The organism is Bradyrhizobium sp. F1.4.3, assembly GCF_040548375.1.
Taxonomy (GTDB): domain Bacteria; phylum Pseudomonadota; class Alphaproteobacteria; order Rhizobiales; family Xanthobacteraceae; genus Bradyrhizobium.
In genome coordinates this window covers 1-110,351 of sequence record NZ_JBEPRN010000015.1, presented here as the reverse complement: position 1 = coordinate 110,351, position 110,351 = coordinate 1, and the positions used below count along the sequence as shown (strand labels likewise).

Genomic DNA, 110,351 nt, shown 5'->3' with positions numbered 1-110,351 from the left:
AGATCGGCTGGGCGAGATCGTCGGATAAAAGCGCGCGGATATCCTGGAACATCTTGAACTGCCGCTCGTCGTTCGGCCGCAGGGTCCAGCGCGCAGGCACGACGTTGGCGAACGCTGCATCGACCGCAACGAAAAGCGACTCCTTCATCGCCGCCGCCTTCAGCGGCACCTCGGCGGGATCGATGGGCTCGGACGCGGCAGCCACCACCTCCCTGACAACCTTCCGCAACCAATGCAGCGCCAACAGACTGGTCTCGAATATCTTGAAGCTGGATCTCGTCTCGGGCCAGCCGCGATCCTTCACCTCCGGCCGGAACACGACTGAGGCGATATGCCGCTGCACCTCTTCGATGGTGTTGTACGCAGCCCCGCTGTTGCCGATGACAATGACAGCGCGGTCGCGTTGCGCGCCATTGAAGCGAATGGGAACTTCAAGGTCGTCCATCACGAAACCGACGGCCGTGCAATCCGCAACCAGCTGCGCATCCACCACGCGCGGAAACGCCCGCGTCACGTTCACGTCGCAACCGGGCAATTGCAGAATGATCTGCTCGGACGCAATCCTTCGCACAAGCGGCGTGAATTCGAAGTTCAGGCCGCGTATCGCGTTGCGAAACTCATCGACGTCTGCAAACCGAAATATCTTTGGCGCCAAACCGGGCGCATCATCAATGTTGGTCATGACAAATGAAAAGCAACGTCGTGAAACGACGCGCGTCCGGCGACAGTACCGGTCTGATTTCCCCCCTTTCGGTTGCCCCGTTAGACCGAAAGACTCATCCTAAGCGGTTCCGAGCATTTGGCGAGCCCTCAACCCGAAGGACAAGGTCGCCGGTCCCGTCCTGCCAAATTTCGATAGCGTTTCAACTCAGACGGACGGTGCACTGATACCCGACCGATCACAGTCTAAAATCCAAATTAACAACTCTGAGGCGAAATAGAGCCCGTTCATTTCGCCGAAGTTTTTTACATTCAGGCCCTGCCATGATGGCAAATTCGCCTGCTGATATTTTGATTGAGTTGGAAGAAGCGGTCGCGGCGTGCCCGCCGGAGCGCTGCGCCCGTATCCTTTCAGGCATCGTCCATCTGCTCGCGGGCGGCAGCGCCCGACCTCAGGAATTGCTCGTCAACGTGGTCGATGGCGTATTGCTGCGCCTGCTGGGGCGGGTCGCTCCGAGCGCTCTGGTGCAGCTCAGCCAGGCGCTTGCCGAGCTGAATGTTGCGCCGCAAGACACATTGCGCCAGCTGGCTTCGCACGAACATCAGGACGTCGCGTGTCCGCTCTTGCTCAAATCGCAGGCACTATCTGCGGCCGACCTCGCGGCAATCGCAGCGTCCTGCGGCGAACACCATCAAATCGCAATCGCTGCCCGAGACCGGATCGAACCGGCTGTGGTCGAGGCGCTGGTCAAACGCGGCGGGCACGCGGTCTGCCTTGCGCTGATTGAGAACCCCGGTGCGCAATTCTCCGATGCCGCCTATGCCGGGCTCGTTGAAAAAAGCGCAGCGGATGACGCAATCACGAAGGCGCTGGCGCTCCGGCCTGGCACGCCCGACATGGTCGTGCGCAAGCTGCTCTCCGCTCCACCAGGGCAGAAGGCAGCGGCCAAGCCCAACGGCTCCGCCGTACCATCGGCACAAGGCGCGGCCGCGAGCCCAGCGCCGGCTCCCGTTGCACCAAAGCGGCCTTGCTCGGCTGACTATGCGAGCGCAAGGCCGGAGATCGTTGCGCTCAGCCGCGTCGGCAAGCTCAACGACTCCACGGTGAACCGTTTCGTGATCCGCGGCGAGACCGCCAACCTGTTCACGGCGCTCTCGGTGCTTTCGGGAGCCCCGATCGAGATCGTCGAGCACGTCATGACCGACGACGACTGCGAGGGCCTGGTGATGGCCTGCCGGGCTTCGCGCCTGAACTGGGCGACCACGCTCGCAATCCTGAGCAACCGCAGCGGCGCACGTCTTTCCTTCGCGGAGCGCGAACGCGCACAACACATTTTCGAAACGCTTCTTTTGTCGACCAGCCAATGGACCGTGCGCTGGGGGGAAATCGCAGCAAACGCCAACACAAGCGACGCGGGAAATCGCGGCGTAAAAATGGGGGTTAACCGATGAAGTTCGACGGTCGCAAGGCGCTTCGCGTACGGATGGATCACAAGCAGGCTGTCAATCTGATGGGCTCGGACGGCACCTGGCGACGCAGTTGCGTCCTGCTCGACGTATCGCAGAGTGGCGCCAAGATCGAGGTCGAGGGCACCCTCGACGTGCTGCAAGCCAAGGAATTTTTCATGCTGCTGTCGTCGACCGGCCTCGCCTACCGGCGCTGCGAACTGGTCTGGATCGACGGCACCATGGCCGGCGTGCACTTCATCAACGGAGACACCAAGAAGAAGCCGGCGAGCGGACGGGCCGCCGCGCAGAATGCCACCCAGAGCAAGTAAGTACAGTCCAGGTCAACCGTGGAGAACGCGCGAACCATAACCAACCCCGTCAAAGGCGACGGCGGCAGCGGAGCGAGGGACGCGGCACGCCCATTCGTGCATGTGCTGGCCGATTCCTCCGACAAATTGGCGGGCATCTGCTCGATCCTCGAACAGCAGTTTGCCATCGCGGGCGAACGGCTCGACGCGGAAGCCAAGCTGTCGCAAGTGCCGTTTGCCATCGTGATCCGTGCGGAGCTGCGCGACGTCGACAACATCGCGGCCATCAAGAAGCGGGCCGCCAAGCTGGCAAAGGCCACCAAGCGCATCTTCCTCGTCGATCACCCCTCTCACGCAGGCGTCTCGCAGGCCTATGCGCTCGGGGCGACGCTCGTCCTTCCCGGCCCGATCAACAAGATCAAGCTGCTGGCGGCGCTGGCTGACCCGGCCGAGCCGGCATCGGCTTCGTCAAGTGCGGCGCCGCAGCCGGACAATGCCGTCGAAACCGCGGCGACCGCCATCGCGTCGATGTTCACGGCCGTCACGCTGGGCGAACCGCTCGACGTCGACGGCACCAAGGAAGCCGGTCGCAAGATCGCCGATCGCATCACCGAGCACGGCCTGTCCGAATGGCTTACCACGGTGCGGCGTCACCACGAGGGAACCTACCAGCATTGCCTGCTCGTGACCGGCATCGCGATCGATTTCGGTCTGAGCCTCGGCGTCGGCAGGACCGATCTTGAGCGCCTCTACTCGGCCGCCATGTTCCACGACATCGGCAAGGCGCAGATCCCGCTTGCGATCCTCGACAAGCCCGGCCGCCTCGATGCCGAGGAACGCGCCATGATCGAGACGCATCCGGCGGCGGGTTACGAGTTTCTCAAGGATCACGAGAATATCTCGCCCGAAATTCTCGATGCCGTCCGGCATCACCACGAATATCTCGACGGCAGCGGGTATCCGGATGCGCTGTGCGGCGAGAGCATCAACGACGTCGTGCGAATTCTCACGATCTCGGACATCTTCGCCGCGCTGATCGAGCACCGGCACTACAAGCCGACGATGCCGCGCACGGAGGCCTACAACATTCTCTGCGGGATACCCGGAAAGCTGGAGAAGGCGCTCGTGACCTCGTTCAAGCAGGTCGCGCTCACACGGTGAATGCGCGCGGCAAATCCGCGGACGAAAACGACGTCACCAACCCCGCCTAGTGGGTGGCGCGGTATTTGACGCGGTGCGGAATAGACCTGCAGGCCAACCCTTCGGCGAGCAACTTCATGTCCTCGCGTTTGCCGCTGCGGACCAGCCTGCTGAACTCTTCGGGAGTGAAGGGAAGACTTGGATCATCATCAATCGGGCGCCGCACTCGCGGACCGAAGAACCGTCGAACCAGGCTAGCCAGCCGCCGCATGTCAATTCCCTCGCGCCAGCAACAAACCTTTCAATCCGCATATTGTTCCTCCCGCGCCTTCGATATTGCAAGAGCCGGCGAGGAGTCCGCACCAAAAATTTCGTGAGGGAATAATCTCCTCCCGGTCGCGTCAGTCGGCGAAACCGACGAACCGCACGAATTCCTCAATGTGCTCGCGATCAGAGCGAACGGCATTCGCGGCAAACGTCTCGTCGGGATAGCCCATCGCGACGCAGGTCATGATGACCTCGTCGTCCGGGATTCGGGCAACCTCGCGCACGATGTCGGAACGCATGATGCCCTGCCCGTTGACCACGGACCCAAGACCGCGGTCCCAGGCCGCGAGGACGACGCCGTAGCAGAGCGCACCGAGGTCGAAATGACAGACCGCGCCGGGATCAAGCACCCGATCATAGGTCAATACCAGCGAGACCGGCGCGTCGAACTGGCGGAAGCCGCGCAACACCCAGTCCTGCCGCATCGGCTTGTCGTCGCGCGCGATCCCCATCGCGCCGAACAGTTTCTTGGCGATATCGACCTGCCGGTTGCGGTGAATGCCCTGGTATTCGCCGTGACTAACGATGTCGCGCTTGACCTTGGCGCCGCCAACCATCTCCTCCATGTTGCGGCGGCGCACCTGTTCCAGCGGTTCGCCGGTGAGCACATGGACGTGCCAGGGCTGCGTGTTCATCGAGGACGGCGCACGCTTGGCACTCTCGATGATCGCCTCGATCACCGCGCGCGGCACCGGCTCGTTCTTGAACCCGCGCACACTGCGGCGCGACTGGACCAGCGTCTCGAATTCCACCTCGTTACCTCCCTGGCGCATACCGGTCCGGCGGTTGCCGATGCGGCGCGCGAAATCTATGCTAACCCGCAAGCAAGACCAAGAACCCCGTGTGGACCCGCCACACCCTGTGAGGACCCTCCAATGGCAGCGCCGCTCGATCCCGTCATCGCACAGATCATTCCGCTGCTGCCACTTCGCGATCCCGCGACGATGACGCCACAGAGCGCCCGCGATTCCTTGCGCGCACTGGCTGCGGCGCGCGCTGCCGTGCCTCCGCCGCCCGTCGATACCGTGCAGGACATCAAGGTCAAAGGCGGCGCCGGCCCGCTCGCTGCGCGGGTCTACCGGATCGGCACGACGCCCGCGCCGACCGTCGTATTCTTCCACGGCGGCGGCTGGGTCGCCGGCGATCTCGAAACCCATGATCGGCAGGCACGCTGGCTCGCGATCGAGACCGGCGCCGTCGTCGTCTCCGTCGACTATCGGCGTCCGCCGGAAACGCGCTTTCCCGGCGCGTTCGAGGACGCCTTCGCTGCTGCCAGCGATGTGTTCAACCGCGTCGCGGAATTTGGCGGCGACGCCAAACGCCTTGGCGTTGCCGGCGATAGCGCCGGCGGCAATCTCGCCGCAGCGACCGCAATCGCCTGCCGCGATGCCGCCATCAAGCTCGCCGCACAATTGCTGGTCTATCCCGTGACCGACGTCGTCGGCCGCTACGCGGATGCCGCGGCGAACGCGCACTATCCGTCACGCGCAGAGAATGCAGAGGGTTACTTCCTGTCGCGCGCGGTGATGGTGTGGTTTGCCGACCATTATCTCGCCGATCCCCGCCACGCCGCGGATTGGCGGGTCTCGCCGCTGCGCGCGGCTTCGCTCTCCAGCCTAGCACCCGCGATCGTGACAACCGCCTGGTTCGATCCGCTGCGCGACGAGGGTGCCGCCTATGCGCGGGCGCTGGAGGCCGCCGGCGTGCAGGTGAAGCACCATGAGGGCGCCGGCCTGATCCACGGCTATTTCGGCCTCGGCGAAGCCTCCGAGGTTGCGCGAACCGAGGCGCAGCGTGCCCGGGCCGACTTCAAGGCGCTGCTGGCGCGCGGGGTCTGACGTAGATCGTCCGAGCGCAGCGGTCGGCTCGATCCTGCGCTGCTCCCAGATGAAGGCGAGCGATCAGGGCTCTCCAGGCGGGACCTCAAAGAATCCGGTCGCCTGAATCAAGCGGCCATCTTCGCCAAAGCGACCAAAGCTCTCGCCTTTCACGAACACCTGGCCGAGACCGTCGTACATCGTCCAGCGAAAGAGGCCCTGCTCATGGTGCACGACGAAGCTGTCATTCCTGAAATGCGCCCCGGGAAACTTGAGCTGGGTTTGGCTGATACGGACCATCAGCGCGTCTCGCCCATGAATCTGTGACGCGGGATCGGTGTACACGCAATCCATGGCCACGCTTTGCTCAAGCAGGCGACGGCGTTCGGCATCTTCAACAGGACCCCACGCGGCCTGATAAGTGTTCCAGGTATTCAGGCGGGCTTCGTCAGTCATCTTGTAAATTTCCAACTGAGCGGCATGTTATGACATATTGACACTCCTTGATCTTTTGTCAAGATTTGCCTCCGTGCCGCCATGCGACCTGGAGCATCATGTCCCATCCGAAGGTTTCGAAAGAGCAGCTGGCGCTTGAAGCCGCGACGGACGTCTTTTTACGCTACGGCTATGCCCGCACGACGATGGGTGACATCGCCGCGCAGGTGGGGATGTCGAGGCCGGCGTTGTATGTGTTGTTTCCCGACAAGGATGCCGTCTTCGCGGCGGTGATCCGGAGAATGGACGAGCAGAAGCGCCGCGAGATACAGGCCAAAATCGCGCGGCTCGATGGACTTCACGCGAAACTCCTGCACGCCTGCATATCCTGGGGAACCCACGGGTTCGACCTCGCCGAGGCGCATCCTGACGCAGCGGATCTGTTCGATCTGCGCTTTGCCGCCGTCCGGAAGGTCTACGAAGAATTTCAGTCGCTGGTGGCCGATCTGATCCGCGATCAAGTACGATCCGCGGGCATTGCCGACGAGCCGGAAGCGCTGGCGCGATGCCTGGTCTTTGGCATGCGCGGACTGCGCGAGACTGCCCGAAACGGCAAGGACATGCGACGCCTGATCGCAGTCCATGTTGCCACACTGGTCAGAAGCATCGGCGGCGAGAGCTGAGATCGCTCACCAGCTAATGCCGCTCGGCGCCCGCTCGTCCCAATCCTGGACGGAGGCGTCAACCGCGCGGCGGTCGGCCTCGAAGAACTTGTTGGGGACTTGGAACGTCGCGAGGATCAGCGCGCCGTCCGGACCGCATGCGGTGTGGCGGCTGCCCGCCTCGCGCCAGATGAACTCGCCGGCCTTGCAGGCAATGCTTTGGACCGGGCCCTCCTTGTCGAGCAGCGTGCCCTCCAGCACATAGCTCTGCTCGATGTTGACATGCTCATGATCGGGAGGCACCGCGCCGGGCGCGAACGGGAGAACAGCGTCCATCACGATGCTCCGTTTCCTGCAGGACTGGGACCCACGCTAGCAGGATCGCGAAGCCGGGTCAGCGCGCGGTGCAGCAAGCGGAGCGACTTTTGTCGACCGGGCAATCAAAAATCTGCAGCGGACCCGACGGCCGGCATTCATCCTGCTTGATTGCGCCATGATTCCGGGCTCCAATTCGTCCGCCATCTTTTTGGTTTAGGGAGACACCCATGATGAAGCGGATTTTCCTCGCGGCAATCGTTGCCACCTTCGCGGCGGGCTCGGCCCTCGCGGACGACACCTGCGAGAGCAAGGCGGTCGGCAAGGACGGCAAGGCCCTGGCGGGCGCCGCCAAGACCTCGTTCATGAAGAAGTGCAAGGAAGACGCCTGCATGCCCAAGGCCGTCGGCTCCGACGGCAAGGCGCTCGCCGGTGCCGCCAAGAACAGCTTCCTGAAGAAGTGCGAGATGGGCGCGTAAGGCGGGCACGATTCCGAGAATTCTAGTGCCCCGGACGCAGCGCAGCGCTCTTCAGCGGTGCGCTGCAGAGCCGGGGCCCATGCGACCGCACACAGTCCGAGAGATGGGTCCCGGCTCAGCGGCGCGTCACTTTGTGCCGCACCGCGTCCGGGACACGAGACCCGATGCTCAGCTCCACGCTAATCCATCCCCCTTTCAATCTCGCTTGAAGCGGTAATCGAACGCGCCGCCCAGCGGCTTGATCCATCCTGCCGTCGGCGCCGGGAAATGGATCGGCAGGATCAGCGTGTCGGTCTCGGCAACGGCGGCGAAAAACTTTCGCCGCGAGACCGCTGATTGTTTTGGGTCCCAATCCGGCTTCGCCGACCAGTCCGGCTCGCGGCACTGGATCTGGTGATGCATGAGGTCACCGGCGACCACGGCGCGCTGGCCTTTCGAGAAGATGTTCACGCAGCAATGGCAGGGCGAATGCCCCGGCGTCGGCGTCAGCGTGACCGTGTCATCGAGCGCGTAATCGTCGTCGACGAGCAGCGCCTGGCCAGCCTCGACGATCGGCAGGCAGTTGTCGCGGAAGACAGTACCGGGCGGGTTGTTACCCCTGGCGTTCTCAGCCTCCCAGGCCGCGTACTCGCCCTTGTGGAAGACGTATTTCGCATTCGGAAACGTCGGCACCCAGCGGCCGTCGCGCAGCGTCGTGTTCCAGCCGGTGTGATCGATGTGCAGATGCGTGCAGAAGACATAGTCGATCTGCTCGAAACTGACGCCGAGCGCGAACAGCTCGTTGCGCCAGCGCTCCTTGCCGGGAAAGTCGAACGGCGGCGGATGGCCCTTGTCCTCGCCGGTGCAGGTATCGACCAGGATGGTGTGGCGCGGCGTGCGCACCACAAATGTCTGGTAGGTGATCACCATCATGCCGCGCGCGGCATCGAACACTTCCGGCTCCATCGTCGGCAGATGGCGCGCGAACACGCCCTCGTCATAGGCCGGGAAAAAGTCCTGCGGCCGCCGCCACGGCCCTTCCCGCTCGATCACCGCATCGATGGTGATGTCGCCGATCCTGAGCTGCTTCATCGTCGTTTCGCTCCCATTTTGGAGGGAGCGTAGCGAGAGGCATCAACGCGTCAAGGCGTGGAACGGAATGCTAGCTCCGCAACCCCGGCGCTTCCTGACCCGTACGCGCGACATATTCGGTGTAGCCGCCACCAAACTGGTGGATGCCATCGGGCGTCAGTTCCAGCACGCGGTTCGACAGGACGCTGAGAAAATGCCGGTCATGCGAGACGAACAGCATGGTGCCCTCGAAATCCGACAGCGCCGTGATCAGCATCTCCTTGGTGGCGAGGTCGAGATGGTTGGTCGGCTCGTCCAGCACCAGGAAGTTCGGCGGATCGAACAGCATCTTGGCCATCACGAGCCGCGCCTTCTCGCCACCCGACAACACGCGGCAGCGTTTCTCGACGTCGTCGCCGGAGAAGCCGAAGCAGCCGGCGAGCGCGCGCAACGAGCCCTGCCCTGCGGTCGGAAACGCGTATTCGAGTGATTCAAACACCGTCTGCTCGCCGTCGAGCAAATCCATCGCATGCTGGGCGAAATAGCCCATCTTGACGCTGCCGCCGAGCGCCACGGTGCCTTCGTCCGGCTCGCTCGCGCCCGCGACGAGCTTGAGCAGCGTCGACTTGCCGGCGCCGTTGACGCCCATCACGCACCAGCGCTCGCGGCGGCGGATCATGAAATCCAGCCCGTCATAGATCCGCTTAGCTCCATAGCCCTTGAACACCTTCTTCAGGGCGACGACGTCCTCGCCCGAGCGCGGCGCCGGCGGAAAGTCGAACGCTACTGTCTGGCGGCGGCGCGGCGGCTCGACCCGCTCGATCTTGTCGAGCTTCTTGACCCGGCTCTGCACCTGCGCGGCATGAGAAGCGCGTGCCTTGAAGCGCTCGATGAACTTGATCTCCTTGGCGAGCATCGCCTGCTGGCGCTCGAACTGCGCCTGCTGCTGCTTCTCATTCAGCGCACGCTGCTGCTCGTAGAATTCGTAATTGCCGGTGTAGGTGGTGAGCGAGCCGGAGTCGATTTCGACCACCTTGGAGATCACGCGGTTGATGAACTCGCGGTCATGCGAGGTCATCAACAGCGTGCCTTCGTAGTCATGCAGGAATTTTTCCAGCCAGATCAGGCTTTCCAGATCAAGATGGTTGCTCGGCTCGTCGAGCAGCATGACGTCGGGGCGCATCAAGAGGATGCGCGCCAGCGCCACGCGCATCTTCCAGCCGCCGGAGAGCGCGCCGACATCGCCGTCCATCATCTCCTGGCTGAAGCCAAGGCCTGAAAGCGCCTCGCGGGCCCGGCCGTCCAGCGCATAGCCGTCGAGCTCCTCGAAAGCGTGCTGCACCTCGCCATAGCGCGCGATGATCTCGTCCATCTCGTCGGCACGATCGGGAGCGGCCATCGCGGTCTCGAGCTCGCGCAGTTCGGCTGCCACCGCGCTCACCGGTCCTGCCCCGTCCATGACCTCGGCCACGGCGCTGCGGCCGGCCATCTCGCCGACGTCCTGGTTGAAATAGCCGATGGTGATGCCGCGATCGGTCGAGACCTGCCCTTCGTCGGGCAGCTCCTCGCCGGCGATCATCCGGAACAGTGTGGTTTTGCCGGCGCCGTTCGGGCCAACGAGCCCGATCTTCTCGCCCTTGTTGAGGGCGGCTGAAGCTTCGATGAACAGGATCTGGTGGCCGGCTTGCTTGCTGACGTTGTCGAGGCGGATCATGAGGTCTTTTTTGGGGGAATTTTTGCGTTGCGGCGTAATAGTCCATGCGGGCCGCCAGGGGAAGCCCGGCCGCGCCCGGGTTCGCGCCTCCCTGACAAATCCTTAGCAATTTTGCGCCAAAACCGCGCTTGCGCCCTCCGGAGATTTAACGGGCGCGTGCTGACCTAACGCCTTCTGGAAATCCCCCGGGGAACGCCGATGAAATCTTCCTTTCGACTAGCCATGTCCTTTCGACTTACCATGGCTGCCACGCTGATACTTGGCGGCGGCGCCGCAGCCGCCCAAACCCTGCCCGACTACATGGCGCCGATCTCCGGCACGAGCACGGCCGCGCCCGCCGACGTCGCGACCAAGGACGTGCTCGCGCTCAACACCGGCATGTTCGAGCTCTATGGCGACGCCGCCAAGGTGTTCCAGAAGAACATCCTCGACAAGCACCCGGTGATCCTCGGCCTGTTTTCCGGCGCCGGCGGACGCCTGATCCTCTACCGGCCGGACCAGCCGCCGCTCGATGCGCCGCAGGTCCCGATCGTCTATCAGCTGCTGAAGTCGGTCGGCCACAGCACCATGGCGCTGGCCGAGGTCGTAGGCCCCTATGTCGACAATCCCGACAACAGATCGTGGCGGGGCTCGATGATGGCCTACCGCAGCCGGATGCAATCGGCGCTCGACGCGCTCGATACGGCGCCGATGCAGGCCGACTGGCGCGACAACAACCGCACCATCCTGAAAAACAACCTGGCCTTCATGGACGAGTGCATCGCGAGTGGCGTCATTCCCTTCGCCAGGCTCGAAGCGTTCGGGAAGACGCAGGCGCCGTTCCTCGCCAAGAACGTCGCCTGGGCCGCCCAGACCCAGGTCGCCCACTGGATGGGCGTGCTCGCGGACTGGAAGACGCAGCTCGGCCCGGACTGGGACAAGACCTATGCCGCCAGCAACACCATCTACGTGGCACGGCAGAACAACGTCATTTTCAGCGTGCTCGCACAATTCTTCGGCCCCGACGCCATCAACTCGCGCCTGATGTTGATCGAAACGGTGTCGTTCACCACGACGCCGGCGGACATGCTGGAATCGCTGACGCGGATCATCGCCGATCGCTCGGTCGGCTCGCTGTTCTTCGGCAATTATCACCTGATGGACTACGAGCTCATGGGAGGCGACGCGCGCGCGGCGATCATCGCGGAGACGGCAAAGCGCGGCATGACGCCGTTCCTTCCGCCGCTGGTTCCGTTCGGTTCCAAGCAGTGGCCGGCCCTGATCACGCCGGGTCCGGGCCCAGCCACCATCGCCGACCTCAAATAGCCCGACGAAGACCGCGGCGGCATCACCGCGGCCGTCTTCATGGGTTGGTAACGGCCCGCGCTGTTCTATCGTCGCATGACGAATCATGACAGCTTCAGGCTAGCGTTGGCGCGTAGTCTTCCAGGCATCGGTGCCGTCAGCACGGCGATGCCTTCAAAGCCTTGATGAAGGATCAGACCATGCGGCCTTCGCGACGTGAGTTCGTGAAGTGGTTGTCGGCAGGAGGCATTTCGGTCAGCCTGTCCCACCTCGCTTCGGCGGCAAACGCGCCCTTTGCGGCCCACGAGACGCTTCCCGGACGAAGCAATTTCAATCCCGCAACAAAGGGCGCCGGCCGTGTCGACGGCGTCGCCAAGGTCACCGGCGCAAAGCTCTACGCCTCCGACTTCCGCGCCAATGATCTTCCCGGCTGGCCGCAGACCACCTCGCACGCGATGCTGGTGCGCGCCAATGACGCCACGCATGTCTACACCGGCATGGATCTCGCCCGCCTCGAGGGCGCGCTGAAACCGTCCGTCATCGTCACCGCTGCGGACCTCGATCGCATCGGCACCCAGGTGCCGGATTTTTATGCCGGCGACCTGTTCTGCCCGCTCGGCAAGACGCCGCTCTATCTGGGGCAACCGGTCGCGCTGCTGATCTTCGAAAAGTTCGATGCCTTCGATCAGGCCCGCCTCGTCTTGCGCGACGGCACCTTCGTCCAATTCGGCGAGGAAACCGGACCGGTGATTGCGCCTGATTACGGCGCCTTTCGCTTCACGCGTGTCGCAGGTCCCTCGCCCGAGAAGCCGGACATCTATTCGCCGATCCAGGCCGGCTGGGTCTCGCCCAGGAAGGTGCAGAACGCAGCACTTCCGGTGTGGTCGCCGCTCGCCAAGGAGATGCCGGCCGATTACGCCAAGGCCGCCGGGTATGGCGAGCGGATCCGCGCCGAGCTTGCCGCGGAGGACGCTTCGCTTCTGGTGCTCGATCGCGAGTTCGAGACGCAATCGGTCGACCCGATGTTCCTGGAGCCCGAATGCGGGCTCGGCTGGTACGCCGGCAAGGGCGGCAATCTCGAGCTGGTGCTCGGCGTGCAGTCACCCTACGAGACGGTGGAGTCAATCGCACATCTGCTCGCCAAGGCCCGCTCGCCCTACAAGCCCGCGCATATCAATGCGCAATTCGCCCATGTCGGCGGCGGTTTCGGCGGCCGCGACCACACCCCGTTCATTCTCTATGTCACGCTGGCCGCGATCTGCTTTCCCGGCAAGCCGGTGCGGCTGGCGCACGACCGCTACCAGCAGTTCCAAGCCGGCATCAAGCGCCACCCGATCAAGATGCGCTCGCGCATCGGCATCGACCGCACGACAGGCCTGATCAAGGCTTTCGCCGCCGATCATGTGCTCGACGGCGGTGGGCTCGCCAACTTCTCCGTCAACGTCGCGGTGGTCGCCGCCACCGGCGCAATCGGCATCTACGACATCCCCAAGGTCGACGTCACCACCATCGTGCTGCATTCACGCGGCGTGACCGCGGGCTCGATGCGCGGCTACGGCACGCTGCAAACCATGACCGCGCTCGAAGCACTGATCGACGAGGCGGCGGGCGAGCTCAAGCTCGATCCGATCGAATTCCGTCGCCGCAATGCGCTCAAGCAGAACGGCCGGACCATGACCGGCAATCCCTACATCGTCTCGGTCCGCACGCCGGAAATTCTGGACAAGCTGGAAAAGCACCCGATCTGGCAGCAGCGCGCGCAATTCAAGCAGGCATCAACGGATCGGCTGGTCGGCACCGGCGTTGCCTGCGTGACCAAGGACTACGGCTCCGGCGCGGACTGTTCGCTCGGCCGCGTCGAGCTCGGCCCGGACGGCAAGATCGCGATCTTCTGCGACCATGTCGAGATGGGCAACGGCATCGGCACCGCGCTGGCCAACCGCGTCGCCGGCCATCTCGGCGCCATCGCCGACGAAGTCTCGGTCGCCCGGGTCGACAGCTACGACGTGCTCGGCCTCGTCAGCTCGGGCGATCCCTACACGATGGACCAGAAGACCCAGGACGCCGCGGAGAAAAATCCGCGCTGGGTACCCTCGATCAGCTCGGCGACCTCAGCCTCGATCGGCGCTCACGTCGGCACGCATTCCTCCTCCGAGGCCGGCCGCGTCATCTTCCGTTTCGGCCTGTGGCCCGCCGCTCTGGAGCTGTGGCGCATCCCGAAGACTGACGCGCGCGCGCGGCAATGGGCGGACGCGAGCTGGCAGAACGGCCAGCTCACGATGCCCGGCCTCGAACCGCTGGCTCTCCCCGCTCTCGCGGCGACCGCCCATGCGCGCGGCTTCGTCACCGGCGCGGTCGCGCACAGCTTTTCGCGCTGGGCGTGGTCGCGCGCGCGGTTTCCCCTGTTCGGCGAGCAGTACCGCGCCGACATCGACGCGCTGGCGATCCGCCGCGGCAACGGCAAGTTCGAGCGGATCAACCGCGTCAGCGTCAAGTTTCCGCCGACCGACAACAACCGCATCGGCACCGCCTACACCTCGATGTGCGGCACGGTCGTCCGCGTCGAGATCGAGCGCGCGACCGGAAACCTGCGCATCGCCAAGGCCTACAGCGTGTTCGAATGCGGCACGGCGCTGGTGCCGGAGGTCGTGATGGGCCAATCCCAGGGCGGTTTTGCCATGGGCGTCGGCTACGCGCTGCTGGAGACGCTGCCGCCGTTCGAGGGCGGCCCCGGCAACGGCGAGTGGAATCTCGGCCGCTATCTGGTCGCGCGCGGCTCCGACCTGCCCTTGCGCGATCTCGATATCGAGATGCTGAAGCCGCAGACCGCGGACGAAGCCCCGAAGGGCATGGCGGAGGTCGTGATGATCCCGATCGTGCCGGCGCTCATCAACGGCATCCACGACGCCACCGGCCATCGCTTCCGCGCCCTGCCGGTCACCGCAAGCCTGTTGAAGGGAGTGCTCGCGTGACGACCCTCAGCCTCACCATCAACGGCCAGAAGCACGGCCCGATGGAGGTCCGCGACGATCTCTCGATGAACGATCTCCTGCGCGAAATGCTCGGCATGACCGGGACCAAGTTCGGCTGCGGCGCCGCGCAATGCCTGAGCTGCGCCATCATCGTCGACGCGCCCGATGGCACGAGCTACACCAGCCCGACCTGCATCGCGCCCGCCGTGAACTTTGACGGCAAGTCGATCCGCACCGTCGAGGGCCACGCCAGGGACGGCCAGCTCTCGGCCCTGCAAAAAGCCTTCATCGATCACTTCGCTTTTCAGTGCGGCTATTGCACCGCCGGCTTTCTCAACGAGGGCCAGGTGCTGCTCGAACGACTCGCGCACACGCCGGTCCCGCGCGAGGCGCTGGAGCAGACGATCGCGGACGCCCTCGACGGCCATCTCTGCCGCTGCACCGGCTACATCAAATATCACGAGGCGGTGCGCGACGTGATCTTGGCCGATGCGCACCGTTATCTCGTCGCCACGAAGTGAGCGCGCAGGCCATGATCTCCGACGCGCGCTTCAAGATCATTGCCGTGATTGCGGCGCTGACGAGCAGCCTTTGCGCGGGCTACGCGGCGTCGGACACGAAGAGCCATGGGTTGGCCTCGCCCGAGAGTTTTGCCAGCATCACTGACACCGAGAAGCGCTCGGCGGCGATCTTCACCGAGCTCGGAAGGGTTTTGACGCATCCACGCTGCACCAATTGCCATCCGGCCGGCGACAGTCCGCGCCAGGGTGACAATCCCCACCTCCATCAGCCGCCGGTCGCCCGCGGCGCCGATGGCCACGGCTTGGCGGCGATGCGCTGCAACACCTGCCACCAGAAGGCCAATTTCGAGCCCGGCCGCGTGCCCGGCCATCCCGAATGGCATCTCGCCCCGCGCGAGATGGCCTGGGAGGGCAAGACCGTCGGCGAGATCTGCGAACAGATCAGGGACCCCGCGCGCAATGGCGGGCGCACGGTGGAAGAGCTGATCGACCACATCGGCAAGGACACCCTGGTCGGCTGGGCCTGGCATCCCGGCTTCGGCCGCTTGCCCGCGCCGGGCACGCAAGCGCAGGCCGGCGCGCTGGTCGAGGCCTGGGTGAAGACGGGGGCGGCGTGCCCTGCACCGTGATGAGGCGCCAGGGGGAGTACTCATAACCTTCGGCTTCCAGGCGAAAAACGAAAGTCACCCCGCTTGGTCGTCATCGACGACTTATGACCCATCAGCAGAAGTGGGACTTGTCGCGCATTCGACTAGCTTGCCGGTCGCGGCTCCGGGAATTTCCATTTTCCGCTTAGGATTTCGGCGCGAGGGCGATAGAGCCTTACCGTATAGTTCCATCCCTTAGTGATTGGCAGGCAGTTAGACACTTTGCCGTCGCATCCACCGAACTGGATCGCAATGGAGCCATCACTACCCTTTTGGGCCGTGAGGTTATTGAGCGCGTACGCATTGTACGTGTTTTTCTCGAAGTAGCCGTCCGCGTTGTAGACGCTGACAGACCAAAAGGCATCGACAGGTACGTCCTTTACCCGGAGCGTGTAAACTGTGGTCCCGTCGTTCTTGGTGGGCGTGATGTTGAGATACGTCGCGTCCTTGTCCGGATTGCCACCCCATGCCGCAGCCGTCGCAACCAGGTGTCGTACCGGATCAACCTGCTCCTTCGTTCCGAAAGCCCTCTTGAAGTCAGGTATCGTCGAACTGAGCACCAGAAGCGCGTCGCGAACTTTCTTCTGGTTTGCGGCATCCCACTTCGGGGTCTCGAACCTGCCGATACTCTTCTGGTTTACCTGGATCGCGTCCTGCAGCGCGTGAACCTGTTCAACATCCTTCGGATCAGCGGGGTTTACCAAGGTGCGAATGGCGAACACGACATAGCGTGTGCCAATTTTTTCCTTGGTGAGAATATGAGAGCCTCCTCCGTAGAACACGGACGGCGCATAATGATCTTCATTGATGACCAGCAAGGACATGAAGCGCTTGCCCGCATCGGGAAGCGTAATGCTCACGGGACCGGCGTCGAGATCAAAAACCCCTGACGAATACAAGGTATCGCGATTGAGGCGAATGACAGTTTGGTTGTCTATCGAGGCGGGTTCGCGGCGGTGAATGAGCTTCCCGAAGCCACCATCCTTGACGATATTGCCCATGTATAGGTCAGTTTCAGCGCGGATGAAGTTATCGACGGTGACCGGCATCTCGCCCACGGGCGACTGCTCGACAGATTGTGCACGACCCACACCGACGGCTAACGACAAGACCACAGCGGAGAAAACGGATTTGACTTTCATTTCGCATCGTACCTTTTATTCTTCTCAAGGTGGCAGCATCACAACTATACTCGATAATGGTAACCTAGCTATCCGAACTTTATCAACCATGAGGATGCGACATGCGTAAGTTACTGATGGGTGCCCTTACGCTGCTAACTGCCGCGACCCAGATGCCGGCTTACGCACAAAGCCAGTCAGCTCCGAAGTATTCTGCCAAAGTCCCAAACTACATTCAGACGCCCGATAAGGTTGAGACCCGGATGGGAACGCTGAAATTCTTTGACGGACTCCCCGATCAGGAAACGGTACAGAAGGTTTACGACAACATCGACTTCGCCCGTGGCACCGAAGCATTCATGGCCGGAATGCCAGCCGCCTCGGTCTACGCGATGTGCGAGGGGGTCGACCAAGTTGGCGCGAAGCGAAATCAGGGAATGGCCATCACCCAAGAGTTGATGGATGCTCGCTCACTGTTTCTTACGGCCAACTCCACAACGATCTATGTGTTCTTCTGCATCGATCTGACAGACGGGCCAGTGATCGCAGAAGTCCCGCCGGGCGTGCTGGGGCCGGTCGACGACGCTTACTTTCGCTATGTGACAGACGTTGGACTGATAGGTCCCGACAAAGGCAAAGGTGGCAAATATCTTTTCGTGCCGCCTGGATATTCCGGCAGCCTTCCAACGGACGGCTACTTTGTCACCAAAACTCCGACCTACAGCAACCTCATTCTTTATCGCGCTTTCGTTAAAGACGGCGACATCGCGGCTGCGGTGAACAATGTGAGGAGCAACGCGCGTGTTTATCCTCTCTCGGCGGCGGAAAGTCCTCCCACAACCACGTTTGTTGACTCCTCCGGAAAGCAGTTCAATACAATCCACGCGAACGACTTTCATTTCTACGAGGAACTGAATGAAGTGATCCAATCCGAACCCGCCGACGCATTTGATCCTGAAACGGTCGGATTGTTCGCTTCGATTGGTATCAAGAAGGGCAAGCCGTTCGCGCCGAACGCACGGATGAAGGCGATCCTTACTGAAGCAGTCGCAGTCGGGAACGCGACGGCGCGAGCTATGGTGTTCGCTCCAAGGGATGAGCGAGCGAAGTTCTATCCTGATCGCCAGTGGAACAACGGCTTCATCGGCAACAGCTATCAGTTCCTGAACAACGGCGAGCGAATGCTCGATGCGCGTACGATGTTTCATTACGCTGCAACAGGCATAACGCCCGCGATGGCCGACGCGAAACCCGGCACCGGGTCGGCCTATGCTTTCGCCGTGCGCGATGCGACAGGGACCTATCTCGACGGCAGCAAGACATACAAGATTACACTTCCGGCCCCGATCCCGGCTGGTCAGTTCTGGTCGTTCACGGTCTATGACAACCAGACGCGCTCGATGCTGGAAACGGATCAGAAGTTGGCGGGCCTTGACAGCAACCAGTCCGGTATCGAGAAAAATGCCGACGGGTCTGTGACAGTATGGTTCGCACCCAAGGCACCTGCCGGACACGAAGCCAATTGGGTCCAGACCACGCCGGGGAAGGGTTGGAACTCGCTGCTACGTCTCTACGCGCCACTCCAGCCTTGGTTCGACAAAACTTGGAAACCAGGTGATTTCGAACTCCAATGAAGCCATCAGCGTGTACCGCCGGTCCAGTGTGCCAAGACACCTGCGTAGGTCATGACTCCTGTTGAGCTGTTGACTGAACGCACACAGTCGTGGGTATCGTGCTGCCGAAGACAATTTCGCTTTCGGCCCCAAACCGGACAAGGCGGTCCCTTGGCGTGGTCTATCCGCGAACGGGATTGCCCCTCGCGCGATGGTCACGCCTGTTGATCTTTGGTTTCCCACTGACGGTTCGGTAGAGTGTGCCCATTGCAGCCGCATTCGTTTCACTGAACGGCCACATGAAAATCAGACGCTAACCAAATTTGGCGCATAGGAGTTTTGGTAGTTTGTCCAAGCTGGAAAGGCTGGAAAGGAACGACCATGCGCATTTTTACGGCATCCATCATTATTGCAGCACTCTCCCTTGGGACGCCGGCTTTCGTGCAGGCACAAGGGACATCCCCGCGGCCCAACGCAGAGGAACCGCCTGCTCAGTCCAGCGCGGTCATAAAGAGCATACAGGTCGTCGACATTAAGCAGTTGCAACCGGCGGTGCGCGCTAAGGTCGATGAAATCGTCGCGCAGACAAGCGAGGATGATATACAGTCACTTCGGAAGTCCATTGACGCGACACCGGCGGCGGCATCCGCGCTTAAGGCCAAGGGCCTGAGTTCGGCACAAGTCGTTGCTATCAACATTGCCGACGGTGTCCTGACGTTGTTCACCAAGACAGCTTAAACTAGCTTGGAGAACCGCATGCACTTTCGAAGGTTGGCCGTAATCGCTGTAGTCATGCTGGCGGTTGCTATCCTCACATGGGGACCGCGGAGCACTGAGCATGTTGCGCCTAATCCCGGACCGAGCGGAACACCGGGATCGACGGAATTAAACCGGACCCCACCGCCAGCCGCCGGTCCGTCGGACGAAACCACGGGAGCGGCGCGCTGAACGCCCCTGAATGCGCACGCTCAAGACAGCTGATATGTGCCTTGTCCGGGTCGCCCTCCACCGGCACCTTCTTTGCGCCAAGGCATTCAGCCGCCTGAACAGAATCTTCAGAGTGCGGGCCTTCAGGTGGTTGCGGGTTGGCCCGCATAAGTCCGAACGCGACCCTGCGTGGTCATTCGCAGCCTCCCGATAGGTGGACCACGTGGCCCAGTGCGATCAACCGGTCGCTGTGTGCGGTGGGGATAAGGGGCGCTGGGCCATTCACGGGCACGTTGCTGACCAAAAGCAGCGATGCGAACTCTTCAGGGGTTAGTAGTTCTGTTTCTGATGCCATAACCCAAGAATGGATCGCTTCGGCAATCCTGAATGTTCAATTTTTCTCAGACCTGGAAACAATGGCCGCCCTCAGTTGGAGGCCTCTCCATTCGCTGATGTTGGCCCCAAGGCCGACATGCAGACGTATTGGCTTCAACGTCGCCTCGTAACAGCCAAGCCTGCGCGACGAATCTACGAGTAGACGCCCTAAGCCCTTCGCATCAGCTTGAGCGAGGCTGCAAGCCGCAAGCTGCGCTGGCCGGCGAGCGCGATGCCTTCGAGCTCGCCGCTGTCTTCCGTGCAACTCCCGGAAAAGCCGATCCCGACCTCATAGCCGCCGAAGACGGGATTTTCACCTTTCGCCGGCGTGTGCTCCTGGTTGAGCATCTCGCCCTTCCAGCGGCCGTCCGCCAACGAATATGAGCCGAGATAGTAGAAAAACGCATCGCCGCCGAGGATGCGGCCGTCGATCAGCAGCATCACGCCGGAGAGCCCGGCATCGACTCCATCGAGCGCGCGCAGATGGATCGCATAGAGCCCGTTGGCGATTCTACCCGGCCCGATCGTGCCACGCGGCGCGAGCGCCTCGTCGTCGAGCGGCGCGAGGTTTGCCCGGAACACGCCGTCGGGCATCGCGTCCGCCTTACCTTCGAGCAGGATCGTCGATCCCTCCATCCTGCCGCGCACCTTGATCGCCGCGACGTCAGCACCTTCAACGATACTTATTCGGTCTAAAAACCTTCCGATCAAATCATCTGCCGGCGGTGTGGCGTCTATGTTGCGATGACTTTAAGCGACGGAGGCCCGGTGTGGAGCGTCGTCAACATCGATACGCCTGATGACCGCGCACTTATTCACCCGCCCGCCGGAGGCGCGCGACTACACATGCGATGATGCGAACTTCTGTTTCAGATCACTGGCGCGGGACATCACAGGGTGCTCGGTCAAAGCGGACGCGCGCGGCATGGATATCGGAATAACGACGGTCGGCCCAATCGATGAGGCTCGCCATCGGGTCCAGCAAGGATTGGCCTAGCGGGGAAAGGCAATATTCAACGCTCGGCGGCTTGGTCGGAAAGACATGGCGGGTGATCAGTCCGTCGCGCTCCAAGTCGCGCAGCGTCTGGGTGAGCATGCGCTTCGAGATGTCGCGGATGGCTCGGTGAAGCTCGCTGAAGCGCCGCGGTCGCGTCGCGAGGGTCATGATCATGAGTATGCTCCATTTGTCGCCGATGCAGTCGAGCACGTCGCGGACCGGGCAATGTACGGGTTCTACTGACTGGGCGTCGTCCGATTGATATCGGCTGAATCGCTCGATCGCGCTCGATGCGTCGCTCATACGGGCTCCCTTTTGCTCTCCTGGTTACAAAAAACTGCCTCCTTACGGTGCAGCTCTAAAGTCTCTATGTGAGACCTACCCTAAAACATAGACCATCCAGCACCGGGAGAATATGCATGTTTCTAGTCATGGGAATTACGGGAAAAGTCGGCGGCGCAACGGCCAGGCATCTGTTGGCGCAAGGTCAGAAAGTACGCGCGCTGGTTCGCGACCGAGCGAAGGCGGCAAGCTGGACGGACCAGGGCGTCGAACTGGTCGACGGCGACTGGAACAATGCGGCCGGCATCGAGCGGGCGCTCAAGGGCGTCGACGGCGCGTTTGTCATGTTGCCGGCCGTCTGGGCCCCCTCGCCGGACTTCAAGGAAGCCAAGGGCATCATCGCGAACTATGTCGAGGCGCTGACCAAGGCCGCGCCGCCGCGAGTCGTCGGGCTCTCGTCGATGGGGGCGAACAGAACCAGCGGGCTGGGGATGATCACGGCCCTGTCGTTGCTGGAGCAAGGCTTTCGCAAACTGACATCGCCGACTGCCTTCGTGCGCGCCGGCGGGTTCTTCGAAAATTTCCTTTACGGCCTGCACGTCGGCCAGGGCGGCATGCTCCCCGTCTACTACAACCCGACCAACCGGAAATCGACGATGGTCGCGACGAACGACATCGGTGCCGAGGTGGCGACGCTGCTGACCGGGCCGGCGTGGTCGGGGCATCGCGTCATCGAACTTGGTTCGATGGTCAGCGCGGATGAAGTCGCAGCGCAACTGGGCGATGCCATGCAGCGCGACGTCAAGGCTTTCGCTGTCCCGCGGGCCGAGTGGCCGGCAGCGTTCGAGCAGTTCGGCATCCCGAAGGGCCAGACCGGACCGGCTGAAGCGATGTTCGAGGCCGTCAACGCGGGCTGGATGGACCTCGGCGTAGCGGGCACGGAGCACGTCGCAGGCACAACGCTTCCCCGCGATGTCTTCGCGGCGGCCCGGAACGCCGCCACGGCGTAGGTCCGCGGATCAGCGATGAGATGCGACTTTCGGACTGCTCCGGAAATCCGCATCTCCTTCGGAATGAATGCGTCGCGGCGGACACCCGTCATCCCATGGTGAAGGGTGATCTCGTAGATCACCTTTTCGAGCCGCAGCAATCGCGGACATCGGCCGGCTCGTCGACCAGGCGGCCACAGGTTTCTCGGCGGAGCCCCCATCAGAAGTCACACAGGTTCGCCGCGGCGCCCTCATCAGAAAAGGATGGACAAATGTCAAAGATTTCCTGGCACCAGGTCTCGGCCCTGGCGCTTGCAGCTTTCTTCATCGTGGGATCGCTCAGCAACATCTTCGCCCCTGGGTCGATCTACGAGGAGTATCTGCGGTGGGGATACCCGCACTGGTTCCATTTCGTGACCGGATCGCTGGAACTCACGACCGCCGTTCTGCTGGCGCGGGCACGGACGCGGCTGTGGGGCTCGGCGCTCGGCTGCGCTGTGATGTTGGCGGCGCTCGCAACCGTCACACTCCACGGCGAATACGGACACGGGGTGGCGCCGCTTGTCGCGGCGACACTATCGATAATCGTCGGCTGGTTCGCCTGGCGGAAGCGGCTCCCCAGCCCGGCATGACTGACGCCACTGGAGGGCCGACGGAATGTCCGCGTGCGAGTGTTCACGGGTGAAACTGGATGTCCACCTACCGCCAATTTTGGTCTCGCTGATGCCGCCTTTGATCAGCTGCCGATACACGCCCTAGGCCCGCCGCATCAGCTTGAGCGAGGCCGCAAGACGCAAGCTGCGTTTGCCCGCAAGCGCGATGCCTTCCAACTCGCCACTATCCGCCGTGCAGGTCCCGGAGAAGCCGATGCCGACCTCGTAACCGCCGAACATGGGATTCTCGCCTTTCGCCGGCGTGTGCTCCTGGTTGAGCATCTCACCCTTCCAGCGGCCATCCGCCGACGAATAGGAGCCGAGATAGTAGAAAAACGCATCGCCGCCGAGGATGCGGCCGTCCATCAGCAGCATCACGCCGGAGAGCCCGGCATCGACCCCATCAAGCGCGCTCAGACTCATCCCATAGAGCCCGTTGGCGATGCCGCCCTCCCCGATCGTGCCGCGTGGTGGCAGCGCCCCACCATCGAGTCGCGAGAGGCTGGCCCAGAAGTTGCCGCCCGGCATTGTGTCCGCGCTGCCCTCGAGACGGATCTGGTTGCCGTTCAGCCGGCCGCGTGCATTGATCGAGGCGACATCAGCGCCCATCAGCGGTTTGTAGTGAGGATCTTCATTATGCCGTTCGGTGATCACCTCGGCGATGATCTCGCCGTCGCGCTCCTGATAAGTTCCAAGATGCGCGAAGGCCGAGTTGCCGCCGAGCATCTTGCCGTCATGCAGGCACATGATGCTGCGGCCGAACGCATTGTTGATGCCGTATTCAACTTTGTAGAGCCCGTCCAGCAATGCAATTGACCCGCAAAATCGGAAAAGAATTGCGGACTACCTAGCACCGCTGCCGCACTGACGCCATCCGGCTTTTCCGCGCAGGAGCCACTCGCCGAGCTATCGCTGCATGATGCCATCATGCCCCTGTTTTGCCTGACGGGTCAATCCATATTTCGTAAAATACGAAACAAGTAATTTCAACGACTTGGCTACTGTGCATGGGGTTGTTTTTGACTTTTTTGGTTTGTGCGGTCCCGGACGGCCCTCGTCATGCGTCAATGACGCTTGAAATACTGCACCTCGCGCTCGTGCTTCTCGGCCGCCGCGCGGCTCTTGAAAGTGCCGAGGTTACGGCGCTTGCCGGTCTTGGGATTCACCTTGCGCGAATAGAGCCGGTATTCGCCGGATGCGAGTTTGCGGATCATGATTGCGCCTCCTGCTTGTTGTGATCTCAACGGCCTGTGCCGGGGCCGGTTCCTTCCCGAGGAAGGCTCCTTCGAACCCGGATGGACACGATCGAGCGGCGTTCGAGCACCGAAGAGGTCCGCGTCTATCGCACCCTGACGCCGGAGCAGATCAGCGCGAAATACCGCAGCGATCGCGACCACGCCTCTGAAGGACCGATGTTCGGATATCTCAAGCGCGCGCATCCGCACGCCGATGATGAGGCGATCAGACAGGCGGTTATCGTCGCCGTCAAATTCGAGGACGCCACCTTCACGCACTTCAACTGGAATGGCGATTTCCGGGACTGCGTCGTGCGCGCGGTGGCGCAGGCGGCGAGGCAATATCCGGACTTTCTCGACACGACCTATCGCGACGCCCGCAACAACCTCGCCTACTACATGAAGTGAACTAGAAGCATAGCGTGGTGACGAGCTTGCCCTGCTTGTCCTTGATTGCGTAGGGGCAGCGTATCCGCTCCAGTGCCTTCTTGGCATCCTCGTCGCCGAGCGCGGCAGCGCGCTCGTAATAGGCCTTGGCGGCGTCCTTGTCCTTCGGCCCGCCACGGCCGTCCTGCGCGAAGGATCCCATGCGTTCCAGCGCGCCGGGATGGTTTTGCGCCGCCGCCTTCTCGAACAGCGTGCGTGCGGCAACATCGTCCTTCTCGCCGCCGTTGCCGTTGGAGAGCATCAGGCCGAGCTGGTACTGCGCCTCCGCGTTGGTTTCGGCGGCCCTGCCCAGCAGCGCCCGCGCCTGCGCAGGGTCCGCGGGCGCGGCACCGCCTGCGCTGCCGAGGGCTGCAAGGTTGGAGACGCCGCGGGGATTGCCGGCCTGCGCCGCCTTCTCGAATAGTTTTCGCGCCTGCGCCTCGTCTTTGGCAACGCCGGAGCCGGTGCCATAGAGCACGCCGAGCTCGACCATGGCCGCGCTCGAACCCTTGTCGGCCGCCTTGCGCCAGGCGGCGATCGCGTCCGCCGTCTGCCGGTTGGCCGCGTAGGCACGTCCAAGCGCGAACATCGCGCGCCGCGATGACGGTGCGGCCTGCTTGCAGAACTTGATGGCAGTCGCAACATCGGAGGCTGCAACTTCCGGCACGCCCTTCACATCGGCCGGCTTGTCGGGATCGCTGGGATCGGCCGCCACGCGGTCGCACAGGACGAGGTCGGCCGATTGCGCGTGCGCCGCCAAGGGCGCGGCAAGCATGAAGAGGATGGCACAGAGGTAGGTCCGCATGGGCGTCACGTTGCGTCCGCGTCCCGGCGAATTCAAGGCTCGAGTCCGGACTTGCGCAGGACCGGCGCGATCTCGGGCGACGCCAGGTAGCGCAGCAGTCCGTCGGCGGCGGCCGCATGTTTCGCGCTCGCCATGCGGCCGGCGGAGAACACGGCCGGCGTCTGCAGATCGAGCGGGATCGGGCCGACCACTTCGATGCCGTCGACCTGCTTCAGCTCGCTGATCTGCTGCACGGCGAGGTCGGCCTCGCCGCTGACGAGCCGCTCCGCGGTAAATCCCTGCTGCACGATGGTGGCCCTGGCGTTGATCTCGGCCGCGATGCCCATCCGCGCGATCAGCTGCGCAAAGTAGATCCCGCTTGCACCCAGCCGTGAATAGGCCACGGACCGCGCCGCCAGCACCGTGTTGCGCAGCGCGGCTTCGCTTGCGATGTCGGGATGCGCGTGGCCTGCCTTGACCGCTATGCCGACATAGGAGCGCGCCAGATCGGCCGCGCTCTCTGCGAGCACGCGCCCCTCGCCGATCACCTCGTCGAGCCCCTCGCGCGTGAGGATCACGAGATCGGCGGCCTCGCCGTCGCGCAGCCGCTTGAGCAGCGCCTGGGTCGGCGCAAAATCAGCGTCGATATGGACGCCGCTAGCGGCCTCGTAAGCCGAGGACAGGCTGCGCATCGCGCCCATCAAGCCGAGCGTCGAGAGCATGCGAACGACGTTTTCCATGTGCAATTCCTGTAACGGTCAGGCGCGGTGCATCAGCTTGAGCGCGGCGGTCAGGCGCAGGCTGCGTTTGCCGGCCAGCGCCGTTGCCTCCAGCACCGCCCGCTCTGCGTCATAGCTGCCGGAGAAGCCAATGCCGACCTCGTGGCCGCCGAAGATCGGGTCGTCCTTGGCGGGCGTGTGCTCCTGGTTGAGGATCTGGCCCTTCCAGCGGCCGTTCGCGGCGGTGTAGCTGCCGAGGTAATAGAACGAGGCATCGCCGCCGAGGATGCGGCCCTGGTTCAGCAGCATCACGCCGGTGAGGCCGCCGTCAATGCCGTCCAGCATCCGCAGGTGAACCGAATAGAGGCCATCGGCGATGCCGGCCTCGCCGACGCCACCGGCGATCGGCACCTCGCCCTCCGTGATCGGCGTCATCACCGACTGGAAGGGCACGCCGGGCAGCTCTTTCAGTTCACCTTTGAATCGATAGAGGTCACCGTCCGCCCGGCCCTTGGCGATCAGCGTCGCGTCATCGGTGCCGGCCATGGCGCGATAGCTCGGATCGGGATTGTGGCGGACGGTCTTGATGACGATGTCGATACCGTCAGCGGTCTTCTCGTAGGTGCCGATATGGGCGAAGGCGGAATTGCCGCCAAGCATCTTGCCGTTGCCGGCATGCATCACGCTCCGGCCAACACCGTCGCCGAGCTGAAATCGTACCTTGTAAAAGCCCTCAAACACCAGCCGTCCCGGGCCCTGCGCGCATTCACGGACACTCTACTCCGCTTTCGGCAGCGATGGACAGACTTCAAGCCGGCATGGCCGGCAGACCCACAACAACGGCTGTCATCAAAATGAAAAATCCGCCGGAGCCTTCAGCTCCGGCGGATTGAAAGCCAACCCGGGCCAGCCCCCAGCCCGGGCCGGGAGGATCTTAGGCGGCCGCCTTCTTGTCGGCCGGCACGGACGCGATCGTCTTCAGGATCTGCGAAGCGATCTGGTATGGGTCGCCCTGCGAGTTCGGACGGCGGTCTTCCAGATAGCCCTTGTAGCCGTTATTGGCGAAGGAGTGCGGAACGCGGATCGAAGCGCCACGGTCGGCAATGCCGTAGCTGAACTTGTTCCATGGCGCGGTCTCGTGCTTGCCGGTCAGACGCTTGTCGTTGTCCGGGCCGTAGACGGCAATGTGGTCCATCAGGTTCTTGTCGAAGGCCGCCATCAGCGCCTCGAAATACTCCTTGCCGCCGACCGTGCGCATGTACTCGGTCGAGAAGTTGGCGTGCATGCCGGAGCCGTTCCAGTCGGTGTCGCCAAGCGGCTTGCAGTGGAACTCGATGTCGACGCCGTACTTCTCGGTCAGGCGCAGCATCAGGTAGCGGGCCATCCACATTTCGTCAGCGGCCTTCTTGGAGCCCTTGCCGAAGATCTGGAATTCCCACTGGCCCTTCGCGACTTCCGCGTTGATGCCTTCGTGATTGATGCCGGCTGCGAGGCAGAGGTCGAGATGCTCTTCGACCATCTTGCGGGCGATGTCGCCCACGTTCGAGTAGCCGACGCCGGTGTAGTACGGGCCCTGCGGCGCCGGATAGCCGGAGGCCGGGAAGCCGAGCGGACGGCCGTCCTTGTAGAAGAAGTACTCCTGCTCGAAGCCGAACCACGCGCCCTCGTCGTCGAGGATGGTGGCGCGCTTGTTGGTCGAGTGCGGCGTCTTGCCGTCGGGCATCATGACTTCGCACATCACGAGCACGCCGTTGGTGCGAGCGCCGTCCGGGAACACCGCGACCGGCTTCAGCACGCAATCGGAGCTGTGGCCTTCGGCCTGCTGGGTGGAGGAGCCATCGAAGCCCCAGAGCGGGAGCTGCTCGAGCGTCGGGAACGACGCGAATTCCTTGATCTGAGTTTTGCCGCGCAAGTTCGGAGTCGGCGTATATCCGTCGAGCCAGATGTACTCGAGCTTGTACTTGGTCATTGAGCCTCTCTGTAGATGATGCGAAAGGTGGGGACGGCTAGTCCCCGCACGTTTGTACCCGGCCACCATCGGCCGACCGCTTACAAGCATTTAACGTGCCAAAAAGCCGCAGCGCGGGAGGTCTTCCACCGCCGCCGGCGGGTCCGGGACCGCACCGGCTATTCACAGCCACGTGCGTCATAGCAGCGCACCTTTTCGTGACGCCGCATCGCAAAAATCCCGCGGAAAACGCCCGATTCTGGTGCACCCAAGGTGGTAACCGGCGCTGCCGTCTAAACGCGCATCACTGTCCAGCAATATTCGCGAAGTCTCTGGTCGCCGCTCGCAACCTTCGCAATGGCCCAAGCGTTAGTCACCCAACCGCTGCCTTGGAGAAGGCAAACGAGCGATTGCTCACAAAATAGGCCAATACTGATTTTCTTTTCAGCACTTTGCATTTCGGAATGCACGGCCGATATGGGGAGTCCAGTAACCACAAGCCAACGAGTCGGGCGCACCATGGAGGCCAAGCGCTGCGATCTCAGGAGATACCGCAATGATGGATAATGGTTTGAGTCATGGATCGGCAACGATCTACCAATTCCCCGTCGGGGGCCGTTCGGCTCTCGGGGGGCGCCGTTATGGTGAGGCCCGTCTGCCGGCCGATCACGTTTCGCTCCCAGTGAACGAGACGATTTGCAGCGGCAGCTGGTACCACCAGGAGGCGATCGAGGAAGCAAAGCCGAAATGGGACCGCTGATGTCTGCGTTTGGTTCGATACCGCCGCGCTCTCACAAGCGCCCGGCGGCAGTTTGAAAAAGGGTCGAAACAACGAAGTTTCGGCCCTTTTTGATTCCGAACCTGATTGCAGGATCAGATCACCGCGCAGGCGGTGACCGACCGCCTCAAATGCCTGACCGTGGTGGTTCCGGTCTTGCCAATCGTCAGCGTGATCCCCGCCCCTGAATAGCGTGCGCCCGAGACCGTCAGCCGCTTGGCGAGCGTGACAGATTCGCCGTCGATCTGGAGGAAGGCGCGCTTGTCCTCGTCATAAAATCCAACGATGAACTGGGTACTATCGGCGCAGCGATAGGTCTGAAAAGTCTGCGCATCGGCCCGCCGCGCGCCGAAAATTCCGCCCGCCAGCATGGCGATGGCCAAAACAATGGCCTTGTGCCGGTCCATAATCGCCCCCTGCAATAGCCCGCCGGCAACATAACAAAAGCTGATCCGATGCAAGACTCCTCCGTGCAAGACTCCCCCGCCCGCCACCTCAGCCTCCAAGGCGCCAGCAATTTTCGTGATCTCGGCGGCTATCCAACCGCCGACGGCCGCACCACGCGCTGGCGACACATCTTCCGCTCCAACCATCTCGGCCAGCTTACAGCCGCCGACATCGAGATCGTCCGTGCGCTCGGGGTGCGAAGCGCGTTCGATTTCCGCGGCGTCGAGGAGCGCGCGGCCGGCGTCTGCGTGGTCAACGAGATCACCGTGCATTCGCTGCCGATCGAGCCGACGGTGGTGGCGTCACTGCGCGCCGAACTCGCCAGTGGCACGCTGACCGCGCCGGTTGCGCTGGAGATCATGCGCGAATCCTATCGCAATTATGTCCGCCACAACACGCACAGCTTTCGCATGCTGTTCAGCCACCTCCTCGAAGACCGCGCGCCACTCGTCATCCACTGCACTGCCGGCAAGGACCGCACCGGCTTCGCCAGCGCGCTGATCCTGCATGCGCTCGGGGTCGCCGACGACGTCATTGCGGAGGACTATCTCCTGACCAACCAGTTCTACCGGCGCGACGTATCGACCGTCTCGGATCTTCCTGCCGATGTTCTCGACGCGATCGGCTCGGTCGAGGCCTCCTATCTCGCTGCGGCTTTCGAAGCCGTGGGCGGCGAATATGGCGATCTCGAAACCTATCTGCGCGACGGGCTCAAGCTTGGCCCAGCAGAGCGGACCGCACTGAAGGCGCGCTACCTGCAATCGTGATCCGCTACGGTCGCTGTTGGCGCGGCAGCCTTGATGATTGAATTCGTCAGGGCGAGCGATACCTCCATGGTGCTCCAGTCGCTCTGATGCAGCTGGTCCGGATCGCTCGTATCCAGCAATTGCGCGAACGACACGTTGTTCTGGATGTGCCAATGCCGCATCAGCGCCCAGCGCTGGAACAGATTGACCTCGGCATCCCCGGCGGCATCGCGGATCAGCCGGACCATCTTGTCCGAGAGTTCGGCGCGGTCATCCCACAGCATCTTCGTCACATATTGCGGATCGATCAGCAGAACCTCGAAGCCGCGGGCGCGCAATTGGGCGAGCCCCTTCCTGATATTCTCGGCAACCACATCGACGTCGTATCGGTCGTTGTGAAAGACCGCGTTGGTCCCGACCTGCCAGATGACCAGCGCGGGATCATCCTGAAAGATATCCGTCTCGAAGCGCTTGAGCTCGTCGTCGGCTTCCTCGTTGCCCTTGCCCCGGTTGAGGACGTCAATCCGGATGTTCGGGCGAGGATCCTCATCCCTGTAGTGCTGCCGCAGATACATCTCGAGCCTGTAAGGATAGGGAACGACGTCGGCTCGCCCGGCCGTCGAGGACGACCCCATCGCGACGATACGCACCGGGCCCTTTCCGTCCAGCGCTTGCCGGAGACGCATCAGCGGGAATTTCAGGTCGACGATCGCAGCGGGAACTTCGATAGTCGGCAAATTATCGGACATGAAACAACCTTCTCCACGATCTAAAGTTGCATCTATAACCCAGCCTTGAAGCCGCCGCCATTGCAAGTCCAATTCGCTCCGCGCAATAGTCGACGCGAATTGATACGACGGAGAGTTTCATGCAGGGAAAAGTCATTGTCGTGACCGGCGCGCTCGGCGCGCTCGGCAAGGTAGTCGCGGAGGTCGCGCAGTCACGCGGCGCGCGGGTCGCCGGCATCGATCACGCGCCCTCTCAAATGCCCGCGACGGCCGAGCGCATCGAGATCGGTGGCATCGACCTGTCCGACGCAACGCAGGCGAAGACGGCCGTCGAGGCTGCGGAAAGACATTTCGGCAGGCTGGACACATTGGTCAACATCGCCGGCGGGTTTGCCTTCGAGACCGTTGGCGACGGCGACATCAAGACGTGGCAGCGCATGTATGCGCTCAACGTGCTGACCGCACTCAACGCCTCGCGCGCGGCGCTGCCGCATCTCGCCGCCTCCAAGGCCGGCCGCATCGTCAATGTCGGCGCAATGGGCGCGCTCCAGGCAGGCTCCGGCCTGGGTCCCTACGCGGCATCGAAAGCAGGCGTACACCGGCTCACCGAAGCGTTGGCCAGTGAATGGAAGGGCAAGGTCACCGTGAACGCGGTGCTACCCTCGACCATCGACACCAAGGCCAATCGCGCCGACATGCCGAAAGCGGACTTCTCCAAATGGGTCACGCCGCAGGAGCTCGCCGAGGTGATCCTGTTCCTCACGAGCGATGCCGCGAGCGGCGTCACCGGTGCGCTGATTCCGGTGAGCGGACGAGTTTGACCAATCCGGCACCAACAGCCGCAGATTGCCCCTGAAACCGCACCATCCGTTCCCGATCAAATGCCGCGGAGCCATAGTGCGATCCGGGCTAAACTGGCCGCAACTGATTCTCCGATCGGAACGCCTGTGGAAACCGCGCTCTATCTCCCCGTCAAACGCTTTCTCGAACAGCTCGGCTTCACCGTGAAGGGCGAGATCGGCGGCTGCGATCTCGTCGGCCTCAGCGCCGGCGATCCGCCAGTCGTGGTGATTGGCGAACTCAAGCTTACCTTCAATCTCGAACTGATCTTGCAGGCGGTCGACCGCGCGCCGGCGGGCGACGAGGTCTGGATCGCGGCAAAGATGTCGGTGCGCGGCAAGGGACGCGAGAGCGATGCGCGCTATCGCAATCTCTGCCGTCGCCTCGGCTTCGGCATGCTTGGAGTCACCGACCGCGGCCAGGTCGAGGTGCTGGTGAAACCGCCCACGGCGGCGCCGCGCCGTGAACCCAAGACGCGCTCGCGGCTCGTTGCGGAACATCAGCGCCGCCAGGGCGATCCCGTGCTGGGCGGCAGCACGCGCGCGCCGATCATGACGGCCTATCGGCAGCAGGCGCTGGCCTGCGCCTCGGCGCTCGCCCAGGGTCCGCAGCGTGTCAGCAAGCTGCGCGAACGCTGTCCTGATGCCGGCAAGATTCTGCTGCACAATGTCTATGGCTGGTTCGAACGCGCCGAGCGGGGAATCTACGGGCTCACAGCGGCCGGCCATGCGGCACTGAAACGCTGGCCGCAACAACGGGTTGAGGTCGATGCCGGTGCCGCGTCACCTCCCTGACACCCAACCGGTGCATAGCTGAGATGCCACACCAATTTCATATTGCAATGCAGCATAACCGGCACTAGGTATCCCGGATCGAAACGAGGCCATTATGAGCGCAGATTGGAATACCAAGTACGGCACGCGGCGCGTGCGCCACGATCCGCCCACCCTGGACGAGGCGATCTTCGCGGCCGTCGGTATCACTGACGATCAGGAGCAGCAGGCCGAGATCGCCGCCTCGCTGATGGGGATGCCGCTTGATGTCGTTCAGGCCGAGGTCAAGAAGCAGGCGCGCACCAACAGCCGTATCACCGCCACCCGCGTGATCGCCGGCGAGCAGGGCGCGCAGCGCTCAATCGTGGTCGAACGCCGTGTCGTCCGGCGCTTCGGCAACGACAAGCGCACCGGCACCTGAGCGCTCTATTTAACGCTGATATCAAAGCGGACCGGCTTCGCCTGTCCGCTTTTTGATTCCAGTCAGGCGGCGCGGTTGCCGTACATGCTTGAGATCAGCTTCCAACAGGTCGAGTTGAAGCTGAGCAAGGCGCGGCCCGCCGTGAATGGCGCCGCCGCCAGATCGGCAAGCTCGGCTTCGGGCGTCTTGCCGAGGTCGATCGTGCCGGTCGATTCGCCGTGACGGAATTGCAGATTCGCGCCGAACTTCTTGGCGAGCGCACGCATCGCGTAATTCTCAGCGCCTGTGGTGATGCGCAGGCGCTTGAAGCCCTTCCAACGCGCCTCCGCGATCAGACGGCTAAACAGCACGGTACCGACGTTCTGGCGGCGCGCTGAGGCCTCCACACTGAAGGCCACCTCAGGCAGCGAATCGTCTTCCGGCGGATGCAGCTCGGCCGCACCGCGGACCACGCCATCGACGATATAGGCGACGATCACGGTGCCGTCCTCGGCACAGCGGGCGGCGTAACGCTCGATAAAACTGTCGTCGAGAAAACCGTTAAAGCGGTCATGCCGGCTTTCGGCATCGAGCCTGAGCAGGTGATCGCGCAGAAGCGGCAATTCTTCCTGCTGGCTCAAGGTCCGCACATAGCCTGGAACGGACCTCGTGCGGGTGGTGTCTGCAAGTGCCAAGTCTACTTCGCGTGACAAGTCAAAACTCCTCTTGGTCTCCCTCGAGGAGGCGTTCGAATCCCTAGGCCTCCTATATTGTGCATCGCACCATACTTTTCAAGACGGGAACCTGCCCAAGTTTCGGGCACCGGAGGCGACTAATTCGTTAACAAAATCAAAGCACCGTAGTCATACGAGGACGAGCTGGGTCTGGGTTACCACGGCGACCAGCTTGCCATCCTCGGTTTCCAGCCGGGTGGTCCAGACCTGGGTCCGGCGGCCCCGATGGACCGGGGTGGCGGTGGCGACGACCGTTGTTCCCTCCTTGGCCCCACCGATGAAATTGGTCTTGCTCTCCAGTGTGGTCGTGCCCTTGGCGTCCTCGGGCAGGTTGATCACGGTCGCCGCTGCGCCAACGGAATCAGCCAATGCCATCAGCGCACCGCCATGGATGGTGTGATGAAGCGTGCAGAGATCGGGCCTGACCGTCATCCGCGCCACCACGCGATCCTTCTCGGCTTCGACGAACTCGACGCCCTTGAGCTCGGCGAACGGCATCTTCATCGCTTTAAGTTTCTCAAGCGGCGTCATCGGATTTCCTCCCAATTAGTTCTGTTCTCAAGGTGAATTGCCCCGTGCGGCAAAGCAATGACGTCCAAGGTCATGGCGCTGCTGACATTCGCGCCGATATTTGCGCATATGCTCGTGTCATGCGCCACTTCCCGCCCCGCCGTATCGTCTGCCTGACCGAGGAGACGGTCGAGACGCTCTATCTGCTCGGCGAGCAGGACCGCGTCGTCGGCGTCTCCGGTTATGCGGTGCGCCCACCTCAGGTCCGCCGCGAGAAGCCGCGGGTGTCAGCCTTCGTTTCGGCAGACATCCCAAAGATCCTGGCGCTGGAACCGGACCTGGTGCTGGCCTTCTCCGATCTCCAGGCCGGGATTGTTGCCGACCTCGTCCGCGCAGGCATCGATGTCCACGTCTTCAACCAGCGCGACGTCGCCGGGATTTTGGCGATGATCCGCACACTCGGCGCACTGGTCGGCGCGGCTGAGCGTTCGGAGGAACTCGCGCATGGTTTCGAGCAGCGGCTCGCGGCGATTGCGGCAACACCCCGTCCCTCGCTGCGGCCAAAAGTCTATTTCGAGGAATGGGACGATCCGCTCATCTCGGGCATCGGCTGGGTGTCCGAGCTCATCGAGATTGCCGGCGGCGAGGACGTGTTTCCGGAGCTGCGACACCGGCAGGCGGCAAAGGATCGCATCGTGTCGGCGGACGCGGTGCGCAAGGCAGCACCGGACGTGATCCTCGCGTCATGGTGCGGCAAGAAGGTTGTGTCCGCCCGCATCAGGGAGCGTGACGGCTGGAGCGAGATTCCCGCCGTGCGCGACAACCGCATCGTCGAGATCAAGTCACCGATCATCCTGCAGCCTGGACCTGCGGCGCTGACGGATGGGCTGGATGCGATCGTGACGGCATTGTGGGGCGAGCACGCTTGAACTTGCAGCAGACATCGTCTTCCTAGCCCCGTCATCCTGAGGTGCGAGCTGCGTGGTGCAAAGCACCGTGCAGGGAGCCTCGAAGGATGAACGGCCCCGATGCAGCCGGGCCGTCGCCCTTCGAGGCTCACCCACTGGCGCGATTGCACCGCTGAGCTCGCACCTCAGGGTGACGGTGACAGCTTCTCACGTCACCGCATTGACGACCTGATATTCCGGTCGCCGCCACACTTCTCCTGCGATCACGTCTTCGATGATCTCGGCCGCTCGCACGATCTCGCCTTCGCCGATATACAGCGGCGTGATGCCGAACCGCATGATGTCGGGTGCGCGGAAATCGCCGATGACGCCGCGGGCGATCAGCGCCTGCATGGCGGCGTAACCGCCGTCGAAGGCAAAGGAAACTTGCGAGCCGCGGCGTTGGTGCGCGCGTGGTGTCACCAGCTTCAGGGATGAGCAGCGGCGCTCGACCTCTGCAATTAGGAGATCCCCGAGCGCCAGCGAGCGTACGCGGACTTCGGTCATATCGACGCGGTCCCAGATGTCGAGCGAGGCTTCCAGTGCGGCCATCGCCAACACAGGGGGCGTGCCGACGCGCATGCGTTCGATACCGCCGGCCGGCTGATAGCCGAGATCGAACGTGAACGGCTTTGCGTGACCCATCCATCCCGACAATGCGGCGCGCGCACTGTCAGCGTGGCGCGGTGCGACGTAGAGAAACGCCGGCGCGCCGGGGCCGGCATTGAGATATTTGTAGGTGCAGCCGGCGGCGAAATCGACGCCGCAGCCTGCGAGATCGACCGGCAGCGCGCCGGCGGAATGGGCGAGATCCCAGACGGCGACGATGCCGAGCGCATGCGCTTTCGCCGTCAGCTTCGCCATGTCATGGCGGCGGCCGGTGCGGTAATCGACCTCGGTGATGTAGAGGACGGCAACCTCCTCCGACAATGCGGTCTCGATCTCCTCCGGCGCCACCAGACGCAATTGATGGCCGCGCCCGAGCGTCGCGATCAGGCCCTCGGCCATGTAGAGGTCGGTCGGGAAATTGCCGGTGTCCGACAGGATGACCTTACGCGTCCCGTTCATGTCGAGCGCAGCCGCAAGCGCCTGATAGACCTTTAGCGACAGCGTATCGCCTATCATCACCGAGCCGGCTTCCGCGCCGATCAGCCGCGCGATGCGGTCGCCGACGTGACGGGGTTGCACGTACCATCCCGCGGTGTTCCAGGCGCGTATCAGCTCATTGCCCCATTCGGTCTCGATGACGCCGTTGACGCGCTCGGCAACACCAAACGGCAGTGCACCGAGCGAATTGCCGTCGAGATAGATCACGCCCTCAGGCAGATGAAACAAGGCCTTGGTGTCGTCATAGACGCGAAGCTTGGTCATGACCATCTCTATAGAATCGTGCGCACGCGCCAGAGCTCGGGGAACAGCTCGACCTCGAGCATCCGCTTGAGATAGCTGACGCCGCCGGTGCCGCCGGTGCCGCGCTTGAAGCCGATGACGCGCTCGACCGTCGTGACATGGTTGAAGCGCCAGCGGCGGAAATAATCCTCGAAGTCGACCAGTTTCTCGGCGAGTTCGTAGAGCATCCAATGCGTCTCCGGCGCCTCGTATACTTCGCGCCAGGCCTGCAACACGCCCTCGTTGAAACTGTGCGTCTCACGGACGTCGCGCGCCAGTACCGCGGCCGGCATCTTGAGCCCGTTGCGATCGGCGAGCCGCAACACTTCGTCATAGAGGCTGGGCGTCGCAAGCTCGGCCTCCAACAGCTTCGTCACCTCGGAATCGTGCGCATGCGGCTTCAGCATGGTGTGATTGCGGTTGCCGAGCAGATATTCGATCAACCGGTACTGGCGCGACTGGAAGCCGGAGGACTGGCCGAGCTTTGAGCGGAAGCGCGTATATTCGCTCGGGGTCATGGTGCGCAGCACGTCCCAGGCACTGTTGAGCTGCTCGAAGATGCGCGACATCCGCGCCAGCATCTTCATGGCCGGGGCCACCTCGTCCTTGGCGATCGCGCGGCGCGCCGCGCTGAGCTCGTGGATGGCAAGCCGCATCCACAGTTCGGTGGTCTGATGCTGGATGATAAACAGCATCTCGTCATGCGCTTCGGACAGCGGATGCTGCGCGCCGAGGATCGCGTCCAGCGCCAGATAGTCGCCGTAGGACATCTGCCGGGCGAAATCGGTCTCGGCGCCTTCTTTGGTGGGATCGTAATCGCTGGACGTCATGGCAGGCCCTTTCGATCGATCATCCCTGGCTTCGTTCAGTCGAGGCCGATCAGTCGCGCGGTGATCTGCGACGACGGATCCTTCAGCGCGTCGATGACCGTAAAGTGGTTGAGCCCGGGATCGACGACGAGGCGCGTCGGCACATCAAAACCGGTCCAGACATTGGCCATCAGGTCGGATTGTCGGATGAACTCGGGCCGCTCGCTGCCGCCGACCCAGGCCGTGACCGGCGAATGGCCGCGCGGCAGATGCAACGCCGCGCTCTCGAGCGTCGCCTCCTCCATTGTCATCCGCAGCGTCTCGTTCATCTTGGTCTTCAGCAGCGGACGCAGATCGTGCAGGCCGCTGATCGAGAGGGTGCCGGCGATACGGTTGAAGACGGCGGGCTCGAGCCGGCTGTCGTCGCACAGCATGCGCGTGACGAGATGGCCGCCGGCGGAGTGGCCGGCAAGCCGGATCGGCCCTGCGACGAGCGAGGCCGCCTTGGCGGTCGCGGCCGTGATCTCAGTGGTGATGTCGGAGATGCGCGCGGCCGGCGTCAGCGTGTAGCTCGGCAGCGCCACCGTCCAGCCGTGCTGCCGCGCGCCTTCGGCAAGATCGGTCCAGGTCGACCTGTCGAAGCGCATCCAGTAGCCGCCATGGACGAACACGACGAGGCCCTTGCTGTCGCCGTCGGGCAGGATCAGGTCGAGGCGCTGACGCTCGCTGGAGCCATAGGCGATGTCGGGACGAAAATCCTTCAGCGCGGCGCGGTACGCCGCCGCCCGCTCCGCCCACAGCGCCGGCATCTTGTCCGAGCCCGGGATATGGGCCGAATTGGCGTAAGCGTCATCCCAATCGCGCATCGTTCCTCCCTGACGGACTCGCCCCGCGATCCGCCTTCGCCCTTCGAGCTACGGCGGACAGGTCGGGCGCTAGTCTGCCACCGGCGCGGCCGGCATCCTAGTCTTTATTTTAAGCTTAAAGTATCTGGGAGAGCCGGTGGATTGGGCAACGGGACGATCCATGTTGCGTTCCCCGGGCGCAGCGCAGCGTGCAACGATGCGCTGCTGAACCGGGGTCCAGCAAATGCGGCGACATGGGTCCCGGCTCTGCGGTGCACCGCTTCGCGCTGCGCCGCGTCCGGGACGCAAGCAACCTACACCCTCTCCACTCCGCACCACTCCGCGATGAACAGCGCCATCGCCTTCGTCGTCTTCTTCAGCGACTCCAGTTCGACGAATTCGTTGAAGCCGTGCATCTCGCCGCCACTTGCGCCGAAGCAGAGGCTGGGGATGCCGTAGTTGAGGCCGTAGAAGCGGGTGTCCGTGAGCGCGGTGAATACGAGGTCTTCGACCGCGCCGCCATAGACGTTGGTGAAGGCCTTGCCGAACGCGGCTTCTGGCGCGGCGGAGTCGGTCAGCTCGTAGCCTTCCGACAAGAAGCCCGACCATTCGATCTCCGGCGGATTGTTGGCGAGGAAGCGGTGGTTGCGTGAGGCGGCCGCGACGCAGGCCAGAATTTCCTTCTGGTGATCAGCCACCGACCAGCCCGGCAGGACCGCGATGCGGCAATCGACGTCGCACCACGCCGGAACGCTTGAGGCCCAGTCGCCGCCCTTGATGATGCCGGGATTGAAGTTGATGGGATGGTTGAGTGTCTTGAAATGACGATCGGCTTTCGCGCGCTCGTTCCACTCGATCTCGAGTTTTTGCAGGGCATGGACGAGATGATAGGCCGCCATGATCGCATTGGAGCCTGAGCCGGCGAAGGCGACGTGGGTCGGGTGTCCCTTCACGCGCAGGCGAAACCAGATCACGCCGACCTGCGAGCGCACCATTTTGCCGGCGGTCGGCTCGGGAATGAAACAGGCGTCGGCGCGATAGCCGCGCTGCAACGTCGAGAGCGCACCGACGCCGGTGCTCTCCTCCTCGATGACGGACTGGAAGTGGATTCGCGCCGTCGGCTTGAGGCCGGCGGCCTTGATCGCATCCAGCGCCGAGAGCGCGCCGATGGTACCGGACTTCATGTCGCAGGCGCCGCGGCCGAACATCTTGCCCCCCTTGATGACAGGCGAGAACGGCGGCGTGTCCCACAATTCCAGCGGTCCCGCCGGCACGACGTCGCAGTGACCCTGAAGGATCAGCGATTTGCCGGCATTGGTCTGCGGACGATAGGTCCCCACCACCGAGCGCGCCCTGGAGAAATCGTGCTCGATCGGGCCGAAGCCACGCAGATCCTTGAGATCTTCGACATTGATGTGCCAGTCGTCGACCTCGTAGCCGCGTTCGCGCAGGAGGTCGCCGATCATGTCCTGGCACGGCCCCTCCGCCCCGCGGGTCGAGGGGATCGCGACGAAATCAATTGTGGTCGCCAGCTGGGCTTCGAAGCCGGCATCGACGGCGTCAAGAATCCTCTGCTGCGTGTCGGCATTCATCAGGCTACTCCAATCGGGACGTTCAGATCATCGATGGAGCGCAAGCTAGCCGATTTCAGCCATTCGGGTACTCCACAAAATAAGCTTCCCGCAATGCATCTTCGAGCAGTCGGCCTTCCGAATAGCCATCCAATGTCGCAGGCCGCGTCACGCCATCGAGCAGGCGCGGGCACGGCTCGGGCGCGCCGAGCACGGTGCGCACGGGGATGCGCTCGGCATAAATCGGCAACTCATAGTCTTCGTCATCATCGGCAACACCCTTGGCGCGGACTTTTGCCGACGCTTGCTCGATCTCCATCGCAATGAAGGAGGTCGCCTTGATCTCCTGCGTGTTCCTCTGGCGCAGGCCTGCGGTACGATCCGGGAAGAAGCGGTCGACCATCGCGATCACCGCGCGCTCCTTCTCCTCGGAATCGGTGACGAGATAGGCGGTGCCGAACGCCATCACTGCGCGGTAGTCGGCGGAGTGATTGAAGCCGCAGCGCGCCAGCACGAGGCTATCGAGATGGGCGACCGTCAGGCACACCCGCTCGCCCTTGGTCTGGCTGCGCAGCATGCGGCTGGCGCTCGAACCATGCCAGTAGAGTTTCGTCCCCTCGCGCCAGAAGAAGGTCGGCGTGCAATAGGGCTGGCCGTCGATCACATAGGAGACGTGGCAGAGCATCGAGGAATCCAGGATGCGATGAACGGTGTCGTGGTCATAGAAGCCGCGATCGTGGCGGCGCTTCACCTGGTTGCGCGCCGTCGTCGGATAGGAATTTGAAGTCTCAGCTTGGCTCACGGCCGCTCCTGTCGGGATTGGAAGAATTCCAAGACCAGTTGTAGCGGCGGATTTGGTCTGCGATAGTGCCAATTCCATGCAAAAAATTCCGACCAATTCTGTCCCCTCGCCAGCCAAGGCCGAGCTGCCGCTCGACCTGACCGGCCCGCACGTCACAGCCGGGGCGTCGGCGGCGCACCGGCTTTACCAGGCGCTGTGCGAGATGATCGTCGGCGGTCTGGTGAAGCCGGGCGAGCCGCTGCCGCCGTCGCGCATCATGGCGAAGCAAACCGGCTTTCGACGCAATGCCGTCGTCACCGCCTATGAACGCCTGATCGCCGACGGGTTTGCGCAAGCCACCGTGGGCTCCGGCACCTTCGTCGCCGCACGCATCCCGGCGCGCGCCACCGCGTCCAAAAAGCCGAAGGCCGTGATCGAGGCGCCGCGACAGGGCGCGCTCTCGCTCGGCTGCACCCATATCGACGAGCGCGCGGTGCAGCGTTTTCGCGCCTTCGTCGGCCGGCGCCTGCGTGCCTTCGGCGCCGAGCATCTCCACTACGGCGATCCCCGCGGCAGCCGCGAGCTGCGCGTCGCGATCGCCGATCACCTGTTGTCGGCGCGGGGGCTACGCTGCGACCCCGACCAGATCATGCTCACCTCCGGCACGCTGCACACGCTCCGCATCGTGCTCGGCTCGATCCTGAAGCCGAACGATCAGGTCTGGTGCGAGGATCCCGGCTATCCGATCGCGCGCAGGACCATTGCGCAATGCGGCTATCGCACCGTGCCCGTCCCCGTCGACGCAAATGGCCTGCACGTCGCCAAGGGCCGCGCCGCTGCGCCGTCCGCGCGCGCGGCTTACGTGACGCCGTCGCATCAGTTTCCGCTGGGCGTGCAGATGTCGATGCCGCGGCGGCTCGAGCTGCTGGACTGGGCCAAGCGGGCCGGCGCCTTCGTGTTCGAGGACGATTACGACAGCGAGTTCCGCTATGACGGCGCACCGCTGATGTCGCTCGCCGGCATCGATCACCTCCAGCGCGTGATCTACATGGGTACCTTCGCCAAGACGCTGTTTCCGGGCCTGCGTATCGGTTATTGCGCCCTGCCCGAGCGGTTGATCGCCGACGTGACCGCCGCCCGCGCCGCGCTCGACCGCTTTCCCGGAACGCTGATGGAAGGTGCTGTGGCCGACATGCTCAATTCCGGTGCCTTCGCCGCCAACCTGAAGCGGGTGCGAAAGCTCTACCGTGAAGCGCGCGATGCGCTGGCCGAGACGCTGGAAGCGGCTTCAGATGGCGCGCTGTCGGTGCCGGTGCCGTCGCAGGGCCTGCACCTGGTCGCGCAGTTCGATCCGTCGGTTGCCCCTGCGGTCGCGGCCGAGGCGAAACAGGCGGCCGGCGCGGAAGGCTGGCTGTTGGCCGATACCTATGCGCGAACACGTCCCCTGCCGGGCTTCGTGCTGGGATTTTCCGGGCACGCGGTTCCGCAGCTCGTCACATCTGCCGAAAGGCTCGCACGCGAAGCGCACGCTGCCTTGCGCGCAAAAGGCAAGTCGATGCGACGCGCGTGACGAAGGTTCACTATCAGAATCGCCCGCCGCTCCCTACATTGCGGCATCGATGCCGGGATCTCACATCATGCTGCTGCGCCGCGCGACTTGCTTTTCGCTCCTGATCGCCATCGCGCTCGCCACGACGGCGCGCGCAGGCACAGTCGGGCGCGAGCAGGACATCGTCGATCTCAAGCTCGGCCAGCGTGTGCAGGTGGATGATGGAACTTGCCCGGCCGGACAGGTCAAGGAAGTCCGCGGCGCGAAGATGACCGACAAAGGTATCTTGCGGACGAGCACCTGCGTGCAGCGGTTCGGTCCGAAATCGAAATGAGCTGAGCTAATAGCCCTGCTTCGCCGGGTCGAACATGCACTGCAAGGTCGGCTTGGCGATCTTGGTGAAGGTCGGGCCGATCTCGTTCTGTTTTGCGGCCGGCACCCATTCGGTCTCGATCGTTGGCACACCGGTCTCGCTGATGCCACGCAACAGCGCCTCGCGCAGATCACGATCTTCGACCACCGCTGCGGCATGATCATGCAGGCAGCCACACACCTCTTCCGGATGTTCCCAGCGGCCAAGCATGCGCGGCGCACATTGGCGCACGAACTCGGTCCGGGGATCCGGCAGCCTGGGCGGAGAGCGCACCTGTGCCTGGGCGGAGCTGATCGTCAGAAGGGAAATGAACGCTGCGGCGCAGAGACGAACTATCATGATGGCCCTTGCCGGCTGATTTTCTTGTTGGCGATCAGAAGCGCGCGGCGACGACGATCGGCTGCGGCGCCGCGATGGTCACCGGCGAGCCGCTGTACTGGAAGGTGCCGACACCCGGCAGATTGCCGTCGGGCGCCCCTGCAAGCGAGAAGCCAGCCAGCACGAACCCGAAAGCAAGGATGAAGCTGAGCGAGCGCATGGACTTGTCTCCGGTTTCCGTGGCAGGCGGTGCGCCGTCGTCGTTGTGACGCTGATAACCATGCGCGGTTTCTTCCGTGATGCGCCAAAAGCCGAAAATGGTTTCATCTTTGCGAGAATTGTTTCGTCGCGCCCGTGCTGACGAAACATTCGGCGGAAAACGCCAATCATTTCAGGTTGGTCGCACCACGGCTCAAAGTAGCCTGGCAAGCTCCGTTCGCGCTCAAAAGCGTGCCGCGTGCAGGGCACTGTCATGCGCGCGCCTCATCCGCTTCACATGCATTTTACGTTTTCCTGCTGAAGAGAAGCCCAAGCGAAGGCTGGGCCCTGTCGAACCGGGGGCGCGTCGGCTGCGACCCAAGCCATCGAAACCGAGAAGCCCGGATCACCACCGGGCGCTTTCACGTGAGGGATGGCCATCATGATGGCGCAAGATCGCGCAACGGCGCGCGACGCGGCCCAATCGACCGACCGCGCCGATCAACAATCCATGCGCCGCCGCGCCGATTCGTCTGGTGCGATGGCGCTGCAATCGAGCCGCGGCTACGAGGCCGCACCGCAGGCGTTCGTGCGGCTGACCGGCTCACATCTTGCAAAACCGCGCATCAGCCGCGAACGCGTCACTGAGTGAACGCAAGCGCGTCACTGAGTGAAGAAGTCGCCGCACTTCTGGATATTATCCGTCGCACCCCACGGCATGATCGGTACGGTCGAGGTCGAGTTCTTCGGCGATCCCTCGATCAGCTTGTCCGAATAGACCATGTAGACCAGCACGTTGCGCTTGGCGTCGCAGCCACGCACGATCTGCATCTTCTTGAAGAACAGCGAGCGGCGCTTGCGGAACATGTCGTCGCCCTGCTCCATCTTGTCCTTGAACTTGATCGGCCCGACCTGGCGGCAGGCCAGCGAGACGTCCGAGACCTCCTCGGCAAGACCCAGCCAGCCTTTGAAACCGCCCTTCTCCGGCACGGTGAAATGACAGGCCACACCCTCGACCTCGGGATCGTCGAGGCCGTAGGTCGCGAGCTTGTCGTTCGGGCTGACCCATTTGAACACGGTGGAGCGGCGGAAGATCAGATCCGGCTCGTCGGCAGCTGAGGCGGACGCCGCCGGAACCACCAGTAACACGAGGAATAAAGCGAAGTCTTTCAAGCGGATGCCGGAAAAACCGGCGAAACGAGATGACATGAAGTTCTCCGGTAGCAAGTCCCGCAATGTAAGTATGCGAACGCCGCTCAGGAAGGCGACGAACAGCCAACCGCGACCGCCGTTTACCGCTCCGTGAGGCTTTTTTGCTACGGATTGGACAAATGTAGCTGATGGCAGAACTGCCGTGCTGGTGAACGCGTATCCCCTCTGCGAGACTAACGTCTGATTTGGATTGTGGATTCGAGGAATGAATAGCGTGAACGAGTCCCGTTTTTCTGCCACGCCGGCACGCCTGTGGCAGGTCGCCATTTTGACGGCGGCAGGTGCGATCGGCGCGACCAGTCAGGCGGAAGCAGCGTTTTATTATTGGTCGGATTATTCCGACGGGTCCTACGGCCGGCAAGAGCGACGTCCCGAGGAGCCGCGACAGAAGCCGCAGAAGCACGGCGCGGCCGGCAAGAAAGACGTCGTTGTCGAAAAGGAAACCGGCGCGAAGCCTCGAGGCCCTCTCATCATCGTCGTCTCGATCGACCGGCAGAAGGTAACGATCTTCGACTCCAACGGCGTATTCGCCGAGGCTCCGGTCTCGACCGGCATGAAGGGCCATTCGACGCCGATGGGCGTGTTCAGCGTCATTCAGAAGCACAAATTCCACCACTCCAACATCTATAGCGGCGCGCCGATGCCGTACATGCAGCGGATCACCTGGTCCGGCATCGCCATGCATGCCGGCGTGCTGCCGGGCTATCCGGCCTCGCATGGCTGCATCCGCATGCCGATGGCGTTCGCGGTGAAGATGTGGAACTGGACCAAGATGGGCGCACGCGTGATCGTCACGCCCGGCCAGATGACGCCGCAAAGCTTCTCCCACCCGATGCTCGCCTCGCTGCGCGTGCCACCGCAGCCGGCGGCCAGCCTCGAACCGGCGACGACAGTTGGCGACAAGGCTGACAAGGCCGCGCCCGAAACCAAGGTCACTGAAGCAAAGCCGGTCGAAACCAAGTCTTTTGAAACAAAGACCGCCAGCGCGGAAGGCGTGTTCAAGTTGCGCTCGACGGTCGGCCATACCATGATGTCCGACGTGACGACGGGCAATGCGACGGTCCGCGACGAAGCCGCTGCACCGGCGCCCGCAAAGACCGCGGAGGCCTCCGAGCCGGCGAAGCAGCCCGACGCGACGGCGAAGACGGATGAGGGCGCCAAGCCCGCCGACGCCGCGAACACCGAAGCGAAACCCTTCGAAGCCGCGGAAGCTCCCAAGGCGACCACGGACGAGAAGCCCGCCGAGAAGGTCGAGGCTGCCAAATCGGAGCCGGCCGATACTCCGAAGACGGAAGCGGCAAAGTCCGAACCGGCGAAATCCGAACCCGCCAAGGCCGAGGCGGCAGAAACCGAGAAAAAACCCGACGCGGCGGCAACGGCACCCGCGCAAACCACTTCGCCGGACGCGAAGAAGGACCAGACCCACGTCGCTGATCCCGCGCCGGCCGCCAAGCCGGACCTGCCGAAACGCGCCGGCCAGATCGCGGTGTTCATCAGCCGCAAGGATTCCAAGCTCTACGTGCGGCAGAACTTTGCGCCGCTGTTCGAGGTGTCCGTGACGATCGCCGCAAGCGAACGGCCGCTCGGCACCCACGTCTTCACCGCCGAGGTCGACAAGACCGACTCCAACGTGCTGCATTGGTCGGTGCTGTCGCTGCCTGTCGCGGTCCGCTCCGCCGCACGTGAGGACGGCGGCCGCATGACGCGCCGTCAGCGCGGCGCCGCCGTGATCCCGGTCGCCGCAAGGCCTGTCATCACGCCGGACAGCCCGGCCGAGGCGCTGGACCGCATCTCGATCCCCGCCGACACCATGGCGAAGATCAACGAGATGCTGACCACCGGCGGCTCGGTCATCGTTTCCGACCAGGGCATCAACCAGGGCGAGACCGGCGAAGGCACCGATTTCATCGTCCGCCTGTACTGAATTACGCCGCGTCAGATAACGCGGTGTTGAGCAGGCCTATCGCATTGGCGGAGTAGAGTGCGTCCCGGATCGTGTCGGGGGACGTCGCCATGCTGAACCGCAGAACCATGCTCGCGACCGCGCTTGCTGCGACGGCGACAATGGTGACGCGCGCGCTGGCCGACGGCGGCATGAGCCGCATCCCAGCCTATGCCTTCTCATTTCCAGCTCTGTCCGGCGATGACATTCGGCTTGCCGCCTTCACCGGCAAACCACTGCTGATCGTGAACACCGCTTCGCTCTGCGGCTACACTCCGCAATATGCAGGCCTGCAAGAGCTCTGGGGCGAGTTTCGCCAGCGCGGGCTCACTGTCATCGGCGTGCCTTCCAACGATTTCGGCGGCCAGGAGCCCGGCGGCGCCAGCGAGATTTCGGAGACCGCGCAGCACCAATACGGCGTTACCTTCCCGATCGCCGCCAAGGCCGTCGTGGTCGGGGCGAAGGCACACCCGTTCTACAAATGGGCCGCCGAAGCGCGGCCGAAGGAGGTTCCGAAGTGGAACTTCCACAAATACCTGATCGGCCGCGACGGCTATATCGCCGAGGTTTTTCCGTCCGCCGTCGAACCTTCCGACACCCGGATCAAGACTGCGATTGCGAGGTCTCTCGCCGACAGTTGACGCTTCGCGCCCCAACAGGCTTGGGCACAATTGTGGCGAAGCGCCAAACAGCCGTTGCAATGGCGATGGGGCACCATCTAGGCTAGGATGATCAGGGGCAGGATGGTTTTGCCGGAGGCGAAAAGCCACGGCAGAACAACGGGATCAATCTCGAGGACAACACCATGCGTGTGGCGACAGGACTGATTTTGGCAAGCGCGATGTCTCTGGCCATGGCAGGCGCAGCATGGTCGCAGACGCCGGCCGCGAAACCCGCAGCTGCCACGCAGGCCGCACCGGCTGCAACGCCAGCCGCCGCTCCGGCACCGGCGCCGCGGGCTGCGGTCGCCAATCCGCCTCCGCCGCAACAAGCGCCGCAGCCAGCACGCGCCGCCTGCAACAATCCGAACGCACTTGGCGTAGCCCGCACCGTCGAGATCGACACCACAGGCGGTCCGGGCTTCGGCTTCGAGCATTTCAAGGAGCTCGACTTCCTGCGCGACCACGAGGTGGTCCTGACCTTCGACGACGGCCCGTGGCCGCGCAATACGCCTGCCGTGCTCAAGGCGCTGGCCGATCAGTGCACCACCGGCATCTTCTTCCCGATCGGCCTGCATTCGACCTACGAGCCGGAAATCCTGAAGCAGGTCTACGCGGCCGGCCACACCATCGGCGCGCACACCTGGTCGCACGCCAATCTCAACAACAAGAAGCTCACCGAGCAGCAGAGGAAGGACGAGATCGAGAAGGGCTTTTCCGCGGTGAAATGGGCGCTCGGCGGCATCTCGCCCTCGCCGTTCTTCCGCTTCCCGGCGCTCCAGCATCCGCCCGAGATGGTCACCTATCTCGGCAACCGCAACATCGCGATCTTCTCCTGCGACCTCGACTCCTTCGACTTCAAGGCCTCCAAGCCGGAGAAGGTCATCGACACCGTGATGAAGAAGCTCGACAAGCTCGGCAAGGGCATCATCCTGATGCACGACTTCCAGAAGCACACCGCCGAAGCCCTGCCCGAGCTGTTGAACCGCCTCAAGGCCGGCGGCTTCAAGGTGGTGGCGATGCGCGCCAAGGCTCCGGTCTCGACGCTGCCCGAATACGACCAGGAGCTGCTCAAGGACGTCAAGCTGCCGACGGTGAGCACGCGGCCGGTCAATTCGGTTGTGACGACGGTTTCCGAATAGCCGCGCCATTGCCGTTCCGCATCGAAGGCTACGTCATCGTCTCCGCGGACGGCATGCTCGCCGACGCGGGTCATGTCATGCCCGACAGCCTGAAATTCGAGGGCGACAAGCGCTTCTTCGAGCAGGCGCTCGATCGCGCTGCGCTGATCGTGCACGGCCGTCACTCGCACGAGCAGCAGCCGAATTCGCCGAAGCGCAGGCGGTTGATCATGACGCGCAAGATCAAGGCCCTCACCGTCGATCCGGAGATGCCGAACGCGACACTGTGGAATCCGGATCATGCGAGCTTCGAGGAGGCCTGCGCCTTCGCAGACGTCGCCTCTGGCACGGTCGCGATCATTGGCGGCCCCGTCGTGTTCGACATGTTCATGGACCGCTACGACACGTTCTGGCTGTCGGAAGCCCCGCATCTGCGCCTGCCCGGCGGCGAAGGCTGTTTTGTCGGCGTACCGGAACGGACACCGCACGAGGTGCTGGCTTCACACGGGATGAAGCCGGGTGCGCCGTATGTGCTCGATGCCGCACATGCCGTCACCGTCACGCCGTGGCGTAGGATGGATTGGCTAACCCACCCAACAAGAACCTACACGTCCCCGTAGGCCGCCTCGACCGGGCGCGTGGCGCGGCCGTAGCCGATGATCATGAACAGCGCGCCGATGATCGAGAGATTCTTCAGTGCGTCCACCAGCATCGTGCCGTTATCGGGCGGCACCTGGTTCCAGAAATCGTAGAACAGGACGGTCGAGACCGCGACGTAGATGATCAGCAGCGTCGCGAAGAAGCGCGCGCCGAAATTCAGCGCGATCATCACCCCCGCGATGATCTCGAGCACGCCGACCGCGATCGCCAGCAGTTGCGGCGTGGTCATGGCGGTCGCCGTCTCGACCTGCTTGGCGTAGGGCGCGATCATGTCGGGCACCACGACCTTGGTGGCGATGAAATCGGCCGTCGCCTGGATGGCGAACAGCTTTGTCGCGCCCGTGTAGATGAACAACACGGCGAACAGGATTCGCCCAAAAGTCACGAACGCTGGCATGATCGGCCTCTTGGCTCAGGCTTTTTGAGATCGGAATTTTGACGAGAGCACCGAGCGATTATGAAGAGTCATTCGCCGGTTTACAAACGGGGAAATGGCGAAAACTGTTTTGAAAAGGTTGAAGTGCCGACGCGCCGAAGGTGCGCTCCCTCTCCCCGCAAGCGGCCGCAACCGGGGAGAGGCGAAGGAACTCGTCCCTTACGTAAACAACGTCGGCTGTTGCCGCGCCGCACGCTCCTGCGCTTCCACCACCGCGACCGCGGTCATATTGAGGATGCCGCGCGCGGTCACCGAGGGGGTCAAGATGTGCGCCGGGTGCGCCGGCCCGATCAGGATCGGGCCAACGGGAAGCGCGTCCGCCAGCGACTTGATCATCTGATAGGCGACGTTGGCGGTGTCCAGCGTCGGCATGATCATGATGTTGGCCTCGCCCTCGAGCTTGGAGTGCGGCAACACCATTTTACGCGCCGCAGCCGAGAGCGCGGTATCGCCCTGCATCTCGCCGTCGGCCTCGATCTCTGGATGCTTCTCCTTCAGAAGCTGGGTCGCCCGCCGCATCTTGCGCGAGGAATCGGTGTCGTAGCTGCCGAAATCCGAATGCGAGACGAAGGCGATCCTGGGCTTGAGCGCGAAGCGCTGGACATGGACCGCGGCGAGCGAGGCGATCTCGGCGAGCTCTTCCGCGGTCGGATTGGGCCGCACCTGGGTGTCGGCGATGAAAAAGGCACCCTTGCTGGTGATCAGCAGCGCCAGCGCCGCATAGTCGCTGATCCCGGGCGAAAAACCGATGATCTCGCGGACATGACGCAGATGATGCATGTAGCGGCCCTCGACGCCGCAGAGCATGGCATCCGCCTCCCCGCGCGTCACCGCGAGCGCCGCAATCACCGTGTTGTTGGTGCGCACCACCGTGCGTGCCGCATCGGGTGTGACACCGCGGCGGCCGGCGACCTCGACGTAAGACTGCACGTAGGAGCGGTAGCGCGGATCGTCCTCGGGATTGATGAGATCAAAATCCTTGCCGGGCTGGATCAAGAGGCCGAAGCGCTCGATGCGCGCCTCCACCACCGAAGGACGGCCGACCAGGATCGGCCGCGCCAGCTTCTCCTCCAGCACCACCTGGGTGGCGCGCAGCACACGCTCGTCCTCGCCTTCGGCGTAGATCACGCGCACCGGCTGGGTCTTGGCCTTCGCGAACATCGGCTTCATGACGAGGCCGGAGCGGAAAGCGAAGCGCTCGAGCAGCGCAGTGTATTCGTCGAAATTGGTGATGGGGCGCGTCGCGACGCCCGATTCCATCGCGGCCTTGGCGACGGCCGGCGCGATGCGCAGGATCAGCCGCGGATCGAACGGGCTAGGGATCAGCGAGCCCGGGCCAAAACCCTGCGTCTCGCCGGTGTCAAAGCCCTGCGCCACCGCATCCGACGGCGCCTCCCGCGCGAGCTGTGCGATGGCCTCGACCGCGGCGTGCTTCATCTCCTCGTTGATCGCGGTGGCGCCGACGTCGAGCGCGCCGCGGAAGATGAAGGGAAAACAGAGGACGTTGTTGACCTGGTTCGGATAGTCGGAGCGCCCCGTGCAGATCATCGCGTCCGGGCGGGCTTTGCGCGCCTCCTCCGGCATGATTTCCGGCGTGGGATTGGCAAGCGCCATGATCAGCGGCTTGTCACCCATTGCCTTGGCCATCTCGGGCTTGAGCACGCCGGGTGCCGAGAGCCCGATGAAGATGTCGGCGCCGCCGATCACGTCGGCAAGTGTGCGCTTGTCGGTCTTCTGCGCATAGACCGCCTTCCAGCGGTCCATCGAAGTGTTGCGCCCCTCATGCACGAGACCGTCGATGTCGCAAACCCAGATGTTCTTGCGCTGAGCGCCCATTGACACCAGCAGGTTCAACGTCGCGATCGCGGCAGCCCCTGCCCCCGACGCCACGATCTTGACGTCCGACAGCTTCTTGCCGTTCAGCTTAAGGCCATTGGTGATGGCGGCGGCGACGATGATCGCGGTGCCGTGCTGGTCGTCATGGAAGACCGGGATCTTCATGCGCTCCTTCAGCTGCGCCTCGATCTCGAAGCATTCCGGTCCACGGATGTCCTCGAGATTGATGCCGCCGAAGGTCGGCTCGAGCGCGGCCACAGTCTCGACCACGCGGCTGATGGTGTCGGCGGCGATCTCGATGTCGAACACGTCGATGCCTGCGAACTTCTTGAACAGGACCGCCTTGCCCTCCATCACCGGCTTGGAGGCCAGCGGGCCGATATTGCCGAGGCCGAGCACGGCGGTGCCGTTCGAGACCACTGCGACCAGATTGGCGCGGGTCGTCAGGGTCGCGGCTTCCGCCGGGTTCTTGGCAATCTCGGTGCAGGCGGCGGCAACGCCTGGAGAATAGGCAAGCGCGAGGTCGCGCTGGTTGGCAAGCGGCTTGCTCGCCTGGATCTCAAGCTTTCCGGGGCGCGGCAGACGATGATAGGCCAGCGCCGCCTGGTGGAGATCATCAGAATAGGACGACATGCGGTCTCTTGCCTCGCGCGTTACCGGCCTCACAATACGATGTCCTGACCGGCCTGCCGCAAGTCGCGCGGTATTCCGGGTCGTGGAAACGGGATGAAGCACGGCCGGCGCCCCGGTGGCAACATCCGATTGCGATCCCATCAACAGGGCGGGTAGTCAAATATTTGAAAACCATAGCCTTCCCTGGACCGTACACGGCTTTGCGAATATGGCAGCTTGCGCGGCGCACAACGAGCAACTGGAGCCAAAGGAATGAAGCGAATCCTGATCGGCCTGATCGCGGTGGCCGCACTGGCCGCGGGCGGACGGTTCGGCTTCAATCTCTACGTCCAGCATCGCGCCACTGCCGAGGTGGAGGCCGCCTTCGACCGGCTCCGCGCCGGCGGCGGCAAGGCTAGTCACGGCAAGGTGGCGTTCGACCTGACGAGCCGTACGCTGACGATCGAGGACATCGCGATCGCTCCTGGCGATCAGCCGCAGGCGCAGATCAAGATTGCCGGCATCAAGGGCTCGGGCGTGCGCCTGGTCAATGAGAAGCGCTTTTCCGCGGACAGCATCGACATCACAGGTTTCGAAGTGGCGCTGGACGAGGTCGGTCCGGCGAAGCTGAAAGCCTCCTACAAGGTGCCGCAGATCACCATGCGGGACTGCACCGGTCCCGTTCACGCCGAGAACGCGCCGGCGGGCGGCTCCCTGGTCGACATGTACCGCTATGTGCTCGATCAGTACGCAAGCGTCACAGCATCGTCGCTCACGGCCCCGACGCTGATGATGACCTTTGATGCGGGCGGCGGCGCCGCCGGTAGCGGCGAGATTTCCTACTCCGGGCTCGCGATCCAGAATCTGAAACATGGCAAGGTCGATGCAATGAAGGCGGACCGCGCCGTCTTCACGATCGACGTGCCGCAGCCGGGCAGGCCCGACAAGCTGACAGGCGAACTTTCCAACCTCATCGTCAATGATTTCGATGCGACCGCGATCGCCGCCGCGCTCGACCCGCAGAAGACCAACGACGACAGCTACCACCGCGTCTACCGGCAAATCTCGGTCGGCCCCTATGTGCTCAAGTCGGCCCAGGGCATGCGGATGGATATCGATGGGATCACCTTCGAGGACATCGCGGTCCAGCCGTCAAAATTCCGGCCGGCCGGGATTCTGGCGCTCATGCCGGCGGATCGATCGGCTCTTCCGACACCGGCGCAATCGCGTGAGATGATAGAGGAGCTCGCCGGATTCTATGAAGGCGTCCGCGTCGGCAGGATCGAGGTCGGCAAGACGTCGATAGGTACGCCGCAAGGGACAGCCAAGGTCAATGCGATCAGGTATCAGCTGGGCGAATTCGCAATCGAAGGTGTCGATACGCCGTCCCCGCAGGGACAATTCAAGATGGAGCGCTTCGCCCTCAAGTCCTTCAGTGTCGCAAACCTGATGCACTGGGCGGCGAGCCTTACCAATCCCGGACAGCCCCCCTCGCCGGATCAGATGCTGGGCCTGTTCCGGGTGCTCGAAGGCGCCGAGATCAAGGGCGTGGTCTCACCCTTCAAGAACACGCGCCAGCTCGTCACCATCGATACGATCAGCCTGAACTGGGGTCAGCTGGTCAGATCGATTCCGAGCAAGGCCAATCTGGTCGTGAAGATGGTCACCCCCACCGACCCGACCAATCCGGCGCAACGGGCGCTGACGATGGCCGGCGTCGACAAGCTCGCGATCGACCTCGATCTCGGCGCCGCCTGGACGGAGGCGTCGGGCACGTTTGCGCTTGCGCCGGCCACGATCGATCTCGGCAACCTCGCCAAGGCGCAGGCCCGCTTCGCGCTCGCCAACGTGCCTCGCGGCCTGTTCACGACCGATCCGGCGCAGGCCATGGGTCAGGCGGCGCAGGTCGAGACTGGCGCGATCGAACTCTCCCTGCGCGACAGCGGCGTGGTCGATCTCGTCGTGGCGCAGTTCTCGCGCATGCAGAATGTCGGCCGCGACGCCGCCCGCACCGCCATCGTCGAGATGATCCGCGCGCAGGGCGAGAAGGTCGCAGCCGCCAATCTCGATGCCAAGGAGGCGGTGGATGCGATCGCCAGCTTCGTCGCGACCTCGGGCCAGACGCTGACGATCAAGCTGACACCGCTCGGCAAGGTGCCGGTGCTTCAGCTGATGAAGGTCCTGAACAGCGAACCGATCGTCGCGCTCGCGCAATTCCGGATCGAGACGTCGACGGGGCTGTAGGGCCGGAACGGCGCTGAGCTCCCTTCTGGCGTCATGGCCGGGCTAAACACTTGTCCCGGCCATCCACGTTCTTCTACGCAGCACCCCAAAAACGTGGATGCCCGGGACAAGCCCGGGGCATGACGAATTTGTAAAGCGATTTCTCCCGCTTACGAAGAGAGGCGAAGAGATCAGCTCACTTCTGCGGCAGGTTCACCCGGACGTGCAGCTCACGAAGCTGCTTGGTTGTGGCGTCCGAGGGCGCGCCCATCAGAAGGTCCATGGCCTGCTGGTTCATCGGGAACAGCGAGATCTCGCGCAGATTGTTGGTCCCGCACAAAAGCATCACAATGCGGTCGACGCCCGCGGCCATGCCGCCATGCGGCGGGGCGCCGTACTGGAAGGCGCGGTACATGCCGCCAAAACGCTCGACCACTTCCTGCTCACCGTAACCGGCAATCTCGAACGCCTTGACCATTGCCTCCGGCACGTGGTTGCGGATGCCGCCCGAGGCGATCTCGTAGCCGTTGCAAGTGATGTCGTACTGGAACGCCTTGATGGTCAGCGGATCCTGGCCCTTCAACGCGTCCAGGCCGCCCTGCGGCATCGAGAACGGGTTGTGCGAGAAGTCGACCTTCTTGTCGTCCTCGTTGTACTCGTACATCGGGAAGTCGACGATCCAGGCGAGCTCGAACCGCTCCTTGTCGGTGAGGTTCAACTCCTCGCCGACCTTGTTGCGGGCCAAACCTGAAAACTTCCAGAACTTGTCGGGATCGCCGGCGACGAAGAAGGCGGCATCGCCTTCCTTGACGCCGATCTGCGCGCGGATCGCAGCGGTGCGCTCCGGCCCGATGTTGTTCGCAAGCGGACCTGCACCCTCGCCTCCCTCGCGCCACATGATGTAGCCGAGGCCGGGCTGGCCTTCGCCTTGCGCCCAGGAGTTCATGCGGTCGCAGAAGGCGCGGCTGCCGCCGCCCGGGGCCGGAATTGCCCAGACCTGGTTCTTGGGGTCTTCGAGCATGCGCGCGAACACCTTGAAGCCGGAGCCGCGGAAGTGCTCGGAGACATCCTGCATCTCGATAGGGTTGCGCAGGTCCGGCTTGTCGCTGCCGTACTTTCGCAGCGCCTCGGCGAACGGAATCCGACGCCAGTTCTTGCTCACCGGCTTGCCCTTGGCAAACTCCTCGAACACGCCTGTGATGACAGGCTCCATCGCCGCGAAAACGTCTTCCTGCGTGACAAAGCTCATCTCGACATCGAGCTGATAGAACTCGCCCGGCAGACGATCGGCGCGCGGGTCCTCGTCGCGGAAACAGGGCGCGATCTGGAAGTAGCGGTCGAAGCCCGACATCATCAAGAGCTGCTTGTACTGCTGCGGGGCCTGCGGCAGCGCGTAGAATTTTCCCGGATGAATGCGCGACGGCACCAGGAAGTCGCGCGCGCCTTCCGGCGATGACGCGGTCAGGATCGGGGTGTTGAACTCGAAGAAGCCCTGCCCCTCCATGCGCCGGCGCATCGACTTGATAATTTCGACGCGCGTCATGATGTTCTGGTGCAGCTTTTCGCGACGCAGATCGAGAAAGCGGTACTTCAGGCGGATGTCTTCAGGATATTCCTGGTCGCCGAACACGGGCAGCGGCAGGTCACCGGCCGGTCCGAGCACCTCGATCTCGCTGACGTAAACTTCGACCTTGCCGGTCGGCAAATCGTCATTGTCGGTGCCTTCGGGGCGGCGGCGGGCCTTGCCGTCCATCCGCACCACGAATTCCGAGCGCAGCTTTTCGGCCTGGGAGAACGCCGGCGAGTCCGGGTCGACCACGCACTGGGTCAGGCCGTAATGGTCGCGCAGGTCAATGAACAGCACGCCGCCGTGGTCGCGAACGCGATGGACCCAGCCCGAGAGGCGAACTGTCTCGCCGATGTTGCTCTCGCGGAGATCGCCGCATTTATGTGACCGGTAGCGATGCATGGTCGTCCCAAATTCAATGTCGGAGGGGTCGAATCGAACCGCCGAAACGACCGGTCCGAAGTTGCGGCAGGGTTTACCCGACGAGGCCGGGTGCGGCAACCAAGGGAACGGCTTGTTTTGGGCGCGAACGGCCCATTTTTGGCCCGTTGGGGCCCAAGCCTTTGCCATCAGGCGTTCTACGCCTATCTTTAGGCCATGACGGTCCATTTCCCCTTCCAGAACTCCTATTCGGCGCTGCCGGACAGCTTCTTTGCCCGCGTCGCGCCGACCCCGGTCGCAGCCCCCCGGCTGATCAAGCTGAACCGGCCGCTGGCGGTCCAGCTTGGGCTCGATCCCGACCTGCTGGACACGCCCGAAGGCGCCGAAATTCTGGCCGGCAAGACGGTTCCACCCGGCGCCGATCCCATCGCGATGGCCTATGCCGGCCACCAGTTCGGACAGTTCGTGCCCCAGCTCGGCGACGGCCGAGCGATCCTGCTCGGCGAGGTCATCGATACAAGTGGCGTCCGCCGCGACATCCAGTTGAAGGGAAGCGGCCCCACCCCGTTCTCCCGCCGCGGCGACGGCCGTGCCGCGCTCGGGCCGGTGCTGCGCGAATACATCGTCAGCGAAGCGATGTTCGCGCTCGGCATTCCGACCACGCGCTCCCTTGCCGCCGTCGTCACCGGCGAGCCCGTCATCCGTGAGACCGTGCTGCCCGGCGCGGTGCTGACGCGCGTCGCCTCGAGCCACATCCGCGTCGGCACCTTCCAGTTTTTTGCCGTCCGCCGTGACACCGACGCCATCCGCCAGCTCGCCGACCATGTGATCGCCCGCCACTACCCGGAACTGCTTGGCACCGAGCGCCCCTATCATGCGCTGCTCGCCGGCGTCGTCGCGCGCCAGGCCGATCTCGTCGCGCGCTGGCTGCTGGTCGGCTTCATCCACGGCGTGATGAACACCGACAACAGCTCGATATCCGGCGAGACCATCGATTACGGCCCCTGCGCCTTCATGGATGCCTACAATCCCGCGCAGGTGTTCTCCTCGATCGACGAGATGGGCCGCTATGCCTATGCCAACCAGCCGCGCATCGCGCTGTGGAATCTGACACGGCTCGCCGAATGCCTGCTGCCGCTGTTCGGAGAAGAGCAGGAGAAGGCGGTCGAACAGGCACAGGAGATTCTGGGCGCATTCCCCGAGACGTTCAGCACGGCCTATCAGGCCGGCCTGCGCAAAAAGGTCGGGCTGTTCACCGAGCGCGACGGCGACGAGGCGCTGATCCAGGACCTGCTCGACGCCATGGCGAAGAACCAGGCCGACTTCACCCTCACCTTCCGCGGGCTGGGCGATGCCGCAGGCGATCCGGCTGCTGACGACGCGCGCGCAGAGTTCATGGACCCTGCAGCCTTCGATGAGTGGGCCAAGCGCTGGCGCGAGCGTATCGCTTTGGAGCCGCAGACCGCAGCCGAGCGGCAGGCCGCCATGCGCGTCGTCAATCCGATGTTCATCGCGCGCAACCACCGCGTCGAAGCCGTGATCCAGGCGGCGGTCAACAACGACGACTACGCGCCGTTCGAGGAATTGGTGAAGGTGCTGGCCAAGCCGTACGAAGATCAGCAGGACTATGCGGCCTACCAGGATCCGCCGTTGCCGGATCAGCGGGTGCTTCAGACATTCTGCGGGACGTGAGGCAGGAGCTCGGTACCCACTTGCTTGGTTGACGGGCTCGATACCGCACCGCGAGACGACCCGGTTGACCGCATCTGCCGTTCTGTCCAACAATTTGCCGCATCGGCAACCACTGTCATCAAACTGAAACACTCGCACTCTAACCGGCTGGCGGGCCGTCTTGCCGGAGGCGACCGTCCTCCAACGACAAGCGCGCCATGCCCTTCAAATTCATCCACCTCACCGACACGCATCTTGCGGGTCCGGGACAAAAGCTCTACGGCCTCGATCCGCGTGCCCGCCTCGATGCCGCCATCGCCGATATCAACATCCACCAGCTTGATGCCGCCTTCGCGGTCGTGACCGGCGACCTCACCCATTGGGGCGAGCCTGAATCCTACGCCAATTTCGCCGACGCGATGGCCGCGCTGAAAATGCCCTATATCGCCATGGTCGGCAATCACGACCGCCGCGTTGCCTGCCTCGACGGCCTGAAGGCGGCGCCGCGCGATCCCAATGGCTTCGTGCAGGGCACGCGGACCACCGAGCATGGCCTGTTCGTGTTCCTCGACACGTTGGACGAGACCAGCCACGCCGGCGAGATGTGCGCCAAGCGCCTTGGCTGGCTCGCGAGCACGCTGGCTGCTGCACCGGCCGACACGCCACTCGTCGTGTTCATGCACCATCCGCCTTTCCTGGTCGGCGTGCACGCGATGGACGAGATCGCGCTGGCGCAAAGCGCGGAATTCGCCGAGGTGATCGCACCCTATCGGTCGCGCATCCGTCACATCTTCTTCGGCCACGTGCACCGGCCGATCTTCGGCAGCTACGGCAAGATCCCGTTCTCAACCCTGCGTGGGACCAACCACCAGGTCTGGTTCGAGCTCGATGCGAACGCTCCGCATCTGGCGAGCCATGAGCCGCCGGCCTACGGCGTGGTGCTGATCGACCAGGAGAACCTGATCGTGCACAGCCACGACTTCCTCGACACCAGTCTGCGCTTCCCCTTCGCCACACCGGCGGGAATGGACGACCGCGACTATGCGCTCAACTTCCCGGCGCGGTGAGATGAGCCTCGCTGAACCCGCGGCTCTCCCGGTCGCGACATCAGCGCCGCCGCGCCTGCATATCCTGAAGCGGTTCTCCGTCGGCTTCAAAGCGTCGCTGCCGGCCTACCTGCTGCTGCTGCCCTCGATCGTCTTCCTCGCGTTGTTCACCTATGGCGCGATGGGGCGCGTGTTGATCGACGCGCTCTACCAGCGTGCCACGCCGAAGGCGCCGCTACGCTTTGTCGGGCTCGACAACATCAGCGCGGTGTTGGCCGATCCTGCCTTTACCGGCGCGGTCGTCAACAATCTCATCTACGCCCTCGGCACCGCAATCCCGAGCATCGCCCTTGCGCTGCTGTTCGCGTTGGCGCTGGCGCGCACCAATGCCGTGACCAGCGCGCTGCGCGCCGCGCTGTTCCTGCCGGTGCTGATCCCGATGGTCGCGGCCTCCGCGCTGTTCCTGTTCATCTTCCTGCCCAATGTCGGGTTGCTCGACTATTACATCGGCCGCCTGCTTCCAGTGGTGCCGAACTGGCTCGGCGATTCCGACATCGCTCTCTACGCGATCATGGTCATCACCATCTGGAAGAACGCCGGCTACTACATGCTGTTCTTCCTCGCAGGCCTCCAGTCCGTGCCCGAGGACGTCATGGAGGCCGCCCATCTCGACGGCGCCGGACCGTTCCAGCGCCTGCGCTACATCATCCTGCCGGAGCTTAAGCCCACCTTCCTGTTCGTCACCGTGATTGCCACACTCAATGCGGTGACGCAGGTCGACCACGTCTTCGTCATGACCAAGGGCGGGCCGTCGAACTCGACCAGTCTCGTGCTGTTCTACATCTACGAGCAGGCGGTGGAGCACTACGACATCGGCAAGGCCTCGGCGGCCACGGTGCTGACGCTCGCCGCGCTGATGGGCCTCACCGCGCTCTCGTTCCGGACGATGGCAAACCGGGAGGGCGGGCCATGACGCTGATCGACCGCCTGTTCAAGGACGCGCCACTCGCCACCCGCGGCGAGATCACGCCAAAGCTCGGCTTCGTGCTGACGGTGCTGCTCGCGATCGTCTGGCTGATCCCGTTCCTGTGGATGGGGGTGGCGACGCTGCGTCCCGCCTCCGACGGCATCAACCTGATGGCCGAGCTGATGCCGAGCCTGAAGCCGACACTCGACAACATCAGGGATGCCTGGGAGATCGGCGACTTCCCGCGCTACTTCCTCAACACCACCATCATCTGCACCGGCATCCTGCTGGTGCAGTTCGTCACGATCACGCTGGCGGGTTTTGCGTTTGCGCGGCTGGCGTTCGCCGGCAAGACACTGATCTTCTATCTGTTCCTGATGCAGCTCATGCTGGTGCCGGTGCTGCTGATCGTGCCGAACCTCCGCCTCGTCGCGCAGCTTGGCCTCTACGACACGCTCGCCGGCGTCATGATGCCGTTCTTCGCCTCGGCCTTCGGCACCTTCCTGATGCGGCAGGCTTTTGAAGCCATTCCGACCGAGCTGGAAGACGCCGCCCTGATCGACGGCGCCAGCCTGTTCCAGCGCATCCGCCACATCTACGTGCCGCTGTCGCTGCCAAGCTTCTCCGCCTTTGCCATCATCTCCGTCACCAGCCACTGGAACGACTTCCTCTGGCCGCTGATGGTGATCAATTCGCCGGACAAGCGGCCGCTCACGGTCGGGCTGTCCGTCTTCACCGCGACCGCCGAAGGCACGCAAGCCTGGGGCACGATTGCGGCCGGCACGCTGATGGTGATCGCACCGCTGCTCGTCACCTTCCTGATCTTCCAGAAGCGTTTCATCAGTTCTTTCGTCACCTCAGGCATCAAATAGGAGATTTTTCGATGCTGTTTTCCCGCAGGCTCATGCTCGGCCTCGCCATCGCAGGCACCATGGCAGGCGCCCTCGCCTTCCCGGCGCTGGCGGAAGGTCCGACCGAGATCGATCTGTTCTTCCCCGTTCCCGTCGACGGCAAGCTCGCCCGCGACATGGGCACCTTGATCAAGGAGTTCAACGAGACCCATCCCGCGATCAAGGCGACCGCGGTCTACACCGGCTCCTATGACGACACGCTGATCAAGACCCGCGCCTCGATCAAGGCTGGCAAGCCGCCGGCCGCTGTGATCATGTCGGCGAACTTCCTGCTCGACATGCAGATCGAGAACGAGCTCACCAATCTCGATCCCCTGATCGCCGCCGACGGCACCACCAAGGACCAGTTCCTTGGCCAGTTCTTCCCGGCGCTCCAGGGCAACGCGGTGATCAACCGCTCCGTCTACGGCGTGCCCTTCCACAACTCGACGCCGCTGCTCTACATCAATGCCGACCAGGCCAAGGAAGCCGGCCTCGATCCGAACAAGCCGCCGCAGACCTGGGCCGAGCTCACCGACTGGGCCAAGAAGCTGACCAAGCGCGAGGGCGACAAGGTCACCCGCTGGGGCATCGCGATCCCCTGCGCCTACGACTATTGCGGCTGGATGATGGAAACGCTCACCATGACCAATGGCGGGCGCTACTACAACGAGGAGTTCGGCGGCGAGGTCTATTACGACACGCCCTCGATGCAGGGCGCGCTGACCTGGTGGAACGACCTCGTCACCAAGCATAAGGTCCACCCGCCCGGCGCTACCCCCGGCCCGGCCGTCAGCACCTCCTTCATCTCCGGCAACGCCGCGATGATGATGCTGTCGACGGGCTCGCTGACCTATGTGCGCGAGAACGCAAAGTTTGCTTACAAGGTCGCCTTCATCCCGCGCAACGTCCGCAATGCCGTGCCGATCGGCGGCGCTTCGCTGATCATTCCGGCGGGGCTCGAGGCCGACAAGCAGAAAGCCGCCTGGACGCTGATCAAGTGGATGACCTCGCCCGAGAAGAGCGCCTGGTGGAGCCGCGCCACCGGCTATTTCGCGCCCAACATGGCCGCCTACAAGACGCCCGACATGGTCGACTTCCTCAACAAGAACCCGGACGCCAAGACCGCCGTCGAACAGCTCGACGTCGCCAAGCCCTGGTTCGCGACCTACAAGACCGTGCCGGTCCGCAAGACCCTTGAAGACGAGGTGATGCTGGTCCTGAACGGCAAGAAGCAGCCGAAGGAGGCCCTCGCCGCCGCGCAAAAGGCTGCCGACGAGCTGCTCAAGCCGTACAATGCGGAGACCTCGCTGAAGCTGCCCTGAGATAGGCCAACACGGCGAACAAGCTTCGGCGCTCCGCCATGCGGGGCGCCGAATGCGTTTTGGGCGGATGCTGCCCATTAACCCCCCGTCCACCATCCGGCCCGTCCGGCCGCCGGTAACCACGAGAATTAACAGACCCTCAACGCGACCCCGACAAGTCTAGCGGTCTTTCGGGGGAATTTGCCGTGGATCTGTTGGTTTTCGAGTTCCTGGGACTGGCGTTGGTCGCCATGTGCGTGGTCGTGGTGGCGCTGCCTTGCGCGCGGAAACCCTCCCAGCGCATCCGCTACGAATAGGATTTCCGTCGGAAAAGTGCGCTTCCAGCTCAAATGCAAGGCTTGAATTCGCTTAGAGCCCCTTGACATCACAGCGCTTTCGGCAGAACGGCTGATATCAAGTGTCATGGGCCGTTCATGGATTTGATTACCACCACCGCTGACCTTGCGGCTGCCTGCAGCCGGCTGGCCAAGCACCCCGTCATTACCGTCGATACCGAGTTTCTGCGCGAAACCACCTACTACCCGCTGCTGTGCGTGGTGCAGATGGCAAGCGCCGAGGAAGCGATCGTCATCGACACGCTGGCCGAGGGCATCGACCTCAAGCCGTTCTTCGAGCTGATGGCAAACGAGAGCGTGCTGAAGGTGTTCCATGCCGCCCGCCAGGACATCGAGATCATCTGGCATCAGGCCACCATCATCCCGCATCCGGTGTTCGACACCCAGGTCGCGGCCATGGTGCTCGGCTATGGCGACAGCATCGCCTACGACCAGCTGGTCGAGAAGGTCACCGGCCACCGGCCGGACAAGACCCATCGCTTTACCGACTGGTCGCGCCGGCCGTTGACGAAAGAACAGATGCACTATGCGGTCTCCGACGTCACGCACCTGCGCGACGTGTTCGCCGCGCTCGACGCCGATCTGAAGAAGCGCCGCCGCAGCGAATGGGTCTCCATCGAGATGGAGATTTTGACCTCGCCCAAGACCTACGATTTCCACCCCGAGCGCGCCTGGGAGCGCCTGAAGACGCGGGTGCGCAAGCCGAAGGACCTTGCGGTGCTGATGGAGGTCGCGGCCTGGCGCGAGCAGGAAGCACAGAGCCGCGACGTGCCGCGCGGCCGCGTGCTGCGCGACGAGGCCATCAGCGACATCGCGACCCACGCGCCGAACACGCTGGAAAAGCTCGCCCACCTGCGCTCGGTGCCGAAGGGTTTTGAGAAATCCAAATGGGGTACTGACATCGTCGCTGCGGTCGAACGCGGGCTGGCGCGGGATCCTTCCACGCTGCCGAAGCTGGAAAAGCCGCGCAACAACTCCAACGGTGCCGCAACGGTCGAGCTGTTGAAGGTGCTGCTGCGGATGACGGCGGAGCGCCATGCGGTCGCAAGCAAGGTGATCGCGACCGTCGACGATCTCGAAGAGATCGCAGCCGACGACGAGGCCGACGTGCCGGCGCTACGCGGCTGGCGCCGCGAGCTGTTCGGCGACGCCGCGCTGAAGCTCAAGCACGGCGAGCTGGCGCTGGCGATCGAGAAGGGCCGCGTGATCGGCGTCCAGCGGGCGCAATAGGCGCTGCTAACGATCAACGCGGAACCACTGCGGCACCGTCATCCTGAGGTGCGAGCCGTGCGGTGCGAAGCATCGCGCGGGGAGCCTCGAAGGATGAGCGGCCCCCGCTGCCGCAGCCGGGCCGTCGCCCTTCGAAGGCCGCTGAAGAAGCGGCCACCTCAGGGGTGACGGTCTTAGATTTGGACCCACCCTACGCCGGCGTCAGCTTCGCCACTTCGCCCTTCATATCATCCAGCACGCCTTTGATCGCGGCGACCAGCTCGTCGATCTGGCCCTTGGTGACGATCATCGGCGGACAGATGGCAATGGCGTCGAGCATGTTGCGCGAGATCACGCCGCGCTCCTGGAGCATGCGGCTCGCCATGCCGCCGACGGCGCCGGGCGTGCTAGCTGCAGTCTTGCGCTGCTTGTCGAGCACAAGCTCGAGGGCTGCGATCATGCCGACGCCGCGGACCTCGCCGACCAGCGGGTGGCTGGCGAGCTCGCGCAGCTTGCCTTGCATGTAGCCGCCGAGCTCGGCGGCATGCGCGACCAGGCCGCGCTCCTCGATGATCTTGAGATTCTCCAGCGCCACCGCCGAGCCGACCGGATGGCCACCCGCGGTAAAGCCGTGGCCGAGCACGCCGATCTTGTTGCTCTCGTCCGCGATCGGCTCGAACATGCGGTCGTTCAGGATGATCGCCGACAGCGGGAAATAGCTCGAGGTAATCTGCTTGGAGACCACGATCGCATCGGGCTTGATGCCGTAGGTCTCGCAGCCGAACATCTTGCCGGTGCGCCCGAAGCCGCAGATCACCTCATCGGCAACCAGCAGGATGTCGTACTTCTTCAGGACCGCCTGGATCTTGTCCCAATAGGTTGCCGGCGGCACGATGACGCCGCCCGCCCCCATCACCGGCTCGCCGAAGAAGGCCGCGATCGTATCCGGCCCCTCCTTCTGGATCAGCGCGTCAAGCTCCTCGGCGCGCCGCGTCGCGAACGCTTCCTCGCTCTCGCCGGGCGCACCGTCCTTGTAGTAATGCGGCGAGCCCGTGTGCAGGATGTTCGGCAGCGGCAGGTCGAATGAGCGATGGTTGTTGGGCAGGCCGGTGAGGCTTGCCGACGCAATGGTGACGCCGTGATAGGCGCGCATGCGGCTGATCACCTTCTTGCGCTGCGGCTGACCTAGCGCGTTGGAGCGATAGGCGATCAGCTTCAGGACGGTGTCGTTGGCCTCCGAGCCGGAATTGGTGAAGAATACCTTGCTCATCGGCACCGGCGCGAGCGCCACCAGCTTCTCGGCGAGATCGATCGAGGGTCCGTGCGATTTGGCGGAGAAGGTGTGATAGAATGGCAGCACCTGCATCTGCCGGTAGGCGGCCTCGACCAGCCGCTTCTCGTTGAAGCCGAGCCCGACGCTCCACAAGCCCGCCATCGCCTCGAAATAGCGCTTGCCCGACGCGTCGAAGACGTAAGGCCCCTCGCCGCGCTCAATCACCAGGGGACCGGCCTGCTGATGGGTACGTGCGTTGGTGTAGGGATGGAGCTGGTAGGCCACATCCCGGGCCTCTTGCGAATTGGGCAGCATGGACATTGCGGGGATCCTCAAATCTTCATGTCGCCAGCGCAGCCGGCTTCATCCCTTGGCTATTGCGACAGGGTAGAACTTGCAACGCCAATTCGTCGGCAACAAACGCCCAGCAGCGTTGCACAAAGCGGCACCGGGCCCGGCTCAGGCGGCGCCGTCGTCATCCTCTCCACCGGCAGCTTCAGCGGCCTCCCTCACCTCGACGAGTGCCATCGCCAGCAGATACACGGTCGTGGGCAGACCGACCCGGCGCGCCCGCTCGACGGCGCGCGACAGGTCGACCGCCAGCTCCTTCAGCTGTTCTCCCCGTGACAATGTCTTATCCCATCCACCCGCCGATCGCGTCGGCCTAGACCGCGACGGAGCCGCTGGTTCTGATCAGTTCGGCGCTGGACTGGATTGTAGCAAAATTGCCGATGACATTCACCACCGACTGCCTGTAGGCGGCCGCCTCGCCCAGGCCCGGCTGCCGGCAGGCCACGGCATCGCCGACCAATTGGTAGCGGTGGCTGCGGTGAAACCCATCGACGACGGTGGCCAGGATGGTCTCGTCGAGCGAAAAGCCCGTCAGCACGCAGCGCACATTGCGAATGTTGGACATGTAGTCCACGAACCGCGACGAGCTGTAGGCCGAGGGTAGCGGGTGCTCGAACGTCATCTCCCCCGGCCGTGGTTTCGCCTCAGCAATCCAATCGGTCAGCCTGGATGCCGGATTGAACCACGCCGCCCGCGCGATGCGCTTCAGATGCATCACCGGCCAGAGATTGTTGCGCCACAGCGTCAGCAGTTCCAGGCAGCGCGAGGTGGCAGCCTCGCCATCGAGGATGACGTGGCGACGCCCCTGGGTGAGATATTCGACCTGGAGATCCGCACAAACCAGGATCGGCGGATCGTCGTGGATGGTGACCGGCATTGTCTTGCGCGTAGCTGCACCAGTTTCAGCGATCGGTGAGCGCGAGGTCCCGCAGCGGCGAGGTCACCGCCCGCCCCGCCGAGGCATCGAGCACGCCCGGCCGGTCCCAGTCGCCCTCGGGGCGAATGATCACGTAGGGATCGCTGTCCAGCGTGATGGCGTCCGGCCCCGGCTCGATCTCCAGCAGCATTTCCGTGTAAGAGAAATCGGAGAAGGTGATCTTGCGATTGTGGCCGAGGGGCTTGGCGCCGAAATGAGCCCAGAAATCGACCAGCCGGTCCTGGGCCTGACCGTAGATCTTTCGGAACCCCTTGCGCTTCACATAGTCGACGCTCGCCTGCACCAGCTTGAACGAGACGCGCGAGCGCCGGTATTGGTGACGCACTGCGAGCCGCTCGACCTTGGCGAAGTCACCAAAAAAGCGCACCCGCAGGCAGCCCGCGGGCTCGTTGCCGACGAAGCCGATGAAATGCGCGGCCACCATGTCGTTACCGTCGAACTCCTCCTCGAACGGACAATCCTGTTCGGCGAGATAGACCGCGGAGCGAATGGCGGTGACCAGCGTGAGATCGCCGAGATCGCGCGCGAGCTTGATGGTGATGGCGCGGGAGTCGGGCTTGGCGAGAGCAATCCTAGTGCCGTGCATCTGCAAAACTCCTTGCTTGGATGATCGCGCCCGGCATGCGCATCGGCTGCCGCTTCCAGGGGCGCTCGTAACACCAGAGGTCGGACTGGAAACTTGGAACGGGCTCGAAGCCGGTCGCCTTCATGATGTCGCGTCCGGCCACGGTTGACGGCTGCGCATAGCAATCCGCGTTGCGAAATCTTATCTGACGAAGATGAGCCGCGGCCTTGCCGAGACCGGCGATGCCGCGGCCCGTCGTCGCGATCGCCCAGATATAGATGGCAGCAACGTCTTCCTTCGCGGAAGCGAGATAGTGCCTCTCGGGCGCGGTGAGGCAGATCTCGTCGAGCAGCAGCCCATCGTGCCCGCGATCGTTGAGAAACAGGAAAGCCATGCCGCCGAGCAGATCGCCCTTGCGGCTGAAAGTCAGGATGCTCTGAGGATCGAAAGTGAAGTATCTCGCGAGCTCCGCCGTCCTGATCTGCACGCCCGGCACCAGCCGGCGCGCCATGTCGGAAAGCGCCGCAATTTCGGAAAATTGCGCACAACGGACATCGACGTCCGGACTGAGCGGCAGGGCATCGAAATCATGCCTTGCGGCAAACGTGCCCCTTTCCATACCCATGTCGCCCCTCTATCGTTTGGGGCTTTCGTGCCCCGCTACGACGAGAAGCTTAGCGGTTGGGGATATGGCGTATGCAGCAAGTATTGCACCGGGGTGCTGCGATGATGCAGCACCGTGAAGAAGCCCTGGATGCGTCCTGGGATGATTTGAAGCTATTTTTAGCGTGTGCAAAATATAAAAGTTTTCGCAACGCTGCCGAAGAACTCGGACTCACCTCCACGACGTTGATGCGCAGGATCGACCGGCTCGAAGAGAGCATCGGCTGCAAGCTGTTCCTGCGCGACCAGAGCGGACTCACGCTCAGCGACGAAGGCACCGCGATGATTGCCGACGTCGCGCATATGGAACGTCACGCCTTCAACGTTTTCCGGCGCGCCTCGCGCTCGTCCAACGATACATCAGGCACCGTGCGCGTCGCGGTGACGGAAGGCCCCGGCAATTTCTGGATCCTGCCGCGGCTGATCGATTTCCAGAAGACCTATCGCAAGATCACCGTCGATCTGCGTTGCGCAATGGAGCAGGCCGATGTCGCGCGGCTGGAATCCGACATCGCGATCCAGCTCGAGCCGCCGACCAATCCCGATCTGATCGTCGCCAAGCTCGGCCGGCTGCACATCTATCCCTTCGTCTCGAAGGAGTACGAGATTCTCTACGGCGTGCCGCAAACGCTCGCCGAATTGCAGAACCATCGCATCGTCAAGCAGACCGCTCCGCAAGTCGACGACACCGCCTATGCCCGCATCCTCGGACTAACGTCGCTCGAAGGCATCGTCGGGATCAAGACCAACTCCTCGGTCGGCGCGCTCTATGCGGTGGAGCGCGGAGCCGGCATCGGCTTCCTGCCGACGGTGTCGATCGCGCTCGGCGCGCCGCTCATCGCCGTCGATCTCGGTGTCAGCCATCACGCCGATCTGTGGCTTACCTATCACAAGGAGTTCCGCGCCTCCGAGCGGCACAAGATCGTGGTCGACTGGCTGAAGAAGATCTTCGATCCCAAGACCTATCCGTGCTTCCGCGACGAGTTCATCCATCCGAACGCGCTGGTTCCGATGATGACGGTCGCGCGCGAGGGCTTTGGGTTGACAGGATATGTCGCGGCGACGCCGACGTAAGTGGATGGGCTCGGCCTCACCACCTGTATTCGAAACCGACCGTGCCCTGGTGCGACGTGAGCTCGTTGCGGAACTTGCCGTCGTAATTGATGTAGAGCCGCGCGGCGCTGGTCAGGCTGAGCGAGGCCGAGGCGCCGGCATCCATGCCGTAACGGCTCTCGCCGATGCCGGGGACGACGATGCTCTCGGTCCCCAGGCTGACCTGGACCGATCCGAGGTTCTGATAGAAATTGTCGACGAACTTGCTGTAGGCGGAAAGATCCAGGATCTTCTGGTCGAATATGAAGTAGCGCCCGATCTCGGCCCCGATCATGACGCGCGCGCGCGAAATCGCGGTCGAACCGACGTTCAAGGGATCAAGTCCGCCCGCCTCCTGGAACGCCGCACCGGTGGCCCGCACATATTCGAGCGCGCCCTTGGGCACGACGCGCATCTGATCCTTGGTCCAGTAATAGCTGATCTCAGTCAGCGCGCCGTCAACTGCGGCGCGATAGCCCGCGATCGCCAGGCCAAAGCCGGTGTCGCGGCTGGAATGGACCCTGCCGAAGCCGTGCACCACTGCGAAGGCCCAGGTCCACGGGCCCTTGTCGACGGAGCCGTTGAAGCCAAGCTGGGTCAGGTCGAGCGTTGCCGACTGGAGCGCGAGCGGCACGTCGATGTCGGTATGGCTCTGATCGACGGAGAAGCCGAGATTGACGCCCGGAGCAATCCGCGCGCCAAAGCCGGCGACGCCGCCAAATGTCTTGCGCTTGTCGCCGGCGAAATCGCCCTGCGCATCGGTCCGGACCGAAATGCCGTAGCCTTCGAACCAGGTCCGGTAACGCGGATCCTCCACGCTCTCGGACGCACCGCCGCCGCCAGGATTGGTGCGGAACGCCCGGTTGAAGCCGCCCGACGCCTGGTTGCCGAGCCGCTCCAGAAATCCGGAGCCGAGATCGAGCGCGCTGTTGCCGGCAGACTGGTCGTAATTGGTCGAGGTCGGTGACGGCGTGGGCGGCGGCACCGGCGGGCGGGCCTGTGCAAAGCCGGGCGTAGCTGCCACCGCCACGACCAATGCCAAGGCCATCGCAATCGCGGCCGCGATCCGGCGGACGCGGTCCGGCCCGAACGTCTGTCGTGTTCCGGAGGGCCGCGAGGGGCAGCTCATGACGACTAATCCCGAAAGCAAGATAGCGGTCCGCAAAAATGCAACACGAGCAGCGGCGCGTGCGGCGATTTGTGCTGAACTGCCACGGAGGGTCAACCGGTTGGCACGCTACAGCCGAGGCGATTACCCTCGATTGTGGTTCCGCGGCCACAGGTCGCAAATTGCAGAAGCACAGGCCCGGTCCGGTCTTGAAATTTGCACACGGCTTGCTAACGCGCGATTTTCGTGTTGCAATATCAGACACAATCGGAATTGGCGCTCGGCTGTGCGTTTCGCGACATTGAGACTCAAGACTCGAACAGACTTACGGAAGCCCGTTTGTGGCGTGGTACGCGAAAAGCGGCCGCGTCTTTTTTGTATCTAGCGGAGGAGACGAACGATGCCACAAAAAGGCACCGTCAAATGGTTCAACCCGACCAAGGGCTATGGGTTCATCAAGCCGAACGGCAGCGATAAGGACGTGTTCGTCCACATCTCCGCCGTCGAGCGTGCCGGACTCTCGACCCTCAATGAAAATCAGGTGGTTGAATACGACCTCGTGGAGAACCGCGGCAAAGCATCCGCGGAAAACCTCAAGGTCTCCTGATTTCTCTCACGCCACGCGCGAGAGATCATGACGTTGCCCCCGGCGTTGCCGGGGGATTTTGTTTATGGCGGTAGAGAAAAGTGGCGCTTCAGCTCGCCACCGGCGAAACAAGAAAATTCTCCGACGGACCGCTTCCCGCCGTCTTGCAGACGTCGCCCACGATGCTGACCTTGCCGGTTGCAACCAGCCGCAGCGCCTCGGGATAAATGCGGTGCTCGACTTCGAGGATGCGCTCCGACAGCGTGTCCCCCGTATCGTTGTCGCTGACCGGCACCGCGCCCTGCATCACGATCGGACCGGCGTCGGTCTCCGGAATGACGAAGTGCACCGTCGCGCCAGACAGTTTGACGCCGGCGCGCAAGGCTTGGCCATGCGGGTCGAGGCCGGGGAACGAAGGCAGAAGCGACGGATGGATGTTGAGCATCCGCCCGTACCAGGCCTTGGTGAATTCGGCCGTGAACAGCCGCATGAAGCCGCCGAGACAAATCAGCTCGATGCCGTGCTGATCGAGCGCTGCTTGCAGCACCGCCTCGAAGGCCGCGCGATCCTTGCCGAACGGCTTGCTTTCGATCACCTGCGTCTTGACGCCGCTCGCCTTGGCTCTTTCGAGCCCCAGCGCATCGGCCTTGTTCGAGATCACGAGCGAAATCTCCGCCGGAAAATCCGGCGCGGCCGCGGCCTTGATCAGGGCGGCCATGTTGGAGCCCCGCCCCGATATCAGGATGGCGACGCGGCGCTTCATCACAACGCCAGGTCGAGGTGGCCGTTATAGACGACGCGATGCTCGCCCTCGGCCGGGATCACCGTGCCGAGCTGCGCCGCGGTCTCGCCGGCGTCGGTGAGGACCTCGATCACCTCGTCGACCTTGTCCGGCTCGACGATCGCGATCATGCCGATGCCGCAATTGAAGGTGCGCAGCATTTCGAGCTCGGCGATGCCGGCCTGCGCGGCCAGCCATTTGAACACCGGCAGCACCGGCAGGCGCGCCAGATCGATGCCGACGCCGAGGTTCTTCGGCAGCACGCGCGGAATGTTGTCGGTGAAACCGCCGCCCGTGATGTGGGCGAGGCCCTTCACCGCCCCGGTCTCGCGGATCGCGCGCAGGCAGGATTTGACGTAGAGCCGGGTCGGCGTCAGCAGCACGCCGCCGAGCGTCATGACCGGCGAAAACGGCGCCTGCGCCTCGAAGCCGAGGCCGGACTGCTCGACAATCTTGCGCACCAGCGAGAAGCCGTTGGAGTGCACGCCTGACGAAGCAAGCCCGATCACGGCGTCGCCCGCGGCGATGTCCTTGCGCGGCAGCAGCGTGCCCCGCTCGGCCGCGCCGACGGCAAAGCCGCCGAGATCATAGTCGCCGTCCTTGTAGAGGCCGGGCATTTCGGCGGTCTCGCCGCCGATCAGGGCGCAACCTGACTCGCGGCAGCCTTCGGCGACGCCGGCGACGATCGCCGCGGTCGCCTCCGGATCGAGCTTGCCGCAGGCAAAATAGTCGAGGAAAAACAGCGGCTCGGCGCCCTGGACCACGAGGTCGTTGACGCTCATGGCGACGAGGTCGATGCCGATCCCACCATGCAGGCCGGTCTCGATTGCGATCTTGACCTTGGTGCCGACGCCGTCGGTGGCGGCGACCAGCACGGGATCCTTGAAGCCGGCCGCCTTGAGGTCAAACAGGCCGCCGAAGCCGCCGATCTCGGCATCGGCGCCGGGCCGTGCGGTGGCGCGCACCATCGGCTTGATCAGGTCGACCAAGCGGTTGCCCGCGTCGATATCGACGCCTGAATCGGCGTAAGTGAGGCCGTTTTTGCGGTCGGTCATGCCCGATTTCCAGTGGGTTTGCGGCTGGTTACGTCGAATTCCGGGGACGCGCAATGGCTCGCATGGCGCCCCGTCCTATACTATGTAGATATCAACCGGTTCAGCCTTCAAACGGGCCGGATTTGAGGTCAGGCCGGGTGCCGGGAAGCGCCGCGTGAGTATTCCGAATATCATTACCCTGGGCCGCATCATGCTGGTCCCGATCATCGTCTGGGCCATCGTGTCGAGCCAAATGGAGGTGGCGTTTGCCGTGTTCCTGATCGCCGGCATCAGCGACGCTGTCGACGGCTTCCTGGCCAAGCGTTTCAACATGACGAGCGAGCTCGGCGCGCTGCTCGACCCGCTCGCCGACAAGGCGCTCTTGGTCTCGATCTACCTAGCGCTCGGCATCTGGGGTGACATCCCGCGCTGGATCGTGATCCTGGTCGTCTCCCGCGACATCATGATCGTTGCCGCCGTGATCGTGTCCTGGCTGTTCGACAAGCCGGTCGAGATGAAGCCGTCGAAGGTATCCAAGCTCAACACAGCGGCCCAGGTCGCCTACGCGGCCTTGGTGCTGGCCGCGCTTGCCTTCGGCTTCAAGGCGGCGCCCTATGATATAATCCTGATGGGCTTCGTCACGATCTTCACGCTCTCCTCCGTATCGCTCTATCTCGTCGAGTGGCTGAGGCACATGAGCACGATCGACGCCAAATGAGCTCGGAAACGGCCCCGCAAAAGGCCAACTCCGGCTCGATTAAGTTGAATCTCTTCAAGCGAAGCCGGCGCGCCGGCATGGAGCAAAGCAAGCGTGGCAGGCCGCGTTCATCCCCGACAATTGGCGTTTTCGCTTCCGCATGCGGAAAGCCTGAGCCGGGACAATTTCCTTGAAGGCCCCGCCAACGCCGCCGGCCTCGCCCTGATCAACGGCTGGCCGGAATGGCCGAACCGGATCATGTGGCTCGCTGGCCCCGAAGGAAGCGGCAAGAGCCACCTTGCCGCGATCTGGGCCGAGGACGCCGGCGCCCGCTCCACCACCGCCAATGCCCTGACCGCCACCGCCGTCCCCGGCGCGCTCGCCACCGGCGCGCTGGTGGTCGAGGATCTCAAGGCGAAGGATTTCGACGAGCGCGCGCTCTTCCATCTGATGAACCTTGCGCGTGAGGACGACGCCTACATCCTGTTCACCGGACGCGAGGTGCCGGCGGCGCTGGACGTCGAGCTCCGCGACCTCCGCTCCCGGCTTCGGACGATCCCCGTGATCTCGCTACTGCCGCCGGACGACCTGCTCTTCCGTGGCCTGATCGTCAAATTCTGCGCCGACCGCCAGCTCAGCGTGGACGAGAGCGTGGTGAGCTACCTCGCCATCCGCCTGGAGCGCTCCTCGGCCGCCGCCCGGCAGGCCGTGGAACTGCTCGACAGCGAGGCCCTGCGGCTCGGGCGCCCGGTCACCCGGGCCCTGGCGGCCGAGCTGCTGCGGGACACCTGATCCAGATGACTGCGCTCACGCCGCTTGACGCCGTGGGGCGGCGGAACATCAATGTCATCGAAACGTCATCGCGCTCACACATGCTCCCGCCGGTTTTGCGCATAGGCCGCAAAGTATGGCGAGACAGGATGGACCGACTTCTAATGGACTCTGCGCAAGCCGTTGAAATCAAAGATAAAGCCCCGGAACCCGAGGGCCTGCCGGCAATCGCATCCAGCCCCGAGCGATTCATCAATCGCGAGCTCTCCTGGCTGCATTTCAACCGTCGCGTCCTGGAGGAATCGGTCAATCCCAGCCACCCGGTGCTGGAGCGGGTGCGATTCCTGTCGATTTCAGCGAATAACCTCGACGAGTTCTTCATGGTCCGCGTCGCCGGCATCAAGGCCCAAGTGCGCGAGGGCATCGCCGAGCGCAGCCCGGACGGCCTGACGCCGTCCGAGCAACTCACGCTGATCAACCACACCGTCTCCCAGCTGGCGTCCGACCAACAGGCGATCTGGGCCGACCTGCGCGGCACGCTCGCAGGCGTCGGCATCGTGCTGGTCGACGGCAAGGAGGTCACCAAGGCGGAGCGGACCTGGCTCGAGGACTATTTCCTCAACAACGTGTTCCCCTTGCTGACGCCGCTCGCGATCGATCCGGCCCACCCCTTCCCGTTCATCCCGAGCCTCGGCTTCACCATCGCGCTCCAGCTCACGCGCGCCGTCGACGGCAAGCAGATGAACGCGCTGATCCGCATGCCCGGCAAGATCGACCGCTTCATCCGCCTGCCGGCCGACGGCAAGGTGGTGCGCCTGATCTCGCTGGAGCAGGTCACCGGTCTTTTCATCAACCGCCTGTTCCCGGGCTACAATCTCCACGGCCAGGGCGCCTTCCGCATCATCCGCGACTCCGAGCTCGAAATCGAGGAAGAGGCCGAGGACCTCGTCCGCCTGTTCGAGACCGCGCTGAAGCGGCGCCGCCGCGGCTCGGTGATCCGGCTCGAGATCGACGCCAAGATGCCGGAGCAGCTGCGCAGCTTCGTGCAGCACGCGCTGTCGGCCGCCGACGACGAGGTGTTTCTGGTCGACGGCGTGCTCGCCATGAACGAACTCTCGCAGCTCACCCGGCTCGACCGGCCCGACCTCGAATTCACCCCTTACGTGCCGCGCCATCCCGAGCGCGTCCGCGAGCATGGCGGCGACATTTTTGCCGCGATCCGGCAGAAAGACCTCGTCGTCCACCATCCTTATGAATCCTTCGACGTGGTGGTGCAGTTTCTCCAGCAAGCCGCGCGCGATCCCGACGTCGTCGCTATCAAGCAGACGCTCTACCGTACCTCCAACAACTCGCCGATCGTGCGCGCACTTGCGGAAGCCGCCGAAGCCGGCAAATCCGTCACCGCGCTGATCGAGCTAAAGGCGCGCTTCGACGAAGAGGCCAACATCCGCTGGGCGCGCGACCTCGAACGCGCCGGCGTGCAAGTCGTCTACGGCTTCCTCGAACTGAAGACGCACGCAAAACTCTCGATGGTGGTGCGCCGCGAGGGCGGCAGCCTCACAACTTACGTCCACACCGGCACCGGCAATTATCATCCGGTCACCGCGCGCATCTACACTGACCTGTCCTATTTCACCTCGGAACCGACCATCGGCCGCGATGCCGCACGCGTGTTCAACTTCATCACCGGTTATGCGGCGCCGAGCGACCTGGAAAAGATGGCGGTGTCGCCGCTGACGCTGCGCAAGCGCATCATCCAGCACATCCAGGGCGAGACCGAGCACGCCCGGCACGGCAAGCCCGGCGCGGTCTGGATGAAGATGAATGCGCTGGTCGACCCCGACATCATCGATGCGCTCTACGAGGCATCACAGGCGGGCGTGCAGGTCGAACTCGTGGTGCGCGGCATCTGCTGCCTGCGGCCCGGCATCCCCGGCCTGTCGGAGAACATCCGCGTCAAATCGATCATTGGACGCTTTCTGGAACACGGCCGAATCTACTGCTTCGGCATGGGCCAGGGCCTGCCGAGCGCGAAAGCGGCTGTGTATATCTCGTCGGCCGACATGATGCCGCGCAACCTCGACCGCCGCGTCGAGGTGCTGTGTCCGCTGCAGAATCCCACGGTGCATCAGCAGGTCCTCGAACAGATCATGGTCGCGAACCTGAAGGACAATGAGCAGAGCTGGCAATTGTTGCCGGACGGGTCCTCAACGCGTATGAAGACCGCGAAGGGCGAGGAGCCTTTCAACGTCCACAACTACTTCATGACAAATCCGAGTCTGTCTGGCCGTGGAAAGTCGCTCAAGGAATCCTCGCCGCGTCGTCTCACGCGCCGGAACGAACGCAATCAGTCCTGACCGGAGATTGCCGTGAAACGGCCGCGCAAGCGTGGCGCTAGCGTCGCGGTCATCGACATCGGCTCCAATTCGGTTCGTCTCGTCGTCTACGAGGCGCTGGCGCGGAGCCTGATTCCGATCTTCAACGAGAAGACTCTGTGTGGCCTCGGACGCGAGGTGCAGAGCACGGGTCTGCTCGCCCCTGATGCCGTCGACAAGGCGCTGACCTCGCTGAAGCGGTTCCGCGCGCTGTGCCGCGTGATGCAGGTCGGCCGTGTGTTCGCGATCGCCACCGCCGCGTGCCGCGACGCCTCCAACGGTCCCGACTTCATCGCAAAGGCCGAGCGCATATGCGCGGTGAAAATCGAGATCCTGTCCGGACCGCGCGAGGCGCGGCTGTCGGCGCTCGGCGTGATCTCGGGAATTCATCATCCCGACGGCATCGTCGGCGATCTCGGCGGCGGCTCGCTCGAACTGATCGACGTGCGCAGGAACAGCGTGCGTAGCGGCGTGACGCTGCCGCTCGGCGGCCTCGCGCTCCAGGACCTCGCCCACAAATCGCTCAAGCGCGCCGACCGCATCGTGCGCGAGGCGCTCGACGAGGTGCCGCAGCTCAAGGCGGGCAGCGGCCGCAGCTTTTATGCGGTCGGCGGCACCTGGCGCGCGCTCGCGCGCATCCACATCATCCAGAGCGGCTATCCGCTCCAAGTGATGCACGGCTATTCGATTTCGGCCGCCGAGGCGCTCGACTTTTCGCGGCGTCTCCGTCGCCTTGCAGCCGCCAACATGCTCGCCGACATCGAGGTCGTCGCGGATGCGCGGCGCCCGCTCCTTACCTATGCCGCGCTGGTGCTCGAGCACGTCATCCGCGTGGCGAGGCCGAAGACCATCGTGTTTTCGACCTTCGGCGTGCGCGAAGGCCTGCTGCACGAGAAGCTCTCGGAGACCGAGCGCAACAAGGACGGGCTGATCTGCGCGGCGGAAGAGCTGAACCAGCTCCTGTCGCGCTCGGCCCGCCATGCCCGCGAGCTGATCGCCTGGACCGACCGCCTCGCGCGCGTGGTCAAGCTGCGCGAGACCGAGGAGGACCGCCGGTTGCGCCACGCCGCCTGCCTGCTCTCCGACATTGGCTGGCGCGTGCATCCCGACCATCGCGGCGAACAAACGCTGAGCCTCGTCGTCAACGGCAATTTCGGTGCAATCACGCACACCGAGCGCGCCTTTGTCGGCCTGTCGGTGTTCTATCGCTATGCTGGCCTGAGCGAGGAAAACCAGCCGCCGCTCACCATGCAGGAACTGCTGACCCCGGCGCAACTCGAACGCGCCCGTCTGCTGGGCGCGGCGTTCCGCGTCGCGCATCTGATCTCGGCGGCGCGTCCGGGCGTGCTGCCCGCCACGCATTTCCGCAGCGAGGGCCGCAAGCTGATGCTGGTGTTCGAGCACAGGCTCGGCGATCTCGTCGCCGACCGGGTCGGCAGCCGCTTCAAGCAGCTCGCCCGCCTGATCGGCCGCTCCGGCTCGATCATCCGGCGCTAGAGCATGATCCGGACCCGAAGGGCCGCGCTAGCGCAAAGTGCGGGGCGGTTTTCCCTCGCGACAAACGCGGAACGCGTTTGCGCGGAGATCATGCTCCTGAAATAGAGCCCTCAGGTCGCCAGTACCGTCTCGGTGTGCTCGACCTCTGGCGGGGCGGCAAAATACTGGCCGACGAGGCCGCGCCATTCGGTGAAATTCTCCGAGCCGCGGAAATCGACGGTGTGGTTTTCCAGGGTCGTCCACTTCACCATCAGCCGGTAACGCTGCGGCTTCTCGATCGATTTGTGCAGTTCGAAGCCGTGAAAGCCCTTGGCGCGGCCGAAGGCGGCCTTGGCCTTGGCGACCGCTGCCTCAAAGTCCTTCTCGCTGCCCGGCTTGACGTCGATTTGCGCGATCTCGGTGATCATTGGTTTCCACCCTTCTTGTTTAACAGGTGTATCTACCGCAGCCGGAGGCAAACAAAAAGGGCGCCGGAATGGCACCCTGATCGGCCCAAAACGCGGCGCTCTCAGGCGAACAGCAGAGCTGCGCCTGCCACGACGAGCGCGCAACCGACGAACAGCGCGAGCGGCCAGTAGCTGCGGCGGCTCTGCGTGTAGCGGCCCAGGGCGCGGCGCTCGGTGATCACCGCGGTCTCGTATTCGTCTGCAGTCGAGAACAGACAGGCGAAGCCGCCGCGTGCCGAGGCCGCAGCGGCTTCGAGCGACATCAGAGTGGCCTGCGGGTTCTGTCGACGGATCGATTCCATAACCACAATCGTAGGAACCGAATGGTAAACAGAGGATTACCGCGAGGCCTCCCGCGCCTCAGGCTGTCGCCGGCTGTGTCTTGGACTGTGCCTTGGGCACACCGATCCGCGCGGCGCTCTGGCGGCGCCAGTTCTCCAGCGACAACGGCAGCTCCTCCGCCGCCTCGACGCGGTTACGGCCGCCGCGCTTGGCCTGGTAGAGCGCGGTGTCAGCCGAAGCCAGCAGCACCTCGAGCTCGGTGCCGGCCGGCCCGCCGGACACACCGATGCTAACGGTGGTATCGACCGGGCCTTCATCGACCACGACGCCGGAGGTCTCGAACGCCTCGCGCACGCGCTCGGCGACCAGTACCCCCTCTTCCAGCGAACACGGCAGTAGCGCCGCGAACTCCTCGCCGCCGATGCGGCCTGAGAGGTCCGAGATGCGCAAATTGCTGACAACGACGGTCGAGAACAGCTTCAGCATCTCGTCGCCGGCGGGATGACCGAAGCGATCGTTGATCGACTTGAAGTGATCGATGTCGAAGATCATCACGGTGACCGGGCGACCGCCCTTGGCTTCGCGCTCGATCATCCGCGCGCAGGCCTCGGAGAAGCCGCGGCGGTTCAACATGCCGGTCAGGGGATCGGTGGATGCAGCGGTCCGGTGCGCCGTGACCGTGCGCTCCGACACCAGCATGAAAATCACGAACACGGTGCCGACGGCGTAGAGCACAAGCTCCACCGCGAACACGGTGACCCAGACGCTGGCGGAAAAGCCGGCATCGTTCGGCCGCAGGAAGCTGCCGAGCAGGATCGGCAGCATCAGCACGCAGCCGTGCATCACCGGCACCACGAAGGCCGGCCAGCGCCGTTGCAGGCTCTTGCGCCGTTCGACCCAGAGCTCGCTCGCGGTCAGCGCCGCATAGACCGAGACGATGCCGGCGCCGATGATCATACGCAGCATCGAAGCGGCAGGATCGAGCAGGGTCACCGTCGCGACCCAGGCGAGCGCGCCGAGCACGAGACCAGGCCAGTTCGGCTTGCGCCCGTGGAAGACGCGCGCCGCATTCCACACCATGCCGCAGGCGACGAAGCCCACCGCATTCAGCGCGAGATAGAGATGCGGGCCGAGCTTGTCGCCGGTCGCAGTCCATAGCGCGACGGAAGCCGCGCCGAGGAGATATGCGGTGCCCCACCATTTCAGCGCGGGGCTGTTCTCCTGTCTGCCGAAAAACACCATCATGGCGCCGAGCAATGCGGCAACCATCGTGGCGACCAAATAGAGCGTGATGCTATCGAGCGACATCATGTCGGCCCCCTCTTGAACATAGCAGTTACGCGATCGGCTCAGCCGACTTGCGCGCCCTTCCAGATGCGACGCTATGTCCTGCGAGTTCCATTCAGGTTTTCACGCGAGGCCAAGTTTTCGCGAAACACGTCATCAATTTGCGTACAAACGAGCAACAAAAAGGGCGCTGAAATCAGCGCCCTTTTGCATTTCATTGAAGCCGCTTTCGCGGCGAATGTGATCGAAGCGATTAACGCTTCGAGAACTGGAACGACCGGCGGGCCTTGGCCTTGCCGTACTTCTTGCGCTCGACCACGCGGGAGTCGCGGGTGAGGAAGCCGCCCTTCTTGAGCACGGTGCGCAGCTCCGGCTCGAAATAAGTGAGCGCCTTGGAGATGCCGTGACGGACCGCGCCGGCCTGGCCGGACAGACCGCCGCCGGCGACGGTGCAGATCACGTCGTACTGGCCGGCACGCGCCGCCACGACGAACGGCTGCTCGATCATCATGCGCAGCACGGGACGGGCGAAATAGACCTCGACCTCGCGCGCGTTGACCGTGACCTTGCCTGCGCCCGGCTTGATCCAGACGCGGGCGACCGCGTCCTTGCGCTTGCCGGTGGCGTAGGCGCGGTTGAACTTGTCGACCTTCTTCTCGTGCTTGGGCGCATCGGGCGCCGCCGTCTTGAGCTGCGAGAGCTGGTCGAGCGACTGAATGGATTCGGCCATGATTATGCGGCCCTCGTGTTCTTGCGGTTCAACTTGGCGATGTCGATCTTCTCGGGCGTCTGGGCCTCGTGCGGATGATCGGCGCCGCCATAGACGCGGAGATTGCCCATCTGGACGCGACCGAGCGGACCACGCGGGATCATTCGCTCGACGGCCTTCTCGAGCACACGCTCGGGATGCTTGCCCTCGAGGATCTGGCGCGCGGTGCGCTCCTTGACGTGGCCGACAAAGCCGGTGTGCTTGTAGTAGGTCTTCTGCTCGCGCTTGCGGCCGGTGAGGACCGCATGCTGCGCGTTGATGATGATGACGTTGTCGCCGCAATCAACGTGCGGTGTGTAGGTCGGGAGGTGCTTGCCGCGCAGGCGCATGGCGACGATGGTGGCGAGGCGGCCGACGACCAGACCCTTGGCGTCGATCAGCACCCACTTCTTCGTCACCTCAGCCGGCTTTGCCGAAAAGGTTTTCATATCGGAGTTTCCGTGGACGGGAGACATCGGCGCGAACACCGCACCGGACTGCGCGGTTTTCTAGAGAAGAGCTGCGCAACGGTCAATGCCTGAAGACGGAAATTAAATAAGCAAAATCAGTATGTTAAAAATATGGTGCTATATTACCTGCGAAAAGCTCAAACATTTGGAATGGAATAGGTCGATGTGACATGGGCGATCGGATCGGGTGACGTCCCGGACAACAGGTTCACTTCGCCAACCGCCAGCCGCTTGCCAAGCTTGAGCAGCCGCGCCTCCGCCAGCACGTCCTGTCCGGGCTGGCCCTTGCGCAGGAAGTTGATGTTGAGATTGGTCGTGACGGCAAGCCCGATCGGACCGATCGCAGACAAGAGGACCACGTACATCGCGAAATCCGCCAGCGCCATCAGCGTCGGGCCGGACACGGTTCCGCCGGGCCGCAGCATCTTTTCGCCGTAGCGCTGGCGCAGCAGGCAGGTCTGGCCGTCGGCGCTCTCGATCGTGATGTCGTCGCCGCTGAAGGCCTGGGGAAACTCGTCGCGGAGAAACTGTTCGAGCTCCGCCACGCTCATTTTCGCTAATGCCATGCTAAGCCTTACCCTCGCTTCACGTCCCCTGTTACATTAGGTTATCTGCATCATCCAATTGCAATAATCCAACTGGAAACGCTTCAATGTCCGTCCAGCCCGCCCGCCCCCCCTCCGCGGAACCGCCGATCCTGCTGCGGGAGATCGTGGGCAGTGTTGCCGTGCTGACGCTGAACCGCCCCGCCGCGCGCAACAGCCTGTCGGAGGCGATGATCGGACAGCTGCATGCGAGCTTCAACGCGATTGCCGAAGACAAGCGCATCCGCGCCGCCGTCATCGCCGCCAACGGCCCGGCGTTCTCCGCCGGCCACGATATGAAGGAATTGACCGCGCGCCGCAGCGACCCCGACCGCGGCCGCGCCTATTTCGCAGAGATCATGAATGCCTGTAGCGCGATGATGCAGGCGATCGTGCGTCTCCCCAAGCCCGTGGTCGCTGCCGTCCAGGGAATTGCGACGGCGGCCGGCTGCCAGCTCGTCGCAAGCTGTGATCTTGCGATCGCTTCGGAGGCCGCAAGCTTCGCCACGCCCGGCGTCGACATCGGCCTGTTCTGCTCGACGCCGATGGTGGCGCTGTCGCGCAACGTGCCGCGCAAGCAGACCATGGAGATGCTGCTGACGGGCGAGCCTATCCTGGCCCCGCGCGCCCGCGAGATCGGCCTCGTCAATCGCGTCGTCGCCGCCGGCACCGAGCGTGATGCCGCGATTGCACTTGCGGAACAGGTCGCGCTGAAATCCGCTTACACGGTGAAGCTCGGCAAGGAGGCATTCTACCGGCAGGCCGAAATGAGCCTTGCCGACGCCTACCGCTATGCAGCAGAGGTGATGACCGAGAACATGATGGCGCGCGACGCCGAGGAAGGCATCAAGGCCTTCATCGAGAAGCGCACGCCGACATGGCGAGATGAGTGACAACAAGAAAAGACGACACATGAACCACGACGCCTATCCCGACAATTACATCCGCGGCATCCTCAACAGCGTGAAGTCGATCGCGATGGTCGGCGCCTCGCCGGTCAACGTGCGGCCGAGCTATTTTGCGTTCAAATATCTGGCGCAGCGCGGCTATGACATGATCCCGGTCAATCCCGGCCAAGTCGGCAAGGACCTGTTCGGAAAACCCTTCGTCGCCTCGCTCTCCGACATCGGCCGTCCCGTCGACATGATCGACATCTTCCGCAACTCCAGCCACATCATGCCCGTGGTCGAGGAGGCGCTGACCCTCGATCCGTTGCCGAAGGTGATCTGGATGCAGCTTGGTGCGCGCGACGATGTTGCCGCGGCAAAGGCGGAGTCGGTTGGCATCAAGGTCGTGATGAACCGCTGCCCCAAGATCGAATATGGCCGCTTGTCGTCCGAAATCTCCTGGATGGGCGTCAATTCGCGCACGCTCAGTTCCAAGCGGCCGCCGGCACCGACGCAAGGCATGCGGCTATCCCTCAATCGGATGAGTGTCGGCGGTGGCGACACCGCGGCATCGGATCGCGCCGCCAAAAACAAGAGCGAACAAAGCTGACGCAATTGCGAAGCATTCGTTTCGCGAACGCGACAATGCGTAGCACGATTGCTCTGATGTGAGCCGGCGCCTTGACGGCAGCCGCGGCGCCGATCAGCATGCCGCGCGATTTCAGACCACAAGAACAGGACGCCCTCAATGAGCGATCGCCTTCCGGGATTTGCAACCCTCGCCGTGCATGCCGGTGCACAGCCCGATCCCACCACCGGTGCGCGCGCGACCCCGATTTATCAAACCACGTCTTTCGTGTTCAACGACGCCGACCACGCAGCCTCGCTGTTCGGATTGCAGGCGTTCGGCAACATCTATACCCGCATCGGCAATCCCACCAATGCGGTGCTGGAAGAGCGCGTCGCCGCGCTTGAAGGCGGTACCGCCGCGCTTGCGGTCGCCTCGGGCCATGCCGCGCAGGTCGTAGTGCTGCAGCAACTGCTCCAGCCCGGCGACGAGTTCATCGCCGCGCGAAAGCTCTATGGCGGCTCGATCAACCAGTTCGCGCACGCGTTCAAGAGCTTCGGCTGGAACGTGGTGTGGGCCGATTCCGATGACGTCGCAAGCTTCGAGCGCGCGGTAACGCCGCGCACCAGGGCGATCTTCATCGAGTCCATCGCCAATCCCGCCGGCAGCATCACCGACATCGAGGCGATCTCGACGGTGGCGCGCAAGGCGGGCGTGCCGCTGATCGTCGACAACACGCTGGCTTCGCCCTATCTGATCCGCCCGATCGACCACGGCGCCGACATCGTGGTGCATTCGCTGACGAAATTCCTGGGCGGCCACGGCAATTCGCTCGGCGGCATCATCGTCGATGCCGGCACCTTCGACTGGTCGACTGGCGGCAAATATCCGATGCTGTCAGAGCCGCGGCCGGAATATCACGGCATTCGCCTCCAGGAGACCTTTGGCAATTTCGCCTTCGCGATCGCCTGCCGCGTGCTGGGCCTACGCGACCTCGGCCCTGCGCTGTCGCCGTTCAACGCCTTCATGATCCTCACCGGCATCGAGACACTGCCGTTGCGCATGCAGAAGCACTGCGACAACGCCAAGGCGGTCGCCGAATTCCTCGGCGACCACTCGGCGGTGGCCTCGGTGAACTATGCAGGTCTTGCGAGCGACAAGTACAACCAGCTCGCCCGCAAATACGCGCCGAAGGGCGCGGGCGCCGTGTTCACCTTCAGCCTCAAGGGCGGCTATGACGCCGGCGTCAGTCTGGTGTCGAAGTTGCAGCTGTTCTCGCACCTTGCGAACGTCGGCGACACCCGCTCGCTCGTCATCCATCCGGCCTCGACCACGCATAGCCAGCTCGACGACGCCGCCAAGGTCAAGTCCGGCGCCGGCCCCGACGTGGTGCGGCTCTCGATCGGCATCGAGGACAAGGAAGACCTGATTGCCGACCTGGAGCAGGCGCTGGGCGCGTAGTCGCCGTCACCACCGTCTTCCGGGGCGTGCGAAAGCGGGCCCCGGAATGACGGGCTGCAGTTAACAGTCATTAACCATATCTGCCGCATACATCGTCACTGGATCGCCCCTTTGATTCGGAGCCGACGATGCTGCGCTGGATAGTGCCCGCCCTAGCGGCGATACTGACGGTCTCAGGTGCGCTGGCCGCCGACCTCCCGGCCACGCCGAAGCGACGCGCCGCCGCTCCGCAGCAGGAGCCGCCCAAGGTCTATGTCGAGACCGATCCGGATGCGCTGATCTCGCCGGCCTATGGCGTCGGCAGCTACATCCGCAACCTGCCTGGCACTCCGCTTCTGCCGGGCTCTTACACGCTGCCGGGTTATTACGGCCGTCCGTGGGACTACGACTATCAGGGACCGTATTACGGCGGACCTCAGGTCGGGTATTTTTGGCGGCTGCCCTACGCCTGCGGCATCTACGGCTATTGCTGACCGGCCAGGATCAGCCGACCTGACCGACGGGAACCGCACGCGGCTGCGCATCCGCAGCTTGCCGTGACGCGAGCCGCTCCGTCTGCATCACCGCAAGCGTGAGCACCACGATCGCGACCGCCTGGTGTGCGAGCGCAAGCCCAATCGGCACCTGGTTGAGCAGCGTGAGAATGCCGAGCACCGCTTGCAGGCTCACGGCCGCCAACAGCCACAACGCACCGCTCGCCGCAGCCCCTGCGCGCGACCGCACGGCATCGAACGCGTGCAACGCTGCGAGCGCGAACAGCGCATAGGCTGTCATGCGGTGCTCGAACTGCACAGTGAGCACATTGTCGAACAGGTTGCGCCACCACGGGGTCTCGAACAACAGCCGCTCCACCGACGGAATGAACGCGCCGTCGATCTGCGGCCAGGTGTTGTAGGCACGCCCGGCGCGCAGGCCCGCAACCAGCGCACCGAAATAGATCTGCACGAAGGTCACGGCCACAAGCAGCGCGCTCATGAATCGCAACCGCGCCGGCGCTGCGATCTGCAGCCGCTCGGCGAGCCGCCGCACCGTCCAGACGATGCCGGCGAAGATCAACAGCGCGAGCACCAGATGCGTCGCCAGCCGATATTGCGATACCTCGACGCGCTCGGAGAGGCCCGAGGCCACCATCCACCAGCCGACGGCGCCCTGGAGCCCCCCGAGTGCAAACAGGAACCATAGCCGCCGCTTCAATTCACCGGACAGGCCGCCGCGCCACAGGAAAAACAGGAACGGCAGCAGGTAGGCGACGCCAATGAAACGGCCGAGCAGCCGGTGGCTCCATTCCCACCAGAAGATCTCCTTGAACTCGGACAGGCTCATGCCGGCATTGAGCTCGCGATATTGCGGGATCTTCTTGTAGGCCTCGAAGGCGTCGGTCCATTGCGCTTCCGAGAGCGGCGGCGCGCTGCCGGTGACCGGCTTCCATTCCACGATCGAGAGTCCGGATTCTGTCAGCCGCGTTGCGCCGCCGACCAGCACCATCAGCGCGATCAGCGCGGCCACGGAGATCAACCACCAGCGCACGGCGCGATGCGGCTCGGACGGGGCGGAAATGATCGTCATTTCGGGCTCGAAACCAGGACTTGTACCTAAGAGACTTGAACCAATGAGGCTTGAACCGGACTGCGTGCCCCTTATAGTCCCCCGCTCCCACAGCGCAAGTTACGCAAAAGACCGCGACATCCCGTCATGACGATCCGCACCCGCAAGTTCCTCGGCGCCATCCTGCTCCTGGTGCTGGCCACCGTCTGGGCCCTCCTCGGCATGGTGCTGGCGCAGATGCCGTGGATCGCCGAGTCCGGCTGGCGGCAGGCGATCTACTATGTGGTTGTGGGCATGGGCTGGGTGCTGCCGGCGATGCCGATCGTGAGCTGGATGCAGCGGCCCGACCGCGCCAGATCTAGGTCGTAGCATCTAGTTTGTAGCACTGCCCGTCGGTCTCACCGGCGCAAAGGCAATTCCGGACACCATCACGCGCATCATGCGTAGCGAACGCACCCGGCCATTCCAGGAAATCCGCGGCAATGCGCGCAGATTGGTACGTCCTTCCGCATCAACGATGCCTGGTATCGTCGATACCGCGCTGGCAAAGCCCGCCTCCTCTGCCATCACGACATGGCTGCGCCGGAACGAGGCGCGATCGCCGAACGGAAACGCCACGTGCCGGATCTCGCGGCGGAAGGCCGCTTCCGCCACCGCCTTGCCCATCGTCATCTCGCGCAGCGCAGCCGCGTCCTTGATGTTGGCGAGAACCGGATAGTTCACCGTCGCGCTGCCGATCGTGACCAGAGGATCCGCCGCGAGCTTCGCCAGATCTTCCCAATCCATCGACGCGTCGCGCGAGAGCGCGGCGAGATCGATCCGGTAGCGTGTGCAGAGATCGGCGATCGCAGCCGACAGATCCGCCGGCGGCAGCGAACGCAGCCAGCTCTCGACGAACGAAAACAGCGCCCGCTTCTCGGCATTGCCTGTGACGGTGAAGCGCTGCTCCCTCTCGCCCATCATCAGGCTGATGCGACTCGCGCGCGCGATCACCTGCTCGAGCCCGAGCCACCACGCTTCACCAACGCCATCGGGAAAGGCGGTGGGAACGTAGACGGTGAAGGGCACGGCGTGGCGCGCCAGCACCGGATAGGCAAAACCGATCAAATCCCTGCTGGCGCCATCGAAGGTGAGAGCCACGAAGCGCCGCCTCTCCGGCAGCGTCACCGCGCGCCGGCAGACCTCGTCCATACCGAGAAAGTCATACTTCCAGCGTTTCAGCGCGCGGATGGCTCGATCGAGAAATTGCGGCGTGATCTCGTTTTCGCGTAATGGCTGGAACGCGCCGCTCCGTCGCGGCCGCACGCGCTCGAAGCGCAGGATGGCGCCGGCGCCACGGCTGCGCCACAAGGCCTGGCCGGAGAACCAGGCCAGTTCAAGCCGCAGCCGCTCCAGCCATCTGTCGTCGGATGCCAATATCCCACCTTCGCGTTCGCCGGCGGCCTGTTCCCTCGCCTATTGTCATTACCCTTTGTTGACATTTCTTTGCAAAGGTCGGCCACAGGCCGAAATACGCATTTTTTCGTTTTCTCGACAGGTTTCGCGAATGACCATGGCTGCGGCGATGCAAAGCCGGACGGCAGAAGCGCCACCACGGTCGAAAGCAAGCCGTATCGCGCATGTCGATTTCGTCGCCGATATCGGCCTGGCCGAGCCGATCTGGCGCGCCTTCGAAGAGCCCGGCCATCTTTCCACGCCCTATCAGCGGTTCGATATGCTGAGTCCCTGGCAGCGGCTGGTTGGCGAGATCGAAGGCGCCCGGCCCTTCATCGTGATTGCCCGGGACGCCGAGCACAAGCCGCTCGCACTCCTGCCGCTCTCGCTTCGCCAAAACCATAGCGTGCGCACCGCCTGCTTCATGGGCGGCAAGCATACGACCTTCAACATGGGGCTGTGGAACGCCGAGTTCGCAGCACAAGCCGCCGCAGCCGATCTCGATGCGCTGTTTGAGCCAATGCGCGAGCATGTCGACGTGCTCTCGCTGACGCAGCAGCCCAGGCGCTGGCACGACCAGCAGAATCCGTTTGCGGCTCTCCCGCGGCAGAGCTCGATCAACGGCTGCCCTCTGCTGGTGATGGAGCCCGGCGGCCCGCCCGCATCGCGGATCAGCAACTCGTTCCGGCGCCGGCTGAAGAGCAAGGAGAAGAAGCTCCAGGCACTCGCCGGCTATCGCTATCACTTCGCCACCACCGATGCGGACGTCACCCGCCTGCTCGACTGGTTCTTCCGCATCAAGCCGGCGCGGATGGCTGAACAGAAGCTGCCGAATGTGTTCGCCGAGCCGGGCGTCGAGCAATTCATCCGCGACGCATGCCTGTCGCCCTGCGGCGAGGGCTGCGTCATCGACATCCACGCGCTCGAATGCGACGACGAGGTGATCGCGATCTTTGCCGGCGTCGCCGACGGCCAGCGCTTCTCAGCGATGTTCAACACCTACACGCTGTCGGAGCAAGCCCGCTACAGCCCCGGCCTGATCCTGATGCGCAACATCATCGACCGCTACGCCGAGCGCGGCTACCACTCGCTCGACCTCGGCATCGGCACGGACGACTACAAGCGGATGTTCTGCAAGGACGACGAAGACATCTTTGACAGCTTCGTCCCGCTGACCTCGCGCGGAAAACTCGCGGCCATGGCGATGTCCTCGCTCAACCACGGCAAGCGACTGGTGAAGCAGAACCAGATGCTGTTCGACCTGGCGCGAAAGCTGCGCCAGGCGTTCGGGTAAGCGTTACAAGCTCTCGCCGAAAATCTAACGGCTGGCGAACTGCGCCACCCTCTCTTACAAGGTGGGAGGGTGAGAGACCTACGCAGCCACGACACGCGGTGCGGGCTCGCCGGCATCCGACGGCTGCACCGGCCTGCTCAGCATCGTCACCTCGCTGAAGTCGACCGCCTTGAGCTGCTCGCACATCAGCGCGCGGGCATCGGGCTCCATCGACGCATCGGGCACCACGACGGCGCGGGCATTCGCCGTCAGCAGCTCAGCCGGAAGATCGGAGGCGCTGCCGGCGTCGATCAGCACGTGGTCATAGGCGCGAAGCAGAGCGTCGATTGCGAGGGCCACCCGCGGCGACTGAAGCAGGCTGCGGTCGAAGCCCGGACGGCCGGCCATCACCAGATGCAGCCGGGAGAGCTTGTCGCGGGTGATGACCTGCGCAAACGACGCCTCGCCCTGCATCAGCTCGGCAAGACCCGGCGCCGAGGCATCGACGGAGATGGCTGCAATCGTCGACGAGGAGACAGCAAGATTGACCACGACGACGCGCGCGTCGCGCGCCAGGTGCCTGGCGAGCGTCAGCGTCGACAGCGTGATGGCATCGCCCGACGCGGTGCCGAGCACCGTGACTTTCTTCGCGGCCGTGCCGGCGGCGCGCAGGCTCTCGGCCAGCCGGTCGATCTCGGCGAATTCGGTGACATCGGCATCGGCCGTCATCTCCGGCTGAAGCGGCGCGGGATCAGCCACCACGGGATCGACAACCGGCTCCTGGCGAATAGGCGCCAGCGCCGGGATGATTGCAGCCACCGCGCGGGGGGCGGTCTGGCGCAACAGCTCGCCGGTGACAACGAGACCGGACGAGAGCAGCAGCGTCGCCAGCGTCGCGATCAGCACGATCGGCAGCTTCTTCGGATAAGCCGGCGTGTTGGACACGATCGCGCGCGAGATGATGCGGCCTTCCGCCGGTGCGGTGTCGATGGTCTCGCGGGTGCTGGCCTCCCGGTACTTCCCAAGATACGTCTCGAGTAGGTCGCGCTGCGCCTTGGCCTCGCGCTCGAGCGCGCGGAGCTGGACGTCCTGGCCGTTGGTCGATGTCGCCTGCTTCTTGAGCTGATCGAGGCTCGTGGTCAGGCCGTCGACCCGGCCGGCGGCGATCCGCGCATCGCTTTCGAGTGAGCGCGAAATCTTGGCCGCTTCATCGCGAATTTGATTGTCGAGATCGCCGAGCTGTGCCTTCAGCTCCTTGATACGCGGATGATTGCCGAGCAGCGTGGATGACTGTTCGGCAAGCTGCGCCCGCAGCGTCACCCGTTGCTCCGACAGTCGCCGCATCAGTTCGGAATTCACCACCTCGGATGCCTCGATCGGCTTGCCGCTCTGGAGCATCTCGCGGATCAGCCGCGCCCTGGATTCCGCGTCCGCCTTCATCGAGCGTGCGTTGTTGAGCTGGGTATTGACCTCGCCCATCTGCTGGTTCGACAACGTCGTGTTGTTGGTGCCGATGAATAGGCTCGACTTGGAGCGGAAATCCTCGACCTTCGCCTCGGCGTCGGAGACCTTCTTGCGCAGATTCTCGATCTCGCCCGAAAGCCACTGGCTGGCGCTGCGCGCCTGGTCCTGGCGCGCATTCTGCTGGAGCACGAGATAGCCGTCGGCGATCGAATTGGCGACGCGCACGGCGAGATCGGGATCGGCCGACTGGAATTCGACCACGACCACGCGGGACTTGTCGACGGCATAAGCCTGGAGGCGATCGTAATAGGCGTCGAGCACGCGCTCTTCAGGCGTCATCGAGAACGGATCGCGGCCGATGCCGACCAGCGCCGCAAGCGACTTCAGCGGCGAAATGCCTTGCAGCACCGGATCGAATTCCGGCCGTTCCGCAAGCTTGTTCTTCTTGATGATCTCGCGCGCGAGATCGCGCGACAGCACGAGCTGGACCTGGCTGGTGACGGCCTCGGGATCGAGCGCCTGCCGCTCCTCGGTGCTGCGGTCGCTGCTCGGACGCAGAAACACGTTCTCACGGCCGTCGATCAGGATACGCGACTCGGATTTGTAGCGCGGCGTGACGAGATTGACGACGGCGACGGAAGCGACGAGGGCCAGCACCGTCGGCACGATGACCCAGCCGCGCTTGCGCGCCAGCGCGCCTCCGAGCGCGTGCAGATCGATATCGCCGGATTCGGCTGGCGCCTGGTTCACGACAACGGGTGCGGGCTTTGCTTCGATCTTCGGCTTGGCTTTAGGCTTCGACACAGCCCGTTCGATCACGGCCTTGTCCTTGCCGGCACGCCAGAACGCTAAACGCATCGAACACTCCCGCAGGGCAACGCCACCAATCTACCTCAACCGGGGCGATTACACTCCATTAGGGTTGCTGCCGGGTTAATCGCGATATCTTGCGACCGGTGCACGCGCGCTCGTCACCGTTTGTTAACCACGAGGGCTCTTAATCCCTCTCGATATTTCGAGAACTTTGTTCGGCATTCGCCGTCGAGCGCTGGTTTTGATCATGCCCCCCTCTCCCGACCAGCCGCTCCGCATCCTGCACGCCGTGCGCGCCCCTGTCGGCGGCATTTTCCGTCACATTCTCGACCTCGCCAACGGCCAGGTCGAGCGCGGCCATCATGTCGGGATTCTTGCCGACAGCCTCACCGGCGGCGAGCGCGCCGAGACAGCGCTGGCCGAGCTCGCGCCGCGGCTGACGCTCGGCGTGCACCGGCTCGCGATCCGCCGCGAACCGTCGCCGGACGATTTTCTGGTGTGGCTTCGGATGCGGCGCCTGGTCGGCAAGCTCAAGCCCGACGTCACGCACGGCCATGGCGCCAAGGCCGGCGCCTTCGTCCGCATGCGGCGCCGCTCGGATGACACCATCCGCATCTACACCCCGCATGGCGGCTCGCTGCACTATCCCCTGAACACCCTGAAGGGCGAGTTCTACGCGCGGCTCGAGCGGACGCTGATCGACGCGACAGACCTGTTCCTGTTCGAGAGCGCCTTTGCGCGCGACACCTATCAGCGCATTGTCGGCACGCCGAAGGGCGTGGTCCACTGCGTCTTCAACGGCGTGACCCCGGAGGAGTTCGAGCCGGTCGTCATCGCCGACGATGCCACCGACCTCACCTATGTCGGCGAGTTCAGGCACATCAAGGGCGCCGACCTCCTGGTCGAAGCGGTAGCGCGGCTGCATGCGGGCGGCAACAAGGTCACCCTGACGCTCGGCGGCGATGGCGAAGAGACGGCCACGCTGAAAGCACAGGTCGAGAAGCTCGGCCTGACAGGTGCGATCCGCTTCGTCGGCCACGTCAAGGCGCGCTACGGCTTTTCCAGGGGCCGGCTCCTGGTCGTACCCTCGCGCGGAGATTCCATGCCTTACGTCGTGATCGAGGCGGGAGCGGCCGGCATTCCCATGATCGCAGCGCGCGTCGGCGGCATCCCCGAGATTTTTGGCAACGACAGCCCAGCCCTGTTCGCAGCGAGCAACGCCGAGGCCATGGCCGAGGCCATCGCGGCCGCGCTCGAAAACCCGCAGCTGACCGCGCAGCGTGCGGCGTCGCTCCGCGAGCGCATATCGGCGCATTTCTCCCAGCAGGCGATGGTCGACGGCGTGCTCGCGGGTTATCGCGACGCATTTGCGAACCATTAACCATCCTTAAGGCGGCTTTAGAGAATCTTCCGATTTGTCCGTTATCCGATGAGCTTGGGGGATGCTCGCCCGGGACGCAAAGCCGTGGCCCTCGGGTTTTGGAATGGACGTGGACGCCCGTGGAACCGCTCAACGCACGCTCGATGCTCGATGCCGCGACCAGCGCCGCGGCCAAGCCGGCTGAAACAGCTTTCGTCGAACGCCGTCGCCGGCTCACGCCGGCTGCGCTCGACGTCGTCAACCAGAAGGTTGCCCGCGCCTATTCGCCGATCGTGATCGCCGGCATCGTGCGCGCCACCGATTTCCTGCTGCTGAGCTTCATCGGAATCGCGATTGACGTCGGCTATGTCATGCCGCTCACCGGCCTCCGCTGGGATTATCTCGCCGCAATCTTCGCCGTCGCGACCGCCGCAGTGGTCTGCTTCCAGGCTGCCGACATCTACCAGGTCCAGCTGTTTCGCGGACAGCTTCGGCAGATGACGCGGATGATCTCGTCCTGGTCGTTCGTCTTCCTGCTGTTCATCGGCGCCTCCTTCTTCGCCAAGCTTGGCGGTGAGGTGTCGCGGCTGTGGCTCGCAGCCTTCTTCTTCCTCGGTCTCGCCGCGCTCGTCGCCGAGCGCCTCGTGCTGCGCTCGCTGGTGCGCAACTGGGCGCGCCAGGGCCGGCTCGACCGCCGCACCATCATCGTCGGCTCCGACCGCAACGGCGAGGAGCTTGTCGAGGCGCTCAACGGGCAGGAGGATTCCGACATCCACGTGCTCGGCGTGTTCGACGACCGCAACGATAGCCGCGCGCTCGACACCTGCGCCGGCGCGCGCAAGCTCGGCAAGGTCGACGACATCGTCGAATTCGCCCGCCGCACCCGCGTCGATCTCGTGCTGTTCGCGCTGCCGATCTCGGCGGAGACGCGCATTCTGGAGATGCTGAAGAAGCTCTGGGTGCTGCCGGTCGACATCCGCCTGTCCGCGCACACCAACAAGCTGCGGTTCCGTCCCCGTTCCTATTCCTATCTCGGCGAGGTGCCAACGCTCGACGTGTTCGAGGCGCCGATCACCGACTGGGATCTGGTGATGAAGTGGCTGTTCGATCGCATCGTCGGCGGCCTTGCGCTGCTCACCGCGCTTCCGGTGATGGCGCTGGTGGCATTGGCGGTCAGGCTCGACAGTCCCGGTCCCGTGCTGTTCCGGCAGAAGCGTTTCGGCTTCAACAATGAGCGCATCGACGTCCACAAGTTCCGCTCGATGTATCACCACCAGGCCGACCCGACGGCCTCGAAGGTCGTGACCAAGAACGATCCGCGCGTCACCCGCGTCGGCCGCTTCATTCGCAAGACCAGCCTCGATGAGCTGCCGCAGCTCTTCAACGTGGTCTTCTCCAGCAATCTCTCCCTGGTCGGCCCGCGTCCGCATGCGGTGCAGGGCAAGCTCCAGAGCCGGCTGTTCGACGAGGCCGTCGACGGCTACTTCGCCCGCCACCGCGTCAAGCCCGGCATCACCGGCTGGGCCCAGGTCAACGGTTGGCGCGGCGAGATCGACAATGAAGAGAAGATCCAGAAGCGCGTCGAGTTCGACCTCTATTACATCGAGAACTGGTCGGTGCTGTTCGACCTCTACATTCTCCTGAAGACGCCGATCTCGCTGCTGACCAAGAACGAGAACGCATATTGAGTTGAGTTTCTTCGTCTTGCCCCGCGAAAGCGGGGCATCCAGTAACCCGCAGCGCCAATCGGTTCCTGCAATACGCGCCGCGGAGTACTGGATCGCCCGGCCAAGCCGGGCGATGACAGCGGTGTTTTCGGGCGTACCCGTAGCGTGAGCGTGTGATGGCGTATGCGGCAACAGCCGGGGAGATGAATGCAGCGGTTCGCGCTGCGCCCGGCGTGCTGGCCCTTCAGCGCGTGCTGGTGTGGCTGGTCGGCGCCTCCGGCGCGATCGTTTTCATCGAGCCGAGCCCGTACGAGATCGTGACGCTGCTCGCCGCCGTCACCTTCTTCGCCACCGGCCTGCGGCTAAAGCTCGTGCTGATGCCGCTGGTGCTGGCACTGGTCCTGCTCAATCTCGGCTACACCATCAGTGCGATCCCGCTGCTCGATCAGTCCGAGGTCGCAAGCTGGATCGCAACCTCATGGTACATGGCGGTGACCGTACTGTTCTTTGCCCTGGTCACCTCCGAGGACACGGCGGCCCGGCTCGACATGCTGCGCCGCGGCCTCGTGGTCGGCGCGATGATCGCCTCGCTCTCGGCGGTCGCGGGCTATTTCAACCTCGTCCCCGGCGGCCACGACCTCTTGACGCTCTACGAGCGCGCGCGCGGCACCTTCAAGGACCCGAACGTGCTCGGCGCTTTCCTGATCCTGCCAGCGCTGTTCTCCCTCCAGAGCGTGGTCTCGGACAAGCTCGGCAAGGCGCTCCGCAACGTCATCGCCTTCGGCATCATGTCGCTCGCGATCCTGCTCGCCTTCTCCCGCGCCGCCTGGGGCGGGCTGGTGCTGACCTCGGCCTTCATGCTGGCGCTGATGGTGCTGACCAGCCGGACCAACGCGCAGCGCTCGCGCATCATCATCATGGCGATCGTCGCTGTGGTGCTGGGCCTGGCACTGATCGCAGTGCTGTTGTCATTCGACTCGATCGCCGAGATGTTCAAGCAGCGCGCGAGCTTCGACCAGAGCTATGACGAAGGCCGCTTCGGCCGGTTCGGCCGGCACATCCTCGGCGCGGAGATGGCGCTCGACCTGCCGTCCGGCATCGGCCCGCTTCAATTCCACCGCTTCTTTCCCGAGGACACCCACAACTCCTACCTCAACGCCTTCATGTCCGGCGGCTGGCTCTCCGGCGTGTGCTATCCCGCGCTGGTCTTCACCACCGTGATCATGGGATTTCGGCACATCTTCGTCCGCGTGCCGTGGCAACGCGCCTATCTTGCGGTGTTCTCCGCCTTCGTCGGCACCGTCGGCGAGAGCTTTGTGATCGATACCGACCACTGGCGCCATTTCTGGATGATGCTGGGCGCCATGTGGGGCATGATCGCCGCCGCGCAGGCCTACAAGATCAAGGCTGGCGAGGACGCTTCCGTAACTTGAGTTCGGGGCGTTTTTCCGGCGGCGTGTCAATCAGGCCCTTCAGCGCCGCGGTCGCCGCCAGCACGCCCTTGTAGCCCTCAGTGGCAAAGCGCAGCAGCAGCCGCAGCTCCTCGTCGGAATAGGCGCTCCAGACCTTCTCCATCGCCTGCTGCATCGGGACGTAGAGCTCGCCGATCTTCATGGCCGTCTCCGGCACCACGGCGATGAAGACCTTGCGGCGATCCGTTTCATCTCGCTCGCGCCGCACCAGGCCCGCCTTTTCGAGTCGGTCGACCACGCCGGTGATGGCGCCGGTCGTGAGCCCCGTGACCTCGGCGAGCCGGCCCGCGGTCACGCGCCCCTCAAGGTACAGGATGTCCATGCATTCGAGGTCGGAATTGGCAATTCCGGCAACGTTGGCAACGGTCTGGCCATAAAGCACGCCCTGCGCGGACGACCGGCGCATCGCCTCCTCGAGCTCCTGCAACAACGTCGCGCGCACCTTTGCCCTTGACAAGGCCGACCTCATATCTTAGCGAATTTACATCTTAGTCACTAAGAGATTTAGCGACCGTAATTTCTCCTAGCACCACGGAAACGTCGGGAGCAAGCCAATGTCCTACCGTCCCCGCAAGGCCCTGATCATCGGCGCCGGCATCGCCGGGCCTGTTGCCGCGATCCTGCTGCGCCGTGCCGGCATCGAGTCCGCGATCTACGAAGCGTGGCCCTATTCGAAGGGCATCGGCGGCGGCCTCCAGATCGCGCCGAACGGCATGCATGTCATGGACGAGATCGGTCTTGCCGGCGAGTTGATCAGCCGCGGCTCGATCGCGGAGTCCTTCGACTTCTATTCGCAGGAAGGCCGAAGGCTCGGCTCGATCAACCGCGACATGGCGCGCCGCTTCGGCCAGCCAGCTGTCAATGTCTGCCGCGCGACGCTGAACGAGATGCTGATCGACAAGGCGTGGTGCTCCTGCGTGTCGCTGTATTTCGAGAAGCGCCTGATCAAGATCGAGGATCGCGGCGACCAGCCGATCATCGCCTATTTCGCCGACGGCAGCACCGCCGAAGGCGACTTTCTGATCGGCGCCGACGGCGTACATTCAATAGCACGCCGTCAGGTGGTGCCGGACGGGCCGCAACCATTCAATACAGGCCTGATCGGGTTCGGCGGCTTCGTGCCGCACGCCGCCCTCGACGGCCGGCCGATTGGCCGCCATGTCGAAACCACGTTCGGGCAGAGCGGCTTCTTCGGCTACGGCTATTGCAGTCCCGATCCCAGGGACGGCGTGATGTGGTGGAGCACCCAGCCCGCGCACGGCATGGATGCCGTAATGTTCCGCGCGCTCGACGAGACGACGCTGAAGCAGCACCTGCGCGGCTTCCATCATGGCTGGCACGATCCGATCCCTGATATCATCGAGGCGGCCGAGGACATCGTGGTCACCGATACGCTCGACGTCGCAACCTTGCCGACCTGGTCGCGCAAGCGCTCGCTGCTGATCGGCGATGCAGCGCATGCGACCAGCCCGCATGCCGGCCAGGGCGCCTCGCTCGCGCTGGAGGATGCGATGCGGCTCGCTCGGCTGATGCAGGATGGCCAGGAGCTCGGCGCCACCTTCCAGGCTTTCGAGGCCGAGCGCCGCCCGCGCGCCGAGAAGATCGTGGCGATGGCGCGGCGCAACGGCAACAGCAAGCGCGAGTTCAGCGCCACCGGCGCATGGGTCAGAAATCAGATGATGAAGTGGCTGTTGCCGCTGGGCTCCAAGAGCATGGAGTTCATGTACGCGTATGATGCGCGGGCGGTGTAGGCCCACACGGCCGTAGGGTGGGCCTACAAGCGAGGCCTACTTCTCCACCGCGAACGTCAGCCCTGCGTGCTCCTGCAGACGCTTGATCAGCTTGTGCTGCATCGCCGCGCCCGGCGTCCAGATTCCCCCCGGCACGTCGGTCGCATCGCGCAACAGGCAGAGCGCGCTTTCGGCGATCATCTTCGAGGTCGAACCGTAGCCGGGATCGCGGTCTCCCTTTACCGACGCGCGGACCTGGCGGCCGTCGGGTGCAATTGCGACGAAGAGCAAATCGTAGAGGCCGTTCTCGCGTTCCTCTTTCGAAGGCCCCTCTCCCGGCTTGGGACCGGCCTGCGTAGCCATGCGGTTATTGGCAGCCACGATGCGCCTCGCCAGCGCCTCGCCCTCTTCGCCGGGTCCAGCGATCTGCATCTCGTCGTACACGAACTCACGCCCGTAAGGGAAACCCAGCAACATGTTGGAGCGATGCACGTTGCGCGTGTTGATGTTAGCCATGAAGAACGGCGTCAACCAGGTCTGCAGATCCTCGTCGAAGATCGGCTTGTTGCCGGGGGGCTGCGTTGGCCCCTGGAAGTCCGGCGTGAGCGCGAAGGGATCGCGCAGCAGCGCCAACAGGCTCGGGTCTTTCGACGCAGCCTCGAAGATCGCTCGACCACTTGCGGCGGTTCCGCCGGAGAAAGTGCCGCGCATTTCGCGCACCCGCCCCTTGACGCGCGGTGCAGGCGTACCGAGCACGCGCCTTGCCTCGTCCTGAACAAAGAAAGTCCCAAGCTCGAACGGGATCGAGTCATAACCGCAGGAGAACATGATCCGCGCGCCCGACTCTTGCGCAGTGGCGAGATGGGCATCGATCATGCGACGCATCCACGGCACCTCGCCGCACAGATCGAAATAATCGGTACCCGTGGCTGCGCACTCCGCAATAAGCTCGTTGCCGTAGAGCAGATACGGGCCGACAGTGGTGATCACCGACATCGTCCGCTCCACCATCACCCCGAGCGACGCCGCGTCGGACGCATCCGCCACGATCAGCGGCGTATCCGCCGGCGCCCCGATCGCGTCCCGCACCGACTTCAGCTTGTCGAGGCTGCGGCCGGCCATCGCCCAATTCAGCGCCTTGTCGTTCTTGTAATGCGCCGCCAGATATTCGGCGACGAGCTGGCCGGTAAAACCGGTCGCGCCATAGACGACGATGTCGAATTTCGCAGAGCTCATGGTCGACCTTTACTTCTTCGCGTAACTCACGCCTATGCCGGCACGGACGTCGCTTTGAATTCCATAGGGCGGGATCGGATAGCGCAGACCGTTTTTGGCCAGCGCCTTCATGCCCTCGATCGCCTTGGCGAGATGCGCAGGCTTCAGCGCCATCAGCATCTCCTCGTCCGGCACGCCGCCATAGCGCCGTTCGGCATAGCATGGCAAGGACAGGCTCGGCTCACCACTCTTCAGCGCCCGCCCCCAAGAATCCGCGCAAGCCGTCTCGCCGACCACGCCCCATTCGAACTTCTTGTAGCCGGTGTATTGCAGCCCGTTGATCAGGATGATCATCTGCCCGGGCGTCGCGTAGACGAGGCAGATATCGGGCGGATCAAGCCGGCCGCTCGCAAGCGGGCTCACCGCAAGCGCCTGATACTGCCCGAATGGCACCACGTCCAGCGCCTCCTGGCGCTTGCGCGCGTCCTCCGCTGTGCCGTGCCAGACGCCGACATAGTTTTCGCCGGCGAGCCACTTTTCGTCCTGTGGGGCCAAGCCGATCACCGCGCGACATTGGTGACCGACGAGATCGTCGGCGGTAATCCCGACGGTCCATCCCAGTCGCGAGGCCATGCTGACGATCTGGTCGGTGGTGTGGATCGCGCCCGGGCGCCGGATCTTCGGGATCGCCTCCATGTCGGCGACGCGCGCGAACAGCTTCATGCCGATCACCGTCGTCTTCAGCCGCAACAGGCTGTTGAGATCGGCCACGAGGCCGGCAAGATCGATCGTCTCGGCATTCTGGTGTTGCATGGCGTCCTCCGGGCCGGCGATCATGCGCCGATCATCTTCGCATTGTCGTCGTTTCTAATCCTTCGCCGGGCCTGGAAGCAAATCGGCGGTCCGGCCCATCAGGCGGTAGGCCACGAGCCCGATCCATTCGCGCACGGCCATATCGGTACGTCCGAGTCCGTCCTCACCGATGTTGGTAAAGGTGAAGAGATCGGCGCGCCTACCCATCCGCCAATCCACCGGATAGGGCTCGACGTCAAATCCGGCCTTGCGAAAAATCCCCATCGAACGCGGCATGTGGTAGGCCGACGTTATCAGCAACCAGCGCTCGCCGGGTTTTGGCGCGACCAGCTGTTTCGTGAACAACGCGTTCTCATAGGTATTGCGCGAGTTCCGCTCCATGATCAGGCGATCTTTGGCGATGCCGCTGTCCTCCAGGAGGACAGCGGACCAATCGGCTTCCCTGGCGTCGGACGAGATCAGATCGGCACTTCCACCAGTGAAGACAATCTTCGCATTCGGATAGCGTCGTGCCAATTCGACCGGCGCGAACATGCGATCGGCGGCCTGGCGCACGACCGGGGTGTGATGGACCGCCGACAAATCCGGATCGACCGAGCCGCCAAGCACGATGATGCCGTCCGGCGCGCCGCGCGATGGATCCCATGGCGGAAAGCGTGACTCCAGCGGATACAGCAGCCAGGTGCCGAGCGGCGAAAACGCAGCCAGCGCCCAAAGCACCAGCGTGGTCGCGGCGAGCTTGCGGCCGAACGTCGCAAAGCGCGTCACCATCAGAACCAGCGACAGCAGTCCGAGTTCGACCAGGAAGTTGATCGGCAGCAACGCGACGCCGAGCGTCTTGGAAAGAAGGAAAAACAGGAGAACCCCGCTGAAATGATCGAGCCGGTGACACGCGGGCTTGACCCGCCCACCCATCTTCAGAAATCTTCTTGGAAGAGGATCGATTGCCGGGTCAAGCCCGGCCGTGCCGCCTTCCGATGAAAACGACCGGACACCGCAAATGACCCATCACCACCTGCATGCGAGCCCCGAAACCTGCCATTGGGGCTTCTTCGAGGCCAAGCTCAAGTCGGTTCTCACCGTCGCAAGCGGCGACGAGGTCACGATCGACACCGTCAGCGGCGGGCCGGAGGTGGTGCCGGACCGCAACCAGTTTCACGTTCCGCCCGAATTGTTCGAGGTCCATGCGAAATCCGAGCGGATGCTGCCCGGCCATATCCTCACCGGCCCGATCGCCGTCGACGGCGCAGAACCCGGCGACGTGCTCGAGGTCGAGATTCTCGACGTCCAGCTCCGGCAGGATTGGGGCTACAATCTGATCAAGCCGTTGTCCGGCACGCTGCCCGACGATTTCCACGAGACGCGCATCCTCAACATCCCGCTGGACCGGATGCGGATGGTCGGCCGCATGCCCTGGGGCCTCGACCTGCCCTTGAAACCGTTCTTCGGCGTGATGGGCGTGGCGCCGCCGCCGGCCTGGGGCCGCATCACCTCGCTCATTCCGCGCGCCATGGGCGGCAATCTCGACAACAAGGAGCTGGGCACGGGCGCAACGCTATATCTGCCGGTGTTCGTGCCGGGTGCGATGTTCTCCTGCGGCGACGGCCACGGCGTGCAGGGCGATGGTGAGGTCTGCGTCACCGCGATCGAAACCGCGTTGCAGGGCCGCTTCCGGCTGACGCTGCGCAAGGACCTCCGGCTCGACTATCCGCGCGGCGAAACTGCGACCCACTACATGACCATGGCGATGGACCCAGACCTCGACCAGTGCGTGGTGCGCGCCCTGCGCGACATGATCGCGCTGCTCGGCGAGAAACGAAACCTGTCGCGCGAGGACGCCTACACGCTGTGCAGCCTGGCGGCCGATTTGCGGGTGACCCAGACCGTCAACGGCTCCAAGGGCATCCATTGCATGATCGAAAAGGCGATCGTGCACGGCTAGCTCGGCCGGTCCCTTCCCCCTCCGCTCCCTCTCCGTCGCTGCCCGGCACACTCGCGCGGCGCGCAACGTCGCGGCCATTTTCTCCAGTTATTTCAAAAACCTCTGGAATCACCTCAGTCCGGATTTGACTTCTACCATCGAACCTAAATAGAGTCTTAATCGTTACTTTTATGTATCTGAGTATGAGGCTAGCGTTCGGGCCATGGCCACTGAAAAAGCCGAGACTGACCGCATTCCCGTAACCTTGGCGCTCTCGACCATCACCTATCTGGAAAAGCTGGTGAGACAGGGCACCCACGGCACCAGCGTTCCCGGCGTCGCACGGACATTGATCGAGGAAGGCATCCGTCTCGCCATCAAGGACGGTCTTTTGTCGATTCGCGACAATGGCAGGACGTGAGCGCGCGCCGAACGTGAGGCGGACGAATCTCAGAGACGGTTGGTCGTCATCTGCAACCTGGGACCGTTACAAATGCCTGTTCTTTCACCAACCTGGACCAACGAACGCATCGAACTTCTGAAGCAGCATTTCGAGGCCGGCCTGTCCTGCCGCGAGATCGCCGCCGACATCGGCGTCAGCCGCAACGCCGTGATCGGCAAGCTGTCCCGATTAAATCTCACGCGCGGCCGCTCGGCCGACGAGCGCAGGCTCCAGGATAAAGCCTATGCGCCGGCACGCGCGCCGAAAGCGGTGCCCCGGCTCCAATTTGAAATGCTCGCCACGATTTACGGGGAAGCCGACGCGCCTGTGGTCACTGGGCCAATCGACGATGCCAACCGTTGCTCGCTGATGGACCTCAGCAAAAATCGCTGCCGCTGGCCGATCTCGACGCCGGGGGCGGATGATTTCTGCTTCTGCGGCAATGCTGCACCCGACGGGCAGCCCTATTGCGCCGGCCACAGCCGCCTCGCCTACCGGCCGAACTCCCGCGCGCGCGTCATGCGCGGCTGAGGCCGTACGCCATCTCCCAAAATGAAAAACCTCCGGCGGGGCATCGCCGGAGGTTTCTGGAGGCTTAGCATCAAGCTAAGAGCCGTGACTTTCGAAATCGGCTGAGAGCTATATAACTTAGTAACTCAGGTAAGTAAATAAATTTGGCGCCGATCGAATCGCATAGCTCGTCTTCGTCGCCTGCGTAGGAGTTTCGGATTTCCGAAACCTTCACCTCCTTGCGAAAAAGCCCCGGCGGTGTCGCGCCGGGGCTTCGTCACATCGTAGGAGACCCGAGCTTACCAGTTGCGCTGGGCGCGAAGCAGTAGGCTGTAGGTGTCCTGATCCTTCAGCTCGTAAGTCGCCGCGGGCTTGGCAACGCTCGTGAGCGCCGGCGTCGTGATCGTGCCCGAGTACTTCTGGTCGAGGTGGCTGTAGACAAAATCAGCCGAGAAGGTCAGACCCTTCACCGGAGTCCAACGGGTGATGACACCCACTTGGCCGATGTTGAAGTCCGGGTTGCACGTGCCGGTCAGGGTCGCGAACGAGGCGCTGCCGCAGATCAGGCTCTTGGCCGTGCCGCTGTAGTTGACAGCAGCCCACGCACCGTAGAGCGCCGTGTTCCAGTACGGGCTCCAGTTGTGGGTGTAGGCACCACGGAAGCCGTAGGTCTTGGTCAGCTCGAGGCCACCGCCCGGAGCGAACACTGCATCAGACACGCCGGCGAAGCCGATGCTCTGATACGCGGCGTTCGAGCTGCCGAACATCGAGTAGCTGGTCGCCGCCAGCTCCTGGAAGTTGTAGCGGCTCGCACCTTCGGTGTAGACGCCCGAGACGTTGATCACGTCGCCTGCGCCGGTCGGAATGTTCTTGATCGACAAGGCCAACTGAGCGGCCCAGCCCCACTTGTCGTCCGGATGACCCGTGGCTTCGGTCGCCCCGTAATAGGCAACATGGTTGTTGTGCGCGGCAACCGATGCCTGGAATAGACCCCAGGCCTGGTCGACGCGGACCATGCCGACGATGTCGGGAGCCGTGGTGCCACCGAGGTCGTTCGAGCCGTAGGCGCCGCCGAGGACGCTGGTGGTCGACATGCCGGCGGTGTTCCAGATGTTGGTCTGGAAGACCTGCGTCTGGTCCTGCGCCGAGATCGCGGCGGTCACGCCCTGGCCGAAATCGGCCGTGTAGGTGAACTGGGTGACGCCGTTGGTGGTGCCGCTGCCGCCGACCAGTTGGTCGAAGTTGTTGCCGGGATAGTTGATCCAGGGCGCGTCGAATTGCGACACCGACTTACCGATGGTGAAGCCGGCGAACTGGATGAACGCGTAGTAGACGCCGAGCGAGCCGCCCGAGATCGCGCCGTCGGTGCCGTTGACGGCGCCGCCGCCCGAACCGATGAGGCCGGTGCCGGCAGCGTTGAGACCGAGCGTGCTGCTGTACTGGGTCGAACCCGTAGCCGAGCCAGCGCCGACGTAGTTGCCGGTCGTCCAGGTGAAGACCGCATCGAAATAGGTGCGGACCACGCCGTACTCGGTCGCGGTGCGAGTATCGATGTTGAGGTCTTCACGAGCGCGCATCGCGTAGGTGTTGGTCAGGCGGTTGTTCGCCGCGAACACGCCGTTGTACTGTGCACTGTAGTTGCCGCCGGCATTGAGCGCGACTTCCGCACGCAGATAGCCGCCGAGCTTGATGCAGGTGTCGCTGCCCGGGATGTAGTAGAAACCCGCGCCGTAGAGCGAGCAGATCTTCACGTATTCGACCGCCTTGGCCTTGACCGGAAGATCAGCCGCCTGAGCTCCACCGACGGCGATGAGACCCGCCGCAGTGCCGAGCAAAAGGCTCTTCACCACTTTCATTTAAAAACCTCCAAGTTGCTCATTTTACGGAGACTGGACCGTGAGGCCCCCCAGATCCCCGTCTCTTTAAATCCGCTCGGCCGCTTCGCGCTTTCGGACACACCCGCTTGAGACGCGAGGGACGTGAGCGGACCACCTGCAACGGGACGATCGAGTACCCCCCACCGTCACGGATCAATATGCATGTGTCATTCTGCTAATCAAAATAGTTTATTAGATAAGCTTTGCGGTTTCGCTAACCCTGTGTCCGCGACGCAACACCCGGCCTGGGCGAAAAGGCTGATCTGATCATATTTGTAATTTGCGTGACAAAATTACCCTGCTCTGCACTTGCGTCAGGGCAGACTTGCGTGGACTATGCCGTCCCACGAACACCGGCCAGAAAGAATCAGCCCACGGGAGTGACGCTGTGTCAGCGACGAGGAAAGAAGGGGCGCGCCTCCGCTCCATCGGCAATCTCGATATCATCAGGCGCTTCACCTGGGAGATATCGTCGATCAACATGTATCTGGAGGAGCTGCGTCAGTTCTGGGCCAGGACACTCGGCATCAGCGGGCCGCAATGGCTGATCCTGATGGCCATCTCCGACCTCGACAAGGATGACGGCGTTCCCGTCAACGTGGTCTCTAAACTCCTCCACGTCGATCCGTCCTTCGTCACCACCCAATCCAAGCTTCTCGAGAAGAAGGGCCTGCTGCGCCGGCGGCCGTCGCCGACCGACGCCAGGGTTGTCCGCCTGTCGCTGGTCGACAAGACGCAGAAGCACATTGCAAGCCTCAACGAGCAGTACAAGACGATCCGTGAATTCGTCTTCCAGGAATTCGACGAGAACGAGCTGACCGAATTCACCACCAAGCTCGCGACGCTGAAGACCCGCCTCGAAAAGGCGTGCGTCAGGATCTCCCTCGACTTCTAGGGCAGGACGCGGCGCTCAGATCCGCCGACCTGTCGCGCCGAGCCGTGATTCGAGCCAATCGAAGATGTATTCGTTGGCAAGGCTTGGATTGTCCGCATGGGCCTGCGCCGCGCCGGTCTCTGCGGCGGTGAACACCTTCAGCACGACGTCCGAGCTGCCGAGCCGGGATTTCTGCACGATCTGACGGGCCCGGTCGGCCTTGAGCCAGCCGTCTTCGCCAAGCGTGATCAGCACCGGACAGTCGACGCTGGAGGCCATCAGCGGCGAATGCGGCACCGGGACGATACTGAGGTCGCTCATCGCGAACCGGCTGGCGAAGAAGGACCGTTCGTGCAGGTCCCACAGGCCGCCGTCGCACACGGCTGCGGCGAGCCGCGGCTCCTGCAACACCGCACGTGCCACGAACGAGGATCCCCACCCGTCCGCCACGATCGCGACGCGATCGAAGTCGACGTCGCGGCGCTGCTCCAGATAATCCATCACGCTGGCAATCGAGCTCTCGAGATCACGGCGCTGCAACAGCATGTCGGCGTAATCGTCGCGCTCCTCGCCGAGCAGGTCCAGCGCCAGCATCGCGAAGCCGCGCTCACGCGCATGCGGCGCGAGCTTGAACAGAAACTCTTCCTTGCGATGGCCCGGTTCGCCGATGCAGATCACGGTCGGGGCGCGCCCAGTCGCCGATGGCGCAGGCAGGAAGTAACCCTGCAACGAATGTCCTTCGACCCAGGGGATTGTCACGACGTCACCGGCCGGGCCGCGCGCGGCGAGAAAACGGCGGGCACATTCCTGCATCGCGAGCACCGCAACCCAGCGCCGCTCGTCGGCCGGGTCGAGCGGCATTGCGGCCGCGCCGTAGTAGTTCATCGCGCGCAGCCAGTTACGCTGCGCGGTCACCATGTGGCCCTCCGCGAACGCAGCCTCGGCACGATGCCGGTTGGCCTGCGCCAGCTTCTTCCACTCGCGATGCCAGGACTGCTCGTCGCCGCGCTTCAGCTGCCGCGCGATCATCAGGCATTCCGCGATAGTGGCACCGCCCTCCTGAGCGGCGGTGAGCAGCCGCGTGAATTCAGCGGACATATCTTCTCTCTCCGGGCAGAGGATCCAGTCGTCGGAGAGGCATGCGGGTATCATCGGGAGCTACGCTCTATCGTGGCGTTACTGCTGATTGACTAAACTATTTTAGTTCGCCAACCAAGCTGGCTTGCGCCAAATGAGACCCGTTTGGGATCACCATCGCTTGAACGCCGGATGATGTCGCATGAGTGACATTCCGTTTCGTCATAAGAGGACGAACGCGCGCAAGAGGCGGCAGCTAAAATTACCTGCGCGCCTCTTGCCATGATGATCATCATACTTACATCCGCGCAATCGTTGACAGTCTCAGCCAAGTCGCCAGCCGACCTCCTGCGTGAAACTTTCGTAGAAAGCACGGTCATAGGCCTGCTCGGGCGTGGCACGCACGCGCTCGTCGAGTCGCCTGGCGTCCTCGCCGACCAGGATGCGCCATTGCTCAGCCTTCACGCCGTCGAGGATGATCTTGGCTGCTTGCGCAGCCGTCGTCGGCGCATCCTCGAGGAAGGTGCGGGCGCGCTCGGCAAACGCTGCCTGGATGTCGTCGTCCGACATTTTGTCAGCATCTGGCACGCCGGCCGCGGCCATACGCTTGCGGGTCAGCACCACTTCGTCGGCGTTGAGACGGGCCGATCCATCGGCGCTCTGCACCTTGCGTGAATTGGAGACGATCGAGGTGCCGATGTGGCCGGGCATCACCACCGAGCATTTGACATGCGGCGCGTGCAAACGGAGGTCGTTGACGAGCGCTTCGGTAAAGCCCTTCACCGCGAACTTCGCCGAGCTATAGGCCGTGTGCGCCTGGTTCATGCCGATCGAGGCCCAGAAGCCGTTGACGCTGGCGGTGTTGACGATGTGCGCTTCATCCGCCTTGACCAGCATCGGCAGGAACGTGCGCACCCCGAGATAGACGCCGCCCCAGCAGATGTTGAAGGTGCGCTCCCATTGCTCGCGCGTGTTGGTGAACAGGCTGCCGCCACCACCGATGCCGGCATTGTTGAACAACAGATGGATTTTGTCCGTCATCTGCTGCTCGGCGAGCTCGTCGCGAAAGCGCTTGAGATGATCCTCGATCGCGACGTCGGCGACGTGCGTCGTGATGCGCAGGCCCTGCGGCAGTTTCTCGACCTCGCAGAGCCGCTTGGTCTCGACCATCGCGGCCTCGGAGACGTCGCACATCGCGACGTTGCAGCCCTCGGCGACGAGCTGCCGGGCGAGCTCCCGCCCCATGCCCGTACCGCCGCCGGTGATGACGGCGATCTTTCCAGCAAATTCCTTCATGGGACTTCGGCCCCTCCCCTTATCGGCATGTTTCTTTCGTCCGTGCGCGCCCATCGGGCCGCGTGCAAAATGTAGCAGCGCCGCGTCCATGCGTAAAAGCGGATCGGCGCGGCGGCCGCGATCGACGTTCCTTATTTCGACGCGCGGATTGTCCCGCCGCATATTGCAGGGTCGTACACGACCTGCGGGTGCCGCCAGCACTCACGGCGTCTTTTGCGTGTGCCGAATCCGGCTGGCGTGCGCGACCCGATGCGAGCCCGCCACCGTGGCCCTGCCGCCACAGCGAATCAGCCCGTCGGGTTCCCCGTAGTTGTCCGGCTTCGGGTTAAGGGGAATTTTTTTACAATCCGAATCGTCAAATGGGACTGGATGCTGGATCGAGTCGACTTGGCTGGCGTGTCGTTTCCGACACAGGCTGTGGCACTCGGCTTGCATCCTCCTCGTGGTCAGAAACTACCGATGAGGTGACTGGAATGTTCGTGACCGTCGTTGCCGTACTCTGCCGGCTTGGCGCCGCTGCCTCAGGCAGCTGCGTCGAGGAAATCGTGACCGACAGCAATATGACGCCCGATATGTCGATGATGGCCTGCGCGGTCGGCGCACAGGCCCCTCTTGCGAAATGGATGGGCGAGCATCCGATCTATCACACCAACTGGCGCCTCGACCGCTATAAATGCGTGCCGGGCCATTACGAGATCAAGGGCCACGCCTAAGGCCCGCAAAACTACGTTACCGAGGAAACGCCCCGGAGGCCGCCTTGTCCCTCCATGCGGGCGCCGCTAGCGCCAGACCCATCGAGGCGGCGCGCTTTGTGACCACGATCACGCCCTCCCCTTAAGCCACCGCACGCAGGATAAGCGCTCGCGCCTGTCGCCCCTCCGGCGTCGGCATCAGCGCATAATTGTGCGGCTGGTCACGCAAGAGATGCAGCTCGACCGGCACGCCCGCCGCCCTCGCCCTCGCGGCCAGGTCGACGCTGTCGGGATAGAGAAGGTCCCGCGTGCCCGAGAAGATCGTCATCGGCGCGAGCGAACGGAAGGCACCGTTGAGCGGGCTGACGAAGGGATGGCCGACATCGAGCTCGCCGGCATAGAGCCGCCCCACCTCAATGATTCCCGGAATGTCCTGAATCGGATCGCGCGCCGCGATCTCGACCTGCTCCGGACGGCTCACCGAGGCATCAGCCGCGGGCGAGATCAGGATCAGCCGGTTCGGCTGCCGATGCCCGCGATCGCGCAGCCACTGGCAGGCGGCTAGCGCGAGGCCAGCGCCGGCCGAATTGCCGACGACGGTGACCTTCGCGGGCCGCGCGTCTTCCAGCAGCATTCGCAACAGCTCGGCCGTCCTCGGCACGACATCCTTCGCGGTTGCGCGCGGCGCAAGCGGATAGATCGGCACGACGCAGACGACGCCCGCCTTGCGCGTCATCTGGCCGACAAAGCGCCAATGCGCCGGCACGATCTCGTTGATGTAGCCGCCGCCATGCAGGAACATCACGTGGTTGCAGTCCTCAAAGCCCGACGATGGCGCCGTGTAATAGACCGGCCAGCCGCCCATCTTCGTCAGCGTCACCTCGACGCCGCGGCCAAGCCCCGTAGGCTCATGCGAGGCTGGCGCCAATGCGAGCTTCTGCACATGCGCCTGCACGGCCTCGGCTGAGGCAAGCTGCTCCATGTAGGGAAGCTGCCGCAGCAGCAGGTTGAAGACGCGGCTCTGCAAGCTCGGCGCGGGATCATTTGAAGGCTTCACTCGCGAGAAATTGCATTCGCACAGCCGCCCGATCGACAGCATCTTCGCAACGCTCATGCTCCTGCCCTCACCTGCCGCGCCCGGCCTGCACCAACTTGCTTCTATCCATCGGCTTCCGACCCTGCCTATAATGCGAGCATTCACTCGCTTTTCCTACTCGCATTCGAAGTGCAGGATCATGGCGCGCAAGCCACCGACAAAACCCCGCAAAAATGCCTTGCAGGAGCGATCGCGCGCCACCGTCGACGCGTTGGTCGAGGCGACTGCTCGCATTCTGGTTCGCGAAGGTTTTGAGAAGACGAGCACCAACCGGATCGCCGAAATCGCCGGCGTCAGCGTCGGCTCGCTCTACCAGTATTTTCCGAGCAAGGAGGCGCTGGTCGCCGCCGTGATCAATCGTCACAACGAGGAGATCATGGGCATCGTCCGTTCAGTGCTGACCGAAGTCACCGACATGCCGATCGATAAAGCCGTGCGCCGCCTCGTCACCGTCGCGATCGAGGCGCACCGCATCAACCCCGAACTGCATCGCGTCCTCGCCGAGCAGATCCCGCGCGCCGGAAAGCTCGACGTCGAAGCCTTCAACCGCGAGGTCCATAGTCTCGTCCGCGCCTATTTGGAGAGCCATCGCAAGGAAATGCGCAAGATCGACCTCGATGTCGCAACCTTCATCTGCGTCAGCACAATCGAAGCGATCGCGCACAACACGGTGCTGAACCAGGCCGAGATGCTGTCGGAGAAAATGGTGAGGACGCTAGTGGATGAGACGACGCGGATGGTGGTGGGGTATTTGCGACGATCGGACATGCATGGATAGGACGGGATAGGACCTATCCCACGCCGGGTGCTTTTCCATCGGCGCTCGGAATGCGGCCTTCGGGCGCTTGGTGGCGGCAGTGGTTGCCCGACGCTTGGCTCGCGGCCATAATTGTCGCTTCGAGAGATAGCTGTGGCGAGCCCCGTGTCGAAACGTCCTGTTCCTTCCGCCGGTCGCGGTCCCCTTCAAGCCGAGTTGCTCCAACGCGCCTCGCTCGCGCTGCGGACGCAGAATTTCGCGGAGGCCGAGCGGCTCGCCATTGACGTTCTGAAGGCGAGCCGGACCGAGATCATCGCGACGTGGATTCTCGGCCGCGCCCTGCTCGCCCAGAACCGTGCTGCCGACGCCATCGCTCCCTTGGAAAAGGCGGCGCGCCGCACCAGCGACCCGGGCATCGAGACGCTGCTCGGCGCGGCATTGGGCGAATCCGGGCGCCGCCCCGAAGCCATTGATCAACTGCGCCAGACCGCCGCGCGCCGCCCGCCCTTCCTGCCGGCTTTCCAGGAACTCGCCGGCCAGCTTGCCAAGGCTCGACGCATCGATGAGGCCATCGCAACGATCGATAACGCGCTCACGCTCGCGCCTGACAGCATTGACCTGCAACTGGATCTTGCGCGCCTGCACCTCGAGCGCAATGCCCGCAGCGAGGCGCGCGCGATCCTCGTCAAGGCTCACGCGGGCGCGCCTGGACGTCCCGATATTGCGACGCTGCTCGCGCGCGTGCTGCGCCAGGATGGCGATTACGCCACTGCCGCCGAGATATACCGGCTCGCGCTGGCGTTGCGTCCCGACGACGCCATGACGCGGGCCGATCTTGCCGCATGCCTGTTCGAGATGGGTGAACGCGAGGCTGGCGAGGCAAGCCTTCGTTCCGCCTTGCGCGGCCGGCCGCAAATGCTGGCACACGCCGCCTACACGCTCGCCCATTCGTCGCGCGGCCGTATCTTTTTTCGCCCAAGCGCGCTCAGAAAGTTTCTACGGAGCGACATGACGTGATGCGGTTCACGCCCGGAACTGCCGCCGATAGGTGCCCGGCTCCTGCGCGACCGACTTCGTCACCTCGTACACGCGCCGCATCTCCTCCGCGGTCAGTGGAGCCGTCTGAACGACCCAACTCTCTCGCTTCACTGCCACACATTGCGCGATCGGCGTGCCCTTTGGCAGAACGCCCTCGAAGTTCACGTCGTGCCAGTGTGCGGGAAAATGGACCCAGCTGTCGCGATAACGATCGCAATCGACGAGGCCCGTCAGCGTGGTAAACGGCAGATCGAAGCGATTGATCGGATGCATGAAAAGCACCGAGTAGCCGTCGGGCGCTTCGATCAGCCATGGATTGCGAAACTTGACCAGGAGCCGGTCCGGCTCGAACAGGGGCGAGCCCGTGACCTGGCTCGAATCGTGGAATCCGATCGGCGAGCGGGGAAAATCGAGTTCGCCGCCTGCCGGCAGATCGTTGTCCCATGAAATCTCGCCGTTCTCGAACCGGACATCGCACATCAAAGGAATCAGGAAGCCGCTCGTCATGGCGTCGACGAACGGTGGACAGCGCTTGACCGTATCCTCGTCGCGCTGATTGATCACGTTGAAGGCCTGCGTCGGCATCGCCTTTAGCCAGCCGGGCAGCCCGAGGCTTGCGGGGACGGGCGGGGCCAATTTGTCTTCGAGGCCAGGAGGACAGCGGAATTTGAGGGTGAGTGGCTCGTCAGGCATTTGTGTTTTGTTCTTGGTTGGCTGTTAGGGCGCCTTTGCACGGTCACGCCAACCGATCTAGCTGTGGAGCCTCAAGAGGTTGTCCTCGGTTAGACCGAGTCTGCTGATAGGCGTTTGAGATTTTATACCACCGTGGGGCCGGTGCCAGTTGT

General features: G+C 63.7%; 113 protein-coding genes and 1 pseudogene (1 of these 114 running past the window's edge). 58 read left to right on the top strand and 56 right to left on the bottom strand.

The annotated features are described in order from the left end of the window. Window positions 1-682: the 5' portion of a helix-turn-helix domain-containing protein gene (locus ABIB73_RS29480; protein ID WP_354229759.1), read on the bottom strand. It extends 266 nt beyond the left edge of the window; the window shows 682 of its 948 coding nt (coding positions 1-682); the start codon lies at window positions 680-682; its stop codon lies beyond the left edge, outside the window. Between the two features lie 302 nt (window positions 683-984). On the opposite strand from ABIB73_RS29480, the gene ABIB73_RS29475 reads away from it, so the two are divergent. From ABIB73_RS29475 to ABIB73_RS29465, 3 genes are read left to right on the top strand one after another with little or no spacing between them, the layout of a single operon-like run. Next, entirely contained in the window at window positions 985-2,112 is a 1,128-nt protein-coding gene (locus tag ABIB73_RS29475) for a DUF2336 domain-containing protein (protein ID WP_354229757.1), read from the top strand. After that, window positions 2,109-2,438: a PilZ domain-containing protein gene (locus tag ABIB73_RS29470; protein ID WP_354229755.1), complete on the top strand. Its 330-nt coding sequence runs from the start codon at window positions 2,109-2,111 to the stop codon at window positions 2,436-2,438. Before ABIB73_RS29475 ends, ABIB73_RS29470 begins: the two co-directional genes overlap by 4 nt. A gap of 18 nt (window positions 2,439-2,456) precedes the next feature. After that, window positions 2,457-3,578 (top strand): HD-GYP domain-containing protein, encoded by a 1,122-nt coding sequence (locus ABIB73_RS29465; protein ID WP_354229753.1) that lies wholly within the window; start codon window positions 2,457-2,459, stop codon window positions 3,576-3,578. 380 nt (window positions 3,579-3,958) lie between these two features. Here the strand turns inward: ABIB73_RS29465 and ABIB73_RS29460 are convergent, their stop codons facing one another. Beyond that, window positions 3,959-4,636, bottom strand: a complete 678-nt coding sequence (locus tag ABIB73_RS29460; protein WP_354229751.1) for a nitroreductase — start codon at window positions 4,634-4,636, stop codon at window positions 3,959-3,961. Window positions 4,637-4,759: 123 nt separating this feature from the next. On the opposite strand from ABIB73_RS29460, the gene ABIB73_RS29455 reads away from it, so the two are divergent. Beyond that, window positions 4,760-5,722, top strand: a complete 963-nt coding sequence (locus ABIB73_RS29455; protein WP_354229749.1) for an alpha/beta hydrolase — start codon at window positions 4,760-4,762, stop codon at window positions 5,720-5,722. A gap of 63 nt (window positions 5,723-5,785) precedes the next feature. Here the strand turns inward: ABIB73_RS29455 and ABIB73_RS29450 are convergent, their stop codons facing one another. Continuing rightward, the gene (locus tag ABIB73_RS29450) at window positions 5,786-6,157 is read right to left on the bottom strand and encodes a nuclear transport factor 2 family protein (protein WP_354229748.1); all 372 of its coding nucleotides are present in this window, start codon (window positions 6,155-6,157) and stop codon (window positions 5,786-5,788) included. Between the two features lie 98 nt (window positions 6,158-6,255). Here ABIB73_RS29450 and ABIB73_RS29445 point away from each other — a divergent pair, with 98 nt between their 5' ends. Next, complete coding sequence (locus tag ABIB73_RS29445) at window positions 6,256-6,819, top strand: TetR/AcrR family transcriptional regulator (protein ID WP_354229746.1); 564 nt, start codon at window positions 6,256-6,258, stop codon at window positions 6,817-6,819. A 6-nt stretch (window positions 6,820-6,825) separates the two neighbouring features. On the opposite strand, the gene ABIB73_RS29440 is transcribed toward ABIB73_RS29445, so the two are convergent. Beyond that, on the bottom strand, window positions 6,826-7,134 hold the full coding sequence (locus tag ABIB73_RS29440; protein ID WP_354229744.1) for a cupin domain-containing protein: 309 nt from the start codon (window positions 7,132-7,134) through the stop codon (window positions 6,826-6,828). A gap of 209 nt (window positions 7,135-7,343) precedes the next feature. Here ABIB73_RS29440 and ABIB73_RS29435 point away from each other — a divergent pair, with 209 nt between their 5' ends. Continuing rightward, on the top strand, window positions 7,344-7,592 hold the full coding sequence (locus ABIB73_RS29435; protein ID WP_354229742.1) for a hypothetical protein: 249 nt from the start codon (window positions 7,344-7,346) through the stop codon (window positions 7,590-7,592). Between the two features lie 195 nt (window positions 7,593-7,787). Here ABIB73_RS29435 and ABIB73_RS29430 read toward each other — a convergent pair whose 3' ends face one another. Both ABIB73_RS29430 and ABIB73_RS29425 read right to left on the bottom strand, forming a co-directional pair. Further along, complete coding sequence (locus ABIB73_RS29430; protein WP_354229740.1) at window positions 7,788-8,663, bottom strand: MBL fold metallo-hydrolase; 876 nt, start codon at window positions 8,661-8,663, stop codon at window positions 7,788-7,790. A 70-nt stretch (window positions 8,664-8,733) separates the two neighbouring features. Beyond that, on the bottom strand, window positions 8,734-10,356 hold the full coding sequence (locus ABIB73_RS29425; RefSeq protein ID WP_354229738.1) for an ABC-F family ATP-binding cassette domain-containing protein: 1,623 nt from the start codon (window positions 10,354-10,356) through the stop codon (window positions 8,734-8,736). A gap of 222 nt (window positions 10,357-10,578) precedes the next feature. Here ABIB73_RS29425 and ABIB73_RS29420 point away from each other — a divergent pair, with 222 nt between their 5' ends. The 4 genes from ABIB73_RS29420 (at window position 10,579) to ABIB73_RS29405 (ending at window position 15,762) form a co-directional block, all read left to right on the top strand. Beyond that, window positions 10,579-11,661, top strand: a complete 1,083-nt coding sequence (locus tag ABIB73_RS29420) for a hypothetical protein (RefSeq protein ID WP_354229736.1) — start codon at window positions 10,579-10,581, stop codon at window positions 11,659-11,661. Window positions 11,662-11,840: 179 nt separating this feature from the next. Further along, complete coding sequence (locus tag ABIB73_RS29415) at window positions 11,841-14,612, top strand: xanthine dehydrogenase family protein molybdopterin-binding subunit (RefSeq protein WP_354229734.1); 2,772 nt, start codon at window positions 11,841-11,843, stop codon at window positions 14,610-14,612. Further along, window positions 14,609-15,133 (top strand): (2Fe-2S)-binding protein, encoded by a 525-nt coding sequence (locus ABIB73_RS29410; RefSeq protein ID WP_354229732.1) that lies wholly within the window; start codon window positions 14,609-14,611, stop codon window positions 15,131-15,133. Before ABIB73_RS29415 ends, ABIB73_RS29410 begins: the two co-directional genes overlap by 4 nt. A gap of 11 nt (window positions 15,134-15,144) precedes the next feature. Next, window positions 15,145-15,762 (top strand): Isoquinoline 1-oxidoreductase subunit, encoded by a 618-nt coding sequence (locus ABIB73_RS29405; RefSeq protein WP_354229730.1) that lies wholly within the window; start codon window positions 15,145-15,147, stop codon window positions 15,760-15,762. A 122-nt stretch (window positions 15,763-15,884) separates the two neighbouring features. On the opposite strand, the gene ABIB73_RS29400 is transcribed toward ABIB73_RS29405, so the two are convergent. After that, window positions 15,885-16,922 (bottom strand): DUF1254 domain-containing protein, encoded by a 1,038-nt coding sequence (locus ABIB73_RS29400; RefSeq protein ID WP_354229729.1) that lies wholly within the window; start codon window positions 16,920-16,922, stop codon window positions 15,885-15,887. 101 nt (window positions 16,923-17,023) lie between these two features. On the opposite strand from ABIB73_RS29400, the gene ABIB73_RS29395 reads away from it, so the two are divergent. Both ABIB73_RS29395 and ABIB73_RS29390 read left to right on the top strand, forming a co-directional pair. Further along, window positions 17,024-18,535, top strand: coding sequence for a DUF1254 domain-containing protein (locus ABIB73_RS29395; protein ID WP_354229727.1), 1,512 nt, complete (start codon window positions 17,024-17,026; stop codon window positions 18,533-18,535). 360 nt (window positions 18,536-18,895) lie between these two features. After that, complete coding sequence (locus ABIB73_RS29390; protein WP_354229725.1) at window positions 18,896-19,252, top strand: hypothetical protein; 357 nt, start codon at window positions 18,896-18,898, stop codon at window positions 19,250-19,252. Window positions 19,253-19,984: 732 nt separating this feature from the next. On the opposite strand, the pseudogene ABIB73_RS29385 reads toward ABIB73_RS29390, so the two are convergent. Together ABIB73_RS29385 and ABIB73_RS29380 are read right to left on the bottom strand one after the other, a co-directional pair. Continuing rightward, window positions 19,985-20,488: pseudogene (locus ABIB73_RS29385) on the bottom strand (GrlR family regulatory protein); the annotation flags it as partial. Between the two features lie 202 nt (window positions 20,489-20,690). Further along, complete coding sequence (locus ABIB73_RS29380; protein ID WP_354229723.1) at window positions 20,691-21,116, bottom strand: winged helix-turn-helix transcriptional regulator; 426 nt, start codon at window positions 21,114-21,116, stop codon at window positions 20,691-20,693. Window positions 21,117-21,232: 116 nt separating this feature from the next. Between ABIB73_RS29380 and ABIB73_RS29375 the strand changes: the two genes are divergently transcribed. Beyond that, window positions 21,233-22,105 carry an NmrA family NAD(P)-binding protein gene (locus ABIB73_RS29375; protein ID WP_354229721.1) on the top strand — a complete coding sequence of 291 codons (873 nt, stop codon included), beginning with the start codon at window positions 21,233-21,235 and terminating at the stop codon, window positions 22,103-22,105. 251 nt (window positions 22,106-22,356) lie between these two features. Further along, window positions 22,357-22,716 (top strand): DoxX family protein, encoded by a 360-nt coding sequence (locus tag ABIB73_RS29370; RefSeq protein WP_354229719.1) that lies wholly within the window; start codon window positions 22,357-22,359, stop codon window positions 22,714-22,716. A 123-nt stretch (window positions 22,717-22,839) separates the two neighbouring features. Here the strand turns inward: ABIB73_RS29370 and ABIB73_RS29365 are convergent, their stop codons facing one another. Continuing rightward, window positions 22,840-23,544 (bottom strand): GrlR family regulatory protein, encoded by a 705-nt coding sequence (locus ABIB73_RS29365; RefSeq protein WP_354229717.1) that lies wholly within the window; start codon window positions 23,542-23,544, stop codon window positions 22,840-22,842. 257 nt (window positions 23,545-23,801) lie between these two features. Then, window positions 23,802-23,951: a hypothetical protein gene (locus ABIB73_RS29360; protein WP_007609497.1), complete on the bottom strand. Its 150-nt coding sequence runs from the start codon at window positions 23,949-23,951 to the stop codon at window positions 23,802-23,804. Window positions 23,952-24,032: 81 nt separating this feature from the next. Between ABIB73_RS29360 and ABIB73_RS29355 the strand changes: the two genes are divergently transcribed. Next, window positions 24,033-24,380: a hypothetical protein gene (locus tag ABIB73_RS29355; RefSeq protein ID WP_354229714.1), complete on the top strand. Its 348-nt coding sequence runs from the start codon at window positions 24,033-24,035 to the stop codon at window positions 24,378-24,380. 1 nt (window position 24,381) lies between these two features. Here the strand turns inward: ABIB73_RS29355 and ABIB73_RS29350 are convergent, their stop codons facing one another. From ABIB73_RS29350 to ABIB73_RS29335, 4 genes are all read right to left on the bottom strand, one after another. Next, a complete protein-coding gene (locus ABIB73_RS29350; protein WP_354229712.1) occupies window positions 24,382-25,203 on the bottom strand; it encodes a tetratricopeptide repeat protein in 822 nt (273 codons plus the stop codon). 32 nt (window positions 25,204-25,235) lie between these two features. Continuing rightward, window positions 25,236-25,922 (bottom strand): substrate-binding domain-containing protein, encoded by a 687-nt coding sequence (locus ABIB73_RS29345; RefSeq protein ID WP_354229710.1) that lies wholly within the window; start codon window positions 25,920-25,922, stop codon window positions 25,236-25,238. An 18-nt stretch (window positions 25,923-25,940) separates the two neighbouring features. Continuing rightward, complete coding sequence (locus ABIB73_RS29340; RefSeq protein WP_354229708.1) at window positions 25,941-26,642, bottom strand: GrlR family regulatory protein; 702 nt, start codon at window positions 26,640-26,642, stop codon at window positions 25,941-25,943. Between the two features lie 193 nt (window positions 26,643-26,835). Next, entirely contained in the window at window positions 26,836-27,870 is a 1,035-nt protein-coding gene (locus ABIB73_RS29335; protein WP_148753007.1) for a glutamine synthetase beta-grasp domain-containing protein, read from the bottom strand. A 535-nt stretch (window positions 27,871-28,405) separates the two neighbouring features. Between ABIB73_RS29335 and ABIB73_RS29330 the strand changes: the two genes are divergently transcribed. Beyond that, window positions 28,406-28,609, top strand: a complete 204-nt coding sequence (locus ABIB73_RS29330; protein ID WP_354229706.1) for a DUF2735 domain-containing protein — start codon at window positions 28,406-28,408, stop codon at window positions 28,607-28,609. Window positions 28,610-28,722: 113 nt separating this feature from the next. Here ABIB73_RS29330 and ABIB73_RS29325 read toward each other — a convergent pair whose 3' ends face one another. Next, complete coding sequence (locus ABIB73_RS29325) at window positions 28,723-29,034, bottom strand: MliC family protein (protein WP_354229704.1); 312 nt, start codon at window positions 29,032-29,034, stop codon at window positions 28,723-28,725. A gap of 63 nt (window positions 29,035-29,097) precedes the next feature. On the opposite strand from ABIB73_RS29325, the gene ABIB73_RS29320 reads away from it, so the two are divergent. Then, window positions 29,098-29,841 carry a tyrosine-protein phosphatase gene (locus ABIB73_RS29320; protein ID WP_354229702.1) on the top strand — a complete coding sequence of 248 codons (744 nt, stop codon included), beginning with the start codon at window positions 29,098-29,100 and terminating at the stop codon, window positions 29,839-29,841. On the opposite strand, the gene ABIB73_RS29315 is transcribed toward ABIB73_RS29320, so the two are convergent. Beyond that, window positions 29,826-30,569, bottom strand: a complete 744-nt coding sequence (locus ABIB73_RS29315) for an SGNH/GDSL hydrolase family protein (RefSeq protein WP_354229700.1) — start codon at window positions 30,567-30,569, stop codon at window positions 29,826-29,828. The genes ABIB73_RS29320 and ABIB73_RS29315 overlap by 16 nt on opposite strands. Window positions 30,570-30,688: 119 nt before the next feature. On the opposite strand from ABIB73_RS29315, the gene ABIB73_RS29310 reads away from it, so the two are divergent. The 3 genes from ABIB73_RS29310 to ABIB73_RS29300 all read left to right on the top strand — a co-directional run bounded on the left by ABIB73_RS29310 (window position 30,689) and on the right by ABIB73_RS29300 (window position 32,582). Then, on the top strand, window positions 30,689-31,369 hold the full coding sequence (locus ABIB73_RS29310; RefSeq protein ID WP_354229698.1) for an SDR family oxidoreductase: 681 nt from the start codon (window positions 30,689-30,691) through the stop codon (window positions 31,367-31,369). Between the two features lie 126 nt (window positions 31,370-31,495). Further along, entirely contained in the window at window positions 31,496-32,182 is a 687-nt protein-coding gene (locus tag ABIB73_RS29305) for a DUF2161 domain-containing phosphodiesterase (protein WP_354229696.1), read from the top strand. Between the two features lie 94 nt (window positions 32,183-32,276). Then, window positions 32,277-32,582, top strand: a complete 306-nt coding sequence (locus ABIB73_RS29300) for a hypothetical protein (protein WP_234682621.1) — start codon at window positions 32,277-32,279, stop codon at window positions 32,580-32,582. Window positions 32,583-32,644: 62 nt separating this feature from the next. Here ABIB73_RS29300 and ABIB73_RS29295 read toward each other — a convergent pair whose 3' ends face one another. Both ABIB73_RS29295 and ABIB73_RS29290 read right to left on the bottom strand, forming a co-directional pair. Continuing rightward, window positions 32,645-33,256: a GNAT family N-acetyltransferase gene (locus tag ABIB73_RS29295; protein ID WP_354229855.1), complete on the bottom strand. Its 612-nt coding sequence runs from the start codon at window positions 33,254-33,256 to the stop codon at window positions 32,645-32,647. A gap of 168 nt (window positions 33,257-33,424) precedes the next feature. Further along, a complete protein-coding gene (locus tag ABIB73_RS29290) occupies window positions 33,425-33,826 on the bottom strand; it encodes a PaaI family thioesterase (protein WP_354229694.1) in 402 nt (133 codons plus the stop codon). A 119-nt stretch (window positions 33,827-33,945) separates the two neighbouring features. Here ABIB73_RS29290 and ABIB73_RS29285 point away from each other — a divergent pair, with 119 nt between their 5' ends. Further along, a complete protein-coding gene (locus ABIB73_RS29285; RefSeq protein ID WP_354229692.1) occupies window positions 33,946-34,734 on the top strand; it encodes a cobalamin-binding protein in 789 nt (262 codons plus the stop codon). Window positions 34,735-34,920: 186 nt separating this feature from the next. On the opposite strand, the gene kynU is transcribed toward ABIB73_RS29285, so the two are convergent. The 5 genes from kynU to ABIB73_RS29260 all read right to left on the bottom strand — a co-directional run bounded on the left by kynU (window position 34,921) and on the right by ABIB73_RS29260 (window position 40,168). Beyond that, on the bottom strand, window positions 34,921-36,123 hold the full coding sequence (gene kynU, locus ABIB73_RS29280) for a kynureninase (protein ID WP_354229690.1): 1,203 nt from the start codon (window positions 36,121-36,123) through the stop codon (window positions 34,921-34,923). A gap of 8 nt (window positions 36,124-36,131) precedes the next feature. Beyond that, the gene (gene kynA / locus ABIB73_RS29275) at window positions 36,132-36,971 is read right to left on the bottom strand and encodes a tryptophan 2,3-dioxygenase (RefSeq protein WP_354229688.1); all 840 of its coding nucleotides are present in this window, start codon (window positions 36,969-36,971) and stop codon (window positions 36,132-36,134) included. Window positions 36,972-37,006: 35 nt separating this feature from the next. Then, a complete protein-coding gene (locus ABIB73_RS29270) occupies window positions 37,007-37,816 on the bottom strand; it encodes a hormone-sensitive lipase (RefSeq protein ID WP_354229686.1) in 810 nt (269 codons plus the stop codon). A 293-nt stretch (window positions 37,817-38,109) separates the two neighbouring features. Beyond that, complete coding sequence (locus tag ABIB73_RS29265; RefSeq protein ID WP_354229684.1) at window positions 38,110-39,387, bottom strand: ArgE/DapE family deacylase; 1,278 nt, start codon at window positions 39,385-39,387, stop codon at window positions 38,110-38,112. Window positions 39,388-39,442: 55 nt separating this feature from the next. After that, window positions 39,443-40,168 carry a pyridoxamine 5'-phosphate oxidase family protein gene (locus tag ABIB73_RS29260; RefSeq protein WP_354229682.1) on the bottom strand — a complete coding sequence of 242 codons (726 nt, stop codon included), beginning with the start codon at window positions 40,166-40,168 and terminating at the stop codon, window positions 39,443-39,445. Between the two features lie 76 nt (window positions 40,169-40,244). On the opposite strand from ABIB73_RS29260, the gene pdxR reads away from it, so the two are divergent. Then, window positions 40,245-41,717 (top strand): MocR-like pyridoxine biosynthesis transcription factor PdxR, encoded by a 1,473-nt coding sequence (gene pdxR, locus ABIB73_RS29255; RefSeq protein WP_354229680.1) that lies wholly within the window; start codon window positions 40,245-40,247, stop codon window positions 41,715-41,717. A gap of 67 nt (window positions 41,718-41,784) precedes the next feature. After that, a complete protein-coding gene (locus tag ABIB73_RS29250) occupies window positions 41,785-42,030 on the top strand; it encodes a DUF6719 family protein (protein WP_354229678.1) in 246 nt (81 codons plus the stop codon). 6 nt (window positions 42,031-42,036) lie between these two features. Here ABIB73_RS29250 and ABIB73_RS29245 read toward each other — a convergent pair whose 3' ends face one another. After that, window positions 42,037-42,408 carry a hypothetical protein gene (locus tag ABIB73_RS29245; RefSeq protein WP_354229676.1) on the bottom strand — a complete coding sequence of 124 codons (372 nt, stop codon included), beginning with the start codon at window positions 42,406-42,408 and terminating at the stop codon, window positions 42,037-42,039. Between the two features lie 34 nt (window positions 42,409-42,442). Next, window positions 42,443-42,607 carry a hypothetical protein gene (locus ABIB73_RS29240; RefSeq protein ID WP_354229674.1) on the bottom strand — a complete coding sequence of 55 codons (165 nt, stop codon included), beginning with the start codon at window positions 42,605-42,607 and terminating at the stop codon, window positions 42,443-42,445. A 420-nt stretch (window positions 42,608-43,027) separates the two neighbouring features. Between ABIB73_RS29240 and ABIB73_RS29235 the strand changes: the two genes are divergently transcribed. Continuing rightward, complete coding sequence (locus tag ABIB73_RS29235) at window positions 43,028-43,237, top strand: hypothetical protein (RefSeq protein ID WP_354229672.1); 210 nt, start codon at window positions 43,028-43,030, stop codon at window positions 43,235-43,237. A gap of 11 nt (window positions 43,238-43,248) precedes the next feature. Here ABIB73_RS29235 and ABIB73_RS29230 read toward each other — a convergent pair whose 3' ends face one another. Continuing rightward, window positions 43,249-43,794, bottom strand: a complete 546-nt coding sequence (locus ABIB73_RS29230; RefSeq protein ID WP_354229670.1) for a CreA family protein — start codon at window positions 43,792-43,794, stop codon at window positions 43,249-43,251. 208 nt (window positions 43,795-44,002) lie between these two features. On the opposite strand from ABIB73_RS29230, the gene ABIB73_RS29225 reads away from it, so the two are divergent. The 4 genes from ABIB73_RS29225 (at window position 44,003) to ABIB73_RS29210 (ending at window position 48,139) form a co-directional block, all read left to right on the top strand. Then, a complete protein-coding gene (locus ABIB73_RS29225) occupies window positions 44,003-45,721 on the top strand; it encodes a L,D-transpeptidase (protein ID WP_354229669.1) in 1,719 nt (572 codons plus the stop codon). Window positions 45,722-45,810: 89 nt separating this feature from the next. Beyond that, complete coding sequence (locus ABIB73_RS29220) at window positions 45,811-46,380, top strand: glutathione peroxidase (protein WP_354229667.1); 570 nt, start codon at window positions 45,811-45,813, stop codon at window positions 46,378-46,380. Between the two features lie 164 nt (window positions 46,381-46,544). After that, complete coding sequence (locus tag ABIB73_RS29215; protein ID WP_354229665.1) at window positions 46,545-47,540, top strand: polysaccharide deacetylase family protein; 996 nt, start codon at window positions 46,545-46,547, stop codon at window positions 47,538-47,540. A gap of 8 nt (window positions 47,541-47,548) precedes the next feature. After that, window positions 47,549-48,139 carry a dihydrofolate reductase family protein gene (locus ABIB73_RS29210; protein WP_354229663.1) on the top strand — a complete coding sequence of 197 codons (591 nt, stop codon included), beginning with the start codon at window positions 47,549-47,551 and terminating at the stop codon, window positions 48,137-48,139. Here ABIB73_RS29210 and ABIB73_RS29205 read toward each other — a convergent pair. Both ABIB73_RS29205 and ABIB73_RS29200 read right to left on the bottom strand, forming a co-directional pair. Next, on the bottom strand, window positions 48,124-48,576 hold the full coding sequence (locus ABIB73_RS29205) for a DoxX family protein (RefSeq protein ID WP_354229661.1): 453 nt from the start codon (window positions 48,574-48,576) through the stop codon (window positions 48,124-48,126). The genes ABIB73_RS29210 and ABIB73_RS29205 overlap by 16 nt on opposite strands. Before the next feature lie 198 nt (window positions 48,577-48,774). Next, window positions 48,775-51,084: an NADP-dependent malic enzyme gene (locus ABIB73_RS29200; protein ID WP_354229659.1), complete on the bottom strand. Its 2,310-nt coding sequence runs from the start codon at window positions 51,082-51,084 to the stop codon at window positions 48,775-48,777. A 252-nt stretch (window positions 51,085-51,336) separates the two neighbouring features. On the opposite strand from ABIB73_RS29200, the gene ABIB73_RS29195 reads away from it, so the two are divergent. After that, window positions 51,337-53,307, top strand: a complete 1,971-nt coding sequence (locus tag ABIB73_RS29195) for an aq_1923 C-terminal domain (protein WP_354229657.1) — start codon at window positions 51,337-51,339, stop codon at window positions 53,305-53,307. Window positions 53,308-53,482: 175 nt separating this feature from the next. Here the strand turns inward: ABIB73_RS29195 and aspS are convergent, their stop codons facing one another. Then, a complete protein-coding gene (gene aspS, locus ABIB73_RS29190; RefSeq protein ID WP_045000266.1) occupies window positions 53,483-55,255 on the bottom strand; it encodes an aspartate--tRNA ligase in 1,773 nt (590 codons plus the stop codon). 195 nt (window positions 55,256-55,450) lie between these two features. On the opposite strand from aspS, the gene ABIB73_RS29185 reads away from it, so the two are divergent. The 6 genes from ABIB73_RS29185 (at window position 55,451) to rnd (ending at window position 62,698) form a co-directional block, all read left to right on the top strand. Beyond that, on the top strand, window positions 55,451-56,926 hold the full coding sequence (locus ABIB73_RS29185) for a protein adenylyltransferase SelO (protein ID WP_354229655.1): 1,476 nt from the start codon (window positions 55,451-55,453) through the stop codon (window positions 56,924-56,926). A gap of 197 nt (window positions 56,927-57,123) precedes the next feature. After that, entirely contained in the window at window positions 57,124-57,972 is an 849-nt protein-coding gene (locus tag ABIB73_RS29180) for a phosphodiesterase (RefSeq protein WP_354229653.1), read from the top strand. A 1-nt stretch (window position 57,973) separates the two neighbouring features. Then, window positions 57,974-58,924, top strand: a complete 951-nt coding sequence (locus tag ABIB73_RS29175) for a carbohydrate ABC transporter permease (protein ID WP_354229651.1) — start codon at window positions 57,974-57,976, stop codon at window positions 58,922-58,924. Further along, complete coding sequence (locus ABIB73_RS29170; RefSeq protein ID WP_354229649.1) at window positions 58,921-59,790, top strand: carbohydrate ABC transporter permease; 870 nt, start codon at window positions 58,921-58,923, stop codon at window positions 59,788-59,790. Before ABIB73_RS29175 ends, ABIB73_RS29170 begins: the two co-directional genes overlap by 4 nt. Window positions 59,791-59,801: 11 nt before the next feature. After that, a complete protein-coding gene (locus tag ABIB73_RS29165; protein WP_354229648.1) occupies window positions 59,802-61,133 on the top strand; it encodes an ABC transporter substrate-binding protein in 1,332 nt (443 codons plus the stop codon). A gap of 413 nt (window positions 61,134-61,546) precedes the next feature. Further along, entirely contained in the window at window positions 61,547-62,698 is a 1,152-nt protein-coding gene (rnd, locus tag ABIB73_RS29160; protein WP_354229646.1) for a ribonuclease D, read from the top strand. Window positions 62,699-62,888: 190 nt separating this feature from the next. Here the strand turns inward: rnd and ABIB73_RS29155 are convergent, their stop codons facing one another. From ABIB73_RS29155 to ABIB73_RS29135, 5 genes are all read right to left on the bottom strand, one after another. Continuing rightward, window positions 62,889-64,271, bottom strand: a complete 1,383-nt coding sequence (locus ABIB73_RS29155) for an aspartate aminotransferase family protein (protein WP_354229644.1) — start codon at window positions 64,269-64,271, stop codon at window positions 62,889-62,891. 138 nt (window positions 64,272-64,409) lie between these two features. Continuing rightward, complete coding sequence (locus ABIB73_RS29150) at window positions 64,410-64,580, bottom strand: hypothetical protein (protein WP_354229642.1); 171 nt, start codon at window positions 64,578-64,580, stop codon at window positions 64,410-64,412. 34 nt (window positions 64,581-64,614) lie between these two features. Continuing rightward, the gene (locus tag ABIB73_RS29145) at window positions 64,615-65,178 is read right to left on the bottom strand and encodes an isochorismatase family protein (protein ID WP_354229640.1); all 564 of its coding nucleotides are present in this window, start codon (window positions 65,176-65,178) and stop codon (window positions 64,615-64,617) included. 25 nt (window positions 65,179-65,203) lie between these two features. Then, the gene (locus tag ABIB73_RS29140) at window positions 65,204-65,824 is read right to left on the bottom strand and encodes a GNAT family N-acetyltransferase (RefSeq protein WP_354229638.1); all 621 of its coding nucleotides are present in this window, start codon (window positions 65,822-65,824) and stop codon (window positions 65,204-65,206) included. Beyond that, the gene (locus ABIB73_RS29135) at window positions 65,811-66,428 is read right to left on the bottom strand and encodes a hypothetical protein (protein ID WP_354229636.1); all 618 of its coding nucleotides are present in this window, start codon (window positions 66,426-66,428) and stop codon (window positions 65,811-65,813) included. The genes ABIB73_RS29140 and ABIB73_RS29135 overlap by 14 nt, the downstream gene beginning before the upstream one ends. Before the next feature lie 71 nt (window positions 66,429-66,499). Here ABIB73_RS29135 and ABIB73_RS29130 point away from each other — a divergent pair, with 71 nt between their 5' ends. Beyond that, complete coding sequence (locus ABIB73_RS29130; RefSeq protein WP_354229634.1) at window positions 66,500-67,540, top strand: LysR family transcriptional regulator; 1,041 nt, start codon at window positions 66,500-66,502, stop codon at window positions 67,538-67,540. A gap of 16 nt (window positions 67,541-67,556) precedes the next feature. On the opposite strand, the gene ABIB73_RS29125 is transcribed toward ABIB73_RS29130, so the two are convergent. Next, the gene (locus ABIB73_RS29125; protein ID WP_354229632.1) at window positions 67,557-68,687 is read right to left on the bottom strand and encodes an autotransporter outer membrane beta-barrel domain-containing protein; all 1,131 of its coding nucleotides are present in this window, start codon (window positions 68,685-68,687) and stop codon (window positions 67,557-67,559) included. 379 nt (window positions 68,688-69,066) lie between these two features. Between ABIB73_RS29125 and ABIB73_RS29120 the strand changes: the two genes are divergently transcribed. Next, the gene (locus ABIB73_RS29120; RefSeq protein ID WP_007591938.1) at window positions 69,067-69,273 is read left to right on the top strand and encodes a cold-shock protein; all 207 of its coding nucleotides are present in this window, start codon (window positions 69,067-69,069) and stop codon (window positions 69,271-69,273) included. 88 nt (window positions 69,274-69,361) lie between these two features. Here ABIB73_RS29120 and purN read toward each other — a convergent pair whose 3' ends face one another. Together purN and purM are read right to left on the bottom strand one after the other, a co-directional pair. Then, window positions 69,362-70,015, bottom strand: coding sequence for a phosphoribosylglycinamide formyltransferase (purN, locus tag ABIB73_RS29115; protein ID WP_354229630.1), 654 nt, complete (start codon window positions 70,013-70,015; stop codon window positions 69,362-69,364). Next, the gene (purM, locus tag ABIB73_RS29110) at window positions 70,015-71,088 is read right to left on the bottom strand and encodes a phosphoribosylformylglycinamidine cyclo-ligase (RefSeq protein ID WP_354229628.1); all 1,074 of its coding nucleotides are present in this window, start codon (window positions 71,086-71,088) and stop codon (window positions 70,015-70,017) included. The genes purN and purM overlap by 1 nt, the downstream gene beginning before the upstream one ends. Before the next feature lie 154 nt (window positions 71,089-71,242). Here purM and ABIB73_RS29105 point away from each other — a divergent pair, with 154 nt between their 5' ends. From ABIB73_RS29105 to ppx, 4 genes are all read left to right on the top strand, one after another. Next, window positions 71,243-71,785, top strand: a complete 543-nt coding sequence (locus ABIB73_RS29105; protein WP_354229626.1) for a CDP-alcohol phosphatidyltransferase family protein — start codon at window positions 71,243-71,245, stop codon at window positions 71,783-71,785. Window positions 71,786-71,878: 93 nt separating this feature from the next. Beyond that, on the top strand, window positions 71,879-72,556 hold the full coding sequence (locus tag ABIB73_RS29100) for a P-loop NTPase family protein (protein ID WP_354229624.1): 678 nt from the start codon (window positions 71,879-71,881) through the stop codon (window positions 72,554-72,556). 143 nt (window positions 72,557-72,699) lie between these two features. Beyond that, window positions 72,700-74,892 carry an RNA degradosome polyphosphate kinase gene (locus ABIB73_RS29095; RefSeq protein ID WP_354229854.1) on the top strand — a complete coding sequence of 731 codons (2,193 nt, stop codon included), beginning with the start codon at window positions 72,700-72,702 and terminating at the stop codon, window positions 74,890-74,892. Window positions 74,893-74,904: 12 nt separating this feature from the next. Then, window positions 74,905-76,407 carry an exopolyphosphatase gene (gene ppx, locus ABIB73_RS29090; RefSeq protein WP_354229622.1) on the top strand — a complete coding sequence of 501 codons (1,503 nt, stop codon included), beginning with the start codon at window positions 74,905-74,907 and terminating at the stop codon, window positions 76,405-76,407. 110 nt (window positions 76,408-76,517) lie between these two features. Here the strand turns inward: ppx and ABIB73_RS29085 are convergent, their stop codons facing one another. The 6 genes from ABIB73_RS29085 to ABIB73_RS29060 form a co-directional block, all read right to left on the bottom strand. Continuing rightward, window positions 76,518-76,814, bottom strand: a complete 297-nt coding sequence (locus ABIB73_RS29085; RefSeq protein WP_354229620.1) for an antibiotic biosynthesis monooxygenase family protein — start codon at window positions 76,812-76,814, stop codon at window positions 76,518-76,520. A 101-nt stretch (window positions 76,815-76,915) separates the two neighbouring features. After that, entirely contained in the window at window positions 76,916-77,155 is a 240-nt protein-coding gene (locus ABIB73_RS29080; protein WP_354229618.1) for a hypothetical protein, read from the bottom strand. A gap of 58 nt (window positions 77,156-77,213) precedes the next feature. Next, entirely contained in the window at window positions 77,214-78,446 is a 1,233-nt protein-coding gene (locus ABIB73_RS29075) for a GGDEF domain-containing protein (protein ID WP_354229616.1), read from the bottom strand. A 229-nt stretch (window positions 78,447-78,675) separates the two neighbouring features. Beyond that, window positions 78,676-79,152, bottom strand: a complete 477-nt coding sequence (rpsI, locus tag ABIB73_RS29070; protein WP_354229614.1) for a 30S ribosomal protein S9 — start codon at window positions 79,150-79,152, stop codon at window positions 78,676-78,678. A gap of 2 nt (window positions 79,153-79,154) precedes the next feature. Beyond that, complete coding sequence (gene rplM, locus ABIB73_RS29065; protein ID WP_354229612.1) at window positions 79,155-79,619, bottom strand: 50S ribosomal protein L13; 465 nt, start codon at window positions 79,617-79,619, stop codon at window positions 79,155-79,157. A gap of 158 nt (window positions 79,620-79,777) precedes the next feature. Next, window positions 79,778-80,206 (bottom strand): PaaI family thioesterase, encoded by a 429-nt coding sequence (locus tag ABIB73_RS29060; RefSeq protein WP_045003148.1) that lies wholly within the window; start codon window positions 80,204-80,206, stop codon window positions 79,778-79,780. 86 nt (window positions 80,207-80,292) lie between these two features. On the opposite strand from ABIB73_RS29060, the gene ABIB73_RS29055 reads away from it, so the two are divergent. The 4 genes from ABIB73_RS29055 (at window position 80,293) to ABIB73_RS29040 (ending at window position 83,613) form a co-directional block, all read left to right on the top strand. Next, a complete protein-coding gene (locus ABIB73_RS29055) occupies window positions 80,293-81,117 on the top strand; it encodes an enoyl-CoA hydratase (RefSeq protein ID WP_354229610.1) in 825 nt (274 codons plus the stop codon). Between the two features lie 19 nt (window positions 81,118-81,136). Continuing rightward, entirely contained in the window at window positions 81,137-81,721 is a 585-nt protein-coding gene (locus tag ABIB73_RS29050; RefSeq protein ID WP_354229608.1) for a CoA-binding protein, read from the top strand. A gap of 138 nt (window positions 81,722-81,859) precedes the next feature. Beyond that, window positions 81,860-83,140, top strand: coding sequence for an O-acetylhomoserine aminocarboxypropyltransferase (locus tag ABIB73_RS29045; RefSeq protein WP_354229606.1), 1,281 nt, complete (start codon window positions 81,860-81,862; stop codon window positions 83,138-83,140). 128 nt (window positions 83,141-83,268) lie between these two features. Next, window positions 83,269-83,613 carry a hypothetical protein gene (locus ABIB73_RS29040; protein ID WP_354229604.1) on the top strand — a complete coding sequence of 115 codons (345 nt, stop codon included), beginning with the start codon at window positions 83,269-83,271 and terminating at the stop codon, window positions 83,611-83,613. Window positions 83,614-83,623: 10 nt separating this feature from the next. Here ABIB73_RS29040 and ABIB73_RS29035 read toward each other — a convergent pair whose 3' ends face one another. Beyond that, on the bottom strand, window positions 83,624-84,706 hold the full coding sequence (locus tag ABIB73_RS29035) for a COX15/CtaA family protein (RefSeq protein WP_354229602.1): 1,083 nt from the start codon (window positions 84,704-84,706) through the stop codon (window positions 83,624-83,626). A gap of 126 nt (window positions 84,707-84,832) precedes the next feature. On the opposite strand from ABIB73_RS29035, the gene ABIB73_RS29030 reads away from it, so the two are divergent. Next, on the top strand, window positions 84,833-85,054 hold the full coding sequence (locus tag ABIB73_RS29030; protein ID WP_354229600.1) for a DUF2842 domain-containing protein: 222 nt from the start codon (window positions 84,833-84,835) through the stop codon (window positions 85,052-85,054). Window positions 85,055-85,057: 3 nt separating this feature from the next. On the opposite strand, the gene ABIB73_RS29025 is transcribed toward ABIB73_RS29030, so the two are convergent. After that, entirely contained in the window at window positions 85,058-86,101 is a 1,044-nt protein-coding gene (locus ABIB73_RS29025; protein WP_354229598.1) for a polysaccharide deacetylase family protein, read from the bottom strand. A 130-nt stretch (window positions 86,102-86,231) separates the two neighbouring features. On the opposite strand from ABIB73_RS29025, the gene ABIB73_RS29020 reads away from it, so the two are divergent. Then, window positions 86,232-87,413: a GNAT family N-acetyltransferase gene (locus ABIB73_RS29020; RefSeq protein WP_354229596.1), complete on the top strand. Its 1,182-nt coding sequence runs from the start codon at window positions 86,232-86,234 to the stop codon at window positions 87,411-87,413. Window positions 87,414-87,491: 78 nt separating this feature from the next. Here the strand turns inward: ABIB73_RS29020 and ABIB73_RS29015 are convergent, their stop codons facing one another. Continuing rightward, window positions 87,492-89,714, bottom strand: a complete 2,223-nt coding sequence (locus tag ABIB73_RS29015; protein WP_354229594.1) for a GumC family protein — start codon at window positions 89,712-89,714, stop codon at window positions 87,492-87,494. A gap of 202 nt (window positions 89,715-89,916) precedes the next feature. Between ABIB73_RS29015 and ABIB73_RS29010 the strand changes: the two genes are divergently transcribed. The 3 genes from ABIB73_RS29010 (at window position 89,917) to ABIB73_RS29000 (ending at window position 94,129) form a co-directional block, all read left to right on the top strand. Beyond that, window positions 89,917-91,050 carry a glycosyltransferase family 4 protein gene (locus ABIB73_RS29010; protein ID WP_354229592.1) on the top strand — a complete coding sequence of 378 codons (1,134 nt, stop codon included), beginning with the start codon at window positions 89,917-89,919 and terminating at the stop codon, window positions 91,048-91,050. Window positions 91,051-91,169: 119 nt separating this feature from the next. Next, a complete protein-coding gene (locus ABIB73_RS29005; protein WP_354229590.1) occupies window positions 91,170-92,717 on the top strand; it encodes an undecaprenyl-phosphate glucose phosphotransferase in 1,548 nt (515 codons plus the stop codon). 155 nt (window positions 92,718-92,872) lie between these two features. Then, window positions 92,873-94,129, top strand: coding sequence for an O-antigen ligase family protein (locus tag ABIB73_RS29000; protein ID WP_354229588.1), 1,257 nt, complete (start codon window positions 92,873-92,875; stop codon window positions 94,127-94,129). On the opposite strand, the gene ABIB73_RS28995 is transcribed toward ABIB73_RS29000, so the two are convergent. Next, complete coding sequence (locus ABIB73_RS28995) at window positions 94,098-94,574, bottom strand: MarR family winged helix-turn-helix transcriptional regulator (RefSeq protein WP_354229852.1); 477 nt, start codon at window positions 94,572-94,574, stop codon at window positions 94,098-94,100. The genes ABIB73_RS29000 and ABIB73_RS28995 overlap by 32 nt on opposite strands. A gap of 148 nt (window positions 94,575-94,722) precedes the next feature. Between ABIB73_RS28995 and ABIB73_RS28990 the strand changes: the two genes are divergently transcribed. Next, a complete protein-coding gene (locus ABIB73_RS28990) occupies window positions 94,723-95,919 on the top strand; it encodes an FAD-dependent monooxygenase (protein ID WP_354229586.1) in 1,197 nt (398 codons plus the stop codon). A gap of 36 nt (window positions 95,920-95,955) precedes the next feature. Here the strand turns inward: ABIB73_RS28990 and ABIB73_RS28985 are convergent, their stop codons facing one another. Genes ABIB73_RS28985 through ABIB73_RS28975 form a run of 3 tightly spaced genes read right to left on the bottom strand, consistent with a single transcriptional unit; the run spans window position 95,956 to window position 98,784 of the window. Next, the gene (locus tag ABIB73_RS28985) at window positions 95,956-97,134 is read right to left on the bottom strand and encodes a saccharopine dehydrogenase family protein (protein ID WP_354229584.1); all 1,179 of its coding nucleotides are present in this window, start codon (window positions 97,132-97,134) and stop codon (window positions 95,956-95,958) included. Window positions 97,135-97,143: 9 nt separating this feature from the next. Further along, window positions 97,144-97,926 (bottom strand): DUF169 domain-containing protein, encoded by a 783-nt coding sequence (locus tag ABIB73_RS28980; protein ID WP_354229582.1) that lies wholly within the window; start codon window positions 97,924-97,926, stop codon window positions 97,144-97,146. Window positions 97,927-97,980: 54 nt separating this feature from the next. Next, the gene (locus ABIB73_RS28975; protein ID WP_354229850.1) at window positions 97,981-98,784 is read right to left on the bottom strand and encodes a YdcF family protein; all 804 of its coding nucleotides are present in this window, start codon (window positions 98,782-98,784) and stop codon (window positions 97,981-97,983) included. A gap of 142 nt (window positions 98,785-98,926) precedes the next feature. On the opposite strand from ABIB73_RS28975, the gene ABIB73_RS28970 reads away from it, so the two are divergent. The 3 genes from ABIB73_RS28970 (at window position 98,927) to ABIB73_RS28960 (ending at window position 100,820) form a co-directional block, all read left to right on the top strand. Further along, on the top strand, window positions 98,927-99,868 hold the full coding sequence (locus ABIB73_RS28970; protein ID WP_354229580.1) for an acetamidase/formamidase family protein: 942 nt from the start codon (window positions 98,927-98,929) through the stop codon (window positions 99,866-99,868). A gap of 202 nt (window positions 99,869-100,070) precedes the next feature. After that, the gene (locus ABIB73_RS28965; protein ID WP_007603456.1) at window positions 100,071-100,268 is read left to right on the top strand and encodes a hypothetical protein; all 198 of its coding nucleotides are present in this window, start codon (window positions 100,071-100,073) and stop codon (window positions 100,266-100,268) included. 72 nt (window positions 100,269-100,340) lie between these two features. After that, the gene (locus ABIB73_RS28960; protein ID WP_354229849.1) at window positions 100,341-100,820 is read left to right on the top strand and encodes a GcrA family cell cycle regulator; all 480 of its coding nucleotides are present in this window, start codon (window positions 100,341-100,343) and stop codon (window positions 100,818-100,820) included. Window positions 100,821-101,098: 278 nt separating this feature from the next. Here the strand turns inward: ABIB73_RS28960 and ABIB73_RS28955 are convergent, their stop codons facing one another. After that, a complete protein-coding gene (locus ABIB73_RS28955; protein WP_354229578.1) occupies window positions 101,099-102,655 on the bottom strand; it encodes a porin in 1,557 nt (518 codons plus the stop codon). Between the two features lie 409 nt (window positions 102,656-103,064). Between ABIB73_RS28955 and ABIB73_RS28950 the strand changes: the two genes are divergently transcribed. Beyond that, window positions 103,065-103,571, top strand: coding sequence for a MarR family winged helix-turn-helix transcriptional regulator (locus tag ABIB73_RS28950; RefSeq protein ID WP_026311904.1), 507 nt, complete (start codon window positions 103,065-103,067; stop codon window positions 103,569-103,571). Window positions 103,572-103,586: 15 nt separating this feature from the next. Here the strand turns inward: ABIB73_RS28950 and ABIB73_RS28945 are convergent, their stop codons facing one another. Continuing rightward, entirely contained in the window at window positions 103,587-104,702 is a 1,116-nt protein-coding gene (locus tag ABIB73_RS28945; RefSeq protein WP_354229576.1) for an alpha/beta hydrolase family protein, read from the bottom strand. A 249-nt stretch (window positions 104,703-104,951) separates the two neighbouring features. Then, complete coding sequence (locus ABIB73_RS28940) at window positions 104,952-105,923, bottom strand: SDR family NAD(P)-dependent oxidoreductase (protein ID WP_354229574.1); 972 nt, start codon at window positions 105,921-105,923, stop codon at window positions 104,952-104,954. 473 nt (window positions 105,924-106,396) lie between these two features. Here ABIB73_RS28940 and ABIB73_RS28935 point away from each other — a divergent pair, with 473 nt between their 5' ends. Then, window positions 106,397-106,636 (top strand): hypothetical protein, encoded by a 240-nt coding sequence (locus ABIB73_RS28935; protein WP_354229572.1) that lies wholly within the window; start codon window positions 106,397-106,399, stop codon window positions 106,634-106,636. Between the two features lie 121 nt (window positions 106,637-106,757). Here the strand turns inward: ABIB73_RS28935 and ABIB73_RS28930 are convergent, their stop codons facing one another. After that, complete coding sequence (locus tag ABIB73_RS28930; RefSeq protein WP_354229570.1) at window positions 106,758-107,729, bottom strand: alpha/beta fold hydrolase; 972 nt, start codon at window positions 107,727-107,729, stop codon at window positions 106,758-106,760. Window positions 107,730-107,850: 121 nt separating this feature from the next. Between ABIB73_RS28930 and ABIB73_RS28925 the strand changes: the two genes are divergently transcribed. Further along, window positions 107,851-108,489, top strand: a complete 639-nt coding sequence (locus ABIB73_RS28925) for a TetR/AcrR family transcriptional regulator (protein ID WP_354229568.1) — start codon at window positions 107,851-107,853, stop codon at window positions 108,487-108,489. A gap of 132 nt (window positions 108,490-108,621) precedes the next feature. After that, window positions 108,622-109,485: a tetratricopeptide repeat protein gene (locus ABIB73_RS28920; protein ID WP_354229566.1), complete on the top strand. Its 864-nt coding sequence runs from the start codon at window positions 108,622-108,624 to the stop codon at window positions 109,483-109,485. 6 nt (window positions 109,486-109,491) lie between these two features. Here the strand turns inward: ABIB73_RS28920 and ABIB73_RS28915 are convergent, their stop codons facing one another. After that, window positions 109,492-110,199: a hypothetical protein gene (locus ABIB73_RS28915; protein ID WP_354229564.1), complete on the bottom strand. Its 708-nt coding sequence runs from the start codon at window positions 110,197-110,199 to the stop codon at window positions 109,492-109,494. Window positions 110,200-110,351: the final 152 nt, after the last annotated feature.

Excerpts from the sequence above, each read along its gene's own strand:
- ABIB73_RS29475 (WP_354229757.1), top strand. The coding sequence starts at position 985 with ATGATGGCAAATTCGCCTGCTGATATTTTGATTGAGTTGGAAGAAGCG.
- ABIB73_RS29470 (WP_354229755.1), top strand. The coding sequence starts at position 2,109 with ATGAAGTTCGACGGTCGCAAGGCGCTTCGCGTACGGATGGATCACAAG.
- ABIB73_RS29455 (WP_354229749.1), top strand. The coding sequence starts at position 4,760 with ATGGCAGCGCCGCTCGATCCCGTCATCGCACAGATCATTCCGCTGCTG.
- ABIB73_RS29450 (WP_354229748.1), bottom strand. The coding sequence starts at position 6,157 with ATGACTGACGAAGCCCGCCTGAATACCTGGAACACTTATCAGGCCGCG.
- ABIB73_RS29445 (WP_354229746.1), top strand. The coding sequence starts at position 6,256 with ATGTCCCATCCGAAGGTTTCGAAAGAGCAGCTGGCGCTTGAAGCCGCG.
- ABIB73_RS29440 (WP_354229744.1), bottom strand. The coding sequence starts at position 7,134 with ATGGACGCTGTTCTCCCGTTCGCGCCCGGCGCGGTGCCTCCCGATCAT.
- ABIB73_RS29435 (WP_354229742.1), top strand. The coding sequence starts at position 7,344 with ATGATGAAGCGGATTTTCCTCGCGGCAATCGTTGCCACCTTCGCGGCG.
- ABIB73_RS29430 (WP_354229740.1), bottom strand. The coding sequence starts at position 8,663 with ATGAAGCAGCTCAGGATCGGCGACATCACCATCGATGCGGTGATCGAG.
- ABIB73_RS29425 (WP_354229738.1), bottom strand. The coding sequence starts at position 10,356 with ATGATCCGCCTCGACAACGTCAGCAAGCAAGCCGGCCACCAGATCCTG.
- ABIB73_RS29420 (WP_354229736.1), top strand. The coding sequence starts at position 10,579 with ATGTCCTTTCGACTTACCATGGCTGCCACGCTGATACTTGGCGGCGGC.
- ABIB73_RS29415 (WP_354229734.1), top strand. The coding sequence starts at position 11,841 with ATGCGGCCTTCGCGACGTGAGTTCGTGAAGTGGTTGTCGGCAGGAGGC.
- ABIB73_RS29405 (WP_354229730.1), top strand. The coding sequence starts at position 15,145 with ATGATCTCCGACGCGCGCTTCAAGATCATTGCCGTGATTGCGGCGCTG.
- ABIB73_RS29400 (WP_354229729.1), bottom strand. The coding sequence starts at position 16,922 with ATGAAAGTCAAATCCGTTTTCTCCGCTGTGGTCTTGTCGTTAGCCGTC.
- ABIB73_RS29395 (WP_354229727.1), top strand. The coding sequence starts at position 17,024 with ATGCGTAAGTTACTGATGGGTGCCCTTACGCTGCTAACTGCCGCGACC.
- ABIB73_RS29390 (WP_354229725.1), top strand. The coding sequence starts at position 18,896 with ATGCGCATTTTTACGGCATCCATCATTATTGCAGCACTCTCCCTTGGG.
- ABIB73_RS29380 (WP_354229723.1), bottom strand. The coding sequence starts at position 21,116 with ATGAGCGACGCATCGAGCGCGATCGAGCGATTCAGCCGATATCAATCG.
- ABIB73_RS29375 (WP_354229721.1), top strand. The coding sequence starts at position 21,233 with ATGTTTCTAGTCATGGGAATTACGGGAAAAGTCGGCGGCGCAACGGCC.
- ABIB73_RS29370 (WP_354229719.1), top strand. The coding sequence starts at position 22,357 with ATGTCAAAGATTTCCTGGCACCAGGTCTCGGCCCTGGCGCTTGCAGCT.
- ABIB73_RS29360 (WP_007609497.1), bottom strand. The coding sequence starts at position 23,951 with ATGATCCGCAAACTCGCATCCGGCGAATACCGGCTCTATTCGCGCAAG.
- ABIB73_RS29355 (WP_354229714.1), top strand. The coding sequence starts at position 24,033 with ATGGACACGATCGAGCGGCGTTCGAGCACCGAAGAGGTCCGCGTCTAT.
- ABIB73_RS29350 (WP_354229712.1), bottom strand. The coding sequence starts at position 25,203 with ATGCGGACCTACCTCTGTGCCATCCTCTTCATGCTTGCCGCGCCCTTG.
- ABIB73_RS29345 (WP_354229710.1), bottom strand. The coding sequence starts at position 25,922 with ATGGAAAACGTCGTTCGCATGCTCTCGACGCTCGGCTTGATGGGCGCG.
- ABIB73_RS29335 (WP_148753007.1), bottom strand. The coding sequence starts at position 27,870 with ATGACCAAGTACAAGCTCGAGTACATCTGGCTCGACGGATATACGCCG.
- ABIB73_RS29330 (WP_354229706.1), top strand. The coding sequence starts at position 28,406 with ATGATGGATAATGGTTTGAGTCATGGATCGGCAACGATCTACCAATTC.
- ABIB73_RS29325 (WP_354229704.1), bottom strand. The coding sequence starts at position 29,034 with ATGGACCGGCACAAGGCCATTGTTTTGGCCATCGCCATGCTGGCGGGC.
- ABIB73_RS29315 (WP_354229700.1), bottom strand. The coding sequence starts at position 30,569 with ATGTCCGATAATTTGCCGACTATCGAAGTTCCCGCTGCGATCGTCGAC.
- ABIB73_RS29310 (WP_354229698.1), top strand. The coding sequence starts at position 30,689 with ATGCAGGGAAAAGTCATTGTCGTGACCGGCGCGCTCGGCGCGCTCGGC.
- ABIB73_RS29300 (WP_234682621.1), top strand. The coding sequence starts at position 32,277 with ATGAGCGCAGATTGGAATACCAAGTACGGCACGCGGCGCGTGCGCCAC.
- ABIB73_RS29290 (WP_354229694.1), bottom strand. The coding sequence starts at position 33,826 with ATGACGCCGCTTGAGAAACTTAAAGCGATGAAGATGCCGTTCGCCGAG.
- ABIB73_RS29285 (WP_354229692.1), top strand. The coding sequence starts at position 33,946 with ATGCGCCACTTCCCGCCCCGCCGTATCGTCTGCCTGACCGAGGAGACG.
- kynU (WP_354229690.1), bottom strand. The coding sequence starts at position 36,123 with ATGACCAAGCTTCGCGTCTATGACGACACCAAGGCCTTGTTTCATCTG.
- kynA (WP_354229688.1), bottom strand. The coding sequence starts at position 36,971 with ATGACGTCCAGCGATTACGATCCCACCAAAGAAGGCGCCGAGACCGAT.
- ABIB73_RS29270 (WP_354229686.1), bottom strand. The coding sequence starts at position 37,816 with ATGCGCGATTGGGATGACGCTTACGCCAATTCGGCCCATATCCCGGGC.
- ABIB73_RS29265 (WP_354229684.1), bottom strand. The coding sequence starts at position 39,387 with ATGAATGCCGACACGCAGCAGAGGATTCTTGACGCCGTCGATGCCGGC.
- pdxR (WP_354229680.1), top strand. The coding sequence starts at position 40,245 with ATGCAAAAAATTCCGACCAATTCTGTCCCCTCGCCAGCCAAGGCCGAG.
- ABIB73_RS29250 (WP_354229678.1), top strand. The coding sequence starts at position 41,785 with ATGCTGCTGCGCCGCGCGACTTGCTTTTCGCTCCTGATCGCCATCGCG.
- ABIB73_RS29245 (WP_354229676.1), bottom strand. The coding sequence starts at position 42,408 with ATGATAGTTCGTCTCTGCGCCGCAGCGTTCATTTCCCTTCTGACGATC.
- ABIB73_RS29240 (WP_354229674.1), bottom strand. The coding sequence starts at position 42,607 with ATGCGCTCGCTCAGCTTCATCCTTGCTTTCGGGTTCGTGCTGGCTGGC.
- ABIB73_RS29235 (WP_354229672.1), top strand. The coding sequence starts at position 43,028 with ATGATGGCGCAAGATCGCGCAACGGCGCGCGACGCGGCCCAATCGACC.
- ABIB73_RS29230 (WP_354229670.1), bottom strand. The coding sequence starts at position 43,794 with ATGTCATCTCGTTTCGCCGGTTTTTCCGGCATCCGCTTGAAAGACTTC.
- ABIB73_RS29225 (WP_354229669.1), top strand. The coding sequence starts at position 44,003 with ATGAATAGCGTGAACGAGTCCCGTTTTTCTGCCACGCCGGCACGCCTG.
- ABIB73_RS29220 (WP_354229667.1), top strand. The coding sequence starts at position 45,811 with ATGCTGAACCGCAGAACCATGCTCGCGACCGCGCTTGCTGCGACGGCG.
- ABIB73_RS29215 (WP_354229665.1), top strand. The coding sequence starts at position 46,545 with ATGCGTGTGGCGACAGGACTGATTTTGGCAAGCGCGATGTCTCTGGCC.
- ABIB73_RS29205 (WP_354229661.1), bottom strand. The coding sequence starts at position 48,576 with ATGCCAGCGTTCGTGACTTTTGGGCGAATCCTGTTCGCCGTGTTGTTC.
- ABIB73_RS29200 (WP_354229659.1), bottom strand. The coding sequence starts at position 51,084 with ATGTCGTCCTATTCTGATGATCTCCACCAGGCGGCGCTGGCCTATCAT.
- ABIB73_RS29195 (WP_354229657.1), top strand. The coding sequence starts at position 51,337 with ATGAAGCGAATCCTGATCGGCCTGATCGCGGTGGCCGCACTGGCCGCG.
- aspS (WP_045000266.1), bottom strand. The coding sequence starts at position 55,255 with ATGCATCGCTACCGGTCACATAAATGCGGCGATCTCCGCGAGAGCAAC.
- ABIB73_RS29185 (WP_354229655.1), top strand. The coding sequence starts at position 55,451 with ATGACGGTCCATTTCCCCTTCCAGAACTCCTATTCGGCGCTGCCGGAC.
- ABIB73_RS29180 (WP_354229653.1), top strand. The coding sequence starts at position 57,124 with ATGCCCTTCAAATTCATCCACCTCACCGACACGCATCTTGCGGGTCCG.
- ABIB73_RS29175 (WP_354229651.1), top strand. The coding sequence starts at position 57,974 with ATGAGCCTCGCTGAACCCGCGGCTCTCCCGGTCGCGACATCAGCGCCG.
- ABIB73_RS29170 (WP_354229649.1), top strand. The coding sequence starts at position 58,921 with ATGACGCTGATCGACCGCCTGTTCAAGGACGCGCCACTCGCCACCCGC.
- ABIB73_RS29165 (WP_354229648.1), top strand. The coding sequence starts at position 59,802 with ATGCTGTTTTCCCGCAGGCTCATGCTCGGCCTCGCCATCGCAGGCACC.
- rnd (WP_354229646.1), top strand. The coding sequence starts at position 61,547 with ATGGATTTGATTACCACCACCGCTGACCTTGCGGCTGCCTGCAGCCGG.
- ABIB73_RS29155 (WP_354229644.1), bottom strand. The coding sequence starts at position 64,271 with ATGTCCATGCTGCCCAATTCGCAAGAGGCCCGGGATGTGGCCTACCAG.
- ABIB73_RS29145 (WP_354229640.1), bottom strand. The coding sequence starts at position 65,178 with ATGCCGGTCACCATCCACGACGATCCGCCGATCCTGGTTTGTGCGGAT.
- ABIB73_RS29140 (WP_354229638.1), bottom strand. The coding sequence starts at position 65,824 with ATGCACGGCACTAGGATTGCTCTCGCCAAGCCCGACTCCCGCGCCATC.
- ABIB73_RS29135 (WP_354229636.1), bottom strand. The coding sequence starts at position 66,428 with ATGGGTATGGAAAGGGGCACGTTTGCCGCAAGGCATGATTTCGATGCC.
- ABIB73_RS29130 (WP_354229634.1), top strand. The coding sequence starts at position 66,500 with ATGCAGCAAGTATTGCACCGGGGTGCTGCGATGATGCAGCACCGTGAA.
- ABIB73_RS29125 (WP_354229632.1), bottom strand. The coding sequence starts at position 68,687 with ATGAGCTGCCCCTCGCGGCCCTCCGGAACACGACAGACGTTCGGGCCG.
- ABIB73_RS29120 (WP_007591938.1), top strand. The coding sequence starts at position 69,067 with ATGCCACAAAAAGGCACCGTCAAATGGTTCAACCCGACCAAGGGCTAT.
- purN (WP_354229630.1), bottom strand. The coding sequence starts at position 70,015 with ATGAAGCGCCGCGTCGCCATCCTGATATCGGGGCGGGGCTCCAACATG.
- purM (WP_354229628.1), bottom strand. The coding sequence starts at position 71,088 with ATGACCGACCGCAAAAACGGCCTCACTTACGCCGATTCAGGCGTCGAT.
- ABIB73_RS29095 (WP_354229854.1), top strand. The coding sequence starts at position 72,700 with ATGGACTCTGCGCAAGCCGTTGAAATCAAAGATAAAGCCCCGGAACCC.
- ABIB73_RS29085 (WP_354229620.1), bottom strand. The coding sequence starts at position 76,814 with ATGATCACCGAGATCGCGCAAATCGACGTCAAGCCGGGCAGCGAGAAG.
- ABIB73_RS29080 (WP_354229618.1), bottom strand. The coding sequence starts at position 77,155 with ATGGAATCGATCCGTCGACAGAACCCGCAGGCCACTCTGATGTCGCTC.
- ABIB73_RS29075 (WP_354229616.1), bottom strand. The coding sequence starts at position 78,446 with ATGATGTCGCTCGATAGCATCACGCTCTATTTGGTCGCCACGATGGTT.
- rpsI (WP_354229614.1), bottom strand. The coding sequence starts at position 79,152 with ATGGCCGAATCCATTCAGTCGCTCGACCAGCTCTCGCAGCTCAAGACG.
- rplM (WP_354229612.1), bottom strand. The coding sequence starts at position 79,619 with ATGAAAACCTTTTCGGCAAAGCCGGCTGAGGTGACGAAGAAGTGGGTG.
- ABIB73_RS29060 (WP_045003148.1), bottom strand. The coding sequence starts at position 80,206 with ATGGCATTAGCGAAAATGAGCGTGGCGGAGCTCGAACAGTTTCTCCGC.
- ABIB73_RS29055 (WP_354229610.1), top strand. The coding sequence starts at position 80,293 with ATGTCCGTCCAGCCCGCCCGCCCCCCCTCCGCGGAACCGCCGATCCTG.
- ABIB73_RS29050 (WP_354229608.1), top strand. The coding sequence starts at position 81,137 with ATGAACCACGACGCCTATCCCGACAATTACATCCGCGGCATCCTCAAC.
- ABIB73_RS29045 (WP_354229606.1), top strand. The coding sequence starts at position 81,860 with ATGAGCGATCGCCTTCCGGGATTTGCAACCCTCGCCGTGCATGCCGGT.
- ABIB73_RS29040 (WP_354229604.1), top strand. The coding sequence starts at position 83,269 with ATGCTGCGCTGGATAGTGCCCGCCCTAGCGGCGATACTGACGGTCTCA.
- ABIB73_RS29035 (WP_354229602.1), bottom strand. The coding sequence starts at position 84,706 with ATGACGATCATTTCCGCCCCGTCCGAGCCGCATCGCGCCGTGCGCTGG.
- ABIB73_RS29030 (WP_354229600.1), top strand. The coding sequence starts at position 84,833 with ATGACGATCCGCACCCGCAAGTTCCTCGGCGCCATCCTGCTCCTGGTG.
- ABIB73_RS29020 (WP_354229596.1), top strand. The coding sequence starts at position 86,232 with ATGACCATGGCTGCGGCGATGCAAAGCCGGACGGCAGAAGCGCCACCA.
- ABIB73_RS29015 (WP_354229594.1), bottom strand. The coding sequence starts at position 89,714 with ATGCGTTTAGCGTTCTGGCGTGCCGGCAAGGACAAGGCCGTGATCGAA.
- ABIB73_RS29010 (WP_354229592.1), top strand. The coding sequence starts at position 89,917 with ATGCCCCCCTCTCCCGACCAGCCGCTCCGCATCCTGCACGCCGTGCGC.
- ABIB73_RS29000 (WP_354229588.1), top strand. The coding sequence starts at position 92,873 with ATGGCGTATGCGGCAACAGCCGGGGAGATGAATGCAGCGGTTCGCGCT.
- ABIB73_RS28995 (WP_354229852.1), bottom strand. The coding sequence starts at position 94,574 with ATGCGCCGGTCGTCCGCGCAGGGCGTGCTTTATGGCCAGACCGTTGCC.
- ABIB73_RS28990 (WP_354229586.1), top strand. The coding sequence starts at position 94,723 with ATGTCCTACCGTCCCCGCAAGGCCCTGATCATCGGCGCCGGCATCGCC.
- ABIB73_RS28985 (WP_354229584.1), bottom strand. The coding sequence starts at position 97,134 with ATGAGCTCTGCGAAATTCGACATCGTCGTCTATGGCGCGACCGGTTTT.
- ABIB73_RS28980 (WP_354229582.1), bottom strand. The coding sequence starts at position 97,926 with ATGCAACACCAGAATGCCGAGACGATCGATCTTGCCGGCCTCGTGGCC.
- ABIB73_RS28970 (WP_354229580.1), top strand. The coding sequence starts at position 98,927 with ATGACCCATCACCACCTGCATGCGAGCCCCGAAACCTGCCATTGGGGC.
- ABIB73_RS28965 (WP_007603456.1), top strand. The coding sequence starts at position 100,071 with ATGGCCACTGAAAAAGCCGAGACTGACCGCATTCCCGTAACCTTGGCG.
- ABIB73_RS28960 (WP_354229849.1), top strand. The coding sequence starts at position 100,341 with ATGCCTGTTCTTTCACCAACCTGGACCAACGAACGCATCGAACTTCTG.
- ABIB73_RS28955 (WP_354229578.1), bottom strand. The coding sequence starts at position 102,655 with ATGAAAGTGGTGAAGAGCCTTTTGCTCGGCACTGCGGCGGGTCTCATC.
- ABIB73_RS28945 (WP_354229576.1), bottom strand. The coding sequence starts at position 104,702 with ATGATACCCGCATGCCTCTCCGACGACTGGATCCTCTGCCCGGAGAGA.
- ABIB73_RS28940 (WP_354229574.1), bottom strand. The coding sequence starts at position 105,923 with ATGAAGGAATTTGCTGGAAAGATCGCCGTCATCACCGGCGGCGGTACG.
- ABIB73_RS28935 (WP_354229572.1), top strand. The coding sequence starts at position 106,397 with ATGTTCGTGACCGTCGTTGCCGTACTCTGCCGGCTTGGCGCCGCTGCC.
- ABIB73_RS28930 (WP_354229570.1), bottom strand. The coding sequence starts at position 107,729 with ATGAGCGTTGCGAAGATGCTGTCGATCGGGCGGCTGTGCGAATGCAAT.
- ABIB73_RS28925 (WP_354229568.1), top strand. The coding sequence starts at position 107,851 with ATGGCGCGCAAGCCACCGACAAAACCCCGCAAAAATGCCTTGCAGGAG.
- ABIB73_RS28915 (WP_354229564.1), bottom strand. The coding sequence starts at position 110,199 with ATGCCTGACGAGCCACTCACCCTCAAATTCCGCTGTCCTCCTGGCCTC.